Source organism: Nocardia altamirensis NBRC 108246, assembly GCF_001612685.1.
GTDB classification, from domain to species: Bacteria; Actinomycetota; Actinomycetes; order Mycobacteriales; family Mycobacteriaceae; genus Nocardia; species Nocardia altamirensis.
Genome location: NZ_BDAY01000014.1, coordinates 57,672 through 173,014, shown reverse-complemented (window position 1 = coordinate 173,014; position 115,343 = coordinate 57,672). Strand labels below are relative to the sequence as shown.

Sequence of the window (115,343 nt, the reverse complement as noted above, 5' to 3'; positions counted from 1 at the left end):
GATGAGCGCCAACTATCTCGGCGCGGTGCACGCGGTGCGCTGCGTGCTGCCCGGGATGGTCGAAAGGTCGCGCGGCAAGGTCCTTCTCGTGAGCTCGACCAGCGCGTTCCTCGGTATCGTCGGTTACAGCGGCTACGGACCGACCAAGGCGAGCGTTCGGCAGTTCGCGCTGTGCCTGCGCTACGAGGCCGAACCCGCAGGCATCGGGGTGACGGTGATCTATCCGGCCGACACCGACACACCGGGGCTGGCCAAGGAGAATGTCCGTAAACCGGTGGAGACCAAGGCGATTACCGGATCGATCGAGCCGATGTCGGCCGAGCGCGTCGCCGAGGCCGCCGTGCGCGGGCTGGAGCGTGGGCGGCATCACCTCGCGCTGGATCCGCTGACCAGGTTCTTCCTCGCGTGGGCGAACCTGCCGGAGGATATGGCGCGGCCGTTCATGCGGCGCACCATCGCGAAGGCGCGCGCGGCGACCTGAGCGCACCCGGCAAAGCCCGCCCTGGCACCGTAAATCGTTGCGCGGGCGGGCTTTGCCGTCGACCCCATGGATGTCGTCAGCCGACGAGCACAAGGGCGAGTGCTCCGATGAAGATCAGCTGGACGACGGCGCGCAGCGGCAGCGGCATGGTCTTGATGCCGAGATCCGTCTTGGCCGCACGGATATTGGCCGGGAACATCAGGACCATCATCGCGATCAGTGCCGAGGCCGCGACGGCCGAGGTCGCCGGGATGAGCAGTCCGACCGCGCCTGCCAGTTCGAGCACGCCGGTGATAGTGACGAGCGCGGCCGGTTTGGGCAGTGCGGGCGGCACCATCGCCACCAGTGCCTCACGGCGCGGCGAGAGGAAGTGCGCGCTCGCGGTCAGCACGAACATCGCCGCGAGGCCGATCGCGACGGCGTGTGGCCACGAGTCGAGCCATTCGAGTCCGGCGAGCCAGCCGATGAGCCTGGCCAGAGCGGCGATGACAGTGAGTACAACCAGCGGTGCCATCAGGGTCTCCTACTGTGTTTCCATCAATCTTGACAGTGGAAAGATTAGCGCCGATGACGACAACTTGTCAATGGCTAGATTATCGGGCACCATCGAGGCATGGCGAAAAGCGGTTACCATCACGGCGATCTGCGGGCCACCATCCTGGCCGCGGCCGCCGACCAGATCGCGACCGACGGCGTCGACTCGGTGTCCCTGCGCGAGCTGGCCCGCAGGGCGGGCGTCTCGCACGCGGCACCGGCCCATCACTTCGGCGACCGCGCCGGTGTGCTGACCGCGCTGGCCATCGAGGGATACGAACTGCTCGCCGCCGCGCTCACGGCGGCAGGGCCCGACTTCCGCGAAGTCGCCGTCGCCTACATCCGATTCGCGCGCGAGCACCCCGGCCATTTCGATGTGATGTTCCGGCACACCCTGTTACGCGCCGACGACCCGCGCCTGCACGAGGCCAGGCTCGCCTCGGCGGCGGCGCTGCGCTCCGGTGTGTCCGCCATCCGTCCCGGCGATCTCGCACAGCAACAGGCGACCCAGCTGGCCGCCTGGTCGCTGGTGCACGGCTTCGCCGCACTGTGGCGGGAAGGCGCACTGGACAATTCGAGCCTGGCCGCAGGCGCCGACCCGGAGACGCTGGCCAGGCGCATGCTCGCCACGGTGCGATTCGACTGACCTGTGTTGTCTACCAACCAGTGAATGATTGACCTGTGTTGTCGACCAACCCATGAATAACGACCATCCGACAGGTTTCGATCAACCGGCAAACCCCGCCGTCCGACAGCAAATCCCGGACAACGCGAACAACCGCCGGGCGCGTACGGCACAGTGGGGCACCAGGATTGCGGAAAGGAGCTGGCGCCACCACCGGTGGCCGCCGTCGACACGATGGACATCCATGCCTACCCGACCGAGTGCACCACACCGGTGACCCTCGCCGAAGCAGAGCGTCTCGCCGAGCGCTATCTCTCCTTCGACGACGACGCCGGACGTGGCATCGCCAACCGGATCACCGAATTCGACAGCTGTTTCGTCGTCGTCGCCATCTTCGTGCCACCGCCGCCCACCGAATCCCGCACTCCCCCAAGCCCACTACCCATCGGCGGCACGGTGAGCACCATCGACAAAGCCACCGGCGCCATCACCCTGTGGCCCACCTATCCGCCCGACGTGGTCGCCGAGCACCACGCGACCGCGTTGCGCACCGGCACCCTGATCATCGAGGAGACCTGGCCCCAGCACACCGACGGCTAGCCCGCAGTCTTAACCAGGTAAGACTTGAGTATGCTCGACGAGTGGACGATGGACTCGCGGACTTGCTGCATCGAGTGGTGTACCTGCTCGGGGAAGCAACACGACGGCGCGTGGACAACGCAGGCGGGCTCAGTTACAGCCAGATGCGGCTGCTCGGGACGCTGGAGGAAATCCAGCCGGTGACCCAACACCAACTGGCGCAGGCGCTTTCGGTGTCCGATCCGGCGATCAGCCGGGCATTGCGCCCGCTGGAGGAAGCCGGACTCGTCCAGGTCGACCCCGACCCCGCGCACGGACGGCGACGACTGGTCAGCACCACCGAAGCAGGCCGCAACGCCTTCCACACCACCGGCAAACCGCTCTACGACGAGCTGCGCAACGCCCTGCTCGCGGCCGACTTCCCGTACGAACGCTATCTGCACGACACCACGGTGCTGGCCAAGCTCCTCGAGCCGCGCGAATAGTCGCTCGAAAACGGCGGTACCGCATTGTGATACGCGACGGCGGCTACCTGGTCCTTGCGCCGAGCAGGCGCGGACCAGGTAGCCGCTGGATCGATCGCCGCCAACCCCGACAAGCGATCGATCCGGTACACGCACGAATGGCGATCGGTGGGGGTGGCCACCGATCGCCGGTCGTGCTCAAGGGTGTGTCATCGCGACAGCGTGTTGCGCAGGTCGGTGAGGGTGGCGCGGCGTTCGTAGGCGATCCAGGCGAAGATCACCGCGAGCACCAGCGGGAAGATCCCCATCGCGGGCTTGTCGGCGATGAAGGCCTGGGTGGCTGCGGCGAGCACGGTCAGGACCGACAGTCCTGCTGCGGCCAGGGCGCTCAGTCGTGGCACCATCAGCCCGATACCGCCTGCGACCTCGACGACGCCGATGAAGATGAGCAGCCCGAGGGGGATGGTCAGGTTCTCGGGGGCATTGTCCATCAAGGTGTTCGGGATGACGAGCTTGGGCCCGCCGGAGGCGATGATGAAGAACAGGCCGAGCACGATCTGCAGGGTCCACAGGACGCGGTTGCGGATCTTGCCAGGGCGGTAGGCGGCGTCGTCGGAGAAGTGGGCGGTGGGGTCGGCGGTGGTCATTGCTGGTCCTTCTGGTCGGTCGCGCCGGGTTGGTAGCGCGTTCACCAGATAGGACGGAGCACCGTCACAGAACTCATCGCTGCCCGCAAAGTTTTTCCGAACCGCCTGGCTAGGGCGCGATTGCCGCTCCGGCGGGGACGAGGGTAGGCGCGTCGTCGCCCGCGTCGGGGACCTCGGTGCCGCGCAGCGAGGTGCCCGCGGTCTCCCGCAGGAAGCACCAGGCGACGAAGCCGATCAGGCTGGCGCCGACCATATAGGCCGCGGGAAACAAGGACCAGCCGGTCGATTCGATGGCGGCCTCGTTGACCAGGGGTGCGGTGCCGCCGAAGGCCGCGGTGGACACGTTGTAGGCGAGGGCGAATCCCGCATAGCGGACGTGCGTCGGAAAGATCGCAGGGAAGGTGGAGCTGATGGTCGACAACTGCGGAACGTACAGCAGGCCGAGCACGACGAATCCGACGATGGCCCACGCGGTGCCCTGTCCCATCAGCCAGTACATCGGGATGGCCAGGACCGCGAGACCGACCAGCGAGAACAACCACAGCGGCCTGCGCCCGACCCGGTCGGACAGGCGGCCGAAGAAGGGCAGCACCAGCATCATCACCAGCTGACCGATCAGCATCATCGCGGTCGCGTCCGACTCCCCCATGCCGATGGTCTTCTGCAGGTAGGTCGGCTGATAGGTGAGCAGCGTGTAGTTCACCACGTTGAGGGCGACAACCAGCCCGGCCATGGTGAGCAACTCGCGCCGATAGGTGGTCACCAGCTCGCGCAGGCCACCCGGCGGGCGCTTCTCCTCGGCGACCTCGCTGAACACCGGGCTCTCGTCGAGGGCCGAGCGCAGGTACCAGCCGATCAGGCCGAGCGGGACCGCGAGCAGGAACGGGATCCGCCAGCCCCAGTCGTGCATCGCATCGGATCCGATCGCCAGCTGACAGGCGAGCACCGTCGCCGAACCGCCGACAAAGCCTGCGAGCGTGCCGAATTCGAGGAAGCTGCCGAGGAACCCGCGTTTCTTGTCGGACGCGCATTCGGCCAGATAGGTTGCGGCGCCACCGTATTCGCCGCCGGTCGAAAAGCCCTGCACGACACGCAACGTGATGAGCAGGATCGGCGCGAGCACGCCGATCTGGGCGTGCGTCGGCAACAGGCCGATCGCACCGGTGGCGGCGGCCATCAACAGAATCGTGGTGGCCAGTACCGCTTTTCGGCCGATCCGGTCACCGAGCGGACCCCACACCATGCCGCCGAGCGGGCGCAACACGAACGAGACAGCAAAGCCGAGCATGGTGCCGAGGGTGCCGAGTTCGCCGGGAAAGAAAGCGTCGGTCAGGTAGGTGGCCGTCGCCGCGTAGACGCCGTAGTCGAACCATTCGGTGGCATTGCCCATCGCGGAAGCGGCGACCGATCGCCGTAGTGGAAAACTCTCGGAGTCCTCGGCAGTCACGTGCACGTTCCTCTCCAGCCCGTCGGACGGACCCTGTTTCGTGCCTCCTCCGGGTCCTGACACCAGAGACCGGGCACGAAATAGACCGATACCCACGTTTCTCGCGGCGCAAACCCCACCCCTGGGTCGGGAGACGGCCGGGCATACGGCGCGACCTGCACCGGAGTAGGCGAATGTGAAGAGTGTCACGGTCAGGTAACGGCCCCGCGAATCCGCGGTTCCCGCACCACGAACGCCGTCCGTCAATCCCTGCGGCGCCGCCACACCGATCCGGCGAGCACGACGCCGAACAGCAGCACACAGGTCCAGCCGAACCAGTTCCCGAATCGGACGTAGACCGTGTCGCCTGACGTCAGTGGGATTCGAGCGAACACCGACCGCGTCACCGTCAGATCCGTGACCGCCGCGGCGAGCACCCGCCCGCGGGCATCGCTGGCCACCAGCTCGCCGAGTTGCGGCGCCCGCGCGACGCCCATCCCGAATTCGACGCCGCGCAGCACCGCCATCCGACTGTGCAACCAACGATCGACGGTGAAATCGAGGGCGGGGACCAGGAGCAGGGTCGCGCCACTGCGCTGGTTCGCCCGGACCAGGTCGGGGAAGTCCAGGTCGAAGCAGACCGCCAATGCCCATGGCTGATCGGGGACGTTCTGCCACTGGGTGCCCGGCCGATGCTCGTCCTCCAACCCCGGGATCAGGTGGTGCTTGGCGTAGCGCACCCCGGACGGATAGTCGATCGCGGCGTTGTAGCTGATGCCGCCCGTGGTGAGGACCAGTCCGGCGACCACATGGATGGCGCGTCGCGTCGCGACCTCGGTCAGTGGTCCGGACAGCAGCGACAAGGTGGAGTCGTCGGCGCGCCATGCCTTTTCCGGCAACACCACCACCTGCGCGCCCTGATCGGCGAGCCGGTCGATCTCGACGACGACCCGCGCGACCATGTCGCGTCCCTCGGCCGAATCCACCGGAACGTACTTCGGCGGCTGCGCGACCGCGACGAGCCCGACCGCGACCGCCTCGCGCTCCGGTGCGACCGCCAGCCGCCAGCCGCCGTACGCACCGATCGCAACCAGCACCGCGGCGGCCGCTGCGCCTACCCGAAGGCGTTGCACCCGAGTCACTTCCGGTGCACACAGCACCGCGATCGCCGAGGGCGCCAGCACCAGCACGAACGTGATCCCCCATACCCCGGTGAGCGAAGCGGTCTGCATCAGCGGCAGCACGTCCGCCTGGCTGTAGGCGATGCTCCACCACGCGCCGAACGGACCGACCACCGACATCAAGAATTCCGCGCTCACCCAGCCGGCCGGTAGCGCGAGCGCCGCGAGGCCTGGCCGCCCGCGCACCAGCAACGCACGCATCAGCACGGCGATCAAACCGAACAGCACGGCGCTGCCACCGAGCAGCAAGACCGCAACGGGGACAGGTTGTGCCACGGTGTCGGTGAGGTAGCACCAGATGCGCACCTCACCGCCCAACCAGGACAGCGCACCGGCGAGAAACGCGGTCCGCGCGGACACCCGAGGGACGAGCAGCAACACCGGTAACGGTGCGAGGAAGGCCAACCCGGGCACCGGACGCAACCCGGTGCCGAAATACCACAGCAGAGCAGAGAGCACGATCGCCGATGCGGCGAGGACAAAGCGTTTCACCACTTCGATATTCGGCTCCCGTCCGCCCGAGCACATCGCCGAAACGAGCCAATCGCGGCTCCCCCGCAGGAGCGAGTCAGGCGAGGCCGCCCGGTACGACCAGACCTGCCTCGTAGGCGAACACCACCGCTTGCACCCGATCACGCAGGCCAAGCTTCGAAAGGACTGCGCTGACATGGGTTTTCACGGTGTGCTCGCTGACCGTCATGGCCGTCGCGATCTCCGCGTTCGAACATCCGCGCGCCAGCTGGCGCAACGTGTCGCGTTCACGCTCGGTGAGTTCGCCTAGGCGACGGGCCAGTTCGGGCCGCGGCCTGCCACGGTCGGCGAGATCGGCGATCAGGCGGCGGGTCACCGTCGGGGCGAGCAGCGCCTCGCCCGCGGCGACGACGCGGACCGCTTCGGCCAGTTCTTCGCGGCGCGCGTCCTTGAGCAGGAACCCGCTCGCGCCGGCCCGCAGGGCGTCGTAGACATACTCGTCGAGGTCGAACATGGTGAGCACCAACACTTTCGCTGAGGTTTCGGCGCAGATACGCCGAGTGGCCGCCACGCCGTCGAGGCGTGGCATCCTGACGTCCATCACCACCACATCGGGGGCGAGCGCGACGGCCTTGTCGATCGCTTCCAGCCCGTCCGCGGCCTCGCCGACCACGGCGAGGTCCGGTTGCGCGTCGAGGATCATGCCGAATCCGGCACGGAACAGGTCCTGGTCGTCCACCACGAGCACGCGCACGCTCAACTCCGTTGTCCGAGTGGAAGTTCGGCCGCCACGTCGAACCCGTGCGCCGAGGGACCGTGCCGTAGCCTGCCGCCGCTGGCGGTGACCCGCTCGCGCATGCCGAGCAGCCCGTACCCGGCGCAGTCAGCCGCGTGCGCTCCCGGTGGAGTGGCCGGACCGCAGCCGTCGTCCGAAACTCGCACCGTCAGTGTCTGATCCGACCAACGAAGCGAAACCCGCACGCTCGTGGCGCGCGCGTGCTTGCCGGTGTTCGTCAGCGCCTCCTGCACCACCCGGTACGCCGTGACCGCCACCTCGTCGGATACCGCGCGGCGCGGGCCGTCCTCGTTCAGCGTCGCCGCGAGCCCGCCGCGTCGCGTGCGGTCGACCAGGTCGGCGATCGCCTCGATGCCCGGTTGGTGCCTCGGTTCGGCGGCTGCGTCGCGCAGCGTGCCGAGGCTGCGCCGAAGTTGTTGCACCGCAACGCGGCCGGTATCGGCAATGCTCGCGAAGGTGGCGTCCGCGCGATCCGGGTCGGCGCGGGTGAACAGCGGTCCTGCCTCGGCCTGCACGATCATCGCACCGAGCGAGTGGGTGACGATGTCGTGCATGTCCCTGGCGATGCACAGCCGTTCCCGATCCAGGGCGGCAACCCGCTCTTCCTCCAGCCTGCGGGCGCGCTCCTGGAGCATCTCGATCTGGGCCCGCCGCGCCCGGACACCGGTACCGAGCGCCCATGCGGTCAGAAAGGACATGGCGGCGTACCCGTAGGAGTCCAGGCTCTCGTTGGGGATGACCAGGGAAAGCAGGATGCCGAAAGCACCTGCCAGGAAGGCGAATCGGCGCCGCACCGGCGGGCTGTACGCGGCAATGGTGTACGCGCAGATCACGGTGCCGTACGGCAGGGCAGGCATGGCGTGCACGCAGGCGAGCAGGGTGAGCGCCGGGCCGACCACCAGGAACGTCGCGACCGGCGCGCGCCGCCGCCACAGCACCGGCGCCGACGCGACGACCGCGAGCAGCACCACCCACCACGGGTGGCCTGCCAGCACGGTGGGGCCGACGCTGGCGACGGTGATCACGGCGGTCAGCACGAGATCGACGGCGCCGGGCGGGATGCGTTCGAACCGTTCGATCACCCGCCGGGTCGCGTCGTCGACGGCTCGCCAGGCCGGGGCGGCCGCACTGATAAGCCTCACAAGGAGTCAGTGTGGGCCGCCCGCTGCCACCGTGGCCTCACTCTCCGGGCTGATCCGCGCCTCACTCCTGCGCATGAGATCGCCCGCCGAATCCGGCGTACACCCGAGAGTCAGCCGAGCCGCTCGGCGAGGAACTGCTCCCAGGTCCGTGTGCCGAGCTGCGTGCCGTCGAAGGTCAGGTTCGCGCCTGCTCGATACACCTTGCCCACCTTGCCAGGCAGCCGCACCGGCAGCAGCGGCCGCCGTTTCCCCGTCGCCTGCAGATAGCTACGGACCAGCTCATCGAGCCCGTACACCGTCGGCCCGGCCAGGTCGGGCACCGGCCCGGCCGGCTCGTCCAGCGTCAGTTCGACGAGCCGAGCCGCGACGTCGCGCACATCGACCGGCTGCAAGCGCACGCCGCCGGGGTTCGGGACCACCGGCAGCTTCGCCAGCGTGCGCACCGCGGTGAACGCGAGATCGTGGAACTGCGCCGCCCGCAGCGTCGTGAACGGGATACCCGACTCGGCGATGATCTGCTCCGAATCGGCCTTGGCTTTGAAGTACCCGAGCGGGATCCGGTCGGCCGCGATCACCGAGATGTAGACAAGGTGCCGCACCCCGGCCCGTGCGGCCGCATCAGCAAGGTGTCCGGTGGCCACGTCGTCGCCCTTCGGGCCGCCCGCGAGGTGCAGCACGAGCTCGGCCCCGCCGACCGCGGCGGCAACGCCATCGCCCTTCAGCAGATCACCGGTCACGTAGTCGATGCCGTCGGCCGATTCGTGCGCGTTGCGGCTCAGCAGGCGCACCTTGGCGCCCGCGTCCACCAGCAAGGGCACCACCTGCCTGCCAAGGGTGCCGGTACCGCCGGTGACCAGAATCGTCGCAGTCATGTCTTCGCCTCTCACCCGAACCGGGGCTCGCCGCCCCGGCGTCTCGACAGCTCTTCACCCAAATGACGACGCGGGCCACGCGACTGTGACATCCGGGCGCTGCGGCGGGCGGTGGACTTGCCTGCGCTACCGGCAGGTTCCGCCTATTCCCCCAGTTCAGCATTAACGTGTTGAACGTTTGATCAGCATGTACGCATGTACCACTTCAATGAAAGAAGGGGCTACACACATGATTGGCAAGATAGGAACCGCAGCGGCCGCAGGGCTGACCGCGGCACTGTTGTTCGCCGGCGTCGCTGGAGCCACACAGACCGACCTGACGATGGTCAAGGCGCCGATCGACTGCCCGAAGACCGAAGGCGCCGCAGGTGGCAACGGCGTCCTGCCTGAGCTGCCCAAGTTGCCGGGCATGGATGGCCTGGACACCGGTAGCGCGAATCCAGGAGCCGCCAAGCAGCAGGCGGATCCGAAGTGCGACGACAGCACGAAGAACGGTGCTGGCGACAAGACCGAGAAGAAAAGCACGCCCGGCGACCAGAAAGCCACGCCCGGCGAGCAGAAGAAGGCCACACCCGACGAGTCGGGTGTGCCCAACGGCAACTAGACGCCGGCATGGCGCACTTCGGTGCGGTCCTGCGACCAACCCGACGATCGGCCCGCCGGCTCGTTCGCTGACGGTCTCAGCCTCCGACGCGACGGCAGCAACCGCCCCGCCAGGCGGTGACAGGTGACCCGTCACCCGGACCCGATCGCTGCTCGGCGTCGTCGCCGCCTTCCCGCGGCGACGACGCCACCGGGATCGAATTATCGAATAGGACATTTCGCGCATTTCCTCGGCCGAGGCCGCAGCCATATCCACTCGATTCCCGCAATTGAGCGCGATCGAGCGTCGATTTCGAAGGCTGCCAAGCAAGCGAATTTCACTGGCGAACATTCAGAAAAATCAGAAAGTAGACCGGACCATTTTGCTCAATGTGATGTGAGCCACTAACGTGTTGAACGATTGATCAGCATGTACGCATGTACCACTTCACTAGAGAAGGGGCTACACATGAAACACATGAAGGGAACCGTGGCCATCGCAGGAATGGCCGCGTCGCTGCTATTCGCCGGCGTCGCAGGAGCCGACGCGTTCCACACTGATCTCGTGACCGACGGCCGCACCGTTGTTGCCGCACCCGCAGATGGCGGCGCTGGTGGCGCCGGTGGCGCTGGTGGCGCGACCCAAGGCGACAACGGCGGCGCAGGAAAGTCCGGCCCGAGCGGCGGCGCGACCGATCCATCGACAACCTCGCCCGACGGTAAGGCAGGCGCCGCGCCGGAGTGCAAGTGCGACGAGAAGGGCGCACCGAAGACCGATGGGACGCCGGCACTGCCGGGTGGCGGCGGGATGCCTTCGCTGCCGGGCGGCCTGACGATCCCGGGTTCAGGCAACTGAGCCGAGGCTGTTCGACGTCGTCGCCGAGCGTGCGCTCGGCGACGACGCGCAGCCATCGCATGGTGCAGCTGACCGGAGTTTTCGGCGAGTTACGTCGGATTCTTCTGCCCACCGTGATGTGAGCCACTAACGTGTTGAACGTTTGATCATCATGTACGGACGTACCACTTCGACGAGAGAAGGGGTTACCCACATGAATTACCTGAAGGGAACTGCGGTTGCCGCAGGGCTAGCCGCGTCACTTCTACTCACCGGTTTCGCAGCAGCGCAACCACCGGCTGCCTGCGGTTACGCAGCGGCTCAGCCAGGGGCCGCTCCGGCTGCTCCGGCACCGGCTGCTCCGGCTCCGGCCGCTCCGGCTGCTCCGGCGCCCGCCGCACCAGCACCCGCCGCACCGGCTGCACCAGCCGCACCGGCCGCTCCCGGCGGAACTGCGACAGCACCCGACAGTTCGGCAGCCGCGCCATCCACGATGGGCGGCAACGGAGCCGGAGCGGGAGCTACCGCACCATCGGGCAACCCCGGCGCGGTGGAAGGCCTCAAAGGCCTGAACGAACAGCTGGGAATTCTGGGGAATATGTTGAACGGCGCCCCGGCTGCTCCTGCCCCGGCCCCGGCTGCTCCGGCGCCGGCAGCTCCGGAGCCAGCGGCCCCTGCGCCAGCCGCGTAGCTGCCCAGCACATGAATGATCGCTGGGCACACTGTGGTGTAACCCCGCGAGTGAGCAGTCGGTCGATCCGATCGACGTGTTCACAGCACCGCCCGGCGTCTCCGCTCTCCGTCACTGCCGAATCACTCGACCAGTGCATCGCAGCGGAACCGGGAGCTGTTCAGCGTCGTCGCCGGGCCGATGTGCCCGGCGACGACGCCGCTCCAGCCGCGACTACAGCGGCGTCACATACGCACCGGAGATGCCACCGTCCACCAGGAACTGGCTTGCCGTGATGAACGACGCGTCGTCGCTGGCGAGAAACGCCACGGCGGCGGCGATTTCCTCGGGCTCGGCGAATCGGCCGGTGGGAATGTGCACCAGGCGCCGGGCGGCGCGCTCCGGGTCCTTGGCGAACAGCTCCTGCAGCAGGGGCGTGTTGACCGGGCCGGGGCACAGCGCGTTGACCCGGATTCCGTTGCGGGCGAACTGGACTCCGAGTTCGCGGCTCATGGCGAGCACACCGCCCTTCGACGCGGTGTAGGAGATCTGGGAGGTCGCCGCGCCCATCACCGCAACGAAGGACGCGGTGTTGATGACCGATCCTTTGCCGCGTTCCAGCATGTGCTGGATGGCGTACTTGCTGCACAGGTAGACCGAGGTCAGGTTGACCTCCTGGACCCGCCGCCAGGCGTCGATGCCGGTGGTGAGGATCGAATCATCCTCCGGCGGTGAGATTCCCGCATTGTTGAACGCGATGTCGAGTCCGCCGTAGACGTCCACCGCGGTCTGGAACAGCGCTTCGACCTGTGCTTCGTCGGTGACGTCGACCTTGACGTACCGCCCGCCGACCTCCGCGGCTGCCGCCTCACCGGTGGTTGCGTCGATATCGGCGACGACCACCTTCGCGCCCTCGGCGGCGAAGCGGCGGACCGTAGCGAGGCCGATGCCGCTCCCGCCGCCGGTGACGACGGCGACTCGATCCTGTAAGCGCTGCAAAGCATCTCCTGTTCGGTGTTGGTTCATTGCGTGGCGATGAAGACGTTTTTGGTGTCGGTGAACGCGAGCGCCGCGTCGGGGCCGAGCTCACGGCCGAGCCCGGAGTGTTTGAAGCCACCGAACGGGGTCCAATACCGCACGGAGGAATGCGAATTCACCGACAGGTTGCCCGCCTCCACCGCGCGGGACACCCGCAGCGCGCGGCCGACGTCGGAGGTCCAGATCGAGCCGGACAGCCCGTACTCGGTGTCGTTGGCGATCCGGATGGCGTCGGCCTCGTCCTCGAACGGGAGCACCGCGACCACCGGCCCGAACACCTCCTCGGTGAGCACCCGGTCGGTCGGCGAGCCGGGCAGCACAACCGTTGGCGCATACCAGAATCCGGGCCCGTCGGGGCGCTCGCCGGTGAACGCGACCTTGGTCGACGGCTCGATGAAGGTCGCGACGCGCTCGCGGTGCGCGGCAGAGATCAGCGGGCCCATTTCGGTGGACTCCAGCGCCGGATCGCCGACCCGCACCCCGCGCACCGCGGGCTCCAGCAGTTCGAGGAATCGATCGAAGACACTGCGCTGCACCAGAATTCGCGATCGCGCGCAGCAGTCCTGACCCGCATTGTCGAACACACCGTACGGCGCGGTGGCGGCGGCACGTTCCAGATCGGCGTCGGCGAACACGATGTTGGCGCTCTTGCCGCCGAGTTCCAGCGTCACCCGCTTCACCTGCTGCGCGCAGCCTGCCATGATCTGCGTGCCGATCTCGGTGGAGCCGGTGAACACCACCTTGCGCACCGCGGGATGGGTCACGAACCGCTGCCCGACCACCGAACCCTTGCCCGGCAGCACCTGGAAGACGTCCGCGGGCAGCCCCGCCTCGCGCGCGAGCTCGCCGAGCCGGATCGCGGTCAGCGGCGTGAGCTCAGCAGGCTTGAGCACCACCGTGTTTCCGGCGGCAAGCGCGGGCCCGAAACCCCACGCCGCGATCGGCATCGGGAAATTCCACGGCACGATCACCCCGACCACGCCGAGCGGTTCGTGGAAGGTGATGTCGACACCGCCCGCGACCGGAATCTGCTGGCCGAGCAGCCGTTCCGGGATGCCTGCCGCATAGTGCAGCACATCGCGGACGTTGCCGGCCTCCCAGCGGGCGTTGCCGATGGTGTGGCCGGAGTTGGCCACCTCCAACTGCGCCAACCGCTCCAGATCCGCGTCGACGGCCTCGGCGAACCGGCGCAGCAACCGGGCCCGATCACCGGGCGCCACCTCGCGCCAGGCCGCCGCCGCCCGCTGCGCGCGGTCGATCGCGGCATCGGTCTCGGCTTCGCCGGTGAGCTCGACCGTTGTCACGACCTCTTCGGTCGCCGGGTTCACCACCTGCGTTGTCGTCACGACATACGCTCCCTTCGATAGTCTTCGGCCGCCGCGACCAATGCGCGGGTCAATCGCCGGTCGAGCGCGTCGACCTCCGGATGCCATTGCACGCCAACGAGAAACGGGCCATCGGGGGCTTCCGCGGCCTCGATGGTGCCGTCCGCCGCATGCGCGGTGGCAATCAGGCCGTTCGCCAGCCGGTCGATCGCCTGATGATGATGACAGTTGGCCTTCACGTCCGCCCCGGCGATCGCGGCGACCCGGCTGCCTGGCACGGTCGTCACCTGGGTGGTGGTGAAGCCGCCTTCGGTGCCCGAATGCTCAGCGTGCCCGACCACCTCGGGCAGGTGCTGGATCAGCGAGCCGCCCATGGCGACGTTCACCACCTGCAGCCCACGGCACACCGCCAGGATCGGCAGGTCCACCGCTCGGGCCAGCTCGAACAGCCGGAATTCCGAATCGTCCCGATCAGGCCTGGTGTAGGTGAGCGGGTGCGCCGGTGCGCCGTAGCGATCCGGCCCAACGTCGGCGCCGCCGGTCAGCACCAGCCCGTCCAGGCGCGCGACCAACTCGGGCCTGGCCACCCCGACCGGCGGCAGCAGCACGGGGATGCCGCCCGCTTCCACGACCATCTGGACATAGCTGAAGTGCAGCACCGCGCTGTCGACCTGCCACGAGCCGAAGCGTGCGGATTCGGCGTAGGTCGGCAGGCCGATCAGCGGATGAGAAACCCCAGCGTCCGGTAGGACCTCAGAGTCTTTCGAATCCACGAACTCGCTCCCAATCGGTGACGGCGGCGTCGAAGGCCACCAGCTCGACCTGCGCCGCGTTGCGGTAATGCTCCACTACATCATCACCGAACGCATTCCGCGCGACCTTGCTGTCCCCGAAGAGCTGCGCGGCCTCGCGCAGTGTGTGCGGCACCCGTGGCCGCTCCGATCGATAGGCGTTGCCGTGGAACTCCGGCTCCAACGGGAGCCGCTGCTCGATGCCGTGCAAGCCGGCCGCGATGGCGGCGGCCACCGCGAGGTAGGGGTTCACGTCGCCGCCGGGCACCCGGTTCTCCAGCCGCAGCGAGTCGCCGTGCCCGACCACCCGCAGCGCGCAGGTCCGGTTGTCGGCGCCCCAGGCGATGGCGGTCGGCGCGAAGCTGCCCGGCACGAATCGCTTGTAGGAGTTGATGTTCGGCGCGAACAGATAGGTGAACTCGCGCAGGCAGTCGAGCTGGCCCGCGACGAAATGCCGCATGAGCGGCGACCAGCCGTCCGCCTCGTCGCCCGCGAGCACCGCAGCGCCGTCGTCGCCGCGCAGGCTGATGTGGATATGGCACGAATTACCTTCGCGCTCATTGTATTTCGCCATGAAGGTGAGGCTGCGCCGCTCCTGCGCGGCGATCTCCTTGGCGCCGGTCTTGTAGATGCTGTGGTTGTCGCAGGTGGTCAGCGCATCGTCGTAGCGGAACGTGATCTCGTGCTGGCCGGGGTTGCACTCACCCTTGGCCGACTCGACATACATACCCGCGCCGTCCATTTCGGTGCGGATACGGCGCAGCAGCGGCTCGATGCGCGCGGTGCCGAGCATCGAATAGTCGACGTTGTACTGGTTGGCGGGACGCAGGTCGCGATAACCCGAGGACCATGCCGCCTCGTAACTGTCGTCGAACACCAGGAATTCGAGCTCGGTGCCGACGAACGCGCGCAGCCCGTGCTCGGCCAGCCGCGCCAGCTGTGCCCGCAGCACCTGCCGCGGCGACATCGCGACGGGCTTGCCTGCCGGCTCCACCTGCTCGACATCGCACAGCACCAGCGCGGTACCAGGCCACCACGGCACCGCACGCAACGTGTTCAGGTCGGGGCGGAGCACGAAATCGCCGTAGCCGGTGTCCCACGACGACATCGCATAGCCGTCGACCGTGGTCATGTCCACGTCCACGGCGAGCAGATAATTGCACGCCTCGGTCGCGTGCTCGACCACCTCGTCCAGGAAATAGCGTGCGGCGCAACGCTTTCCCTGCAACCGGCCCTGCATGTCGGTCATCGCGACCAACACCGTGTCGATCTCCCCGGCCGCCACCCGCTCACGCAACTGCGCCAGACTCAACATCCCGCTACGCATCCACAGCCCCTCTCGGCACCAACGGTGCTCACGCTAGAGCAAATCGGCGGCATTTATGGTGGGACACACAAAGTTCAGCGCACGCATTGGGGAATGGACTCACCAGGCCGCACCTCGACGGTCGGCACGTACGGCGGGCGATCCACCGAGGTGGTGACCGGGCACAGCCGGACGACCCGCGGCGTCTGGCCGGTGCGGTTGCCGCTGTTGTCGAAGATGATGGGGCCGCCTGCACCGGGCACCGCCGCGTCCGGCGCGGAGAAGCCGCTGATGGTCGCGTTCACCTGGCTGCGCCGCACCGGGCTGGTGGCGGGCAGGCTGCGCAGCGCGGTGTCGATGGTGGTCACCGCGTCGTAGGCGTTGACCGCCCACCCGTCGCCGACATGGGCGATATCGAAGCCCGCGTCCCGGTACGCCTTCTCGAACACCGTCCAGTTGGGATTGCTCGCCTGCGGTCCGTCCGCGCCGGCGACCAACGTGAACAGCAGCCGCACCCGGCCGTCCGCGAAGGTCTGCGAGGACAGCGCCTTGGTCCGCAGGTCCTCAAGCGCCTGATCCGATTCGACGGTGCGCAGTCGGTTGCCGTCGGACGTGCTGACCACGGTGACCGAAGTCGCCGCGCACTGACCGTTCGCGTAGGCCTCGTCGAGGCTGTAGAGCAGCCTGCCCAGATCGCGGCCACGGGCGATATAGGCGATCGTCACGTCCTTCACGGTGGAGCACACCCGCTTCGCGGTCTGCGGCACGGTGCTCGGCTCCGAGGTGTCGAACTTGACCTCGATCAGGTTGCCGCCGTACTGGCGTTGCAGGAACGGCAGCGTGGTGCAGGTGTACGGGTCCGATCCGCCGACCGGAACCATGATGAAGTCCGGCCTGCCGGTGACCACGGCGCCGATCGCCTGCACCTGGACGGCAACCCGGAATCCGACGCGATAGATGTAGTCGCTGGCGATGCCGTCCGCGTAGGAGTTGCCCTTGTCGCAGCCCGTGAAGTCGGGGGTGTCCGTCTTCGAACCGTCCTGGTCGAATCCCTCTGCGGTGACCACATCGGACACCATCGGAATCCCCTCCGCGGCAAGCACTTCGGCAACCTCCGCGGTGCTCTGGTGGCTGAGGCCGATGCCTGCGACGGCGACCACGTCCGCCCGCGCCGCCATCGCGCGGGCAACGCCGAGCGGGTCTCCGTTGCGCTGGTAGTCACCGATCTGCCCGATCACGAGCCGCATCGGATGCAGGCATCCGGTGCTGTTCGCCCTGCGCTGGCCTGCCGCCATCCCCTCCAGCTCGTGCACGGCCCTGCTGCCTGCCAGCTGATCGGTCATGGTCAGCAGCACACCGACGGTCGCGGGGCTGCCGGGGCATTCGTCGGCCGCCGCGCGATTCTGCGCGTCGATCACGCCGAGCACCTGCTTGAACGCCGCGAGGTCGAAAGCGTAAGGGCCCTCGGACAATCCGACGCAGCGATCGCCCGCCTGCCATGCGGTGGTGTCGGGCAACCAGCTCTCGTTACAGGTGAACGCACGGTGCAGCCGCTCGCCCGAGGCGAACCCGGCACCGGCGAGCACCACAAGCACGACCACGACGGCCAACCGCACCCAGTCGGTCCACCGGCGCGGGAACGGCCGGTCCAGCCTCGGGATCACCCATAGCCGATAGCGCGATGCCACGATCGATCTCCTTCGCCGAAACGGGTCACTGGAATTGGTCCGCGAGCCTGCGATACCTGTTGGCACGCAGCAGGAACGGCGTCCGGTCGCGAGCGTGGTCGGCAAGCAGCTCGTAGCTGTGCGCGATCCGCGAACAGAGCGTCGACTTCTGTTCCGCCGCGGTGACCCGGATATCGGACTCGAACGCGGGCACCAGGGCGAGCAGGACCGCGATGTGCTCGCGCGGGGTGCGGGCCCGGTCGTCGCTGTCGATCAGATCGGCGTCGCGCCTGGCCGGATCTGCCGTCTCGACGATGGCGTCGAAGAGCGTCAACCACTCGGCGGACGACTGCTCCGCCAAGTGCTCCGCGAGCTCAGCGACCACCGCGTCGCGACCGTGCAGCAGGCGCGCGTGATGCAGCCTGCTCGCCGCGTCACCGGCGCCGACGCCGTCGGACAACTGCCGGAATACCCGCTCCCAGTTCGGCGTCTGGTCCGTGCGCGCGGCGAGCGCGCGCAGGCCGAGCAGCCGCGCCAGCGCGGGCAGTTGCTCCGCGCCGCCCTGTGCCGCAGGCGCCCACAACGTGCGCGACTTGAACAGCGCCGAATCGTGTCCGACCGCGGCGGGCAGCAGGGTGACGAGGCCGAGCGCCTCGGCTTTGCGCCGGGCCGCCGACACCGTCACGAGCCCGTTCACCAGTTCCTGCCGGACCAGCTTGTTCACGCTCAGCCCGCGGACGAAGATCCGCAGCAGATACTGCTCGGCGGTGATGCCCGCCTCCGGCCCCGCGCTGCGCAGCAGGCCGTCGAGATCACCGAGCAGCTCCCGGTCCAGCTTGATCCGGCGGAGCAGGTACTCGGTCGCCGCCGCATGGCCACGGGTGAGCCGATAGATCGACTCGCCGATGCTTTCGGACTGGAACGGATCGACGTCCTTGGCCATCAGCCGGACGTCGCTCTCGCTCAGCTCGGGCAGCCGCACCCGCGCCCAAGACGCCGTGCTCGATGCCTGCGCGAACGGCGCCGACCACACCGCGGGCGCAGGCAGCTGGCCCGCCTGATCATCGCTCAGCACACCGGAACTCGCGGTGATCACGGTGAGCGGGTCGGACAGCCTGGCGCCGGTGGCCGCGATGTTCTGCCGCACCCGCAGCAGGGCGCTGGTGAAGGACGCGGCCGCGGGTGCGTCGCCGTCGTCGATGAGCACGAGCGCGTTGGACGTCCGGCGCCTGACCTTGGCGACGCTGAGCCGCAGGTCTGCGAGCAGCGCGCCGACCAGCACATCGTCGACACTGCGGCGGGTCCGCGGATCGATGCTGCGCGCGTTGCTGCTCAGCCCGATCAGCGCCCGCTCGGCATCGACCCCGCGGAGACCGAGGTCCTGATGCCCGAACCAGGCGATCTTCGGACCCCAGGTGAATCGGCCGAGCAGCCGCCCGCCCATCAAACGGCCGACCATCGCGTCGGAGACCGTGTTGGCCACCGCGGGCGCGATCACGTCGGCGCCGGGCACCTTGATGTTGGTGGCGAGCGAACCGGTGAAGTTGATCATGTTCCGGACGAAGCCGATGAGCGCCGCGCGGCGCTCGTATTGATTGAGCAGCCGATGCAGTCTGTCGAGTTGCTGATTCGGCGGGAGGCTGTCGAAATCCTCCGCGATGACGATCTGGGCGATCAGGGTCCGCGGAAACGCGACGGCGTAGCCGGGGATGTCGATGCTGAGCCCGAGGATGATCGCGGCAAGCACGGTGCGCACCGGATTGTTGAGATCGAAGGGCCGTTCCAGCGGACGGACCAGCACCGACGGCGTGTGCCCCTGCCATTTGTCCAGGACATGGTTCAGCACGGCGGTACGGCCGGAACCACCGCAGCCCTCCACCACCAGCACCGGCTTCGGCGTCTCGGACGCGGCCGCCGCCGGAACCTCGATCAAGGTATCGATCAGATCGAGTAGATCGGTGCGCCCCACGAACACCAAGCATCGCCTCCCTCGGCTTGGCGACACCCTAACAACTACCGATCACCCCAACAACCGGATTCCGCTCTGAGACAACGGAATTACCGAATCGAAGCGAACAAGTTACCGTCTCGAGCGGTACCGTACCGACCGGACCGGACGTTTGTGCCGCACGTTCCGTACCTGAAGACCGATATCGTCACGCCAGCAGGTTGCGGACCAGTCGAATCGGCAGTCGCCGCATGTCGGCGGGCCAGCGCGCCGAGTGCCGCAGTGCGCGGATGGGACGCGCGAACAGCATGCGGACGAGCAGTCCGGCGAAGTCGAGATGGCCGGGCACGGCCCGTCGCGAGCACGCCAGCGACCAGACGGTCTCGGTGCCCGCAGGGGCGAGTTCGCGCTGCGCGAAACGGTCCGCGAGCCAGTCGACCATCACCGGAAGTGCCAAGAACTGCAGGAGCAGGTGGGTGCTGAGGCGGTCGCGCAAGTAACGGACGTGCGTGCCTGCGGCGGTGTACCTTGCCACCTGCGCGTCCACATCGGCGACGGCGATGACCTCGTCGTAGACCCCCTGCAGGATCAGCATGGGCATGGCGGGAGCGCGGCCACCCGGCCGGATGTCCGCGAGGACGCGCTGGAGTTCCGGCGCGTCCAGGAGTGCCGAAAGGCCACCGCGGCAATGCTTGTCGATATCGCGGCGGGCGAACCGATACAGCAGCGGGAAGGTGGCGGTCACCTCGGTGGCCTGCAACCAGCCGAGATAGTTGGCGTCCAACTCGGCACGCAGCAGGTGATCCAGGCCGGGATAGGCGCGGCGCAGTCCTGCGGTGAAGACCGCGGCGAAACCGGCGAACATCGAACCGTTGAGTCGCACGAAGGCCGCAGCCGGATCACCGACCGGCGAGGCCGCGACGGCGCCGACGATCTCGAGTTCCTGCGCATATTCGGCGGCCAGCTCGGCCGCCCATGCGGTGGCCAGCCCACCGCCCGAATAGCCCCACAGCGCAACGGGTGTGGCGGCGGCCAGACCGAGCGGCGCGAAGGCCAGCGCCGCCCGAATCCCATCCAACGCGCGGTAGCCGGGTTCACGGGCGGCACCGAACCGACCGAAGGTCCCTCCGTGATCGGGGACCGACACCGCCCAGCCGCGCGCCAGTGCGCTGGTGATGAGCGGCAACTCCAGCTGCGGAATCGACCCGGCCGCCCTGGCACCGAGCCGAAGTGCGTAGGAGGGCAGGCATTTCGAGGCGACCGCGTCGATCGCGCACTGGAACGAGACCAGCGGGCGCGGCACGGTCGGATCGGCGCCCCACGGCAGCAGCACCGTGGTGACCGCGACCTCGGGGACTCGGTCGAGATCGCAGGTGCGGTACAGCAGCTGCCACGCCGAGATCCGCTGTGCGACAACACTGAACAGCGCCAGCTCGACCCGCCTGGTGCGCACGATCGCACCCGGCGGCAGCTGGTCGAGCCCGAGCGGCGCGAGATAGAACGGATCCACCTCGGGCAGCAGCGGAAAAGCGGCGTATTGCTCGACTTTCGGCGCGTGCGCGCTCAGGACGGGATCGGCACTCATCGGGTTCGTTCCTCTCCAACGGCGTGGTCACGCCTCCCCCGCGGACCCACCGACGAGGGCCGTCTCGGCGTCGCTCAGTCGAATCTATGGCCGCCGGTCGGCCGGTGTCACTGCGCGCCGGAGCACAGAATCCACCAGCAAAGTTGGTGCCAGAGACAAAGTTCCGGCCGGTACTGCGGATTTCTTGCCACAAAACCTGTCGGTGGAAACAATCGGCTCATGTCCCTCGCGCTCTCCCCGCCTGCCCGCGACGCGTCGCTGGTCACCCGGCTGCTCGCCCGCTGGCCGCAGATCGCCGAGCGCATGCTCGCCGAAGGACTCGGCGCGACCCCGCCCGCCGCCGATTTGCCCGAGGGGCACTTCACCGCCGAGGTGCTGCCCGCCATCTACGCGTGCGGGCGCGCCGTGCTGCACGCCATCGGCGAACAGCGGGAACTGACCAGAGCCGAGGTCGCGGTATTCGTCGTTCCGGTGGCGCAACGGCACGCCGAGGACCGAATTCCGTTGCCGCTGTTGATCGAAGCCATCCACGGCTCCGCGCGCTCGGTGCTGCGGGAGGCGACCGAACTGGCCACCCCCGCCGAGATGGACGAGTTGATCGTGGTCGGCGGCCGACTGCTCGACCTGCTGACGCACATCAACGTCACGGTGGTCGAGACCTACACCGAGGTCGAACAATCGATCTTCAACGCCGAACGGGAAGCAAGGCGCGCGCTATGCGCCGCATTGCTCGGCGGGCTACCCGCCGAAGAGCTCGCCGCCCGCGCCGATACCGCGCTGGCCGAGCGATATACCGTGCTGGCCATCCACGTTCGGCACGAGGAGCACCCCGGTACCGCGGGCACGCTGATCAGCAGGCGACGCATCCGGATCCTGCAGCGCGCACTCGACGGCCTCGCAGGCACGACCGCGCTGGCCACCTTCGACGGCGCGACCGGAATCGCGTTGCTGCCGACCGTGCTGGAGACCGAGGTCGACGAGCGACGCTCCGCGCAGCTGGCCGCCGAGCTCGCCGAGCAGTTCGGGGTTGCGGTGTTCGTTGCCGAATATCGTTCGGCGGCACGCGAAGCCGTGCCGCAGACGGCGCGGGACGCCACCGACCTCGCTGAGCTCGCGCGCCTGCTCGGCCGCCCGACGGGCGTCTATCGCCTGGATGATCTGCTGCTCGAATATCAGCTGACCAGACCGGGACCCGCGCGGGATCGGCTGGCCGAACGGATAACGCCGATCCTGGGCAGTCCCCACCTGATGGCCGCGTTGGACGCGCAGCTACGGCACGGTTCCGATCGAAAGGCGGCGGCCGCGGAAATTCACGTCCACCCGAATACGTTCAGCTATCGCCTGCGCCGGGTCGCCGAGCTCACCGGCATCGATCCGACCGAACCGCACGACTCCAGGATGCTCGCGGCGGCGCTGACCATTCATCGCCTGTACCCGGCGGCCGATGCGCACATCGCTGGGCCGCCGGGTCAGGACGGCACCTAGATGACGTGCCAGGCCTGCAACAGGTAGGTGATGTTGGCGGCAATGGACGTGACGACGTTCGCGAGATTCAAAGCGGACGAACCCAGATCGAGCAGCTGCACCGAAATTCCTCCATCAGAGTGGGACTGCAAACGCCTTCCAATCTAGTGCTGGTCAGCGCGGTCGAAGCCGCTGTGAGGCAGTTCACCGGCGGTCTGCGCCACACCGAACACCGTGGTCGCATAACGGAGGAAACGGTTGTGCGATCCACCGACCCGGGCCCGGCCTGACGCCGCGAACTCGGAGGAAACACCCACTTGCTTTCCGCAGACACGGCAATAAACTGCCCATCGTGTCGGATTTGCGGATCAGTGAGGTGGCGGCGCTGGCAGGCGTCAGCGACGACACCGTGCGGCGGTGGATCGACCAGGGTCGGTTGACCGCGGTCCAACTCGGCAACGGCCGCAAAGGCGTGCGCGGCCGCGAGTTGGCCGAATTCCTCCAGGCCACCGCGGAAACCCCGGAGACCGGCGTCACCATCGCCGCCTCCGCGCGCAATCGGATGCGCGGCATCGTCACGCGAGTCGTCAAGGACACCGTGATGGCGCAGGTCGAGCTGCAGGCCGGGCCGTTCCGGCTGGTGTCGCTGCTCAGCAGGGAATCGGTCGACGAGCTCGGGCTCGAAGTGGGCAGCGTGGCCATCGCCTCGGTCAAATCGACACACGTCGTCGTAGAAATTCCGGAAAGTTGATGAGGTCGACCATGATTCGTTCGCTGTGTGCAGTCGCCGTGGCCGGTGCCGCCGCGCTGACCCTGGTCGGCTGCGGCGCCGACGACAAGACGGCGCCGACCGGCACGGACCAGATCGGCGGCACCGTGACGGTTTTCGCCGCGGCCTCGTTGACCGAGACGTTCACCGAGCTCGGCAAGCAGTTCGAAGCCGCGCACCCCGGCGTCAAGGTGGTCTACAGCTTCGGCGCGAGTTCCGCACTCGCCGAACAGATCAACCAGGGCGCCCCCGCCGACGTCTTCGCCTCGGCGGCGCCGAAGAACATGCAGCAGGTCAAGGACAAGGGTGAGGTGACCGGCACGCCGGTCACCTTCGTGCGCAACCGGCTGGAAATCGCGGTACCCAAGGGCAATCCCGGCCACATCACCGGACTCGCCGACTTCGGCAAGGCCGAACCGAAGATCGCGTTGTGCGCCGAGCAGGTGCCGTGCGGTGCCGCCGCCAAGACGGTGTTCGAGGCCGCGGGCGTCACCCCGCAGCCCGACACCAGGGAGGCCGACGTGAAGGCGGTGCTGACCAAGGTCAAGCTCGGCGAGGTCGACGCCGCGCTGGTGTACCGGACCGACGTGCTGTCCGCGGGCGACCAGGTCGAGGGCATCGACTTCGCCGAGGCGGGCAAGGCGATCAACGACTATCCGGTCGCGCCGCTGGCGCACGCGCCGAACGCGGCCGCGGCCGTGGCGTTCGTCGATTTCGTGAAGTCGGCGCAGGCACGGGCGGTGTTCACCAAGGCGGGATTCGACGCTCCGTGACGCCGCGGCGGCGGGCAGTACGCGGGCGGCGACCGCTCGTGCTCATGCTGCCTGCGCTGTGCGCCTTGGCTTTTCTGCTCGTCCCGCTCGTCGGCCTACTACTGCGAGCGCCGTGGCGCGGGCTGCCCGATCGGCTGATCAACGCCGAAGTCGGTCAGGCGCTTCGGCTTTCGCTGGTGTGCGCAAGCCTCGCGACGGTGCTCTGCCTGATCTTCGGGGTGCCGCTGGCGTGGTTGCTCGCGCGCGGCGACCTGCCCGGGCGCGGGGTGCTGCGGGCCTTGGTGACCGTGCCGTTGGTGCTTCCGCCCGTGGTCGGTGGTGTTGCGCTGCTGCTCGTGCTCGGCAGACGCGGGCTGATCGGGCGGTACCTGTACGAATGGTTCGGGGTGTCGCTGCCCTTCACGACCGCAGGCGTGGTTGTCGCGGAAGCCTTTGTGGCGCTGCCGTTTCTGGTGATCTCGGTGGAAGGGGCGCTGCGGGCGGCGGATCCGCGGTTCGAGGAGGCGGCGGCGACACTCGGTGCGTCGCGCTGGTTGACGTTCCGACGGGTGACGCTGCCCTCGGTGCTGCCAGGCGTGGTGGCGGGCGGGGTGCTCTGCTGGGCGCGGGCGCTCGGCGAATTCGGCGCCACCATCACGTTCGCCGGCAACTTTCCGGGGAAGACGACCACCATGCCGTTGGCGGTGTACCTGGCGCTGGAATCCGATCCCGAAGATGCGATCGTGCTCAGTTTGGTGCTGCTGACAGTGTCGGTTGTGGTGTTGGTCGCGTTGCGTGAGCGGTGGATTCGGGGGGCGGTGTGACGCTGGAAGCCGAACTTCGGGTCAGTCGTGGGCATTTCGAGTTGAGCATCGAATTGTCGGTCGCGCCTGGCGAAGTCGTCGCCCTGCTCGGGCCGAACGGGGCGGGCAAGACCACCGCACTGCGAACGCTGGCCGGGCTGACCCCGCTCAGCGGCGGTACGCTGCGGATCGGCGAAAAGACCTGGGACGCACCGCCGAAGGTGTTCGTCCCCGCCGAGCGGCGCGAAGTCGGCGTCGTCTTTCAGGACTACCTGCTTTTCGGTCACCTGAGCGCGTTGGACAACGTCGCGTTCGGGCTGCGCGCTCGCGGCCGTCGCCGCGGCGCGGCCCGTGCCGTCGCCGCCGAGTGGCTCGATCGGGTCGGTCTCGCCGATCACGTGCACGCCAAGCCGCAGACGCTGTCCGGCGGTCAAGCCCAACGCGTCGCCCTGGCGCGCGCCCTCGCCACCGACCCTGCCCTGCTGCTGTTGGACGAGCCACTGGCCGCCCTCGATGCGAGCACCCGCGTGCGCGTGCGCTCCGACCTCGCACACCATCTCGCCGACTACCCCGGCCACACCGTGCTGGTCACCCACGACCCACTCGACGCGATGGTGCTTGCCGACCGCCTCGTCATTCTCGAGCACGGCCGCATCACCCAGGAGGGTCCGCCGAGCGAGGTCGCCCGCCGCCCGCGCTCCGACTACGTGGCAAACCTGGTCGGCCTCAACCTCTATCGCGGCACCGCCACCGGCACCACCATCGAGCTGGACGCAGGCGGCACCCTCACCGCCGCCGAACCCGCAACGGGTCCCGTGCACATCGCCTTCGCCCCCACCGCCGTCAGCCTGCACCCCGACCGCCCCACCGGCAGCCAACGCAACACCTGGCCGGTCACCATCGCAGGCATCGAACAACACGCACACACCATCCGCCTCCGCCTCGACGGCACCCCACCCGTCCTCGCCGACGTCACCCCCGCAACCGTCGCCGACCTCGAACTCCGCCCCGGCACCGAACTGTGGGCCGCCGTAAAAGCCACCGAAACCCACACCTATCCCGCGTAGTTCACCCTCCCGGCAACTTAGCGACACACAGTGCCCAACAGATGTGCGAGACACGCCGGACTTTGGCACGAAACACGGCACTCATCGCACACGAATTGCACTGGCCCCCACAATCTGTCGGAGCCTGCTGGCAATCTCCCAGCCATGCCGAAAATCCGTCACGAGCTACCCCTCGAATTGCTGCGTTACAGACCCGAATTGGCTGCGGTGCTGCTGGCGGACACCGGCATCGAGCTACCCGTCGGCGCGACCGCCACCGTCACGGACAGCAACCTCAGCACGTGCGAACCACCCGAATTCCGCGCCGACGCTGTCACCCTGTTGCGCGGCACCGACGGCGGCAAACTCGCGATCATCACCGAATCCCAGTCGGACTCACCGAAACCTGGCAAACGCCGAGCCTGGCCTGCCTACGTCGCGGTCGCCCAATCCCAACACGACTGCGACGCGGTCCTCGTCGTCATCGCCTCGAACCCGGCCACCGCCCGCGCCTGCCGCCGCACCATCCGCACCGGCCACCCCGGCTTCGACCTCGCCCCCATTGTGATCGGCCCGGACAACACCCCCGACCCCACCAACCCTGCCTTCGCTCCCGTCGCCGCCGAACTCACCGTCCTGTCCGCCGTCACCCAAGCCTTCGACCTGCACCAAGACGCCACCCGCCGCATGGTCCTCGACCAACTCGCCACTCTCGATCCCGAAACCCGCACCACCTACACTCGATTTGTCCATCAAGCCGCCTCGGAAGCGGCCAAGGAAGCCTTGGAGGAGCTCATGGCCAGCCCTGCCTATCGAGACGAATTCGTCGACGGGTTACTCGACCAAGGCCGAGCCGAAGGAGAGCTCACAGGCGAGGCCAAGATGCTCATACGCATCCTCAACGCTCGCGGCTTCGTCGTTTCAGGTCACCTGCGCGCACGCATCCAATCCTGTTCGGAGACCAAACAGCTCGAGACATGGGCCGACAGAGCGGTGTCGGCCGACACCATCGAAGCTGTCTTCCTCGACTGAGCTGGAGGAGCTCATGGCCAGCCCTGCCTATCGAGACGAATTCGTCGACGGGTTGCTCGATCAAGGCCGTGCCGAAGGAAAGGTGCGCGAGGCCGCGAAGATACTCGAGCACATCCTCGCCGCTCGAGGCTTCCTCGTCTCGGATGAGGTCCGCGCACGCATCCGCTCATGTGTGGACACCGACCGGCTCGAAGCTTGGATTCACGCAGCGATCTCTGCGGAAACTGTCGAAGCCGTCTTCGGCGACTGATCGGACTCTGGATGTTCCGGCGATAGTTGCCGGACCTTGGGGATTGGGTCGACATTGGGTGAATCCGTGTTAACTTAGTGGAGAATCTCTACTAACTTAGCTGATCGGAGAGGGCTATGCGGTCCGCCGTCATCGTCGATGTTGTTCGTACACCGTCCGGGAAGGGCAAGGTCGGGGGTGGGTTGTCGGGGGTGCATCCGGCGACCTTGCTGGCGGGGGTGTTGGGCGAGTTGGTGGCGCGGAATGGGCTCGATCCGGCGTTGGTGGACGATGTGGTCGGGGGGTGTGTGACGCAGAGTGGGGAACAGGCGTTCAACATCAGTCGGACGGCGGCGTTGGCGGCGGGGTTTCCGGAGTCGGTGCCTGCGACGACGGTGGATCGGCAGTGCGGGTCCAGTCAGCAGGCGGCGCATTTCGCTGCGCAAGGAGTGCTGTCGGGGGCGTACGACATCGCGATCGCCTGCGGGGTGGAGTCGATGAGCCGGGCGCCGATGTTCTCCAATGCGCAGGGCAAGGATCCGAATCAGGGGCCGCTGGCGCAGCGGTATCCGGACGGTCTTGTGCAGCAAGGGATTGCGGCGGAGGTGATCAGTGCGCGGTGGAAGTTCGATCGGGCGGCGCTCGACGAGTTCGCGGCGCGGTCGCATCGGCTCGCCGCGGCGACCGCGGCGGCAGGCGGGTTCGACAAGGAGCTGGTGGCCGCTGGCACGCTGACCGCGGACGAGACCATCCGGCCGAACACGACCGCCGAAGGCCTGGCGGGTTTGCGGCCCGCGTTCGTCGATGAGCAGTTCAGCAGCCGGTTCCCGGAGATCGAATGGTCGATCACGCCGGGGAATTCGTCGCCGCTGACCGACGGCGCCTCGGCCGCGCTGATCATGAGTGAGGAGGCGGCGACCAAGCTCGGCCTGCGGCCGCGGGCTCGGTTCCACGCGTTCTCGGTGGTCGGCGACGATCCACTGCTCATGCTGACCGCGGTCATTCCGGCCACCCGCAAAGTCTTGGCACGGGCGGGATTGAGCATCGATGACATCGACGCCTACGAGGTGAACGAGGCGTTCGCCCCGGTCCCGCTCGTGTGGCAGCACGAAATCGGCGCCGACCCTGCCAAACTGAACCCGCGCGGCGGCGCGATCGCCCTCGGCCATCCGCTCGGCGCGTCGGGCACTCGTATCCTGGCCACCATGGTCAACCACCTCGAACAGACCGGCGCCCGCTACGGCCTGCAAACCATGTGCGAGGCAGGCGGATTGGCGAACGCCACCATCATCGAGCGCCTCGGATGATCCGCACTCCGAAGCGAAGCACGGTCAGGGCGATCCGATGACCGCGGCACTGGCCGGGCTCGATCTCCCGGCGCTGCAACGGTATTTCGACGCCGAAGTGCCCGGCACCGCAGGACCGCTGACCGCGGCACTGTTGAAGGGCGGCAAGTCCAACCTCACCTACCGGATCGGCGACGGCGTGCACGACTGGGTGCTGCGCCGCCCACCGCTGGGCCCGCTCACGCCGACCGCACACGACATGGCTCGCGAATATCGCATCGTCGCCGCCTTGCAAGGCACGAATGTCCCTGTCGCACAGGCGATCGCCTTGTGTGAGGACACTGCGGTGATCGGCGTGCCGTTCGCGGTCGTTTCCTTCGTGGACGGCCATGTCCTGCAGGACGGCGACCAGACCGCCGCCCTCACCGTCGAGCAGGCCAGAGCCTGCTCCGAGGCACTGGTCGACACGCTGGCCGCACTGCACGCGGTGGATTACACCGCCGTCGGCCTCGCCGAGTTCGGCCGTCCCGCAGGCTATCTGGCCCGCCAGGTGAAACGCTGGCGCGGCCAATGGGACCGGGTCGCCACTCGCGAACTCGACTCCCTCGACCGGCTGACCGACGCGCTGGGCAGGTCCATACCGGAGCAGGCGGGCGAGACCATCGTGCACGGCGACTACCGGCTGGACAACACGATCGTGGCCCGCAACGACTTCGGCAGCATCGCGGCCGTCGTCGACTGGGAGATGGCGACGCTCGGCGACCCGCTCGCCGATCTCGGCCTGCTCCAGGTCTATTGGGATGCCCGCTGCGAGCCGGTGCTCGGCGTCCGGCACGCACCGAGCGCGAACCCCGGCTTCCTGTCCGTCGACGAGGTCGCCGAACGCTACGCCACCGCAACGGGTTACCCCCTTGACCAACTCCCGTTCTATCGCGCACTCGGCTACTTCAAACTCGCGGTCATCGCCGAGGGCATCCATCAACGCTTCCTCGCGGGCAAGACGGTGGGCGACGGCTTCGCCCAGATCGGCGCCGCCGTGCCGCTGCTCCTCGACGCCGGATCGGAAAGCCTCGCATGAGCATCCGCAGCGCCCTCGTCACCGGCGGCTCCCGCGGCATCGGCGCCGAGGTCGCCCGCCGCCTCGCCGAGGAGGGCTATCACCTGACCATCGCCGCGCGGAACCAGGACGCGCTGACCGACACCGCGGCCAGACTGCGCGAGCAGACGGGCGCCGAGGTGTATCCCGTTGTCGCCCAGATGAACGATCTCGACCAGGTCCGTGCCCTCGTCCAAGCACATGCCGAGCGCTTCGCCGGTCTGGACGCCCTCGTGCTGAGCGCGGGCACCGGCACGGCGGGCACGGTCGCCGACATGCCATCGAAGACCTATGAGCGGATGCTCGACGTCAACTTCCGCGCCCCCATCACCCTCATCCAGGCCGCCCTTCCGCTGCTGCGCAAGAGCGCGGCGGCCGATCCGCGGCGCGGCGCGAAAATCGTTGCGCTGGCGTCCATCACCGGCGTCATCGGCGAGGCGGGCCTGGCCGCCTACGGCGCAACCAAGGCGGCGTTGATCTCGCTCTGCGAAACCGTCTCCCTGGAGGAGTCGGCCAACGGTGTCACCGCGACCGCTATCTCGCCGGGCTACGTCGACACCGACATGACCGCGTGGAAACGCGACGTCCTCGACCAGTCCGCGATGCTCACCACGGGTGACATCGCCGAGATGGTGCTGGCGATCACCCGCCTTTCGCGCAACGCGGTGATCCCGAACATCGTCATCTCCCGCGCAGGCGAACAACTCTGGCGCGCCTAGCGCCAGGACAAGCAAGTGATCTGGGCCTCAGCCGCACAGCGCGGTCCGGCGGCGGCGTTACCCTCGAATTGACGTCCCTGCATGGACGACCAGGGAAGGGGCCACGATGGCGAAGGTCTTCTCGCATCTCGATGACGCATTGCGCAAGTTCATCGGCGAGCAATCGATGTTCTTCGTAGCCACCGCACCCTCCGACGGCGGCCGGGTCAACCTGTCCCCCAAGGGTTATCGCGACACCTTCGCCATCCTGGACGACCACACCGTCGCCTACCTCGATCTGTACGGCAGCGGCGCGGAAACCATCGCCCACCTGCGCGAGAACGGGCGCATCACGATCATGTTCTGCTCGTTCGCCCGCACCTCGAAGATCTTGCGTCTCTTCGGCACCGGCCGGGTGGCGCGGCCGGACTCCGCCGAATTCGACGACCTCCGACCGCATTTCGGCCTGCAGCATCCCGGTATCCGCGCCGCCGTCATCGTCGACATCGACCGGATCGCCGATTCCTGCGGCTACTCGGTGCCCTATCTGGAGCTCGTCGACGAACGCCCGGTCCTCGACTCCTTGCATGCCAGACGCACCGACGACGACTTCGCACGACGCATCGCCGGCGACAACGCGACCAGCCTGGACGGTTTGCCCGCCCTCGAACCGGACCATCCGCTGCCGTCGGCCATCCCCCGGTAGACACCGCCCGCAAATCCCCGCGCCGGAACCAGGCGTGCGTATGCTCGCCGACATGCGACTGAGCACCCGCAACCAACTGGATGGCACTGTCGTTTCGGTGACCCGCGGCGAGGCCATGGCCGTCGTCCGGGTCCGCCTGGCCGGCGGCGACGAGGTCACCTCGTCGATCACCCGCGCCGCCGCCGACGATCTCGAACTCGCCGACGGCGTCCCGGTGAAGGTGTTGATCAAGTCGACCGAGGTTGCCCTCGGCGTCGAATAACCCGCCTATCGCTCGGCAGGCTGCGGCGTCAACGCCGCGAGCTCCTGCTGCACCTGCCGATCGTGCGCTTCGGCCTCGGCGGCGGCCTTCTTCGGACTCCAGTGCCCGGCCATCAGGAAGATGAACGGCAGGAAGGCGACCTGGGCGAGCAGGCAGATCCACCACCACCGTTCCCACTGCTTCGGGGAATCGGCCTTGGCTTGCTGCACCTCGTTCCCGTGCGCGGCCAGGTATTCCTGATCCGCCGCGGGAATGGTGCCCACCGCTTGCAGTTGGGCCCCGGCCTTTTCCAGCTTCGGGCCGACGGTGGTGGCGACGGCGAACTCGGCGGGCGGTATCTGCTGCACTGCGGTGAGCCGCGCGATCGCCTGGTCCGGCGACGTCCCGAACTTCTTGGCGACCTGACCGACGGCCGCGAGCCCGGCCATCGCGTCGCGCGGATCCGCCGCGAGCGCCGCCTGGGTGGCCGGTTCGATGGCCTGCAGCGTGGCGAGTTCCTCGGGATAGCGGGTGGTGAGCCCGGCGGTTGTCTGGATCTCGGCGGGTGTGGCACCGGTCAGCCTGGTGAGCGCGGCCAGCTGGGCGGCCTGGTCGTTCGGGTTCTTGCCAAGTGCCGCAAGGGTTTCCGGTCCGACCTGCTGAATCGTCGCGAGCTGCGGCCCGTATGTCGCCTGGATCTCCTGCAGCCGGTGACCGTGATTGACGAGCGGGCCCGCCGCGTTGACCACGACAAGTAACCCGAACAACACCACGGTGACAACGCTGCGCAAGGTGCCGCCCCACACCGCGAGACCCACCGCGGTCGCCGCCGGATTCCGCTCCTCGACGGTCTCGGTGAAGCTGGCCATCCAGGTGGAGTAGGCGATGCCGGTGCCGACGGCGATGACGGCGAACACCCACGCGAACGTGTAGTACCCGGTCGCAGGCTCGTCGGTGTAGCCGATGAACAGGTACATCCCGACGATGCTGATCACCGCGCCGACGACCATGAACGGTTTGCGCACCTTCAGATAGTCCGAGGCGATGCCTGCCAGGACGAGCGCGATCGCGTTGGCCGTCCAGTACCAGTTGCCGAGCGCGTTGGCCTTGGCCGGACTGAAGCCGAAGTTCGTCGCCATGTAGACCGGGAGGAACGACACGATCGTGTAGAAGAAGGCAAGGAACAGGCTGATCGCCAACGCCGATCCGACGATGTTGAGCCGCAGCATCTGTCGCCACTGCCCCTGTTCCAGCTGCCGCACGTCGAGGCCGCGGGCGCGCGCCTCGATCAAGGCCCGGTCGCGCAGCGAAACCATGATCTGGTCACGCAACTGCGGGCTCAGCTCGCGCAGTCCGACCACCGCGATCACCGAGATGGCCAGGCAGATCACTCCGCACAGCCGGTAGTGGTACTGCCAGTCGGGGTGCGCGTCGAGCGTCCTGGTGGAGATCGCGGTGGTGACCAGTGCGCCGATGACCGGGCCGAGGGTCCAGAAGCCCATCGCGGACGCGCGGCCCAGCTGCGGGGAGAAGTCCCTGATCAGCGCGGGTGTCGCCACCAGCACCGCGCCCTCGACGATGCTCACCAGACAGTAGACGACGAGGTACTGCTCCTTCGTCGTGGTCGCAGGCACCGCGACCAGGGTGAGCAGCGAGACGATCACCACGCCGTAGGCGACGATATTGGCCCGGCCCCACCGGTCGAGCACCCCGGCGAGCACCGAGGCGGCCGCACCGAACGCGGCGCCGATGATGAAGATCCAGACGAAGTAGGCGAACGACAGGTCGAAGTAGGCGATCAGTTCGTTGCCCACCGCGCCGGTGACGAACAGCTGGTAATAGAGCGCGATCGAGGTGATGACCACGACGGCCAGGTACCAGGAGCGGGCGGGGGTATCGGGATAGTGCGGAAGCTTGCGCTGCCATAACCCGGTGAGAATGGTCGGCGGTGCCGCCGTTGTGGTCGAGCTCATGATCGAGATGCCTTTCTAGCCACGGCATCTCGTCTGGCTCTAATGGCGAGGCGAGTACGAGTAGCCGGGGTGGCAACAGGCTAGTGAGCGACACCACCGCCCGCAGGCATTTCACGACACGAGACCGAAACGTGTTCTAGTTCCGAATGATGGGACGAAATATCTGAACGCTCGCTCGATAGTCATCGATGTGGCAATAGAAATTGGAAAGCACATCGAAGTCGACAAGGCAAGAGCAAGTCTCATTTATCAGGATGAATCCAATCGCCCTGAAATTGCCCGGCGACTGCGGCATGGCAGCGGCAGCCGCCGGGCACCTCACAGGTCAGAGGTAGGCGCCGCACACCGGCCATGCGCCGGCGCCCTGGGTGGCGAGCACACTCTCCGCGACGCGGATCTGCTCGGCCCGGCTCGCGTTGCTCGGGCTGCCGACACCGCCGTTGGCCTCCCAGGTGCTCTGGGTGAACTGCAGGCCGCCGGAGAAGCCGTTGCCGGTCTCGATCCCCCAGTTGCCGCCGCTCTCGCACTGTGCGACGGCGTCCCAGTTGTGCGCGGACGCGGTAGCGGTGGCCAGGCTGAACGGGATCGCGACGAGGGCGCCAAGCGCAGCGGTGAAGCCGAGGACACGGGTGCTGAACAAACGAGTACGCATCATGGGATGTCCGGTTTTCTGCCTGCGCCCACCAACGTGACGCACGCGGCGTCGCGTTCCTGTCCCCAGGAAGGTCTGGGAGCCTCGAACCGCGGGACAGGGTCACCGGCATTCAACGATTCGAGTTCTGGCCCGGCATGGATCCGAGCTGAATGAGGACGGTAGCTGAGAAATGGCTACCAATCACGCGCCAATCAAGGACGAATTGCCTCAACCAATACTGGAGAGAAGGCTGTTTAGCTGCACTACGCAGCGAGAAAGCGATACTTAAACACTAAGTTATCGCTTCGTTATGTGGCCGAGATCACTCCGCAATTGTGCCGTTGATCGCACGCGAATACATGACGCGTACCGGACACGCCCGGGTGCCCGAAATGACAGTTTCATGGTGCGCACTCCGCACCGGAGAATCCGGCCCGCAGCGGGCCGTTGCGGGCCGAAAACGCCCCTACTTGCCGTGGGCGCGCAGCTGGTAGAGCCCCTCGGTCTCCGCGACCACCACACCGTCGGCGTCGGTGACCACGGCCCGCAGGGTGAAGTCGGACTTTCCGTTGGCGGCGGCCTCGTCGGCGATCCTGGCGATCTCCGCCGCGGGCAGGCTCGCTTCGGCGCGCACATCGGTCTTGGCAGGCTTGCGGAAGAACACGTGCAGGTCCTTCACCAGCGGGTAGTACGCCGAGTTGTCGAAGGAGGCGATCGAGATCGCCCCGCCGAGGATCTCCGCGACGGTGAACAGCACGCCCGCGTACATCACCCCGAAGTGGTTGCCGTTGCCCTCGATCGGCACCGTGGTCGCCGCGAAGCCGGGCCGCACCTCGACCGCGGACACCCCCATCTTGTGCGCGACCGGGATGGTGAATTCCAGTGCCCCGTTGATGATCTCCGCGAACGGCGGCATCTCGTTCTCGTCGTTCATAGCGCACCAGTCCCTTCACGCCGGCGGCGACCAGCACCTCGGGTCCGCCACCTCGGGGACCGTTCCGAAGCGTAACCCCTGCGCCGCCGTGCGCAATCACGGTGTGGCGCTGATCCTCTGAGGCACGCCAACACCATCGAGATGGCAGGCATCCGGCCTGGACTGGCGCATACTGCACGGGGTTTCCCGCCCGCTCCCCGCGATTCGCGCGACCGCCGCGATTCGCCTCATCGGACACAGCCGAGGTGCGCAATGAACAGTATGGAGAAGACGGCGCTCACCGTGGCGACGCTGACGTTCGCCGCCTTGTCGGCGGTGACCGCGCCGACGGCGCAGGCCGCGCCGGTGTGCGCGGGAGCAGGCCAACCGACGATCGTGGCCGCGACGTTGCCAGGAGCGCTGGAAGGGCTGACCGTCGACGCACGGGGTCGGGCCTATACAACGGACCTGCAGAGCGGGCGGGTGTATCGGATCGACGCGCCCGGCGCGGTCCCGGTGCCCATCGCGAGCGTGCCGAGCGGTGGCGCCGGCGCGCTCGCCTGGACGCCGACGGGCACCCTGCTCGTCGGCTACGGCGCGGACGCCAGGGTCTTCTCCGGCGACACCCAGCGGCACGCCGGGATCGTCGAACTCGATCCGGACAGCGGTGCGATGACACCGTTCGCCGCCGGGCTCAGCGCCGCCAACGGCTTGGATGTCGCGCAGGACGGAACCGTCTACGCCACCAACGACTTCGGCAATCTGATCGGCCGCGTCTACCCGAATCGCGTTGTCCAGGCCGATTGGACGTCGTTCCCGAGCGCGAACGGCGCGGTACTCGACAGGAACGACGAATACCTCTATGTCGGAAGGACATTCGTCAACCCAGGGGTGAGCCGAATTCCCACCGCCAATCCCGGTGCGCCGCAATCGCTGCTCGACCTCGGCGGCGGCGACGCACTCGACGCACCGGACGGGCTGACGCTGGATTCCCTGGACCGCCCGGTGGTTCCGTTCAACACGGCAGGCCAGGTCATCCGGATCGACGCACCGAACAAGTACTGCGTTCTCGGCGTCGGCAACCCGCTGACCAGCGTGCTCAGCTACGGCCGAGGCACGGCGGGCTTCTCCGCAGGCCGCCTCTTCGGCGCCACCTTCACCGGCGTGATCTACGAAATCCCCGGCGGGTTCGACCCGAACGCCCGCACCGCGACTCCGTAACCGCCGCGACGACGAATTCGGTTACGGCGCAACGGCCGCCAACTCGTCGACGCTGCCGGACATGAGCGTGCGCAGGTGCGCGGTGAGATGCTCGATCGGCCAGTCCCACCAGGCCAGCTCGAGCAACGTGCTGATGTCCTCGTCGGAGTAGCGACGGCGGATCAGCTTCGCCGGATTGCCGCCGACGATGCCGTAGTCGGGAACATCGTCGACGACAACGGAACCCGACGCGACGATCGCACCGTCGCCGATCCGCACACCGGGCATCACCGTGGTGCGGTAACCGAACCACACGTCGTTGCCGATCACGGTGTCTCCTCGGCCGGGCAGGCCGGTGAGCAGATCGAAGTGGTCGGACCAGGAACCGCCCATGATCGGGAAGGGGAAGGTCGACGGACCGTCCATGCGATGGTTGGCGCCGTTCATGATGAAGCGCACGCCCTCGCCGAGCGCGCAGAACTTCCCGATGATCAGCTTCTCCGGCCCGTAGTGGTACAGCACGTTGTTGGTCTCGAACGCGGTCGGCTCGGCGGGGTCGTCGTAATAGGAGAACTCGCCGACCTCGATCAGCGGCGAGGTGATCAAGGGTCGCAGCAGCACCACCCTGGTCTGCCCTGGCATCGGATGCAGCGCGGTCGGGTCGGCGGGCATGGCTGGCATCAGGAATCGGCTCCTCGTCGTCGGCAACATGACCCCGGTCGCCACTCGTGGGGACAGGCGACGCCTCGGGCTCCGCGCTCGATCATAGGATGACTACTGGTCGGCGATCCCGGGTCGTGCTTGCATCGACTCGGGTTCCGATATCCGAGCACGACACGATCATCCATGCGGCACATGGAGGTACGGTTTGGCTTCTCGCACCAAGGTCCTGGTGAGCATCGCCTTCGTCGTCGCGCTGGCGGTGGTGGCCTTCGGCGTGCTGTTCGCGGTCCGGCAGGCCGACCGCGCCGGGGCGGCGCCGGTCTGCCCCGGTGACGACGACTCGTCCGCGCCCGGCTGGATGGCGTCGCACACCGACGTGGACGCCGCGTTCGACGCGCATCCCTTCGTCGGCAACGGCTATCTCGGGCTGCGGGTGCCGCCGCGCGGGATGGGCTACGCCGAGACCGGCGAGCCGACCGGCTGGCCGCTGTACACCCCCCGCTACGACGGTGCGTTCGTCGCGGGGCTGTACGGGCATGCCCCCGGCGTCGCCGACGACCGTGAGGTCGCCGCGGCGATCCCGAACTGGTCGACGCTCACCGTCGGCGTCGGCGACGACACCTATGGCGTCGGCACTCCTGCTGATCGGATCACCGACTTCCGCCAGACGCGGTATCTGCGCTGCGGCCTGGTGCGCACCGCGCTCACCTGGACCAGCCGTGACGGCAAGGTCACCGATCTGGTGTACGACGTCATCGCGGATCGGACCGAACAGCATGTCGGCGCAGTCCATCTCACCGTCGTCCCCCGATGGTCCGGCGAGCTGACGGTGACCGATCTGCTCGACGGCGCCGGTGCCCGCCGGTTGACGCGGACCGACAGCGCGGCCGACGACAACGGCATCCGCGTCGGCTTTCGCACCGAAGGAACCGGTGTCGACGGCGCGGTCGCCTCGGTGTTGAGCAGTCAGGCACAGCCCACCGCCGCACCCGAGCACACCGTCCGCCAGCAGGCCGCGATCGCGGTGCAGGCCGGAAAGTCCTACGAGGTAACCAAATTCGTCGGCGTCGACACGACGTTGACCGCACCGGACCCGGCGACCGCGGCTGTCGAGGCCGCCGAGCGCGCGGCAAGAAAGGGCTGGCCGGGCCTGCTCGCGGACTCGGCGCGGGCGTGGCGATCGTTGTGGCAGGGCGATATCGAGATCCCCGGCGCGCCGGAGCTGCAGTCGTGGGCGCGCGGGGCGCTCTATTCGCTGTACTCGGCCACGAATTCCCAACAGGACAACAGCATTTCACCGGTCGGGCTCAGCAGCGACAACTACGCGGGCGCGATCTTCTGGGACGCGGACATCTTCATGTTCCCCGTGCTACTCCAGCTGTCGCCGCAACTCGCGAAATCCGTGGTGGAGTACCGATACAAGACGCTGCCTGCCGCGCAGGCGAACGCCCGACAGCTCGGCTTCCGCGGCGCCTTCTACCCGTGGACCAGCGAAAGCCGTGGCGCCCTTGCCGAATGCCACAGCTGGGATCCACCGCACTGCCTGATCCAGATCCACTTGCAGGGCGATATTTCCCTTGCGGCCTGGCAGTACTACCTCGGCACCGGCGACACCGACTATCTGCGCACCCGCAGTTGGCCGATCATGCGGAACCTCGCCGAATTCTGGACCTCCCGGGTGACCCCGAACGCGGACGGCAGTTATTCGATCGACAACATCGCGGGTCCGGACGAATACAGCAACGGCGTCAAGGACGGGGCGTACACCAACGCGGTCGCCGCGCTCGCACTCCGCAACGCCGCGAACGCCGCCGAGATCCTCGGCGAACCGGTCCCGCCCGCATGGACCACGATCGCCGACCACCTGCGGATACCGTTCGACGCCACCAGGCAGGTATTCGCCCAGTACGACGGGTATCAGGGAACACCGATCAAACAGGCAGACACGGTGCTGCTGCTCTACCCCTTGGATTGGCCTATGTCGCAGGAGGTTTCGGCCAATACCTTGGCCTACTACGCCGAGCGCACCGACCCCGACGGCCCCGCGATGACCGACTCGGTGCACGCCATCGCCGCCGCGGCACTCGGCCTGCCAGGCTGTGCGGCCAACACCTATCTCGACCGGGCCGTTCGTCCCTTCGAGCGCGCCCCGTTCGGTCAGTTCGCGGAGGCACGCGGCGACAAGGCGGGTGTGCATGATCCGTTGGCCGGTGCACCGGCCTTCACCTTCACGACCGCGGCGGGCGGATTCCTGCAGACCTTCACCAACGGACTGCTCGGGCTGCGACTGCGCGCCGACGAGGTTCGCGTCGATCCGATGCTGCCGTCGGAGCTGGGCTCAGGGCTGCGCCTGCGTGGCATGCACTGGCAGGGACGCACTTTCGACGCCGACATCGGCCCGAAGGAGACGCGGATCACCCTGAAAGACGGTGCGGCGATGCACGTGAGCACGCCTGCTGGCACCAAGGAGCTCAGCCGAGACAAACCGCTCACCGTCCAGACCCGGCGCCCCGACCTGGCGGCCACCGACAACCTCGCCCGCTGCAAGCCGGTCACCGCGAGCTCGGCGGAACCGGGCCGCTACGCCGAGGCCGCGGTCGACGGCAGCACCGCCACCGGCTGGGCGCCGGACGCGGCGCACGGCACGCTCACCGTCGACCTCGGCGCCGAAACCGTTGTCGGCCGGATACTTCCGCACTGGTCGAGCCCTGTTCCGAGCACGGTCGCGAGCTCATCGGACAACCGCGCCTGGACGACGCTCACCCTCGACCCAACCGGTGCACCCGCGACTCCGACGACCGCCCGCTACCTCCGCCTCGACGTCACCGCGCACGATCCGGCGGCACGTCCCGACCTGCGCGAGCTCGAGGTCATCGCACCGAAGTAGGTGCGTGCACCGCGGCGGAGCCACGGCTGCGGTTCACTTCGTCGCCGGACGGGTACGGATGTCGCGCACGTAGGTAATAGCTTGCTTACCTTCGCCAGGACTGCGCGTGTCCAGGTCGAAAAGGGTGGTGGCGCTGAACAGTTCGCCGAGCTTGCTGAAGCCGTAGGTGCGCGGATCGAAGTCGGGGCGCTGCTTGTTGATGATGGAGCCGACGCTGGACAGCGTGGCCCAGCCGGAATCGTCGGATGCGGCGTCGACGGCGTTGCGCAACAGGTTCGTCAGCTTGGCGTCGCCCTTCAGCTGGTTGGCCGTCGTGCGCCGCGTCGTGGTCGGCGATTCTTCCGTTGTGCCGGTGAGGTTCTCGGTATAGATGAACTTGTCGCACGCGGCGACGAACGGCTTCGGGGTCTTGTGCTGGCCGAATCCGTAGACGGTGCGCCCGGATTCGCGCAGGCGGCTGGCCAAGCGCGTGAAATCGCTGTCGCTGGACACGATCACGAAGCCGTCCAGGTTGCCGGTGTACAGCAGATCCATCGCATCGATGATCATCGCCGAGTCGGTGGCGTTCTTGCCGGTGGTGTAGCCGAACTGCTGGATCGGCTGAATCGACTGCGCGAGCAGCTGATCCTTCCAGCCCTTCAGGTTCGTGCTCGTCCAGTCACCGTAGGCCCGCTTCACATGCGCCGTTCCGTACTTGGCCACCTCCGCGAGCAACCCGTCGGCGATGCCGGGCTGGGCGTTGTCGGCGTCGATCAGCACCGCTAGCCGCGTCGCGTTGTCGCTGCTCAAGACTTACCCCGTTCGTCGGTCGGCTGTCCACGCCACCGTAGCCCGATTCGCCGAGGACGACCGCGCCCCGCACCGGGTCAGTCGCGCATCGCCTGTTCCCGCAACGTATTGAGGGTCTTGGCCAAGATGCGCGACACCTGCATCTGCGAGACACCGAGGTGCGCGGCGATCTGGTCCTGGGTCTTCGCCTCGAAGAACCGCATGACCAGCACTTGTCGTTCGCGTTCCGGCAGCGCCTCGATGAGCGGTCGCACCGCGAGGTAGTCCTCGACCGTCTGATACTCCGGCGCCTCGGCGCCGAGAGTGTCCAGCGGCGAGCGCGGCGCGGTGTCGTCGTCGCTGTCGAGGCCCGCTTCGATCGAGGAGGTCTGGTAGGCGTTGCGGGCGATCAACGCCTGGGTGACCTCGACCAGGTCGGCGCCGAGTTCCTCGGCGATCTCGCGTGCCTTGGGCATCCGGCCGAGCCGCTGGGCGAGCGTCTCGATCGCCGGGGCGATGGTCTGCTGAATCTCCTTGAGCCGCCGAGGAACCCGCACCGACCAGGTGTAATCCCTGAAGTGCCTGCGCACCTCGCCCATGATGGTCGGGACCGCGAACGCGAGGAACGGCGAACCGTGCGAGACGTCGAACCGGTCGACGGCGGCCACCATGCCGACCCTGGCGATCTGCAGCAGGTCGTCGAAGTTCTCGCCGCGCCCGGTGAACTTGCGGGCGATGTGTTCGGCCAGCGGCAGACACCGGCTGATCAGCTCGTCGCGCACCACCGCGCGCTGCGGGTCGTCGGCGTCGAGCGCGGCAAGCTCGCGGAACAGCGGCTCGATGTTGTCGTAGCTGTCACCGCCCCGTCGGCGCGCCTCGGTGCCCGCCTTCGACTGGTCATTGTTCATCGAGGCCACCCCGGGCCCAGACGAACTCGACGACGGTCGGGTAGCCGGCGGCCGCGGCGTCGAACGGCGCCTTGGTCGCGGTGACCGTATCGGTCAGGGTCTGCACGATGTGCCAGCCGAATCCGCTGGCGCCGACCTCGTCCTCGGTGTCGCTCACCGCGCGGATCTGCGCGTTCAGCACGCCGTCGCGGTAGGTGAACGCGCAGGAGATGGTCGAGCCAGGCACGGCTTCGCCCATCAGCACGGTCGCGATCTCGTCGAGGGCGAGCCGGATATCGGTCACCTCGTCGAGCCCGAAGTCCGCGATCAGCAGCACCGTCTCGGCGAGTGCCCGCAGCATCGTCAGCTGTTCCGGCGCCGCAGGCACCTCGACAGCGACCGTTGTTGTCTCCGTCATGGATTCGGATACCTGTTCGCTCATTCCGCCACCGCCCTCAGCTGCTGCGTGCCCGATCGACGGGTCAGCCTACCCGGACCGCGGCGCGCCGCGACGGCAGGCGCACCTGTGCCCACCGCGCCGCCGAATGTCGGGGGCGCGGTGGGCGATCGGCTACTTCTCGATGTTCTCGTAGTCGAACTGGCCGTTCCAGGTGAGTTCGACATTCTTCACCTTCTCCGACCGGCCTGCCGATGCCACGAAGTCGAGCACGGGGATGTCGGGCATGTCCCGGAAGAGCATCGCCTGGGCCTGCGCGACGATCTTGTAGGACTCGTCGAGCGACGGCGCGGCCAGCGCGTCGTCGAGCAGCTTGTCGAACTCCGGCTTGTTGTAGCCGGTGTTGTTGGTGCCAGCGAAGCTGTAGTACTCCGCCGTCAGGAATTGCAGCATCGTCGGGTAGTCGCCCTGCCAGCCGTAGCGGAACGCCTTGCCGATCGTCTTGTTGGTGATCGCGGTCCTGATGTCCTTGAACGTCGGGTAGGCCGAACCGATGGCCTCGATGCCCAAGACGTTCTTGATGCTGTTGGCCACCGCCTCGATCCAGGCCTGGTGGCCGCCGTCGGAGTTGTAGGCGATCTCGTAGGTGCCCGACCACGGCGAGATCGCGTCGGCTTGGGCCCACAGCTTCTTGGCTTCGGTCGGGTTGTACTTCAGCACCTCGGAGCCGGGCAGGTTGCCGTTGAAGCCGGGCAACGTGATCGCGGTGAAGTCCTTGGACGGGACCCTGGTGCCGTGGAAGATGTTCTCGCAGATCTGCTCTCGGTTGATCGCCATCGACAACGCCTTGCGCCGCAGCACGCCTTCGTCCCCGGCGAAGTGCGGGATGTTGGTCTGGCTGCTGACGTGCTGGTTCTGCGCGGTCGGCTTGGTCATCGCCCGGTCGCCCAGGTCCTTCTGATAGCTAGAGAGCGCGCTGTCCGGAATGGTGTCGAGCGCGTCCAGGTTGCCGGCCAACAGGTCCTGGTAGGCGGTGTCGAAGGACTGGTACATCACGAACCGCAGGCCCTTGTTCTTCGCAGGCCGGCCGCCCCGGTAGTCCGGGTTCGGCACCAGGTCGACCTTGACGTTGTGCTCCCAGGCACCGGTGCGGGCGAACTTGTACGGGCCGTTGCCGATCGGGTTCTCGCCGAAGGCCTTGATGTCCTTGAACGCCACTTCCGGCAGCGGATAGAACGGCGTGTAGGCGAGGCCGAGCTCGAAGTCGATGGACGGCGCCTTCAGCTCGACGGTGAAGGTCCGGTCATCGACCACCTTCAGGCCCGACATCGTCTGTGCGGTCGGCTTCTCCACCGACACCGCGTCATACCCGACGATCGCGGCGAATACATAGCTCTGCAACTGCGCGTTGGTGCTCAACGCCGCGTAGTTCCACGCGTCGACATACGATTTCGCGGTGACCGGGGTGCCGTCGGTGAACTTCCAGTTCGGCTTGATGGTGATCCGGTAGTTCTTGCGGTCGGTCGTCTCGATCTTCTCGGCCATGTCGTCATGGGCGACACCGTCGGCGTCGTAGTACTTCAGCCCAGCGAACAACCGGTCGAGGATCCTGCTGCCGTTGTTGTCGTTGATATTGGCGGGCCACAAGGGGTTCTGCGGTTCGGTGATGTTCGTCGTGACCACGTCCGCGGTCGCCGCGTCGTCCGACGAACAGGCCGAAAGCCCGAGCGTCGCCGCTAGTAGCAGCGCCGCCGTCAACGCACCAGCTCTTGTGAATCTCACTGCGTTCTCCCGAGGTCGAGAAGGAGGAACCCGCGACACGCGTGAGGTCACCAGCACATGCCGACACGATCCATCCTTGAATGTCCTCGGACAGTAACGATTCCGGCGAGCGCTGTCATGAGATCGACTTCTCCCGCCGGTCGCGCCGCGGGTTGTCAGCGTTGCGACAGCAATGCCGGTTGCGCGGAGTTCGCGGAATCGATCACTTTGCGCAGGTCACGGGGTGAGAATGGAAGTGGCCTGATCCGGCTTCACGCGGAATATCGGCTGTCGTGGCCGACAGAACATGTGGGGAAACACGATGAAAGTCAAAGGATTTGCCACCGCCCTTCTGGCCGTAGGCGCCACCGGAATCACCGCGGGTGTCGTCAACGCCCAACCAGCACAACAACCATCGTCGCTGGTCAGCGCCTATGGCGTCGATCATGGAATCGGATACACCACGGCAACCGACGGCAGCGGGGTGATCACCACCGTCGACGCGGGCTTGTTCGCGGTGCGGATGGACGGCGCGGCCGTCACCCTGAGCGACGCCGCAGGCAACGTCGTCCTGACGCTACCGACGTCCTTCACCGCTGAAGGCAGGACCTTCGGGCTACAACCCCAGATCGGCAATGCGGGACGCATGCTACGGCTGACCCCGATCGGCGCCCCGGAAACCAGCTCGCACCTGGCACAACTCGTCGGTGAGCAGGAAGACACCATCGCGCGCAAGCAGTACAACGCAGGCATCGGCGCGCTCATCGGTGCGGGCATCGGCGCGGTGATCGGCTTCTTCCTCGGCGGGGTCGGCGCGCTGGTCACCGTCCCGATCGGCGCGGGCATCGGCGCCCTGATCGGTTACGCCACACCGTAATTCACCGACCGCACCAGAGGCGTCGACCGACCACCTCGGTGCACAGGCCGCCCACCACACTCGGGCCGGCCTGACCGGGAATCGCGGCAGCCACCAGGATGATCGGCATGACCGATCAGGTACTCGCGATCGACCTCGGCAAAACCGGCTGCCGCGGTTCCCTACGGCTCGACGGACAGCAGACGCGGTCCGCCGACGCGCCAGGCGCGCCAGGCTTGGCCAACGCGGGCGGTGTCGCAGCGGCGGAACGCGCGATTCGCGACGTCGTCGCTCAGATAACTACGCCGACTACGACATTCACACTGTCCATCGGTGCGGCGGGCGCTGCGGCCGCGCCGGATGCCGCCGCGCAACTCGCCAGGCGACTCACCGATCTCCCCGGCGCACACGGCATTGCCGTCACCTCCGATGCGGTGACCGCACACGCGGGCGCGCTCGGCGGAGCGCCCGGCGTAGTCCTCGCCGCCGGAACGGGAGCCGTGGCCACCGCTGTCGACGCGGCGGGGCGCTTCACCAGGACCGACGGCTGGGGCTCGCTCCTCGGGGACGAAGGCGGCGGCGCATGGATCGGTGTCGAGGGGCTGCGTGCCGCACTGCGCTGCCACGACGGTCGCGCAGCACACACCGCGTTGGCCGCCGAGGCGAGTGCACACTACGGTGTCGCGCTCGACGATCTACCGAAACATCTTGGCCAGCACGAGAATCCGGCACTCCTTGCGGCCCGGTTCGCACCGATTGTCGCCGCGGCCGCCGCCACCGACGACACGGCCGCCGCCATCATGACCGCGGCCGGGCACGCGCTCGCGCGCACGGTCCTTGCCACCATCGACCGATCCGGCATCCCGTCGCCCGCACCGTTCGCGATCACCGGCGGGCTCACCAATCTCGGTGCGCCACTGCTGGATCCGCTCCGCCGAGCGATCGCGCAGCGCACCGATCCCCGCGCTCCGCTCGGCGAGCCGATCGACGGCGCGGCACTGCTCGCGCTCGACGCAGGCACGGTGCTGGAGGAAATGGTGGTACGAATTCTCTGACAATCATTGACAGCCCTTGTGACGTATCTGACACTAACTTGCATCGAGTCAGCCGCGTCACCGAGGAGCTGCGATGAACGCACTCAACGTCGCCGTCATAGTCGTGTACCTGATCGTCATCGCCTGGATCGGCCTTCGACTGTCCGGCAAACAGAAATCCAGCAGCGACTACTTCGTCGGCGAAGGCCGAATGCCATGGTGGACCGTGTGTTTCTCGGTGGTGGCGACCGAGACCAGCGTGCTCACCGTCATCTCGATCCCCGGCGGCGCGTACTCCGACCAGGCCTTCGGCAATGTGGAGCTGGCCATCGGCTACATCATCGGCCGCACCCTGGTTGCCACCGCGCTGATCCCGCTCTACAAGCGCGGCGGGTTCGTCAGCGCCTATCAGTACCTCGACCTGCGGTTCGGCCGCTACCTGCAGGGCGTCGCGTCGGTGACATTTGTTTTCACCAGGCTGCTCGCCGAGGGTGTGCGTCTGTTCGCCTCCGCCATCCCGATCAAGTTGCTGCTCAGCGAGTTCGGCATCGATCTCGGCTACGACGTCATCATCATCGCGCTGACGCTGGTGACCGTCGTGTACACCTACCTCGGCGGCATCAAGGCGGTGATCTGGACCGACGCCATCCAGATGGGCCTGTATCTGTCCGGCGCGATCATCGCGATCTGCGTGCTCACCGGCCACGTCGGCGCCGCAGGCTGGTCGGATGCGTTGGCGAACGGCAAGTTCCGGATCTTCGACACCGACTTCGGCCTGGCACATATTCTCACCAACACCTTCGCGCTGCCGACCGCGATCATCGGCGGCGCGATCTTCGCGATGGCCTCGCACGGCTCCGATCAGCTGATCGTGCAACGCATCCTGGCGACCAGGTCGCTGCGTGACAGCCAGAAGGCGATGATCGGCTCCGGCATCTTCGTCGCCATCCAGTTCGCCGCCTTCTCGCTGGTCGGCGCGCTGCTGTGGTCCTACAACGGCGGCAAGAGCCCGAAGGAGCTCGGCCTGTCCACCACCGACAACCTGTACCCGAACTTCATCCTGCACGGGTTGCCGGTGGTGATCTCCGGGCTGCTGGTGGCAGGCATTCTCGGCGCCGCGATGGGCTCGCTGTCCTCGGCGCTCAACTCGATGTCGAATTCGACCGTCGCGGACATCATTCGGAGCTTCGCGCGCCGCGACATCTCGGATGCTTCGCTGCTCAAGCTGGCGCGCTATATGACGCTGGTGTGGGCGGTGCTGATGGCGTTGTGCGCCATGGGATTCAGTGCCACCACCCAAAATGTCTACATCACCGCGCTCACCATCGCCGGTTACACCTACGGCGCGCTGCTCGGCGCGTTCCTGCTCGGGCGACTTGTCAAGCGCGCGAACCAGTTCGACGCGATCGTCGCGTTCGTGGTGACGGTGCTCGTGATGACGTTCGTGGTGCGCGTGGTCAAGATCGACGTCACCGTCGCGGGCACGGTGGACGAAAAGGGCATTGCCGCACAGTGGCTCGTGCCGATCGGGGTGCTCGTCACTCTCGTGGTCGGCGGTGTCACCAGCAGGTTCCATCCGGCGCCGGAACCGACCCCGCCGGAGCCGGTCGGGGCGGTGGCCCAGTGACGAGACGCTGATGCGCGTCGTCGGGTTGACCGGCAAAGAGCTGTTCAACTGGGAATACCTCGAGCCCATGTTCAAGAACACACCCACGCCGACCGGCGATATCGTCACCACTGTGACCGCCCTGACCGCCCGCAATCCCACCCTGCTCGGGATGCTGCGCGATCAATGCGGTCCTGTGCCGGTGACTGAATACAGCACCGGCGCGACACGGGCGACGGTGCTCGGTTCGATCACACCTGGTGCGTCCCGGCTCGAGCTACCGCCCGTGCCGAGCGCACCACTACGACAACTCAGGGTGGTGCACCATGACCGAGGTTGACGACGTTCGCACGCGCCTGCTCGCCGCGATCCCGCGGCTCACCCCGACGGGGCTGCGCGTGGCGCACGTGATCCGCGACGATCCGACCGGCGCGGCCCAGTTGACCGTGAACGAGCTCGCCGAGCGGGCCTCGACCAGCACGTCCGCGGTCGTCCGGCTGGCCAAAGCGCTTGGCTACGAAGGCTATCCGCAGCTGCGGCTGGCGCTGGCCGCCACCAGCAAACACGACGGGTCCCCCGTGTTCGCCACCGATATCAACGCCGACGACCCGCTGGCCAAGGTGTTGTACAAGCTCACCGCGTTCGAAACCGAGGGCATGGTGGCGACCGCGGACCTCGCCGATCCGTCGACCATGGCCGCGGTCGTCGAGGCGCTCGCGCACGCGCGCCGCGTCGAGCTCATCGGGATCGGCGCCTCCGGGCTGGTCGCGATGGACATGGCACAGAAGCTGACGCGCATCGGAATGTGGTGCGGCGCCTGCACCTCCGAGGACGACGCGATCGTCCGCGGCAGCCTGCTCGAGGCCGGGGACGTTGTCATCGCCTTCTCGCATTCCGGCGAGACCGCCGGTGTCGTCGACGCCATCGAGCACGCGGCAGGCAGGCGGGCGACCACCGTCGCCGTGACGGCGGGCGCGCAGTCCAGGCTGGCGCGGGCCGCGACGCACACGGTGCTGGTGGCCGGACGCGAAGACGGCTTCCGCTCGGCCGCGATGGCGAGCAGGATGAGCCAGCTGCTCATCGTCGACGCACTCTATGTCGGTGTCCTGCAGCGCAGGCCATCCGCGGCGGCCGCACTGCGCCGCACCTATGACGCAGTGGCGGACCGCAGGAGCTCCCGCCCGGTACGACGGGCCCTATGAGCGGATCGCTTGTTCGGCCTACCCAGCACGCATTCACGCAGGGACACAGGAGGCGAGCATGACGGAGATCGGGGCACTCAGCACCGAGGAAGCCAACCCACGGACCGCCGCGCTGGACGCCATGCCGGTCGAGGCGATGCTGCGCGCCATGAACGCCGAGGACGCCGGCGTGGCTTCGGCGGTGGCGCAGGCGATTCCGGAGATCGCCCGCGCGGTGGAGCAGATCGTGGCCGCCCGGCAGCGCGGCGGCAGGCTGATCTACGTCGGCGCGGGCACCAGCGGCAGGCTCGGGGTGCTCGACGCGGTGGAATGCCCGCCGACCTTCGGCACCGATCCCGGCGAGGTGCTCGGCCTGATCGCGGGCGGCAATGATGCGTTCGCCCAGGCGGTCGAGGGGGCCGAGGACGACCAGACGCTTGCGGCAAAAGACCTGCACGCCATCGGATGCAACGCCGCCGATGTCGTCGTCGCCTTGGCCGCGAGCGGACGGACGCCCTACGCGATCGGCGCACTGCGGCACGGCCGCTCCGTCGGCGCCACCACCATCGGGGTCTCCTGCAATCGGCACGCCGAGCTGAGCACGCACGCCGACGTCGGCATCGAAATCGAAACGGGCCCCGAGGTAGTGACCGGCTCGACCCGCCTGAAAGCAGGCACGGCGCAGAAGATGGTCTGCAACATGCTCTCGACCGCGACCATGGTGCGATCGGGCAAGGTGTACGGCAACCGCATGGTGGATATGAAGCCGACCAACGCCAAACTCGTCGACCGCGCCTGCCGCATCATCGCCGACGCCACCGGCGTCGACTCCGCCACCGCGGCAACGCTGCTGGCGGCCGCCGAGGGGAACGCGAAGACCGCGATCGTCATGCAGCTGGCCGGTGTGGATGTGGTCGAGGCACGCAAGCTGCTCGACGATGCCGACGGATTCGTCCGCGCCGCAGTCCGCGAGTAGCCGCGCGGCCTGCCTCGTTGTCGCAGCTCACGCCGGTACGGTGCAGGCATGCCCTTCGTGATCGATGGTCCGATGACGTGCTACCTGATGCCGGACGACCACGCGGAAGTCGAGCGCCGATTTCTGGAGCTGGTCGCCGGGCCCGGCGAAACCTGGCTCATCGCCTACGGTTTCACGCTGACCGATGCCGCCGACACGTTGATCGCCGCGCACCGGCGCGGCGTGCCACTGCACCTCTACCTGGATCACACCCAGTCCTCGGGCAAGACCCAGCAGCCTGTCGTGACCCGGCTCATCGATGCCGGCGTCGAGGTCACCATCGGCACCAGCACCAGCGGCCGCAAATACATCTGTCACACCAAGGGCCTGGTCGTGGACACCCCGAGCGGCCCACAGTGCTGGGAGGGCTCGGTCAACTTCAGCACCTCCGGCTGGCTCCAGGTCAACACCGCGATGAACTTCGGCGCGCAGACCTGGCGCGATCACTTCGTCGCCCAGTTCAACACCCTGCGCCACTACGCGTGGACCGAGGAACGCGACCTGCAGCTCATGCCTGCCCCGCCCGTCGACTTCGGCGAGGACTCGATCCCGATGCTGCCGCTGACGATCTGAGACCGCTACTCGGATTCGGCGCTCGCCCGGCGCGCCCGAGCCCGGCGTTTGCCCTCGTGCATCGCCTGCACGCGGGCAATGGGAATGGTGTGGCCCTCCTCGACGAGGTCGGCGGGCAACGCGTACGGGGCAGGCATCTCGACCGCCCACGGGTCACGGTCGCCGAGCAGGGCTGCCGCGGTGCGCACGGTGAAATCGCGGGGACCGACATTGTCGAGATCCGACCACGCCACCGGAAACGACACCGGCGTGCCGGGACGAATTCGCGGACTGTAGGTCGCGACGACCGTCCCGCCGCCCGCCCTGGTGGAATCGAGAAAGACCTTGCCCGCACGGTCATCTCGGATGAAAGCGGTGGTGGCGAGGTCGGGGTCGATGCGCTCGGCCCTTGCGGCGATCGCGCGGGTTGCGGCCGCCACGTCCTCGATCGCGGCACCAGGCCGCAGCGGCACGAAGACGTGTACCCCTTTGGCCCCACTGGTTTTCACCGCACCGTCGAGCCCGTCGTTGTGCAGTGCCGCCCGGATCAGCTTCGCGGCGAGCACCGCCTGCCGGAACGGCTGCTCGGCAGGCGGATCGAGATCAAGGACGAGATGCGTCGGCCCCGTGCTGTGGTCGGCGAGCAGCAGCGTCGTGTGGTACTCGATCGCGCGCTGATTGCCGAACCAGAGCAGCGTGCGCACGTCGTCGCACAGCGCGTACGTCACTTCGCGACGCGAACTCTCGGCCCATACCGTCACCCGGTGCAGCCAATCCGGGGTGTACTTGGGCAGGTTCTTCTGCATGAACGGTTCCTGCCCAGGCCGGACCCGCACCACCGAGAGCGGACGATCCCGCAGCTGCCGCACCATCCGCTCGCCGACGGCCTCGAGATAGTCGACCAGATCGCGCTTGGTCGCCTCGGCACCGTCGAACAGTGGCTTGTCGAGATTGGTCAGCGTCACCCCGGCGCGGACCTCTTCACTGCCCATCGGCCAACCATGCCCGCCGTGGGCGGCATGGTCAACCCAGGTGTTCCGAGTGCTGCACCTCGGCAAGGGCGTCGACGAAGGAACGGTTGCGCCCCTGCGCGTTCCGGCCGAGCTGCGGCCAGCCGAGGCCGTCCGGTCCCTGCAGTTGCGTCCAGATCTCCCTGGTGCGGTCGAGCAGTTCGCGCTGTTCGCCCTCGCCGAGCGCCCACAGGAAGTCGCCGGGATAGGCGGCGCCGCGCAGCCAGAACAGCGGGTCGATCTTGCTGCCCGGGTCGTAGCCGTGCGGCATGACGCTCAGATGCAGGTGCGGGCCGGTGGAGCCGCCGTTGCTGCCGACGTAGGCGATCAGCTGCCCGGCCTCGACCCGGTCACCGACCGACAATCCGGTCGCGCCCGCGTCCCACATGTGCCCGTATTCGCTGACGCCGCCGCCCTCGGCGCTCGGATGGTCGATGACGATCCACTGTCCGTAGCCGCCTGCGGCACCGAGAAAGAGCACGGTGCCGCCCGCACAGGCGTAGATCGGCGTGCCGTCCGGCGCCGGAAAGTCCTGCCCGGCGTGGAATCCGCCCTCGCGCGGGCCGAACGGCGAGCCGATGGCGCAGGTGTCCCGAGTCATGGGCCAATAACGAGTCATGGTGCCCTCCTCTGTCGACCTTTGTATCGGGAGGACGGCCGGAGGCGTGTGTGTTCGGTCCGCTCAGCGGGCCGTCACCGTCGTGGGCAGCGCGAGAAAGCCCCGGTTGTTGGACGAGTGCAGGCGGCGCACGCCGGCCGGATCGATCTCGTAGTCGGCGACCTTCGCGACGATTTCCTGCAACGCGACGCGTAACTCCAGCTGCCCGAGGTTGATGCCGAGGCAGTGGTGCGGACCGTGGCCGAAGCTGAGGGACCGGCGGGTGTCCCGGTCCAGATCGAAGGTGTCGGGGTCGGCGAAGACCGCGGGATCGCGGTTCGCGGAGCCGACGAGCAACAGCATCCGCGCGCCCGCAGGCACCGGCACGCCGTGCAACTCGAATTCCTCGGTAGCCGTGCGCAACATGCTCTGCGTCGACGGTTCGTAGCGCATGCCCTCGGCGATCCAGGCGTCGATCTGCCCGTCGAACGCCTTGCGGCGCTGATCGGGATGCCGCCACGCGGTGTGCCACAGGTTGCCGAGGGTCAGCATGGTGGTCTCGATGCCCGCGCCGACCAGCAGGATCAGCACGCTGACGATTTCCTCCGGCGTGAGCCGGTCGTCCCCGTCCGCCGCGTCGAGCAGGCCGGACAGCAGGTCGTCGGTGCGGTCCTTGCTGCGCGCGATGGTCAGCTCGGTGTAGTACCCGATCATCGCGCCGATCGCCTGGATCGCCTCCGGGCGCAGGTCGGTGGACTGCTCGTCGTTGTACATGATTTCCATGCCGAGCTTGCGCAGCATGTCGCGGTCGGCCGCGGGGACGCCGACCAGCTCGGCGATCACCTCGGTCGGGTACGGGCCCGCGAATTCGGTCATCAGATCGAAGCTGCCGCGCTCGAGCAACGGTGCGAGCAACCCTCTCGCGATCTCGCGCAGCCGCGGCTCCAGCGCCTGCACCCGGCGCTGGGTGAACGCGCGCACCACCAGCTTGCGCATCCTGGTATGCCGTGGCGCGTCCATCGCCACGAAAGAGAACATCTGCTCGGCCTGCGGCCCCCAGAATGCGGGCTCCATCCGGATGGCGCCGTTCGCGCTGGAGAACCGGTCGGCGTCGCTCAACGCGGCGTGGATATCGGCATGACGCGACAGTGCCCAGAAGTCGTCGGTATCGTTACGGAAGACCGGCGCCTCCGCACGCAGCCGCGCGTAATACGGGTACGGATCGTTGTGAACATCGAAATCGTATGGGCTGTACTGCAATTGCATGGGAGGCCTTCCTGCCGCCGCAACGGGACCATCGTTACCGGTTCACAACTCGAACTGACATGATGACAATAGTCGAAATGAATTGAGGGCGTTGTGAACTCGGATCCAGTCGCGCGGATCGATGTGTCGAAACCGCACCCGGCACGCCGGTACGATTACTGGCTCGGCGGCAAGGACAACTTCCCGGCCGATCGGGAATCGGCCGAGGTGGTCGCCGAGGCATTTCCGACCATACGGCTCGCCGCGCTGGAAAACCGCAATTTCCTGCGTCGCGCGGTGGCCTACCTCGCCGATGCGGGAGTGCGGCAGTTCCTCGATATCGGTGCGGGCCTGCCCACCGCGGGCAATGTGCACGAGATCGCACAAAGCATCGCGCCCGAGTCGCGCATTGTCTACGTGGACAACGACCCGATCGTGCTCGTGCACGCCAACGAGCTGTTGAACAGCTCGCCCGAGGGCGCGACGGCGTATCTCGACGCGGATATTCGCGACCCTGGCCGCATCCTCGCCAACCCGGAACTGGCCAGGGTGCTCGATCTCGGCAAACCGGTGGCATTGATGCTCGTCGCCGTCCTGCACTTCATCGTCGACGAGGACAAGCCCTACGAGTTGGTGCGCACCCTGTGCGACGCGCTCCCCTCCGGCAGCCACCTGGTGATGACGCACGCCACCAGCGACTACATGTCCGCGGACGAGCTCGCCGAGACCAACGCGGCGAACAAGCGCAGCGGCGTGCCGTTCCGGCTGCGCAGCACCGCGGAATTCGCGCGCTTCTTCGACGGGTTCGACCTCGTCTCGCCCGGCATCGGCTCGGTGACCGCGTGGCGGCCCGGCGAGTGGCGGGCGCATCCGAGGGCCGAGGCGGTCGCCATGCTCGGTGCGGTGGCGCGCATCCCCTGATGCCGCCGCCCGACCCATGCGATGTACTTGGGCGGCATCCCCCGCAGAAAGGCGCACGTATGTCTCTCCCGCCGTCCGGACAGCAGTTCTCGATCGCTCATGGGGCATTGCGTGCCGTGGTCGTCGAGGTCGGCGGCGGGATCCGCGAGTTCAGGGTCGGTGAGCGAGATGTGCTGGAGCCCTACGCCGTCGACGCGATGTCGGACGGCGGCCGCGGCGCCGCGCTGATCCCGTGGCCGAACCGCTTGGCGGACGGCATGTATCGCTTCGACGGGGTCGAGCACCAGCTCCCGCTCACCGAACCGGCGCAGCGCACCGCCATCCACGGCCTGCTGCGCTGGCGGCCGTGGCGCGCGACCGACCTGCGGCAGGACGAGGTCACCATGCGCACCACCCTGCACCCGCGCAAGGGCTACCCGTTCCACCTCGATATCGCCATCCGCTATGCGCTGTCCGACGCGGGACTGACCGTCACCACGTCCGCCACCAACCTGGGCGACACCGCCGCGCCGTACGGCTGCGGCCACCATCCCTACCTGTCCCCCGGCGACGGCCCGATCGATGCGGCGACCCTCCAGTTCGATGCCGCCACCCGGATCGTGACCGACCCCGACCGTCAACTCCCGATCGGCACCGAACCGGTCGCCGGGTCCCCGTTCGATTTCAGCTCCCCGCGGCGACTCGACGACCTGACGATCGATCATCCCTTCACCGACCTGTCCCGAGATGCCGACGGCCACGCCTGGGTCCGGCTGCGCGGCACCGACCAGGCCACGGCCGAACTCTGGCTCGACGACTCCTACCAGGTTCTTCAACTCTTCACCGGCGACACCCTCGCGCCAGCGCACCGCAGGACCGGCCTGGCCGCCGAACCGATGACCTGTCCGCCCAACGCTTTCCGATCCGGCGACCAGCTGATCCGGCTGACCCCCGGCGGCAGCGTGACCACCCGGTGGGGCGCCCGCCTGACCCGCCCGTAACAGGCGTTCGACCGCGCCGATCCGGGCGCTGATCACCGCACCTCGGTGCTCGTGACACCTTGCGTCGCGGGGAAGTGCGGGAACCTGACCTCGCGGACGACGGTGGTGCAGTGGTTGGCGGCTACCGATTCGTCACGCATGGTTGCCCACGCGACGACGACGGCGTTGCCACCCAGTTGCTTGGCCCGATACATCGCCCGGTCCGCGCGCCGGAACACATGGCAGAACGTCGATCCGGCGTCCGGTGCGAGATCGCGCGCCGGATCGAAGACCGCGGCGCCGACACTGGCGGTGATGACGGTGGGCATATCGGGGATCGACTCGACGGCGGCCCGCAGCTGCTCGGCCACCACGCCGACCTTCTCGCCGCGCAGGCAGCCGAAGACCACGAACTCGTCGCCGCCGGTGCGGGCGATGACCGTGCTCGCGGGGGCGGTGGCGCGCAGGCAGTCGGCCGTCCGCACCAGCACGTCGTCGCCGACCGAGTGGCCGATGGTGTCGTTGACGGTTTTGAACTGGTCCAGATCGACGAGCACGACGAAGAGCTCGTTGTCGGCGTCCGTGCACGAGTAGTGCGACAGGTGGGATTCGAGGCCGCGCCGGTTCAGCAGCATGGTCAGCGGATCCGACAGCGCGTCCAAGCGCATCAACCAGTGGGAGAACTGCACGGCGGGCAGCACGACGGCGGCCACGACGAAGTTGGCCATCACGACCCCGGCGCCGAGCGCGATATCGCCGGTCGCGTGCGGGTTGTGCCCCGGCCACCCGATCACCATCAGCACGGCGACCAGCAGGATCGAGAACACGGAGAAGCCGACATGCAGCGCGAGTATCCGCGGACCGTGGAAGATCGTCACGTACCCGCCGGTGCTCACCAGCAGCACGATCCCGAGCGCGCCGAGCAGCCGGTCGGTCACCATGATGTTGTTGGCGAGGACGGCGACGTCGACCACGGCGATCCACATCAGCGATTCGCGCTCGCCCGGCCACGGACCGAGCCACCAGCGCAACCCCCACACCGCCGCCAGCGCCGCCGTGGTGATCGCCTGGGTCACCCCGAGCGTCCCGGACTGTCCCGAGTTCGACGCCAGCGCGAGCAGCACGATGGACACCATCACGATCCCGCCGGAGCCGACCATGATCTTCATCGGCACGAGCGCCGAGCGGGATTCGAAGGTCTCGATCAGCCAGCGGTAGTCGACCCGGTCACGCCACCAGGACTGAAAGGTCGAGCGCATATCCGTCATGGAGCCACCGCCTCATGTCGACACCGACGGCGGCACCTTGCCTCCGGACGGTTGTGCACAACGCCAATGGAACACGTGCCAATTGCTGCACAGTAACTGTAACCGAAGGTAGCACCCCAGGGCATTTCGCGCCGCCCGGTACCGAACGCGCCAGTGCTCAGCCCGCCAGGAAGCGATCGACCACCTCGACGAGCACGGCTCGATCCGGCCCGACTCGGCTGATCGAGCGGGTGCGTCCGCGAGTAAGCGTGGCGGCGCGAGTACCGTCGGAGGAGCCCGCGCCGGGCGGAGGGACCGTGCGCCGCAACTCCCGCGCCTACGAGGATGGTCTCTTGAAATACGTTGTCCGTTCCGCCCTGTTCCTGGCGATTCCCGCGATCCTGTTCGCGCTGCCGTGGTGGACGCTGGTCGGCGCGCCCACGGCGGGGACCGGGCCGCTGTTCTGGCTCGGGACCGCGCTGTTCCTTGCCGGATTCGTGGCGTTGCCCGCGTCGATGTTCCTCGGGCACGGGCCTGCCCAGTCCGATGCCGCGTCCATCGTCGGCGACACGCTCCTCGGCGTGCTGTGGGTGTTCTTCAGTTGGTCGGTGCTCGGCACCATTGCCGGGCTCGGTCTCGCCGTCGGTGGCGTGGACGATCCGGCACGCTCGCGCGTCGTGGCGGTTGGCGTGCTTGCGATCTCGGCGGTCCTGGTGGTCTGGGGTGTGGTCGAGGCGCGGCGGGTGCCACGGGTGCGCACGGTCGAGGTGCCGATCCGCGGCCTCGGCGTCGCCTTCGACGGCCTGCGCCTGGTGGTCGTCACCGACACTCATTTCGCCGCGCTGAATCGGCTGCGCTGGTCGGAGCGAGTGGTGGCGGTCGTCAACGCGCAACGGCCCGATATCGCCTGTCACGCGGGCGATCTCGCGGACGGCTCGGTGGCGAAGCGGCACCCGCAGGTCGACCCGCTCGGCAAGGTCGAAGCGCCGCTCGGCCGGTTCTACATCACCGGCAACCACGAGTACTTCGGCGACGCGCAGGGCTGGATCGACCATATGGCCTCGATCGGCTGGCAGCCGCTGCACAACCAGCACGAGACACTGACCCGCGGCGCAGACCGGCTGGTGATCGCGGGCATCGACGATCCGACCGGTGTCGGCCTGCCCGGCCACGGCCCCGACCTGCCCACCGCGCTGGCAGGCGCCGACCCGCAGGCCCCGGTGGTGCTGCTGGCCCACCAGCCCAAGCAGATCACCGGCGCGGCGGCCGCCGGTGTGGCACTACAGATCTCCGGCCACACGCACGGCGGCCAGATCTGGCCGTTCCACTACCTGGTCCGCCTCGATCAGCCGGTGGTCGCCGGACTGAGCACGCACGGTGAGCACACCAAGCTCTACACCAGCCGGGGCACCGGGTTCTGGGGTCCGCAACTGCGCGTCTTCGCGCCGAGCGAGATCACCGTCCTCGTGCTGCGCCCCGAGTCCGGATAGCCGACCGACGGACCGGCATCGGATGCCCGTTTCGCCCGGAAACCGCGCCAAGATCGCGCCCGCGTCCTAAACTCCTCCCACCACTGCAGTCGCTCGGCAGGTCGGTGAGTCGGGTTGCGGGATATCGCGTTTCAGGAGGCAAAAATGGGCAGGTCGCTGCGCACCCTCACCGCAGCAGGAGTTCTCGTGCTTGCCGTCGGCGCGTGCGGCAGTCCGCCGTCCGAGCATGGCAAGAACGGCGAACCCGGCGCCAAGGACTTCAAGGCCTGCATGGTGTCGGACTCCGGCAAGTTCGACGACAAGTCGTTCAACCAGACCTCGTTCAAGGGCATCACCGATGCGGTCGCGGCGCTTGGCATCTCGAAGGCGCAGCTGGAATCCAAGTCCGACAACGACTATCCGACCAACATCAACACGATGGTCCGGCAGAAGTGCAACATCATCGTCACCATCGGGTTCAAGCAGGGCGACGCGACCTACGCCGCCGCGAAGGCCAACCCGGACATCAACTTCGCGATCGTCGACTACGCCTACACCGACACCGCGAAGAACCCGCCGCTGAAGAACCTGCAGGGCCTGACCTTCAACGCCGCCCAACCCGCGTTCCTGGCAGGCTATCTGGCCGCGGCACAGACGAAGACGGGCAAGGTCGGCACCTTCGGCGGGATCAACATCCCCACCGTCGCGATCTTCATGGACGGCTTCGCCGAGGGCATCGCCTACTACAACAAGGCGAAGAACAAGCAGGTGCAACTCCTCGGCTGGGACGAGGCCACCCAGCAGGGCGTGATCACCAATGACTTCCAGGACAAGAACATCGGCAAGACCAAGGCCAACGATCTGATCAGCCAGGGCGCCGACATCGTGCTTCCGGTGGCCGGTCCGGCGGGGCTCGGCGCGCTGGAGGCGGCGCGCTCCTCCGGTGGCAAGGTCACCGCGATCTGGGTCGACACCGACGGCTGTGTCAGCGCGGCGGAGTACTGCTCGTCGCTGCTCACCAGCGTCGAGAAGGCGATGGACGTCGCGGTGCAGAAGGCGGTGACCGATGCCTTCCACAAGCAGTTCAGCAACGAGGCCTATGTTGGCACGCTGGCGAACGACGGCGTCGGGCTTGCGCCGTACCACGAATTCGACGCCGCCATCCCGGCCGAGCTGAAGGCCGAGATCACCGCGCTGACCACCGATATCGCGAGCGGAAAGATCACGCTGGCATCGAAGGCCCAGCCCGCAGCCAAGTAGCCGCGGCCGTCAACCACGGGAGCGATATGCGGCTCGAATTACGCGGTCTCACCAAGCGATTCGGCACCTTACTGGCCAACGACCACATCGATCTCGTCGTCGAACCCGGCGAGATCCATTGCCTGCTCGGCGAAAACGGTGCGGGCAAGAGCACGTTGATGAACATGCTCTACGGCCTGCTGCAGCCGGACGAGGGCGAGATCCTGCTGGACGACACGGCGATCACCTGCGTCTCACCCAGCGACGCGATCAACGCGGGGATCGGCATGGTGCATCAGCATTTCATGCTTGTTCCGGTGTTCACGGTGGCGGAGAACATCATCCTCGGCCGGGAACCGACCAAGGGCTTCGCCGTGCTCGATCGCGGCGCCGCGCGCAAGCGGGTGCGTGAACTGTCCGAGCGATACGGGTTTCCGGTGCAGCCGGACGCGCTGGTCGCGGACCTCTCGGTCGGTGAACAGCAGCGGGTGGAGATCCTGAAGGCGCTGGCCAACAACGTCGAAGTGCTGATCATGGACGAGCCGACCGCCGTGCTCACCCCGCAGGAGATCGATGAGCTGATCGAGGTGCTGCGCGCGATCGCCGCGAACGGCACGTCGATCATTTTCATCACCCACAAACTCAAGGAAGTCACCAGGATCGCCGATCGGATCACCGTCATCCGGCGCGGCAAGGTGGTCGGCACGGTCGCGCCGAGCACCCCGGAGGCCGAGCTCGCCGAGCTGATGGTCGGTCGATCGGTCGAGCTCGTCGTCGCCAAGACGCCGGCGCAGCCGACCGGACCCACCCTCGTCGTCTCCGATCTCACCGTGGTCGACGCGGCGGGCGCCGTGGTCGTCGACAGCGTGTCGTTCCGGGTCGACGGCGGCGAAATCGTCGGCATCGCAGGCGTAGTCGGCAACGGACAGTCGGAACTGGTCAACGCGCTGCTCGGCTTGCGGACCCCGGTGGGCGGCACCATCACGGTCGGCGGCTGGGAGGTGGTCGGGCGGACACCGCGCCAGCACCTGCAAGCCGGCATCGGGTATGTGCCCGAAGACCGTTCGCACGACGGCATCATCGACACCTTCAGCGTCGCCGAGAACCTGGTCCTCGATCTCATCGATCGTCCGGAGTTCTCCAGGAACGGCGTGCTGTCCCCTACTGCGGTGCGACGCAATGCCGAACAGCGGATCGAGGAGTTCGACATCCGCACCCGCTCGATCAACGATCCGGTGCGCACCCTGTCCGGCGGCAACCAGCAGAAGGTGGTGCTCGCCAGGCAGCTGTCCCGGCCGCTCGAGGTGCTGATCGCCGGGCAGCCGACCAGAGGGCTCGACGTCGGGTCGATCGAGTTCGTGCACAAACGCATTGTCCGCGAACGTGATCAGGGGACCGCGGTGCTGATCGTCTCCACCGAGCTCGACGAGATCTACGCACTGTCGGACCGGATCATCGTCATGTACCGAGGCCGGATCGTCGGGATCGTCGGCCCGGACACCCCGCGCGACCAACTCGGCCTGATGATGGCTGGCGCTACCCCAGAGAGGGATCGATGACTGACGCATCGCGTAGCGAGCCGACGAAGGGCGGCGGCCGGGCGGCGGGCTTGCTCGATCGGGCTTGGGTGCGCGAGACGACGGTCAGCGCGCTCGCGGTGCTGCTCGCGCTGCTGGTCGGCGCGGTGCTCATCATCGTGAGCGACCCGAATGTCACTGCGGCGCTCGGCTACTTCTTCGCGCGGCCGATGGATACCGTCTCGACGGCGGGCACCGCGGTCGGCGACGCGTACCGTGCGCTGTTCCTCGGCGCGTTCGGCGGCACCCAGCAGATCGCCGAAACCCTGGTCGCCGCAACGCCACTGATCTGCACCGGGCTTGCCGTCACCCTCGCGTTCCGGACCGGCCTGTTCAACATCGGCGCGCAAGGCCAGCTGATCGTAGGAGCGCTGTTCGCAGGCTGGGTCGGCTTCGCGTTGCACCTGCCACCGGTGCTGCACGTGCTGGTCGCCCTGCTGGCAGGCGTCGCAGGCGGCGCGTTGTGGGGCGGGATCGCCGGATTGTTGAAGGCGCGCACCGGCGCCCACGAGGTCATCACCACCATCATGGGCAACTACATCGCGTTGTACGCGCTCACCTGGCTGCTCACCACCTCGTCGCTGCAGCGCCCCGGCCGCAACGAGCCGATCAGCCCGGTGGTCGACGAGACCGCGCAACTCCCCCGCTTCGGCGACACCCGCCTGCATCTCGGGCTGCTGGTCGCGGTCGGCGCGGCCGTGCTCGTGTGGTGGTTGCTGTCCCGATCGACGCTCGGCTTCCAGCTGCGTGCCGTCGGCGCCAACCACGACGCGGCCCGCACCGCGGGCATGAGCGTCGGCAGGGCGTACGCGCTGGCAATGCTCCTCGCGGGCGGACTCGCCGGATTGGCAGGCGCCCAGCAGGTTCTCGGCACCGCGCTGCCGCTGACCAACGGCATCGCAGGCTCGTTCGGCTTCGACGGCATCACCGTCGCCCTGCTCGGTCGCGGCAGCCCGATCGGCACCGTGTACGCGGCGCTGCTCTTCGGCGCGTTGAACGCGGGCGGCAACGAGATGCAGGCCGCAACCGGAACGCCGCTCACCCTGGTGACCGTGCTGCAGGCGGTGATCGTCGTGCTGGTCGCGGCGCCTGCCGTGGTGCGCACCGTGTTCCGGATCAAAGCCGAACGCGCGGACGCCGTGCTCGCGAAAGGGTGGAACTGATGGCGACACCATCCTCGGTCGCCGCCCGCGACCTCGAATCACCGGAGAAGCGCAGCAGGCGGTTACGGCTCGGGATCCTGCTGCTCGTCTTCGCGATCACCGCGTTGCTCCTCGCGCTGGCCACCCGATCGGGCACGGTCGACTTCCGCCTGGCTGCGCCGGAGGCCACCGGCCCGTCCGATATCTATGTGCCCGCCAAGCCTGCCGCACTGCTGCTTTCGGTGCTCGCATTGGCGATCGCGGTCGCACAGCTGTGGCGCGGACTGTCCGGGCGGTGGGCCTGGCTGTTGTACACCGTGTTCGGCTTCGCGTTCGTGGTGACCTTCGTCTGCTGGGCGGCCTCGGGCAAGATCTTCCCGCTCACCAACCAGATTCAGGGCACGCTGGCGCTGTCGACACCGCTGATCCTCGGTGCGCTGGCCGGTGTGCTGTGCGAGCGGGCCGGTGTCATCAATATCGCCATCGAGGGGCAGTTGCTGGCAGGCGCGTTCGCGGCCGCCATCATCGCGACGGTGAGCGGCAGCTTCTTCGTCGGGGCGGTGGCCGCGGTCATCGCCGGGGTGTTCGTCGCCTGGCTGCTTGCGCTGTTCTCGATCCGCTACCTGGTCAACCAGATCGTGCTCGGGGTTGTGCTCGTCGTGTTCGCCACCGGCATCACCGGCTTCCTGTTCGATCAACTCGCCGGTCTTTCCGACGGGCCTGCCCGGTTCAACAATCCAGGCACGTTGCAGCCCATCGCGATTCCGGTGCTTTCGTCGATTCCGGTCATCGGTCCGACCGTGTTCGATCAGACCGCGCTGGTGTACGCGATGGTCGTCGCGGTCGCGCTGATCGGCTTCGTGCTGTATCGGACGCGCTGGGGACTGCGAGTGCGGGCGATCGGCGAGCATCCGCGGGCCGCAGCCACCGTCGGCATCAAGGTGCTGCGGGTCCGGTATCAGGCCGTGTTGATCGCCGGTGCGGTGGCCGGGCTCGGTGGTGCCTACTTCACCATCGGCTCCACCGGCGGCTTCACCAAGGAGATGACCGCAGGCAACGGGTTCATCGCGTTGGCCGCGGTGATCATGGGCCGCTGGCATCCGCTCGGCGCAGCCTGTGCCGCACTGTTTTTCGGCTTCACCAAGGCGCTGCAGGGTCAGCTGCAGGTGCTCGCGACGCCCATCCCGACCGAGGTGCTGCAGATGACGCCGTACCTGCTGACCGTGATCGCGGTGGCGGGCGCGGTGGGGCAGGTGCGGCCACCCAAGGCCGACGGCGAACCGTACGTTCCTGCGTAGCTGGTAGATCGGCAACGGCGGGTTACGGGCGGATCAGCACGGTGACCACCGTCGTCCCTGCGTTGTGCAGTTCGACTTCGACCCGCCCCGGCACGCTGACGACGAAGCGGAACTCCTGTCCGCTCTTGGGTTCGACCGTGAAGGTCCGCGCCGGCTCGGCGTGCACGTGCAGCTCGTCGGCGACGTCACTGTCCACGCGCAGAACGATCGGCTGACCGACCTCGGCCTCGGCCCTGGTGTTCGCCGGTGTGACCGCACCACCGGCGATCCGGACCGCGACCACCACATCCGGTGAGGCATCGGCAGATTGGGCCGGATACGACGGATCTGCGGGGCCTGCAGGCGGATCCGTGGTCGCGGTGGCGCATCCGGTCATGATCGCCGACGTGGCGATGATCGCTGCCAGCGCGCTGAGTCGACCGGTACGAACCATGACGTCCCCTTACTGTCCTGCGGAGACCGCGTCGGGCAACCAACGCGGGTGAATTCAGTATGCGTGCATGCGATTTGTCCGGTTCGACAGATCAGCCAAACGATAAGTAGCAAATAATCAGACACAATAATTTGGACAAATCGGACATTAATCACAAGTCGGAACAGGCGGTGACATGTCATCTCCGAAGTCATCGATGAATGCCGCTGTGTTGCCCTTGCGTTCCGGCCGCGAGGCGCTACCCTAGTGCTCCCGTCGGCAGCTTCATCGAGCGCGGCCGAGTTGTTTCAATGGGCGCGGACTTCGCCCACGTCAGACCATTAGTTGAAAGGCCAACTCGTCGCGGGAAATAGCGCCGAACCTGCTCTGGATGTCAGCTGAGAACCGGAAGTTTTGGTAACCAGGTGATGACCAGTAACCTTATCAAGATCAAGTGAACGAAGATCAAAAACCTTGCTACGCAAGGTGGTCCAGGTGTGTATGCTATCGATCAATCACGCACCCCACTACGAGGTGGGGACAATAGGCGAGGGTGGTGTCGGTGTGGACGTGAACAGACTCCAGATACGTCGCGCGGCTATTGCGGCGATCGCTCTGGGTGTGCTGGCGTTGGCAGTAACCGGCATGATCGATCGGCTCCTGCTCGGCACGTTCATCTTTGCCGGACTCGTGGTCGGCTGGCTCAATGCGCAGATCACGTTGTGGGCCATCACCAAAATCGCCGACGCGGAAACGCCGAGCAAGCAGCGCCTGGTCGGTTCGTCCCTGGCGCGGCTGGTCTGCATTACCGCGGTCGCGATCCTGATCGCGATCCTGGCACGACCCAACGGGGTCGGGATCTTCTTCGGCTTGGCCCTTTTTCAAGTTGCCTTGGTCTTCAATACTGTTGTGCCTGAATTGAAAGGGCTTCGCCAAACGCCATGACGATCTCTGCCATTTCGTTTGCCCAGTTGACCTTGCTCGCACAAGAAGCCCCAGCCGCCGAGGAACCGAAGATCAAGGTCGGCCACCACGCGGTCGCCCACGTCTTCGGCATGGACTTCAACGTCGACACGATCGTCTCCACGGTCGTTGCCGCGCTGATCGTCCTCGGGTTGGCCTTCTACCTGCGGGTCAAGCTCACCTCGGGGGTGCCGAACGGCGTCCAGCTGTTCTTCGAGTTCGTGACGAAGCAGATGCGCGACCAGGTGGAAAGCGCGATCGGCATGAAGGTCGCGCCCTTCGCACTGCCGCTGGGAGTCACCCTCTTCGTCTTCATCCTGCTGTCGAACTGGCTGTCGGTATTGCCGTTCCAGCTCGGCGAGGGTGAATTGATCTTCCCACCCGCGTCGGACGTCAACTTCACCTACGCGCTCGCATTGTTCGTCTTCATCGCCTATCAGGCCGCAGGCGTCTACCGCCGCGGGCCGTTCGGACACGTGAAGGCGCTACTGAAGGGCCACACCGGGTGGGGGCCGATGGTGTTCATCAACGTCATCGAAGAAGTCGCCAAGCCGCTGTCGCTGTCGCTGCGATTGTTCGGAAACATGTTCGCAGGCGGCGTGATGCTCTCCGTGATCACGCTGTTCCCCTTCTGGGTCAGCTGGGGTCCGAATGCCGTCTGGAAGATCTTCGACTTGTTCGTCGGCCTCATTCAGGCATTCATCTTCGCCCTGCTGACCGTTCTGTACTTCAGCCAGTCGATGTCGCTGGAGCACGAAAAACACTGAGCGGCGCTGCCGGTCGGGAACACACCACTTACAAGAACAGGAAGTGAAAATGGCTGACCCAACAACCGCCGCCATCGTTCAAGGCGCACTTATCGGCGGCGGCATCATCATGGCAGGCGGCGCGATCGGCGCAGGCATCGGCGACGGTCTCGCGGGTGCCGCATTGATCAATGCCACCGCGCGCCAGCCTGAGTTGGAGCCTCGGTTGCGGACCAGCTTCTTCCTGACCGTCGGTCTGGTCGAGGCGGCGTACTTCATCAATCTAGCGTTCATGGCGCTGTTCGTATTCGCGACTCCCGGCAAGTAATCCGGGCATGTCAGCGAGAACAGATGTGGTGGCCGAGGGGAACTTCCTCATCCCCAACGGCACCTTCCTCGTCGAGCTGTTGCTCTTCCTGATCGTGCTCGGTGTCATCTGGTTCTTCGTTGTTCCGCCGATTCGCAAGGTTTTGGCGGAACGCGAAGAGCGGGCCGCCGAAACGTTGTCGAACACCAAAGAGGCACGACAACTTTTCGCTGAAGCCGAAGCCAAGCATCGGAAAGCAATCGAGCAGACGCGGGCCGAGGCCGCTGCCATCAGGAACCAGGCACGGGCCGAGGGACGCGAGATTCTCGAGCAGATGCGCGGGGAGGCACAGCGAGAGGCCGACGCCATCGTCGCGGAAGCCGAGGCGCAGCTGCGGGCGCAGGCCGACCAGGTCGCCGCCGAGCTGCGCGAAACCGTCGAACCGATCGCGCAGTCGCTGTCCAACCGGGTGGTCGGCATCGATGATCGGCGGGCAGGCACCAGCCCTGGCCATCAGACAGGACGGGCATCGTCATGATTCCTAGCACCGAGATCCTTGCCGAGGGCGTTTACCAGATCAAGTTCGAGCCGGAGGTGTTCTTCAGCCAGCTCTTCGCCTTCGGGGTCATCATCTGGCTCTTCGTCAAATACCTCAGGCCGTTCCTCAAACGAGGGATGGCGAAGGCCCAGGGCGACATCCAGAAGCAGCTGGACGACAACAGCCAGGCCGCGGACCGGCTGGCCAAGGCCAAAGAGGTCTACGAGAACGGGCTGGCAGAGGCGAAAACCGAACTCGCGCAACTGCTCGACGATGCCAAGGCAGACGCCGAGAACATCGTCGTGCAGATGCGTGAGGCCGCCAACGCCGAGGTCGATCGGGTACGCAAGCAAGGCCGCGACCAGATCGAGCTGATGCGCAGGCAGCTGATCCGCGACCTCAAGGCCGACTTCTCCGCCTCGGTGCTGAGCCACACCACCGAGAACGTGCGCGAGCAGGTCAACTCGCCACAGGTCAAGTCCGACGCCGTGGAGAAGTTCCTCGACGAGCTCGAGGTCATGGCGAACAACGGATCCGAGCTCCGGGCACGCAGCCAATCCCAGTGGAACTGAGTAAGCACTCCCGGACCTGAGCCCCACTCAGCGCACCATCGAGCGGGGCCCTCCGGAAATCGACAAGACCCATCCGGCGGCGCCGATTATGCTGGCACAAGATCGAATACTGCCATGCCGTTCGGATCGGAGTTTTCATGACGGAGGCAACTGTCGGCGCCGAGGCGACACCCACCCTGTACGAATGGGCCGGTGGCACTGAGGCTTTCGAGGCACTCACCGAAGTGTTCTATCGGGAGGTGCTGAAAGACGACCTGGTCGGCCCCCTGTTCCGCGGCATGGACCCGGGACACCCGAAATACGTCGCGATGTGGCTGGCCGAGGTCTTCGGCGGGCCTGCCGCCTACAGCACCGAACGCGGCGGCTATGCGCACATGGTCCGCCAGCATCTCGGCAAGGCGATCACCGAGCCGCAACGCCGCCGGTGGGTCAATCTGCTCATGGACGCCGCCGACGAGGTCGGCCTGCCCGACGATCCCGAATTCCGCGCCGCCTTCGCCTCCTACATCGAATGGGGCACCCGGCTGGCGCACGCCAACTCCCAGCCCGATGCCACGCCGCCGCTGGAAGCGCCTATGCCGCACTGGGGTTGGGGCGTCGCACCGCCGTACCGGCCGTGACATCTACGCCGGCGAGATAGTCGGCGGAGCTCATACGAAGAAACCTTTGAACAGGATTTCGCTGATCCTGGTGACGGTCTTCTTGCCGACCTGGTAGCCGTCGTCGATCACCTGGGTGTTGTTCATGATGGCGACCGTGTACTGCTCGCGCGGGCCGACGAAGCCGACCGAGTTCATCAGCCACGATCCGTCGTCGTTGTCGTCAGCCCAGCCGTTCTTGTTGCCGGGCAACGCCTCCGGGCCCGCGCCCCACACACCCCACCGCTGGTCGTGGTCGAGCGAGGCGTCCCCATCCACCGAACGCATCTCCGAGACCAGATACTGCCGATGTCGTGCGGGCAGCTTCTCCAACGCGAAGTTCATCAGCTGTTCGAGATCGGTGGCCGTCACCATCATCCAGCCCCACGCGTCCGGATGCCCTGCGGAGAAGTACATGTTCGCCATGCCGAACGAGCGGAACCGCGGCGCGTAGGTCCGCTCGCCGCCGTACCGCTCCCACAGGGTCGTCGCGGCGTCGTTGTCGCTGGAATGCAGCATCCGGTGCATCAGGTCGCGGTCCTCGGCGGTCAACATGATCGCGCCTGCGTCGTCGCGCAGCAACAGATCGACCGCCATCGCCAGTTTCGGCGTCGAGCAGGCCGAGATCGGTACCGCCGCATGGGCATTGCGCCACACGGCGCCAGTCCTGCGGTCCCGCACCACTATTCCGGTGAACCCGGGTCGGCTGCTCGCGTACGCGTCGGCCTGTGCGATGCGGCTTCGGAAGGCGGCGTCGAAGCCTGGCGGATCGGGCATCGGCGATCCGGGCACCGGCCAGGCCGGCTCGGCGGGCGTGCCGCCCGCGCCTTCGGCGTCGTGCTCGTAGGCCAGGACCGCGACCACCGACGCGGCGACCAGCATCGTGGACAGCAGCACCGGGAACCGTCGCCGCCGTGCCGGACCCCTTCGATACGCACAGACCAACCGCATGGACGTCCATCCCTCGCTACCCGAACTCTGGTCGCCGCTCATGCTCGGCGATCAGCATTTTTCTCAGCAGGGCACGCCGAATCAACCCGACACCCGGACAGAGAGCCGATGAATCCTGTTCGAGTGGGATTCGCGGGGTCGGGTGGCCTTGCTGTCCCTGCGGCGAGGACGACGGTGTTTCCCGTGCATACGGCTGCCCCCAGCATTAGGGGCCGATATTTCAGCGCCTCGTCGGTTGCGTGCGACTGTGTAACACGCCAAATAATTCGTCCGATCTCCAGTTGTCCGCACCGGCTTCGCGGACTATGTGGGAGGACATGGTCGTTCGGAGCCGGTAACCACCCACATCGACATCCGGGGGTTCTATGAACATCAAGCCATGGGCATTCGCCGCACTGGCCGCGAGCGTCGTCATCGGCGCAAGCGGGTGCGGTTCGAGCACCACCTCGCCGCAGGCGACCAGAACGCCGATCCCTTCGGCCGCGCCGACGCCGGGCAACGCCACCGACCAGCCCACTGATCCGCCGCAAGCGCAACCCAATCCGAACCAGTCCGGACCGCCGCCCGCGAGCGTTCCGGTCACCAAGGACGAACCCGCGCCGGCTCCCGGTCCCGCGCCAGCTCCCGGTCCCGCGCCGAGCAAGGGTCCCTACGGGAGCGGCCACGGCTTGTGCTTCGACCTGAATTCCGAACTCGCCACCTCCGCGCTCGCCCGCCTCGCGCCGAACAAAGAGGGCTACCCCTGGGTGATCGAGACGGCAAGCACCGATCCGATCGACTCGGGCTGCGACGGCGTCTTGTCCTGGATGCTGGTGGACTGGAAAGGTAGCCACCCGGCCTACCACGTCCTGTTCTTCACCGACGGCAAATACCTCGGCACCGCGACTTCCAAGCCCTACGGCTACACCACGATGCTCGCGAAGACCGCCAAAGACAGTGTGCGAGTGCAGTATCGCTGGGTGAAGCCCGAAGATGCGCTGTGCTGCCCGTCCGGCGGGCCGAACACCGTCTCCTTCACCTTGACCGGAACGAAGGTCCAGGCGAACGGCCAGTTCCCGCCGGACAACTGACGATTCGCACCAACTCAGAGCGACACCCATGCCTACGGGCACGGGTGTCGCTCTGCGAGGCGATGGTCGCGCGCCGAGGGGTCTAGCTCCCACAAACCCCGTCAACTATTCACAAACGTTCCAGCCGCTGTGAATAGTAGGAACCCTCTGTGATCCCACCAGACCAGCAGGCAGATCGTGCGCACGGCCGAGGTTCGCACCCCTGCTGTGAACGTTGGGGTTAGTCGAGGAGGAGTGCGACGACAGCCTTGGGGGCCGCGAGCCATTCGCGAATGTTGTTGCGTACCAGCGTTGTCCAGCGGCACTCGCAGTAGGCGGTGACTCCGTCGGCATCGATGCCCGCGGCGCGGCACAGCGCGACGGCGCGGGGCACATGCCGGTGCTGGGTGACGATGATCGCGCGTTCGACGCCGAACAGTTCCCTGGCCCGCTCGCAGGTCGCGCGAGTGGACAGCCCGGCGCCGTCGGTGCGGACGAGCGCGGGGTCGACCCCATGATCCGCGAGATACTTTGTCATCGAGGCGATTTCATCACCCGAGGTACCCGCCGCATCACCGGAGACCAGAATCTCGCGCGCCTTCCCGGCTCGCAGCAGCTCGATCGCCACGTCCAGCCGCCCACGCAGGTACGCCATCGGCTTACTATCCGGCCCCACCTTCGCGCCGGGCACGATCACCACCGGGACCGAGGGCGCCGCCCCGACCTCGAACCGATGCCCGTTCGACAACATCCACAGCCGAACGTTGGCCCCCACCACCAGCACCACAAGGCCGGTCACCGCGAGGACCCCCGCCCTGAGCAACCCGCGCACCCAACGCCGCCGCGTACCCACCCGACCGCTGCGCGCCTCCCGATCCCCTATCACGCCCGCCTCTTCCCATCGGTTCGCACAAGATCCGCCGACTCGAGGTCGTCAGCAGCGCCCATGGTAGGCGACCCATCTCCCCCAGCCTCGCCGCCAACGAGTGGCACACCATGGAGAGCTCTTCTCGCACTTCGCCGCAGCCATGTGCCACTCGCGACAGGGTGGCTCAGCGCCGGGCAGGCGAGCGCGGCCGACGGCGGGTCAGGTGCGGTTGGGGATGCGCGGGGGTGGGGCGTCTTCGGGTTCGGTGGGGCGGGAGCGGGTGATGGCTACGCCTGCCAGACACAGCAGGCCGCCCACTACGGCCAGCGGGGTGGGGACTTCGCGGAGGGCGATCCAGGACATCAGGACTACGAGGGCGGGGACCACGTACGTCGTGACGCCCATTTTGCCTGCGGTGGTGCGGGCGAGAGCGTAGGCCCAGGTGGTGAACGCCAGCGCGGTGGGGAATACGCCCAGGTAGATGACGCTCAGGGTCGACGAGAGCGGGGCAACGGCTGCTTCGCTGACCAGCTGGCCCGCGAAGGGGACGCACGCGATGGTGCCGACGACGCAACCGCCGGTGGTTACCTGAAGCGCCGATGCGTGGGCGAGCGTTGGCTTTTGGGCAACCACCGCGATCGCCCATGCCGCGGCGGCGGTGAGACAGAGCACGACACCCAGGATCGCCGCGCTGCCGCCACCGGAGTTCGACAGCCCGACCACGATCGCGCCGCCGAAGGACACGGCAATTCCCGCCATCAGCCGCGACGGAAAGCCTTCGCCGAGCACAAGCCCGCCAAGCAGTGCGATCAGCACCGGCCCGATGTTGATCACCATCGCCGCGGTGCCCGCGTCCAGGTAGCGCTCACCCCAGTTCAACGCCACCATGTACACCCCGAACCACAGCACGCCCGAAATGAGAATGCCGCGCCACGCACCACGCGCGGGCATCCCCTCCCCGGTGACGATCAGGATCACCACCAGCGCGACCGACGCGGTCAGCAGTCGACCGAACGCCAGCGCACCCGGCGAGAAGTCTGCTCCCGCAGCACGAATGAACACGAAGGCGGACGCCCACAGCACCACGGTGACGGCAGCAGCCGCAAGGGCCCTTCGATCACCGGCCCCGACAACTCGATCCATTGACCGAACGCTAGATCATCGCCACCCAGAACTCACGCGGTTTTCGGACGAGGCATCAGCCACTGCCGAGGCCGCCGTCGAGACGTCAGGCGATCCGCGCACTGCTGCCGAGATCGCCGTCGAGCAATGCGGAGCCGAGCGTCGTCACCTCGTGCCGCATCGCATTGCGATGCCGCCAGCTGTCGACGAGTCCGGCTTCGCGCAGGATCGACGCGTGCTCGCTGGCCGTCGCCGGTGAAACACCAAGTCGCCGTGCAAGTTCGGTCGTGCTGCAGCCTTCCGCGATCACCTGGAGTGCACCCGCCCTGGTCCGGCCGAGCAGGGCGGTCAACGCCTCGTTGGTCGGGCGCGGACCCCAGACCGCGGCGAAATCGCCGATATCGCGCAAGACCGGAACGACCAGGGTCAGCGGCAAGTCCTTGTCGACGGTCGAGTGCAGCGTGAGCGGTTCGGGCCAGGCGAACAGCGAGGGGATGATGATCAGCCCACTGCCCTCGGGGTTTTCGTTGTGGCATGCCATATGCCGTCGCACTTCGAGGATGGGTGCTCGCCACCGCACGTGCGGGTGCAGCCCCGCGAACATCTGCTCGACGCCTTCGGTGGCCATGGTGCGCGCCATCCGTTCGGCGGCCGCTTCGAGGTACGCCTGAATGTGCGCCCACCGGCCGCCGAAGGCCACCGCGTGGAACGATTCGACGGCGGACGCGACCTGCTGGCGTGCCGCGCCGTCCCGACCGGACAGTTCCTCGATCCAGTTCGGCATCGGCGTGCGGCCGAGTTCGGCGCGGTGCCGGATGACGTTGTCGACCTCGTTGCGCAGTTCGATGCGGGAGGCGAGATGCAACGCCTCGATTCCCGCGGACATCGAGCGTGCACCGCGGGTCGGCGTGATCAGATCGAGGAACCCGTCGTCGACGGGCAGAATGTCGGCGAGCACACCGAAGTCGGCGGGAATCGACGCACGCACCTGGTTGCGCCAGCCGGAGAACCCAGCCACGTTCTTGCGCTGCACGATCCGGCTGGCCAGCATCGTCTCGCCGAGAGCGCCGAGCGGCGCACCGATCCGCACACGCAGCAAATCCTCCGGTGTCAAAAAGATTCGCTTCATCGATCGCCCCGCATCATCGTCACCCGATACCGTCTCAACGTACGCGCGCTCACCACGAACCGCGCCACCGAACTGCGATCAACGGATCCACCCGCATCAACAGATCCTCGGCGTTCGGCCGCTCCCGCAGGCTCGTCGCCGCAGCGTCGCCGCTACGGGACCGTGTCGATGTCAACCGCTGCTGCCCCGCCGTCCATTCCGCCACGAGCCGATCGACCATCCGCGCCACCGCCACCGCAAGGCCACCCTGGCCAGGCACCGCCACATCCTTCACCATGTCCGTACTCCTCATTGTCGCTGCTCAGCCAGCCTATGAACGAAGAGTCGACGGACGCACCAACATTCGGCCCAGGCCGAAACACCCCCACGATTCGGCGCGACATGGTGTGGAGTGCAGACAACTGAGCACGGCCGCCGAGGGGTGCGGCCGTGCTCAGGGTGGGGGTGGGTCAGGCGGCGGTGCGGATGGGTTCGCCGCGGTAGCGGGCGAGGCTGCCGTCGATGCGGAGGGTGCGCCAGAGGAGTTTGGCCACCGGGTTCATCAGGCCGATGTCGGTGGCGAGCATGCGGGCTTCGCCGAAGTAGTCGCGGCGGCGAGCGCGAGCTTCTGGGCTGCGCCAGAACAACTCTCGGCGGATGTGACGCGGAATGTCGAACTCGCTGAACAGCGAGCGCGGCGGCTTCACGATCAGGTCGCAGGCGATGAACATGATGATGGGATAGGCGAGCGACAGGGTGCTTCGCTGGACGAAGCCCAGTTCGGGGACCCGGTGACGCAGGTATTCGTGTGCGAAGGAGATGTGCCGTGCTTCCTCGGCGATGTGAATGCGCATCACGTCGCGCATGATCGGGTGCACGGTCTCACCGCCGCGCAACATCGACTTCTGCACGTGGTCGATCGGCTCCTCGCCCGCGAGGACGGCGACGAAGAAGGTCGTCGGGAAGTAGCGGCCGAGCAGCGGCACCAGCGATCCGAGCAGCCGCATCACCGAGCCCATGCCAGGCACGTCCGCGCCGATGCGGTTCACCATCTCTTGGAACATCTGGGTGTGGTTGATCTCTTCGGCGACCTCGTGGTTGAGGTAACGGAATTCGCGAGATCCGTTGGGCACCTTGGCGAACAGGTAGTTCATCACCCCACCGATGAGCAGCTGCTCGAACTGCAGCCCCACCTTCGCGATATTGGCCTGCCGCCACATCCCGATCTCGATCTTGCGGTCCTCGGGCAGCGCCAGGTACCAGGGATGCGCGCCGAGCGGATCGGCGGAGGCGGGGAGGATCCAGCGCGGATCGTTCGGGATGATCGCCCACTCGGGCGACTCCCAGTCAATATCGATATACGGGTCGAAGTGCTTGTTCACCGACCCTTCCGACAGTGTCGTCAAGATGGCCGCGTAGGTGCCCTGTTTCGCGGTGCTCGACGGCGCCGTTGCCGACTGAGTTGCCATGACGTCTACCTCATATCCGACTCAATGTTTAATGTGACACACGTTTACAGTAACACCCTGTCTCGCCTATTTCCAGGGAATGGGCTACATCGCAGCGGGCGAAGGCTGACCCACCGTGTCGGCTGGCAGGTGCCCTCGACCCTGGTTGGACACGCAGTAAATGGGTTGACCTTGACCGTGCGTCAGGGATTAGCGTTTCGGGCGTGACGATCACGGTGTTGGACAGCTATAGCTCGATGCGCGCCATCCTGACGGCGCCGCTTGCCGATCGCCCCGCGCTCCTGCAGGCGATGCTCGAGCCGATCGCGGACATGTACAAGTACATGCCTGGCGCGCAGGACTTGGTGCAGGTGCATCACATGAGCAGTGGGTTCCGGGTCGATCGGGAGGTCGAGGGCGCGCTGGCCGGGCTGACGACGCTGCACGAGGCAGGAGCCTGGGAGCGGATCGAGGGGGCGCTGAACGCGGCGCTCGCGGTGCAGTTGGCGGCGACGCCGGACATCGTGGTTCCCGACATCACGGCGCTGATCGTGTTGGGGGACAACTCCGATGCGCACTTCATGGACGTGGCGCTCGGCATGACCGCGAGTGGCGGCATGTCGGGATACCTGTGGTTCGCGTTCTGGCCGAGCGCGGAGAACCTGGCGCGGCTGGAGGCGACGGCCGCGCACGAGCTGAACCACAACCTGCGCTACAGCAACGTGCGGTGGGATCCGGCGACGGTGACGGTCGGCGAGCACGTCGTCAGCGAGGGGCTCGCGGACGCGTTCGCCCGGCATCTGCACGGCGATCTCGGTTACGCCAGGATCGGGACGCCGTCGCTGCACGACGACGCGGTGTACGACAAAGTTGTTGCGGGGCTTGATATCCGGGGGATGGAGAATTTCGCCTCGTACGTGCTCGGTGACGCGATCGCGGCCAAGTTCGGCGGCAACCCGGTCGGCCTGCCGACCGGAGCGGGCTACGCCGTCGGCAACCGGCTGGTCGACTCCTATCTCGCGATCACCGGCAAGCAGGCCCCCGACGCACTGCTGGTCGATGCCGCGGAAGTCATCGCGCTCACCACTCGATAGTCGAATCCGCGTGTGCGAGCGGACTGTTCGACCGCGAAACGCACCGCGGCCGGCCGACGCAACGAGAGCGTCGACCGGCCGCGCCGGAATCAGAGCCGAGTAGGTGCTAGCAGTTGCTCGGCGCGGGCACCCCGCGGAACCGTCCGTCGAGCCAGTTGAGCATCGACGGAATGCCGAGCTCGGCGGCGGTCAGGTGGTCGGGTGTCGGGTAGAGCTCGGCCTGCACCTTCACACCGGCGTTGCAGTACCGACGGTTCGTGCTGACGATCGCGTCGAGCGGGATGACGTTGTCCTGCGGCGAGTGCCATTCGAAGATCGGCGTCTGCGGAATACCGTCGTAGAGCTCGACGCTGTTCTCGTCCGCGACCGCCCATGCCTTCGGGTCGTTGGCGAGCACAAAGTCTTTCGCGTACTCGTCGAGGTCGTGGCCGACGCCCTTCGCGAGCAGGTCATTGGTGCAGGAGTTGGCGATGGCGTTGACCGCGGCGATGCCACGATCGTTCAACGCGCTGCTCATCGGCAACCGGTCGGGGTATTCGCGCTCCAGGCCGACCACGGCGGCCATGCCGAGACCGAACGCCGGGTGCTTGTTGTGGCCGATCGCCCAACCCATCGTGGTCAGGTTCATCGGGACACCACCCTGGGCGGAACCGACGATGTTCAGTTCCGGCGCGTACTTCGGCGCGAGCGCGGCCGCCCATGCGGTCGCCATGCCGCCACCGGAGTAGCCGGACAGCGCGACCGGGCTCTTGCCGAGGCTGAGTTCCGGCAGTCGCTGTGCGGCACGGATGCCGTCGAGGGTGATCTTGCCGCCCAGCTTCGCCGCACCGTAGGCGCTGTTGGGGCCGAGGTGATCGGGCAGCGCGACGCTCCAACCACGCTGCAGCGCAACGTTCAACGCAGGCGCGAACGGAACGATGAAGTTCGGGTCGTTGGCGTAGAGGCCGTGCGAGATGGCGCACTGGGTGCCGAGCCCGTTGATGATGTGCTGGAAGCTCAGCAGCGGCGCGTCGGCGCGGTGCAGCAGCGGCGTGAGCACCGTGGTGGTCGCGGCGATCGGCTTGCCCGCCGAGTTGGTCGAGCGGAACTTGACCAGGGTGACCTTGGCGCCGGGGAAGAACCACAGTCCCGGCATCGGACGGACACTGAGCACGTCACCGTTGGATTTGCTGCCGATGTCGGCGGGCGCCGCGTAGAACGGGTCCGGGTCCGGATTCGGCCAGACCGGCTGGGCACTGGCGGTCACCGTGCCCGCGGAGACCATGACCGCGCCCATCGTCAGCACGCCCAACGCGGCGCGCAGCGACCGGAATTTCCTGCCACTGCTCGCCTGCCGGAAAAGTCTTCTGCCCACTGGTGTCCTACCTCCACTGCATCGCGGGAATTCTATGGTGTCTACATTTCAAACGCGCGGCCGTTAAGCGGAACTTAACTCGTAATTAGAAATGGCCGAGCCGGTTCGACAGCGCCGTCGACATCTGCATGTTCTATATGAATTGCATTGGTCCGCGTTGCGCGGGGTCCCGGATGGCCAGCTCACCCATCCTGGACTGTCTGTCGAGCCGAACAAGCCTCAGGCCAGGCACTTTCGGTGTGGCACTTCGCCAACCTCGGCCTCGGCACGTATCGATCCGCCCGGCCGCTGATCGCGTGGCAGGCGTCGAATTGTCTGTTTCCGTCAGAGTTTTCCTGTGAATACCGGTGATATCCGAGCCTGGCACACTCCCGAGTTTTGTCATTACCGACGGTGTCGCTCGGTCAGAGTAATAGCGACGGCCCAAACGGTCCATTGCTACGCCGTGCGACTCCCGTTGTTAACGCGCCGATCACGGCGGGCTCCGTCGAAATTCACCGCATCGAGCAATCGCGGGCACACCGCGAATTGGCCGACAGACCAGGATGCTTGTGCATTTCCCCAGGACCGAGGCCCGCCGACCGTTGCCAACTGATAGCCACACCCCCATTACTGTGGATCGCATCACCCGAGGTGGAATAACCGCCGCCCCTGCACGATTGGACTCGACCATGACCAGTGCCGACTTGCCGGCCGACGCCTTCGGCCGCATCGAGGGGAACGTGCACGCGACGGTCACCGGACTCACCCGCGTCGAATTGATCACCACTCCCATCACTTCCACGCTCCTGCACGGCGCCACCGACCTGGAACACACCGCCACCGGCGTCCTGCCGCACCGGCTGCCCGCCTGGGCCCGCAAGCAGTTCCCCGACGACTATCTGCGGATGGTCGAGGCACAGCCCACCGGCGTGCGACTGGCGTTCCGGACCGCGGCGACCGTCATCGAGCTGGACGCCTTGCCGACCCGGACCGTCTACCGGGGCGCCCCCGAGCCCGCGCCCGGCCTGTACGAACTGCTGGTGGACGGACAGCCGAGTGGACACGGCCACGTGCCGGGCGGCACCCGTCACCTCGTCGACATGGCCACCCAGTCCACGGTCACCGAGCCTGGCTCGGTCGGCACCGTCCGGTTCGCCGGCCTGTCCGCCGCACCGAAGGATGTCGAGATCTGGTTGCCGCACACGGAGATCACCGAGTTGGTCGCCTTACGCAGCGACGCAGCCGTCGAGCAGGCAGCGGACCGGGGACGCCTCGTCTGGCTGCACCACGGCAGCTCGATCAGCCACGGCGCCAACGCCGACCGCCCGACCGCGAGCTGGCCCGCCGTTGCCGCGGCCCGCGGCGGTGTCGAGCTGATCAACCTGAGCCTGCGCGGCAACAGCCTGCTCGACCCGTTCGTCGCCCGCACCATCCGCGACATCCCCGCGGATCGGATCAGCCTGAAGATCGGCATCAACCTGACCAACACCGACGTGCTGCGGTTGCGCGCCTTCACCCCCGCGGTGCACGGCTTCCTCGACACCATCCGCGACGGCCATCCGAGCACGCCGCTGCTGGTCGTCTCCCCCGTGCTCTGCCCGATCCACGAGGACACCCCCGGTCCGGGCGCCCTCGAATTCGACGGCACCCGTGTGCGATTCCGCGCCACCGGCGACCCGGCCGAGCGCGCGGCCGGAAAGCTGACGCTCAACGTCATCCGCGACGAGCTCGCCCGCATCGTCAAACAGCGTGCGGCCGAGGACTCGAACCTGCACTACCTGGACGGCCGCACGCTGTACGGGGAACAGGACTACGCCGAACTGCCGCTGCCCGACGAGCTGCACCCGGACACCGCGACGCACCGCCGCATCGGTACGCGGTTCGCCGATATCGCCTTCGGCGCGAACGGCCCGCTCGCCGCGAACTGAGTGCTCGGCGACGCAGGTGGCACTCCCCTGCACCGGCCTCGCCACCGTCTGGGTGATCGGCGTCGGCAGCACGCTGCTGCGCCGTGGCTTTCGAACCCGTTCTGCCCTATAGCGTTTCGGGCCGAACCCCGTCCGCGACGTCGGCGACGAGGTGGCGTGCGCGCGGGTGGTGGGTCCACGGGCCTGCTGGGGCGCGGTGGAGGAAGTCGTTGCGCAGCTGATCGATGAAGAGGGAGCCGCGTGCATCGGCCAGCGCGCGTAACGGACCCGATCTGGTGTGCGCGTGGAAACAGGTGGCGGCGTCGGGGTGGGTCATCGGGTGCGTGCGCAGTTCGTCCCGCGCGGTGGCGGCGCCTGCCGCGGTCATCGAGTCGACCAGCCGATGCTCCCATGACTGGTCGCCCGCCGGTATCCGTGCGCGCAGCACCTCGGACAGCAGCGCGAACGGGCCTTCGGATTCGGTGTTGCTCGGCCAGAAGACAACAGACAGCCTGCCACCGGGCCGCAGTGCCGCCGTCCACGAGCGCAGCGCCACATCCGGCTCGGGCAGTTGCTGCAGGCCGAAGATCGACACCACCGCGGCGCACCGGCCCGTCCAGCGGGGATCGAGGGTGGAGGCATCACCTTCGACGACGCGCACCCGCGGGTGGCCCGCCGCACGTTCCCTGGCCCGCCGGACCATGCCCGCGGACAGGTCGATGCCGACGATCTCGCGGTCGGGAAACTGCGCGACCAGCGCGTCCAGCTCCGGGAACGTGCCGCAGCACGGGACGAGCACCGGCCCTTCTGGTATCGCCGCGGCGATCACCGCGTTGACTCCGTCGCGCACCCATGGCGCGAACCGGGGGACGTAGTAGGACTCGTATCCGGTGACCGCCTCGTCCCAGCCGCGGGCCAGCCTGGCGAGCTGTTCTTCCCGTTCACTCACTGGCGCACCCTTCGTCCTACCTCAAACACTGTGTAGCCCTTGTTAACTCGAAGCCGCGACCGCGTATGTGCTGATACACACGGGAGTCCGGACAACCACCTGAAGCACGGCAGACACGAAATCAACAAGATAGCAACCGGTCTGTTTTTCTGCGGCCATGGTCCGGCAACATCCGTGGTCTGGACTCTGGACCAGAAAGGGGTCCATATGCGCCTAACCCCCAGGGTCTGCGTAACCGTTGCCGCGATCATCGTCGGAGTGCTGACATCGCCTGCCGCGGCGGGCGATCCGGGCGGATCGCGGGCTCCGCTTCCAGTCTCCTACATGTTCAGCGATGCGGTGGCCTTCGAGAACGATCATCCCGGCTCGCCGCCGCCCGGCGCCAACGACTGGTCGTGTGCGCCATCGCCGGAGCATCCCAATCCGGTGGTGCTCGTGCACGGTGGGCCGGAGACGGTGCGGCTGGATTGGGGGGCCATGGCCCCCTTGCTGGCGAACAACGGCTACTGCGTGTTCGCGCCGACCTACGGCACCCTCCCCGACATGCCCGGCCCCCTCGGCGAACTCGGCGGGTTGACCCCGATCGAGCAGAGCGCCCAGCAACTGCGCGAGTTCGTCGACCGGGTGCGGACCACGACCGGCGCGCAAGAGGTCGACCTCGTCGCGCACTCGCAAGGCAGCTTGGTCTCCGCCTACTACACCAAGGTGCTCGGCGGCGCGGACAAGGTCGCCAGGATCGTGTCGATCGGCCCCGGCTGGAACGGCACGACCTCGCCCGCGTTCGCGTCCTTGTTCACCGCGTTCGTCGGCCGCTTGGGCCTGACGCCGCCACCGCGGTCCGTCGTCGAGCCGGTGTGCGCTTCCTGCTCGCAGATTCAGGCGGGCTCGGATTTCCTGCGCAAGCTCAACGAGGGCAGCGCCGCCGTGCCCGGCGTCAACTACACCAACATCATCACCCGCCACGACGAGTACATCGTGCCGTACTCGAGCGGGTTCCTGCAGGCGCCGAAGGTCACCAACCATCTCATCCAGGAGTACTGCGCCAACAACCTGACCGACCACTTGCTGCTGCCCTACGACAGGGTGGTCGCTCAGCTCGTGCTCAACACGCTCGACCCGACCAATACGCAGCGCCCCACCTGCACGACCACCCCGCCGAACAGCTGAATCGATAAGGGCCCCAACCACTATCGACGAAAAAGACGGCTCGGCGGGGTTTTGCCTCCGAACGCGTGACCCCGCCGAACCGTTTGCCTGCCACTAGGCAGTTTCTGGGTGTTACCTACTGAACATGCAGCGGCACACCGGTTTTACTTGGCCGGGGCGGCCGGCGGGTTGAACGGCTGGTTGATCGTGGTGAAGTACTGGATCGCCGCGCCGATCGCCACCGGTGCGGTCACCAGGATCTGGCCTGCCACGGTGCCGAGCGCGCCGACGGAGACGATGCCGAAGAGGCAGCCGACCGCCGCGGCGGGGAGGAAGGCGCCGAACAGGCCGATGATGGTCGCCATCGCCGCGATGGTGGACATCACACCGCCGAGCACGCAGCCGACGGCCGCGCCGCCGAGGCCACCGATCAGGGTGCCCATGGCCGCGCCGAGGCTGATGGTGCCGGTCATGCGGGACCAGGCGGCCTGCTCACGGTCGTACGGGGTCTTCCACGGTGCGCTGTCCTCGAAGGGCAGGGCGACCGGCTTGTAGGTCGCGTGTGCCATGTCGAACTGCGGAGTCAGCGACGCCGTGCGGCCCGAGATGTCTGCGACGATCGGGAACTCGAACTCGTCGACCCGGAACTTGAGTTCGCTGCCTGCCACGGTGGTTCCGTTGGCGGCCTTGATCTTGAACACGCCGTCTTCGACGACCATCGAGCCCGCATCGGTCTTGATCACGGACGTCGTGTCGACGGCCTCGGCGGTGAAGTTGACCGCGCCCTGGTCGGCGGCCGGGTCAGCGCCAGCGGTGCCCGCGGCAACACCGAGCGCTGCGATCAGCGTGATGGCTGTCGCGGCTAGGTTCCTCATCGACATTCTGTAAATCCTTTGTTGGTGTGGTCGGGACGCGGCGAGCTTAGGGTAGGCAGTCCTAAACTTTCAACACCGTCGTTTTCGCCGGTCGAACGGCCTGTGACGTGCGTCATCGCCTCGAATGCCCGGCTCGGCAACGAGGTGTCGGCAGTGGCGCCGGTGGCAGCGCATGCCTCGTGCGCGGCGCTACCTCCCTGCCCGATCACCGGAGCGATCGACTCGAGCGGCGGCCGCCGAACGGGCGACCGACCGCACGATTTCCCCGGTACGCACGGCAATGTTGGACAGCAGCGACGACGACAACCCGTGGGTGTGCTCGACACTGCCCTGCAGATAGATATCACCCGGCAGCGGTGCGGTGGGCACCAGCCGGTAGTCCCGTGTCACCTGTGCGCCTTCGGCCTCGAAGGCCACCGAGGCGGCGACCTCGCCGAGCACGGCACGGACATCGCCGGGCCGAAAGCCCGTGGCGCACACCACAGCATCACACTGCAATGTCTCGGTGAGGCCGGTCGGGCCGTGCGTCACATCGACGCGCACCTCGCCGTTCGACTCCTCGACCATCGCGACGGTCGAGGCGCCGTGCATGAACAGGCGCCGGTTGCCCGCCACCCGCTCGGCGTACTCGTGCGCGTACAGCTGATCGATCAGCCCCGGCTCCACCGCCGAATAGTTGGTGCCGCGGTGGTAGCTCATCAACTGCCTGCGCAACTCCGGTGACGCGGCGTAGAAGTCGTCGACCGCGGCGGGGTCGAAGATCCGGTTCGCATACGGGCTGTCGGTCGCCGGACTGAGTCCGTACTTGCCGAAAACCGCATGGACACAAGCATCTTGGTAACCCTGGTGCAGGTGCCCGACCACCTCCGCGGCGCTCTGCCCTGCCCCGATCACCACAAACCTGTTGTGCCGCAACGGCGGAAGCGCTTCGAGCTGCGGCAGCAGATGGTGGCTGTGGAACACCCGTGCCGACGCCGTCACACCCTCCGGCAGCCGAGCCGAAAGACCAACTGCCACCACGATATTCCGCGCTCGCAACACGCCGCTGGCGCGGCCTTCGAGCCGAATCTCGAAACACTCACCGGCCGCGGTCACTTCGACAGCCGTGGTGCCGTAGTCGACCGCGGCGGACACCGTCCGCGCCGCCCACCGCAGATAGTCCTGGAACTCGAGGCGGGTCGGGCGGAAGGTCTGCAGGTTGATGAAGTCGGTCAGCCGCTCGTGTTCCTGCAGATAGTTCAGGAAGCTGTACCGGCTGCGCGCATTGCGCTGCGTAGCAAGATCTTTGAGGAACGAGATCTGCATCGTCGCGCCGGGCAGCAGCATCCCGGGATGCCAGGCGAAGCGCTCCTTGGCCTCGACGAACCGTGCGGTCAGCCGCTGCGCGGGCGGGAGGCTCTGGTTGTGTTCCTCCAGCGCAATGGCCAGGGCCAGATTCGACGGCCCGAAACCGATTCCGGCGACGTCGACGATCTCGTCGGTGGCGACCTCGGTCATCTCAGGCCGCATTCGAGTGCTGCAGCGCGTTTTCGAGCGCGTCGGTCGTTGTCACCGCGCCGCAGCGGCGGGCAACGTAGTTCATCGCCATCACGTGCTCGTCGCGGCCGAAATCCGCGGTGGCGTCCAGCACGACGAACGGCTTGATGTCGTTCATGAACGCGTCTGCGGCACTGAGCATGCAGCCCATGTGGGCGTATACGCCGGTGATGACGAGCTGATCGCGGTTGTAGTGGTTCAGCAGCTCGCGCAGGTCGGTCCGCTGGAACGCGGAGTAGCGCCACTTGGTGACCTGGATATCGCCGGGGCCCGGGGACAGTTGGGCGATGACCTCGGTGGCGGGTCCGTTGGCGAGTCCGCTGCCCCAGAAATCGGCGAGAATGCCGCGCCGAGAGGGGTGCTGGTCGCCGGGTTGCATGGTGTAGATCACCGGGATGCCCGCGTCCGCGCACTGCTTGCGCAGGCGCTGGATGTTCGCGGTTGCGGTCAGGATCGGGTCGCGATCGGACTCATACGCGTCGATGAAGTACCGCTGCATGTCGTGGATGAGCAGCGCGGCGCGCGACGGATCCAGCGACCACGCCACCTGATTCGACGCGATGTCCGCGCGCGTCGGTAGCGAGTACGGGGCTATCGGCGGGATGGCCAACGGTGATCTCCTGTTCTGGCAGACGAAACGGTCGAGTCAGGCATCGAAGGTCGCGCCCCCGTCGACGCGCAGGTTGTGCATGGTGATGTGCCGAGCACGGTCGGACGTCAGGAAGTAGATGGATTCGGCGACGTCCTCGGGCTGCCCGACCCGGCGCAGCGGAATGCCGAGGCGGAAGCTGCCGAGGTCACCGGCGAGGACCCGGTCACGAGCGGCCTCGGGGAGTTCGACCCCGCCCTCGGCGAACATGCCGCGCAGCATGGGGGTGTCGGTGGAGCCTGGCGACACCACGTTCACCCGGACGCCCGCCGCGGCCACTTCGAGCCCGAGCGCCATGGCGAATGCCGTTGCCGCCGCTTTGGACGCGCCGTACGCGGCCATGCCGACGCGCGGCGTTGTTGCCGCGTTGGAGGTGACGACCACGATCGATCCGCCGCCTGCCGCGGCGAGCACCGCGGCGGCCCTGCGGGTCACGTGCATGGTCCCCGTGGCGTTCACCGCGAGGCACCGATCCCATTGGGCACCGGTCAATTCCGATACCTCGCCGGTTTCCAGCACACCCGCCGCATGCACGACGGACTCGATGCGACCGAACCGCTCGGCCACCGCGGCGAACGCACGGTCCACCGAGTCGGCATCGGTGACGTCGACCTGGTCCGCGTGCGTTGTGCATCCTGCTGCGGTCGCCCGGATATCGGCCGCAGTGCGGTGCACCGCCGGATCGTGATCCCACAGCACCACCGGAGCTGTCGACCTGGCCGCGAAGATCTCTGCGGCCGCCCGGCCGATGCCCCCTGCGGCGCCCGTCACGATGACGGCCCCTCCCCCTTCAGGGTAACTAAGCATATGCTTAGCCTAACCTTAATTCTGCGCGAAAGTAAAACTCTCGTTCCAAGCATAGGAGCTCGACAGTGCAGTCTCAATCAGACCTAACTCCTTGGCCTGCAACCGAAGCCACGGAATACCGCGCGCTCGGGTACTGGTCCGGCGAGACCTTCGGCGACATGCTGACCGCCCGCGCGACGACTTCGCCGGATGCCATCGCAGTGCTGGACGACCGACACCGCTGGACCTACGCCGAGCTCGACGCCCGCGCGCGCTCACTCGCCGCCGGGTTCATCGACTTCGGAATCGGTCCTGGTGACCGGGTTCTGGTGCAACTGCCCAATATCGCCGAGTTCGTCGAGGTGCTCTTCGGCCTCTTCTACGCAGGCGCGCTGCCGGTCTTCTGCCTGCCCGCGCATCGGCAGTCCGAGCTGATCCCGATCGCCAAGGCGAGCGGCGCGGTCGCCATGGTGACCTGCCACCACCACCAGACGTTCAACCACGCCACCCTCGCCGCGATCCTCCGCGATCACGCGCCGGACCTGCGGCACCTGATCATCGTTCCGGACCGGGGAAAGCCGGGACTGCCGGGCGGCACGCATGCACTCGACGCACTGCGGCGGGTGCCGAAGGAGCTGCCTGCGGTTGCCGCATCCGATGTCGCGTTCCTGCAGCTCTCCGGCGGCAGCACCGGGACGCCGAAGCTCATCCCGCGCACCCACGACGACTACCTGTACAGCGTGCGCCGCAGCGCCGAGCTCTGCGGGCTGGACAGCAACAGCGTCTATCTCGCGGCTTTGCCGGTGGCACACAACTTCCCGATGAGCTCGCCCGGCATTCTCGGCGCGCTGTGGGCAGGCGGCACGGTGGCGCTGGCCATCGATCCCTCACCGACCACCGCCTTCACCGCCATCCAGCAGTTCAAGGTCACCATCACCGGGCTGGTGCCACCGCTGGCCAGGCTGTGGGTCGAACGCGCGGAAAACAGCAAGGCGTACGACCTTTCGAGCCTGCGGGTGCTGCTCGTCGGCGGCGCCCGCTGCCCGGACGAGCTGGCCCGGCGCATCGGACCAGCGCTCGGGGTGCAACTCCAGCAGGTCTTCGGCATGGCCGAGGGTCTGGTCTGCTACACCAGGCTCGACGATCCCGACGACGTGACCCTGGCCACCCAGGGCCGCCCGATGTCACCGCACGACCGGATCGCGGTGGTCGACGAGAACGGCGATCCGGTGCCGCCCGGCGTCGATGGCCTGCTGATCACCAAGGGGCCGTACACGATTCGCGGCTACTACCGCAATCCCGAGGCGAACGCGTCATCGTTCACCGAGGACGGGTGGTATCGCACCGGCGACGTCGTCGCGCTGCGCCCGGACGGCAACCTGGTGGTGAAGGGCAGGCTCGGTGATCGCGTCAACCGCGGCGGCGAGAAGATCTCGGCCGAGGAGATCGAGGCACATCTGTTGGACCATCCGCTGATTCGGGACGCGATCGTGGTCGCGGTGCCGGACGAGCATCTCGGCGAACGCAGCTGCGTGTTCGTGCTCGCTGCCGATCCGACCACCCCGCCCGCGCTCGGACAGATCCGCAAGTTCGTCAGGGAGCGCGGCGTGGCGACCTGGAAGATCCCCGATCTGCTCGAGGTGGTCGACAGCTTCCCCGAGACCGGCGTCGGCAAGATCAGCCGCCGTTCGCTGCGGGCGGAGCTGAGCGCGCGCGTCAGCCAGTCCTGACGACGAATTGCCGTGCGCGGCCGGGCAACCGGCCGCGCACGGCAATCAGCGGCGGTTCACTTGCCGCGATCCGCGACCGGCTCGGCGGTGTGGACAGTGCTCGTCCAGACCGGACGCAGTACCGCACACAGCAGCACACCGAGCACTGCCGCAGCACAGCCGTAGATGAACAGCGCCGTGTCCGCGCGGAAGAAGTTGCCGAGCAGCCCGGCCACCAGCGATCCGACGGCGGTGCCCGAAACCGCTTGCACCAGCCACAGACTCGACACCCGGCCGCGCAACTCGTCGGGGGTGTGCTGCTGCAGCAGCGCGAAACGGAAGGTGTCGTTCACCGCACGGCCGAGCCCGAATCCAGCGAGCCCGAGCACCGCGAGCACCGTGGTGCCGCCTGCCCCGACGACGATCAACGCGACCGGAAGCAGCGCCACCGACAGCAGCAGCGCCCTGCCGTTGCGCCGGACGCGCCCGGTCCAGCCACTGGTGAACAAACCGATCAGCGCGCCAGCGGCGGGTGCGCCGTACAGCAGGCCGAGCACACCGGATCCGGCGCCGAGCACGGTGTCGTTGTATGCGGGCAGCAGCACCATCGGTCCACTCACCAGCATGACGGCCAGCCCGACGAGCAGCGCCCCACGGACCATCTGATGCGTGACGGCGAAACGCATTCCGGTGAGCAGGGCCCGCAGCGGCGGCTCGTGCACCGACCCGGTTGGCGGATGCGCGCCGACCTCCTGGAACAGCGTCACGGTGACCGCGGTGGCGGCCGCCGCGACGAAGTAGGTCACCGAAACCCCACCGGTGGCGATGATCACGCCTGCCACGCTCGGCGTCACGACGGTGCCGAGTTCCGTGGTCAGCGTGATCAAAGCGCCTGCGGCAGCCAGCCGTTCCCGGCCGACCAGCGCGGGCGTCAGCGCCATCAACGCCGAGCTGCTCACCCCGCCTGCCACGCCGTCGAGCACGGCGGCGCCGTAGATCACCGGCAGCAGTGGATGTGCCAGCAGCGCGTTCGCGCCGAGGATCAGGAAGCCGAGCCCGGCGAGCGAGCGGGCCAGCTGAATGGTGCGCCGCCGATCATGGCGATCGGCGAGCACGCCACCGGACAGGCTGCCGACGAACATCGACAGCGCGGTCGTCACCGACACGCCAGCGACGTGCAGGCTGGAGTGGGTGAGCTGGTAGACCTGATACGGCAGCGCCACCATGAGCAGACCGATGCCGAGCAGCGAAATCAGCCGTGCCACAAAGATGAAACGGAAGGCCCTGCTCTCCCGCAGTGGCGAGATATCGATGACCAGACGTCGCAGCACGGTCATCCGATCGTCGTCGCGATGGCGTCGAGCGTCGACAGCCCAACGGGGACAAGCGTTCTCGGCAGCCTCATGCGGCGCCACCCTCCTCGTCCTCGTCGAAGTCCGCGTGCCCGCGCTTCCAGTAGGCGGTCACCTCGGCGCCGCCTGGTTCGGCCCGCAGCACCTCACGCACCCAGCGCCGCAGCGGCCGCACCACGCCTGCCTCGGCGGCGATCCACGCATAGACCCGCTCGCCCTCCGGCAGCGGCACACCGCGCACTGCCTGCTCGAGCAGGTCCGACGATCCGGCGGGCACGCTCCCCCGATGCAGCCAGCGGACCTCGATGCCCTCGGGTGCAACGAGATCGAGCTCCTCGGCGGCGTCGACCACCTCGAGGAACGCCCATCCCCGCGCGTCCGACGGCAGCGCCTCCAGCCACCGCGCGATCGCGGGCAGCGCGGTGATATCGCCTGCCAGCAGGTAGCGGTCGTAGGTGAGCGGTACAACCAGCCCGCCGGGCGGCCCTGCGATGTGCACGGTCGCTCCCGGTGTGGCAGCCGCGGCCCAGCTCGCCGCGTGGCCGCCGGGGTGCAGCGCGAAATCGATGTCGAGCTCGCCGGCGACCGGATCGAAGCGCCGGACCGTGTACTCCCGCGAGATCGGCAGCGGGCGTGGCCATTTCAGCTTGAGGTCGACCTGTTCCGGCAGCCGCAGCGTGCCGTCGGAATCCGGATAGACCAGCCGGACGTGCTCGGTGGGCACGTGGCTTTCGAAGCCGTCCAAGCCTGGCCCGCCGAAGGTGAGCCGCCGCAGCCCGGACCCGATCATGCGTGCGTCGAGCACGGTGACCTCGCGCAGTCCGATCGGGTAGGGCACCTTCGCGCCCGCCGTGCCGTCGAGCACTTCGGCGATCCGTGTGAGATGGGCGGTCCGGTTCATCCGGCCGCGCAGATCTTCGGCATTGCGTGACATCCCTTGCGTTCTATGGAGATCCATCGACCGACCCGGGTCGACTGTGCGCACCTCGAGCGCAACGCATGAGGTTAGCCTAACTTAATTTCAGAGACAAGGTGAACGCTGCCGTCCAGAACGGTGCCCGACCGCGACCGCGGGAGCAAAGGCAATGGTCAACGAACCGGGGCCGAATACGCCGACGGGCGCACCTGTAGGTTGGACGACGGTTCTCTTGCGGCACAAGCGGACCTACCCGACCCGCGCGACCCGCGGCGACGGTGTGGACCACTTGCTCGGGCGATCAGCTGTGCGCTCGGTTGTCGACAGTCGGTGGAGCGCGGTCGAGTCCGCGCCGAGTGAAAGGCCCTTCAGCATGACGTCATCGGCGGGATCGAGCGCACGCGCCCACATCGGGGTCACCGGCCTCGCAGTGATGGGCAGCAATATCGCGCGCAACTTCGCCCGCCACGGACACACCGTGGCACTGCACAACCGCAGCATCGCCAAGACCGACGCACTGCTCGCCGCGCACGGCGCCGAAGGCGACTTCGTGCGCACCGAGACGATCGAGGAATTCGTCGCCGCGCTGCAGACGCCACGCCGGGTGCTGATCATGGTCAAGGCGGGCGAGCCGACCGACGCCGTGATCGAGGAGCTCGCCGCCGCGATGGACGAGGGCGACATCATCATCGACGGCGGCAACGCCCTCTTCACCGACACCATCCGCAGGGAGAAGTCGCTGCGCGAGCGCGGCCTGCACTTCGTCGGCGCAGGCATCTCCGGTGGCGAGGAGGGCGCGCTGAACGGGCCCGCCATCATGCCCGGTGGGCCGAAGGAGTCCTACGAGGTGCTCGGCCCGCTGCTCGAGTCGATCGCCGCACAGGTCGACGGAACCCCGTGCTGCACCCACATCGGGCCGGACGGATCAGGCCACTTCGTCAAGATGGTGCACAACGGCATCGAGTACGCCGATATGCAGCTGATCGGCGAGGCCTACCACCTGTTCCGCGACGCACTCGGCTTCGACGCCAAGCAGATCGCCGACGTGTTCACGCACTGGAACCAGGGCGAGTTGGAGAGCTACCTGGTCGAGATCACCGCCGAGGTGCTCAACCAGGTCGACGCGAAGACCGGCAAGCCCCTTGTCGACGTGATCCTGGACGCGGCCGAGCAGAAGGGCACCGGCCGCTGGACCGTCAAGGCGGCGTTGGATCTCGGCGTCCCGGTGACCGGCATCGCCGAGGCGGTGTTCGCCCGCGCATTGTCCGGCGCCACCGCGCAGCGTAAGGCCGCCGTCGGCCTCGCGGCGGGCCGTCTCGCCGACAAGCCGGCCGACGTCGAGCAGTTCACCGACGACATCGAGCGCGCGCTCTACGCGTCCAAGGTGGTCGCCTACGCCCAGGGCTTCGACCAGATCGCCGCCGCGAGCGTCGAATACGACTGGAACCTGAAGCCGGGCGACCTCGCCACCATCTGGCGTGGCGGCTGCATCATCCGGGCCCGCTTCCTCAACCGGATCAAGGAGGCCTACGCGGCCGACCCGCAGCTGCCGAGCCTGATCCTGGCGCCGTTCTTCCAGGAGGCGATCGAGAACGCCATCGACAGCTGGCGCCGAGTCGTGGCGACCGCGGTGCAGCTCGGCATCCCGGTGCCCGCGTTCGCCTCGTCGCTGGCCTACTACGACGGTCTGCGCGCCAAGCGGCTGCCCGCCGCGCTCACCCAGGCCCAGCGCGACTACTTCGGTGCGCACACCTATGAGCGCATCGACGTCGCAGGCAAGTACCACACGCTGTGGAGCGGCGACCGCAGCGAGATCAAGGCCGACTGACCGTGACCCGAGGGGTGCGCTCGGCGACGAGCGCACCCTTTTGTCGCAATCTGAGACGGTTAACTACCCTGTAGCAGCGAAACCTCGTCCGCCACGGCAGTATGTCGTGCATGCGCGTATTGATTCAGCTTCGTCCGCCTGCCGATCTGATCACCGCAGTGGCCGACCCCGCAGTCGAGGTCGCATCGGCCGATGTTGCCGGTCATCTGCCAGGGGTCGTGCTCGACCACGACTACGCTCCGGTCGCGGTGCCGAAACCCGTTCCCGCCGTGACCGATACCAGTCGGGCGTCGTACTCGCTGGCCGCCACCGACGCTTCGGTGGTGGTGCGCGGCGAGATCGCCGACGACGACGTCGCGACCGGCGTCCTGCAACTGGCTCGATCTCGTAGTGTCACAGGGATTTTCGCGGACCCGGTGATCCAAACCAACCTCACCTGCGGCGACACTCCCGCGGTCGGCACCTGGCGCGATGTCGAGACGCTGCTGCGCACCGACGACCTGACCGCGGCCGGCCTGGACGGCACGGGCGTTGCGCTGGCCATCGTCGACACCGGCATCAACGCCGCACACGTCAAGCGGGTGCGCGGCGGCGAGGTGACCATCGACAAGGCACGCAGCTGGAATCCGCCGGGGGTGACCGGAACGCCGGGCGAATTCCCCGTGGCGCACGGCTCGATGTGCGCGTTCGACGCGCTCATCGGCGCGCCGCGCGCCGCGTTGATCGACATCCCCGTGCTGCAGAGCAGGCGACAGGGCGGCAGCGTCATGGACGGACTGCTCTCCGATGCCCTTGCGGGTTACGCGCATCTGCGCACGGTGCTCACCGATCAGCCTGCCGCGTCCCGCGCGCTGGTGATCAGCAACAGCTGGGGTTCGTTCTCGCCGAGTTGGGACTTCCCGGTCGGGAAACCCGGTAACTACTCGGACAATCCATCGCACCCGTTCAACGTGATCGTCGGTTCGCTGGAGTCCGCGGGCGCCGACATCGTTTTCGCCGCGGGCAACTGCGGGCGAAGCTGCCCGGACGGCCGCTGCGCGTTTCCGGACCGGCCGATCACCGGGGCCAACTCGCATCCGGCCGTGCTGTCCATCGGCGGCGTCGACACCGCGGGCCAGTGGGTCGGCTACTCCTCCCAGGGCCCTGGCCGGTTGGCCGACCGCAAGCCGGATGTGTGCGGCTACACCCACTTTCTCGGGTCGACCGCGTTCGGCGCGACCGAACCGGACACCGGCACCTCGGCCGCGTGCCCGGTCGCGGCGGGCCTGGTCGCCGCGATCCGCACCACCTGGTCGGCCACCACGTTGCCGCCCGCACAGCTGCGGTCGCTGCTGCAGCGCACCGCGAGCGGCCAGGCGGGCGGCTACAACTACGACTACGGATACGGCGTCGTCGACACCGCGGCGGTCCTCGGGGAACTGAAACGGACGTCGAGCCGCGCGTAACGTGGTGCGCATGCCGTTGCTCACCGTTCGGCTCCCGCGAAACGCCACCTTGGCCACCGCATTACGGGAGTTGGAACTCACCGCCGACGACGTCGACACCGCCTTCGGCTTGGTCGCCGTCGATCCCGACCAAGGCCTCTACGCCTTGCGGGTCACCGACGCCGCCGCCGCCCGCATGTCCACCGGGGGCAACGGCAATGTCGAGGTCTTCGCAGACCCCCGCGTCGAGCCGATCAACGGCCCGACGCGGGATCCCGACAACCTGCTCTGACCGCAGGATTCGACGCGAAGCGTCAGTGCAACACGGTCGAGCTCAGCCAATCACGAACGGCGGCTTGATAGTCCGCGGTGTTCGGTGCGAGATTGACCGAATGCCCGCTGCCGGGCAGCACGAACGTGCGCAACCTGGCGGCCGCGCTGAAGAACGGCGCCTCCGCGGCTTGCAAGGCTGCCGTTGTCGCACAGGCGTTGAGACACAACCGATCCTGGCTACCGTTCACCACCATGACCGGGACGTTGATGGTGTTGGTGATCGGCGGAACGGTGGAGGTCAGCCCGTCGGGATACTCGGTCAGCGCGAAGACATCCTTGGTTGCCTCGTCGGTCGCGATCACCTGGGGATCGACGCCGGTGCCGTGGAAATCGAAGGCGCGGGTGCCTGGCCGCGTCGTCAAGTAGCCCGGGTCATAACCCTTTCCCGCGAACTTCGGATCCGCCGCGGCGGGCTGATAGGTGGCAACGACCGCCGTCACGCCGACCAGGTTCAGAGAATGTGAAAAGCCAGTGAGCAGAACGCCATCCACGTCGTGGTGGGCGCTCGCCTCGTTCACCGCGATGCCGGAACTGAGTGAGTGCCCGGCGGTGATGACTTTGCCGAAAGGTTGCGACCCTGCCAATCCCTGCCGCAGGGCGCCGACGAGATTGTGCAGCGCGACCACCGAAGCAGTCGCGGTGACCAGTGTGCTCAGCGGCCTGCTGCTGGCACCGGTGCCGAACCGATCGACCACCAGGGTCGCATACCCTGCGTCGTTCATCGCCCGCCTGAAGCTGTAGGTCTGCGGGGCATAAGGGAAGTCCCAATAGGTGTGGTTGTAATTGGATCCCGGCATCATCACGATGACCGCGTTCGTCGCCGTTGTCGGCATACACAGCGTCGCGGCCAGATTTCCTAACAGGGGTTGCGGGAAAGAAACTGCCGTGCAGCCGCCGGGTGGCGCTGGATCGGCATGCGCCACCGCAGGCGCGAAAAGCAAAATAAATGACACGACAATTGCTCGGATAGAGACTCGCATGACGAGGATCTCCCCTCGGAGAAACACGGGAATGCCTGTGCGGCATTCTCGTTCGATCTTTTGGTGCGGGGAGATTAGCTTGCAAACAGAACAGCACGCAACAACTTCACCTAGATCAGATACATTGTTGCGCAAAAGAAACCGAAAATAAGTTGCACGACCGGTGTTTAACTTTTCATCGGCAGAACAATTTTGGCGAAATCAGCCTCGCGAGCGTCGGGATCGACGGCACCCGCGACACTCTCGAACGCTCGCACGCCCGGCCGGCCACCTCGGACAGGCAAGCATCGGCGGCAGGCCTCCGCGCGTGAGCACAGGGGTATCGACAGCTGGAGCCTCGAACATAATTCGGCCAATGATGCTACTGGACACCATGATTCGCAGCCATCATCCGGTAACCGGAGCGTGCGCGCGCGCTTCCAGCCGCAACGCCGCAGCGGAACTCTCAGATGTGCACGAACAGCAATCGGTGGGTCTAGGATGCGACACATGGGTACGCGAGCGGTGCACTTCGTGGGAAGTTTTCCGGCCGAGAGCACAGCAGACGCGATGCAAGCGATGCTCGACAGTGCGGGACCGCTGCTGAGGACACTGCCGACCGGGGAGACACGCCGCTACGAGTTCTACATCAAACCCATAATCGAAGATCTGGTAACGCAGGGCGCCCTGGAATCGAAGAAACCCGGAGATTGGGAAACGAGCAAGGACCGCACCATCTATCGGGTGGCGCGCGGCAAGAAGCTCACCGGCGACCTGATGGATTTCGGGTATCTGCGCGAGGCCGAGGAAGCGCTGCCCATTTTCAAGAAGCTACGCGCCGGACGCGACGTGCCGGGCCTCGCACTCCAAATCGGCATGCCGACCCCGTTCACATTGGCGTTCATCGCGATGGGTCCGGCCGGGCTGATGTTTCACCGAAAAGCATTCGTCGACGCCACCGTTCGCGAAATAACCGGCGTCCGCCGGTTGGTCGGCGACGAAGTCGTCATCCAACTGGAAGCCACCGCAGAACTGGTGGTGATGTCGAAGACACAGCCTCGGCACCGGCTCGCCGACCGAATCCTGAAGATGAGCAAAGGAATCGGCGAGGTGGCCGCGGCCGCACCGGAGGGAACGCGCTTCGGCGTGCATCTGTGCCTCGGCAGCTTGAACAACAAGTCACGAGCCACGATGCGGAATGCACAGCCGCTGGTCGATCTGGCCAATTCCGTTGTGCGACACTGGCCAGCCGGCCGCACCCTGGAGTTCATCCATGGGCCGTTCGCGGCGGGCGACCGACCACCGGCGCCCGACCCCGAGTTCTACGCACCGCTCGCGGGACTGTCGCTGAGCGCGGGCACCAGCTTCTACGCGGGCCTGGTGCACGACATCCCAAGTGAGGCAGAACAGTTTCAGACTTTGCAGCACATCGAGCAGGCCATGGGCAGGCCGGTCGATGGCGTCGCCACCGCGTGCGGCCTCGGCCGCCGACCCCGCCCGGTGGCCGACGCACTGATGGTAAGGGCAAGTACGCTCACCACCGGTGGCTGATGTCCACCTCGGCGGCGCCGGACCACGCATCCATTGCTGATTCTCAGGTGAAATGCCGCGACGACGGTCCGGGAAGATCGCTACGATTGTGGCCGAGGACCGGGAGGAAACCTTGTCAGGAATGGACCGAGCACCAGGACTGAACCCCAATGTGCCGAGCTCGGCTCGGATCTACGACTACATGTTGGGTGGCAAGGACAATTACGACGTCGACCGCGAGGTCGCCCACCGCATGCTAGCCGTCGCACCCGACACCAGGACCCTGGCGTGGTTCATCCGTAAGTTCCTGGTGATGGCGGTGCGGCGGGCCGCGGAAGCGGGCATCCGTCAGTTCATCGACCTCGGCGCAGGCATCCCCACCTCACCCAACGTGCACGAGGTCGCCCGCAAGGTCGATCCGTCGGCCACCGTGGTGTACATCGACAACGACCCGGTCGTGCGCGCCCACTGTGACGCATTGCTGGCCAACGCTCCTGGCCTCAGCGCCATGGAAGCCGACATCCGCCGCCCGCACGAGATCATCGACCAGCTCAAAGCCGAATCTCTCATCGATTTCAGCGAACCGGTCGCCGTCCTCCTCGTCGGCGTGCTCCATTACGTGATGGACGACGAGAAGCCGTACGACATCGTGGCCGCCTTCCGCGACGCGATGGCGCCGGGCAGCCAACTGATCTTCACCCATACCTCCGACGAGACGAACTCCGAGTTCAAGAGCCGCTCGCACGAAGACACCAACAAGAGCCCGTCTCAGGTCATCTACCGACGACCCGACCAAATAGTGGCGTTCCTCGACGGTTTCGAGGCACTCAGCCCCGGCGTGGTGCCCGCCCAGCAATGGCTCGAGGGCGACCTCCCCAAGACCCAGATGGTGATGTACGGCGGCATCGGCCGCAAGTAACAGCGAGCACCCTTCCGAGCGGCGCGGGCCATCTGCGGAAAGCCCGCGCCGCACCCGGCAAGGTGGTTGCCGAATTCTCGGGCAAACTCTCCGTGGACGGGCCGCCGGACCCGTCTCGACGCATGCCTCGGAATGTCTTGCGGCTCTTATTCTTCCGGTGAAAGGTTGGTGTTTCAACTCGGTTTCCGGACGGGTGCCCCACCCCCTTTTCCGGGCCTTCCACCAGCACCGACGCTCGGCTCGGCGCACCAACGCGGCACGCCTGCTCGGTTTCCGGGCGCGAAACGAACCCGTGAGTTCTGCCCGCTACCTCCTGTTCGTCCGGATGATGCGGATTCGTCCGATGTTTACCGCTCGGCGTTGGTTCGGTCCCGTTAAACGTTGTCCCCGCCTTATCAATCGGACGCAGGGGAGTTAGTTGATGCATGACAGGAACGACCATCCGGTGATCTCCAGACGCGGTCTGCTCGTCGGCGCGGGGGTGCTCGCGGGCAGCTTGGTGGTGCCGGGTATGGCCAACGCGGACACCAAGTTTCCGATGCCGACCGGCTCGGATCTCAATGTGCTCATCACCGGCGACGCCGGGACAGGCGAAGCGGGGCAGCGGGCGGTGGCCGCCGCGGCGAAGCAGATCTATCAGGCCGAGCGGATCGAATTGGCGGTCGGGCTCGGCGACAACATCTACGAGGACGGCGCGGAAAGCGTTGACGACGACGAGTTCTCGACCAAGTTCGAACAGCCCAACGCCGGCATCGACGTGCCGTGGTTGATGGTGCTCGGCAACCACGATTGCAGCGGCATCTTTCCCGGCAGCGGCGGCAACCCGAGCAAGGGCGACCACGAGGTGGGCTATCACCAGCGCTCGCGCCGCTGGTACATGCCGTCGCGGTACTACCAGGTCGCACTGCCTGCGTCGGGTACACCGCTTGTCGAATTCTTTGCACTGGACACGGTTCCCGTCGCCTCGACCGTGATGCAGACCGACCCGAACTACGCCTGGGACGGCCCCTACATGCGCCAGCAGCGCCAATGGCTGGACCGCGCGCTCGGCGCCTCCCGCGCCACCTGGAAGATCGTGCTGACCCATCACCCGTACCGCAATAACGGTAAGCACGGAAACGCGGGCGCCTACGACGGTGTCACCACCGGCGACTACATGAGCGGTAAACACCTCCAGGAACTGTTCGAACAGGTTGTTGTCGGCCGTGCGGACTACATCCTTTCCGGCCACGACCACACCTTGCAGATCCTGGACACCGCGCTCAAATCCAAAGGCACCCAGCAAATCATCTGCGGCGCGGCCGCCAAGAAGGGCGACGGCTCCTCGAAAGTCACCAATCCGTCCTTCTGGCAAGACTTTTCCAGTCTCGGCTTCATGGTCGCCAAGATCCGCGGCACCGCGCTGACCCTCGACGCCTACACCGTCGACCCGGCCACCTCGACCGCCCGTTTGGCCTATACCCACCACCGCCCGCGCTGAGTCGCATCCTGCGTCGCACAGCGGCCGAGAACGCTGTGCGACGCAGGGCCTGCGTGCGGCCTACCGCGCGACATCGAGCGCAGCACAGAAAGTGAACGGCGAATCGCCGCGGAATCGTGTCATGTCCGGATTTGACCGGCGAATCCACCGAAAACGGTTGGTAGTCCACAAATTCTGCCAGATTCCGATATCGGACATTTCGCGCTTCACCCCGCCTGCCCAGTTAAGGGAAAGACTTAGCCTATACTTTTGAAAGTCAACGCAGAACTGGCAGGAGAAAAGTTAGGTGAGTGGGTTTCCCCATTCCGCGATCCGCGATCTGACGCGACGGACCTGGCTCGAGATATTGCCTTGGCTCGCCGAACACCGTGACGGCCCGCCACTGCTCGGCGAAGGCGAGTTGCTGCCGAACGCGTGGATGTCCACGGCCGCAGGCGCGGCCGTCCCCACCGCACAGCTCGCCGAGGTGTCCCGTCGTCTTGCCGTGGTTTTCCGCACCAACCATCGGCACACTCCCTTCGCCTCTGCCTTTCCCTACGCGACCGCCGATCCGGCCGAACTCGCGCTCTCCGCACGCGCACAGACCGCACTGCACGGCACGGCTTCGCTGGGCGAGTACACCGTTGCCGATCTCGGCGCGCTGCCCGGCGTCGGACCCGCGCTGGTCACCGAGATCGTCGCCGCCCTGATCGGCGCAGGCATCACCGCCGATGCGTCGACGCCTGCGGCGGTCGCGGAGTTCGAGCGCATCACCGCAACCCTCGACGAGCGCGACCGCTATCTGCTCACCGCGCGCATCCTCACCGACCGGCGCAGCACCCTCGCGGAATGCGGTGCGGCGCTCGGTGTCTCCCGCGAACGCGTCAATCAGCTCGACCATCGCCTGCGCGCGCGCATGCACACCGCGTTCCACACCGCACCGGCGCTGCGCCACGCCGCCGACGCACTGGTCCGCACCGCGACGCCGGTGGCCGCCCTGGCCAGGCTGAGCGCCGCCGACCCCGGTCTCGACGCGATGCTGCCCGCCGCCGCGGTGCCACTGTGGTTCGCGCTGGCCAAGCTGGACGATCGGGTGGACATCGTCGACGGCTGGGTGGTCGCGGAGACCATGGACGCCGCCCGCCACCGGAGCCAGGAGCTGATGGCGCAGGAGGCAGGCGACGAAGGGGTCGCCGAGATCGCCACTCTCGCTGCCGCCCTCGGCATTCCGGTCTCGGAAGCGGGCGCGTGGCTCACGTATTGCGGGTACCGCGTGCTCGGCGAGCACGTGCTCAGCCGGACCGGTTCGGTACCGGACAGCGTCGCCGCCATCTTGGCGCTATCCGGAAAACCGTTGACGTTCAACGAAATTCATGCGTCGATGCGCCCGGCCAGATCGGTGTCCAGCGTCCGCAACGCGATGGTTTCGGACAAGCGATTCGTCAAGGCCGACCGCAACCGCTGGGCCCTCGCCCGATGGGGCACCCCGCGTTATCTCCCGATCCACCGCCAGATCGGCGAGGTGCTCGACCGCAACGGGGGCCGGATCGCGCTCGACGATCTGGTCGCCGAGCTCACCGAAACCTTCGACGTCAAAGAGTTCAGCGTGCGCACATACGCCGCCACCGGCGAATACGCGACCGTCGACGGGATCGTCACCCGGCGCGAGCAGTCCTATCGGCCGCGCAAGTCGCCGACCAAGACCCGCCACCTGTACCGCGACGGCGAATTGCTGCGCTGGCGAACCACTCTCGCACCCCCGCACCTCAAGGGTTCCGCGTTCAACCTGCCGTCCGCCCTGGCCGGGCTGATCGGGGCAGGCCCCGGCCATGCACTGGAACTGACGAGCAGGCTCGGCCCCCAGTCGATCATCTGGGTGGGGGTGCAGGCCCGCGCGGGCACCATCAAGCGGTTCATCGATGATCTGGGATTGCGTTCCGGTGACGAGGTCTTTCTCGAGTTCGCACCCGACGCCGAAAGCAGCGCACAATTCGACGTGGTCCCGGCGCCGACGCTGGTCGCGTCCGACCCGCTGCACACGGCACTGGCCGCGATCGGTCACGCCGCCGCCCCGCCGATGAGCACGCAAGAGGTGATCGCGACATTGGCGGAGGCACTGTGGCTTCCGCCGTCGGCGAGCATCGCGACGCTCGTCGACACCCTGCGCGCACGCAAAGAGGACGAGCTGGCCGATCTCCTCACGGAGTGAGCCGACCTACCGGGAGCACAACCACGGCCCGGGATCCCGGCTGTAGCGCACCGGAACCGCGCTCTCGGACAACAGTGGTGTCCCGTAGCGTCTTTCGCCGCCGTCGGGGTCGCACCCGTCCTGGCGATCGGCACCGAAGCGTTCCTGCGCGAGCTCGAGCACGCGCAACGAACCGTGCGCCCGCACCCCGGCCGAACGCAATGCGGTGAGCCGGTCGTTCGAGCACAGCAGGATCGATGCCTCGTCACAGTCCAATTGCTCAGCAACGCGAACCGGATTCGCGCCGCCGTGCCGACGCACCGAAAGGCACGCACCGGCAAGCAATGTCGCGAGACACGAGGTGAGCACCACCCGAGTCGTGAGTGGTTCGGTGACCGCAACCACGTCGTCCGGCGTCGTCCCGATGTCGGCGCGCATCTCGTGCGCTGCCGACATCAGCGCCTCGCTGCCGACCTCGAGCAGACCCGCGCCGTTCTGCAGTCCGAACACGGCGCCACCACTGCTGCCCGGCGCGAGCGGACCGCGCCCCGACCGAGCCAGGGTGTAGTCGCCCGCGATCGAGGTCATGGTCGGTCCGAACGTATCCATCTCGTCGGCGACGTCCACCACGAGGTGCTCGTGCTCGCGATGTCCGATGAGGTGATCGATGCCGATATCGGCGATCTGGCGACGGGTGAACTCCGGTGCCTCGGAAATGTCAAGGGGTGCAGCGACGGCCGCGATCTGCTCCACCGCGAGCACCGCGAGCAACGCCTCGTATCCGGATCCGACGTAGATCCCGACCCGCGCGCCGGGTTGCACACCTGCCTCGACGAGGTCGGCGGCGAAGTACTCCACAGCATCGGACAGGGACGCGTAGTCGTGCAGGCAGTCGCCGTCGCTGATCGCCGCACGATCAGGGAACGTGGCAGCCGCAGCCACCACGGCACTCGCGACCCGCACCGTCCTCGACACTGCCCAACACCCCCAAACCCTCGAACGGAACCCACATTTCAGGACATCTTGACATAGAGGTAAGGCAAACCTAAGAAATTTGAGCGAGGTGTGGCGAGGCCCACATTCATGGGATGAACAGATCATCGCATGGGGGTTACCGGCCGGGGCCGACACGCAGGTAAGTTTAGCCTAAACTAATAGTTTGCCTAATCTCACCCGCTCTGGAAGGTCTGGACGTTGGACGAACTGATGCCTGGTTGCACGGCCAGGTCTGCCGTGTATCCCGACCGCCGCTCGGCCGCTCAGCTCGGGCCGATCGCATGACCGAGACGCCACGCAGCCGGATCACCGACATCATGCCGCTGACTCCGCTGCAGGAGGGGCTGCTGTTCGTCAGCACACTGGACGAGAACGTCGACGTCTACACGGTGCAGGCCACCCTCGACATCACCGGCCCGCTCGACGGCGAACGGCTGCGCGCGGCCGCGCAGGCCGTGCTCGACCGACATCCCAACCTGCGCGCCTGTTTTCGTGCGCGCAAGAGCGGTGAGCCGGTGGCATTGATCCCCTCACTGGTCGACATCCCTTGGCGGTCAATAGATCTCAGCACTCTCGCGCACGAGGACCAGGATCGCAGATGGGCCGCGATCCTCGACGCCGATCGAGGCAACCGCTTCGATCTGGCCACCCCGCCGCTGCTTCGCTTCACCATGGCAACGCTGGGCCACCACCGGTTCCGGCTGTTGCTCACCAACCACCACATGCTGCTCGACGGCTGGTCCTCGCCCCTGTTCGTGCGTGAGCTGTTCACCATGTACACGAGCACCGACCAGGCCGCGCTCCCCGCTCCTCGGCCGTATCGCGACTTCCTGCGCTGGCTCCAGGACCAAGACCGGGACGGCGCGGCGGCGGCGTGGCGAGCCGCGCTGGCGGACGTCTCCGGACCGACCATGCTCGCGCCCGTCGGCGCGACGCGCAAAGCAGCACGCCCGCAACGCCATACGCTCCAACTGTCCGCCGACATCGGCGCGCGGCTCGGTGAACGCGCCCGCGACCTCGGTGTCACCGTCAACTCGATCGTGTCCGCGGCGTGGGGCCTTGTCCTCGGGCACGCGGTCGACGCGACCGACGCGCTCTTCGGCGCCACCGTCTCCGGGCGCAGCCCCGACCTCGACGGTGTCGAGTCGATGATCGGCATGTTCCTCGGCACCGCGGTGGTCAGAGTGCGCACCTCGCCGCAGGACTGCCTGGCCGATGTCGTCCGCAGGACGCACGAAACGAACACCGCCACCATGGATCACCAGCACCTCGGCCTGCCCGCGATTCAGCGGGTCGCCGGGCACGGTGAGCTCTTCGACACCCTGCTGGTCTTCGAGAGTTACCCCGACGCTCGCGATGCCCTGGCCGCAGTCACCGCGGCGGCCGGGCTCGAGATCACCTCGGTGCAACCGCGCGACTCGACGCATTACCCGCTGACCGTCACGGTGATTCTCGAGCCGAGGCTCACGATCCACCTCTTCTACCACTCGACAGTGTTCGACGCGTCCGAGATCGCGGCCATCGCAAGGCAATTCACCGCGTTGCTGGAGCTGATCACGGATCAGCCGAAGACGCCGCTCAGCCTGCTCGACCTGTGCGACGACGCAGCGCGCGCGACGCTGGCCCGCTGGCAGGCCGGGAGCCACCTGTCCGACCAGGTCCGTGCCGTCACCGCCGTGATCGATGACCACGCGGCCGATCCGGCGGCGGTCGCCATCCGCAGCGCCGGAATCGAATGGACCTACGCCGAACTCGCGACCGCCACCGCCCGGCTCGCCGCCGCCCTACGGGACCGCGGCGTCGGTCCCGAGGACCGTGTGGTGATCGCCCTGCCGCGCGGCGGCCAGTTCGCGGCGGCGATGCTGGCCGTCCTGCGGGTCGGCGCCGTGTACGTGCCGATCGACCTCGGCTACCCGCGCGAGCGGATCGCGCACATCCTCACCGACAGCGCACCGGTGCTCGTCATCGGCGCGCTCGACGCGGATGTCCCGATGATCGCCCCGGCAGCGCTGCCGGAAACCACCACCACGCCGCCGAGCGCGGACTTCGATCCCAGGCATCCGGCTTACCTCGTCTACACCTCCGGTTCGACCGGTCGCCCGAAGGGCGTGCTCGGCACCCGCGCCGCGCTGCATCGGCGTATCGAATGGGCGGTCGCGCAGTGGCATTCGACACAACCCGAGATCCGGCTCAGCAAAAGCTCGTTCGCCTTCATCGACGGCAGCACCGAACTGCTGGCAGGCCTCGCCGCAGGCGCGCTTGTCGTGCTGGCCACCGACGCGGAATCGCGGGACACCGCCGCACTCGCCCGGCTCGTCGTCGACGAGCAGGTCACTCAGCTGACCGCGGTGCCGACGCTCGCTGCGGAACTGATCGCCAACCATCCCGCGCTGGCCGAGCGGGTGTCGACCTGGGTGCTCAGCGGCGAACCGACCAACCCCGCGCTGGTGACGCAGCTGCGCGCGGGCAATCCGAACAACCGAATCATCAACTCCTACGGTTCTTCCGAGGTCGCGGGCGATGTCACCTGGCATGATCTCGGGCCGGACGATGTCGCCGTCGGCGCCCCGGTTCCCGGTGTGGATCTCGAAGTCCTCGACCGGTACCTGCGCCAGGTCGCACCGGGCGCCGTCGGCGAACTGTATGTCCGTGGACCCCAGGTGGCCAGGGGCTATCACCGCAATCCCGGCGCCACCGCGGCCCGCTTCGTCGCGGGTCACGGTGGTGTAGTCCGGTATGCCACCGGCGATTTGGTGCGCTGGCGGGCGGACGGTGTCCTCGACTATCTCGGCAGGGCCGATCAGCAGGTGAAGATCCGGGGCAACCGGGTCGAACCGGGTGAGGTCGATGCCGCGCTGGCCACCGTCCCCGGTGTGCATGGCAGCGCGACGGTCGCGGTGACCGACGCCACCGGCGCTATCGCGTTGCGCGCGTTCGTCGTCGGCCCGGATCTCGATCCCGGCGCTGTCCGGCGCACCCTGGCTGATCGACTGCCGCCCTATCTGGTTCCCGCCGTGGAGATCATCGCGGAGATCCCCCGGCTGCCCGGCGGCAAAGTGGACCGGCGGGCGCTCGCGGGCCGAACGGCAACGGCGACAGCGTCCGTGGCACCGCGCACCGAGCTGGAACGCGAGCTGTGCGCGATCGTGGCCGAGGTGCTCGCGGTCACGGACTTCGGCGTGGAGGACGACTTCTTCGCCCGTGGCGGGCATTCGCTGCTCGCGGCCCGCGTGGCCATCCGGGTTCAGGCCGAGCTGGGACATACGGTCTCCGTGCGCATGATCTTCGACCATCCCACCGTCGCGGAGCTGGCGAACGAACTGGCAGTGAACCCGGGCAGCGCGCCGAAACTGCCTGCGCTGGAGGCACGCTCGCACGGAGCGACCATCGAGCTCTCCTCGGCGCAGCGCAGGCTCTTGGCCGTGGAGCAGATCGTCGGCGGCTCGGTTCCCTACAACCTCTCGTTCGTACTCGCGCTCAGCGGACCGCTGGACGCCACCTGTCTTGCCGCGGCGCTGACCGACGTCGTCGACCGGCATGCCGCGCTGCGCACGCTCATCGTCGAGACCGACGGCGAACCGGTGCAGCAGATCCTCCCGCCTGGGCAACCACTCGCGTTCAGCCAGCGCAACAGCACGCCCGACACCGTCGTCGCCGACGTGGCAGAGCTTGCCGCACAGCCGTTCCGGCTCGACCGCGAACCACCGATCCGGGCCGCGCTGCTGCGCACCGGGCCGGATCAGCACACGCTGCTGATCTGCATGCACCATGTCGCCGGGGACGAGTGGTCGACCCCGATCATCTTCCGCGACCTGGCCACCGCGTATCGCGAGCGCGTGCTCGGCGGCGCACCGGCCTGGCAGCAGCCCTCCCCCGGCTATGCCGACTACGCCGTCTGGCAACGCGACCTCGTCGGGAACGCCGAGGCCGGTCCATTGGCCGCGCAACGCGCGTTCTGGCGGGACACCCTGGCAGACGCACCGGAAGAGCTCGGCCTGCCTTACGATCGGCCGCGGCCGGAGCGAGCCGACTTCGGCGGCGACGCAGTCGAATTCCGGATCGATGCGGCCCGCGCCGACGACCTCGCCCGACTCGGCCGCGACGCAGGCGCGACCGGGTTCATGGTGGCGCACGCATTGCTCGGCGTGCTGCTCGCGAAGGTCACCGGCGCGCGCGACCTCGTCGTCGGCACCCCGGTGTCCGGCCGGGCCGGGCCCGGCATGGAATCCATCGTCGGGCTCTTCACCAACACCGTCGCGCTGCGCGTCGATCTCCACGGCAATCCCGACTTCGCCGAGGTGCTACGGCGCGTCAGGGCTGCGGATCTCGCGGCGTTCGACCACCAGGACCTGCCGTTCGACGCGGTGGCGGAGCTGATCGGACAGCCGCGCGTACCAGGGCGTACCCCGCTGTTCCAGACCATGGTCCAGTACCGCACGCCGATCACCGTTCCCGATTTCGCAGGCCTCACCGCAGAGGTGCGGCATGCCCCGGTCCGGTCGGCCAAGTTCGACCTCACCTTCGATTTCCTGGAACAAGCCGACCGGCAAGGGATTTCGGTGCGGATCGAGTATTCGACCGCGCTGTTCGACCGCGCGACAGTGCGTGCTGTTGCGGATCGGCTGCTGCTCGTCATCGATGCGGTCACCGCCGACTCCGGCACTCCGCTGCGATCGATACCGGTGACCGCGCCGCCCGAGCGGCACCGAATCCTGCACGAGTGGAACAACACCCACGCGCAGGTCGACCCGAACCTCGATCTGCCCGGCCTGATCAGCCGTGGCTGCCACGCGAATGCCGATCGCATCGCGTTGCTGTTCGGCGACGAGCGGCTCAGCTATCGGGAGCTGGACAGCGCGGTCACCGCACTGGCCGATCAGCTCGCCGCACGTGGCATCGGCGCCGACGACATCGTCGCGGTGGCACTGGAGCGTTCGTTCGCCCTGTTCGTCGCCGTGCTCGCGGTACACCGCTGTGGCGCAGCGTATCTCCCGGTGGACCGGAGCTATCCCGCCGAACGCCTCCGGTATCTTTTCGCGGACGCACGGCCAGGATTGCTCATCACCGACCTGCCGCTCGACTCCGCTACCGAGCCACCCAACGGGGATGTCCCTGTCCTGCTTGTCGATCCGAACGGCTCGGCGCTCGGCACTGCCGTGGCTCCGGCACCCGCCACGGCCGACGCGACCGCCCTTCCGCCGTCCAGAGCCGCGTATGTGATCTACACGTCCGGTTCGACCGGACAGCCCAAGGGCGTCGTGGTGTCGCACGCCGCGATCGTGAATCGCCTGCTGTGGATGCAGCACGAGTACGGCCTGCGCCCGGACGAACGGGTACTGCACAAGACGCCGATCACCTTCGACGTCTCGGTCTGGGAGTTGTTCTGGCCGTTGGCCGTCGGCGCGACCGTCGTGATCGCCGAGCCGGACGGGCATCGCGATCCGGCGTATCTGGCGGAGCTGATCCGCCGAACCCGGGTCAGCACCGTGCATTTCGTGCCGTCGATGCTCGGCGCGTTCCTGGCCGAACCGGCGGTGGCCGACCATCCGCTCCCCGAGCTCACCCGGGTGCTGTGCAGCGGCGAAGCATTGAGTCCTGCGCTGCGCGACCGATTCCATGACCGCCTCACCGCGCAGCTGCACAATCTCTACGGCCCCACCGAAGCGGCGGTCGATGTCACCGCGACACCGGTCAAGCCAGAGGCTGGCTCGATCGTCCCGATCGGCGCCCCGGTGTGGAACACCCAGATCTACGTGCTCGACCGCGATCTGGCGCCGCTGCCGGTCGGCGGATACGGCGACATCTACCTCGCGGGCGTGCAGCTCGCGCGCGGCTATCTCGGGCGTGCGGCGCTGACCTCGGCCCATTTCGTCGCGAATCCGTTCGCGGCGAACGGATCCCGGCTGTATCGCACCGGCGATATCGGCCGCTGGAGTCCGACCGGCCTGCTCGAGTACGCGGGCCGCGGCGACAATCAGGTGAAGATCCGCGGGCAGCGCATCGAGCTCGGCGAGATCGAAGCCGCACTGCTCGACTGCGCCGAGGTCGTGCAAGCGGCGGCGCTGGTCCACACGTACCGCACAGGCAGACACAACATCGTGGGCTATGTGGTGCCCTCGGCAGGTGCCACCCTCGACGTCACCCGGATCACCGCGGAGCTGGCCAACAGGCTTCCTGCGCACATGATCCCGGCCGCCGTCCTCGCGGTCGACGCGCTCCCGGTGACGGCCAACGGCAAGCTGGACCGCCGTGCGCTGGCCGCGCTGACCCCCGAACCGTCGACGGTCACTGCGGAAGAGCCGATGGACGACCGGGAAACCCTGGTGGCAGCAGCGGTTTCCGAGATCACCGGTGTGGAGCGCGTCGGTCCGGACAGCGACTTCTTCGCGCTCGGCGGTGACAGCATCGTCGCGCTCAGCCTGGTCGGCCGACTGCGCAAACGCGGGCTCGAGCTCTCCGCCCGCGAGGTTTTCGAGCATCGCACGGTGCGCGCGATGGCGGCCGCGGCGACGGTGGCACAGACGATCGTCCACGACGACACCGTCGGCGACGTACCGCTCACGCCGATCGTCAGCAGGCTGGCGCAGCGGCGCGGTCCGAGCTCCCGGCTGAATCAGACTGTCGTGGTTCGTATTCCACCGGCGACCGGCTTGACGGCGGTGCAGTCGGTCGCCACCGCGCTGGTCGCGCGGCACGATGCGCTGCGACTGCGGCTGACCCGGGTACAGGACCAGGTGTGGACATTGCGCACCGATCCGGCGGGCACGGTGCCGATCGAGGCGCTGGTGCACGACGCGACCGCGGCCGCGGCGCCGATCGCGGAGACGCTGGCCGAACTCGCCGACGCGGCCGCCGATCGACTCGATCCGGACGCGGGCATCGTCGTGCAGTTCGTCCACGTCGACCGGGGCGCAGACGCCAGCGGTTTCCTCGTCGTCGTCGCGCACCACCTGGTGGTCGACGGCGCGTCCTGGCGGATCCTGCTCGAGGACCTGGCCACGGCGGGCGCAGGCGGCACGCTCGACCCGGTCCCGGTGTCACTACGCAGCTATGCACAAGCGATGGTGACGCAGGCGCAGTCGGCGCCGCGGCTGCGTGAACTCGCGCACTGGCGCGACGTGCTCGCGCCGGGAGCGGATCTTGTTGCCGGACCGCATGATTCCGGCGTCATGGGCGAACTGTCCCACCTCGACATCGAGGTCGGCGACGCGGTCGCGGCGGCGGTGCTCGCCCCGGCTCGCCCGATACCGACCACCGATCTCCTGCTCGCCGCGTTGCGCGTCGCGGTCACCCGGTGGCGGGCCCGCACGGGCAGCGCGGATCACGCACTGGTCGTCGACGTGGAGCGGCACGGCAGGGACGGACTAGGCGGACTCGATCTCACCAGAACCGTCGGCTGGCTCACCAATGTCACCCCGGTCCGGCTGCCCGCGCACGAGGACATCGAGAGCACCGTGTTCGCGACCGCGGCGGCGATGGCGGCGGCACCCGACGGCGGCATCGGGTTCGGGCTGCTCCGCTACGGAAACCCGCGCGCCGCCCGCGTTCTCGCCGCGCTCCCGCAGCCGCAGGTGCTGTTCAACTACCTGGGCCGGGTGGAGTTCGGTGCAGCGCAGGACTGGCGGGTTGCTCCCGAGTCACGGGCGGTCTCGGTGGCGCCGAACGCCGACCTCGCGGTCGAGTATCCACTCGAGATCAACATTCGCGCCGAGGCGGTCGCCGGGAAGACGGTGCTCCGCGCGCGGTTCACCTTCCTGCCCAAGGTTATTCGGCACACAGAGCTGGCGGTCATCGCGGAGCTGTGGGCTCAGGCACTGCTGGAGACCACGGATCTGACAAAGGCGACCGCGTCAGGTTAGATAAGCCTAACCTGAATTGACCCCATGAATGGAAGATATATGAGTAGGCTTGTGCCCCGCCTCCGTTTCGGCCCGAGTGCTCGCGCGCTGGTCGCCGTGCTCGCCGTCACCACCCTGGTCGCCGGCTGCGGGGGAAATTCCGAATCCGGTTCGGAGAGCTCGGCGTCCGCGACGCGCGTCATCTCGGGCACGGTGCTCGGCGATGTCCAGGTACCCGCCCAGCCCAAGCGGGTGCTGGCAGGCTGGCTGGTCGGCACCCTGCTCGTCGATATCGGCATCACCCCGGTCGGCATGTTCGACGACCTGAAGGACAACGCGAGCCCGACCGCGCTGGCGAAGGTGAAAGACGTCCCGACCGTCGGCGGCCCCAACAGCTCGGTGAATCTGGAGAAGATCGTCGAGCTGAACCCCGACCTGATCGTCACCATGACCAGGCCAGGCATCAAGAACCTCGACCTGAAGGCGTTGCAGGACATCGCACCGACCGTCGCGCTCGAGGTCCCCGATCCGCCCGCGGTCTGGGCGAACTACGCAAAACTGGCCGACGTTGTCGGCAAGGGCTCCGATGCCACGCAGCGGCTCACCGACCTGGACAAGGCGTGGACCGATATCGCGGCGGCCAACAAGGACAAGCTCGCCAAGATCGGGCAGGTGGTCTATGCCGAGGGCTCCGCGCAGGCGGGCAACTTCCAGATCGCGACGAACAAGGCGCTCACCTACGAGCGGTTGACCAAATCCGGCTTCACCTACTTCACCGGGGCCGATCCCAACCCGGCCCGATACCAGCAGCAGATCTCGATGGAAGACATCCCGCGTCTCGCCACCGCGAACGCCATCTTCTTCGAGGCAGACACCCAAGGTCAGCCGACCCAGCGCACCAAGGCGCTGCTCGATTCGCCGGTGTTCAAGGCGCTGCCCGCGGTCAAGGCCGGGAACCTCTTCCCGATCCGCACGCCGTACACCTACACCTTCGAATCCGCGAACTTCCAGCTCGAAGACGTACGAAATGCGGTGCAGCGGTACACGACCGCGGCCTGATCCGGCAACCGGACCGACCGACCCTGTGCCACCGCGCCGACCGGATCATCCGGCGGCGCGGTGTCGCGCGGACCGCAACGCGGGCACCGCGGAAAGCTGAACGGAAGTGGAGAAATTGACGCAGAATCCGACAGATGGCCGCGCCGCGATCGTCCGCACCGATCCGAGCCACGGTCCGCTGCCGCCATTGCCCGGCATCGAGGAGTTGTTGCGCCGCAACGGCACCGGACCGGGACTCGACGAATTCCTGACCCTGTCGATGCCGACCCCACCCGGACTCGGCGCACCCGAGGTCGGCGCGGCCGTGCAGGCACTCATCGATCGCCACGACGCTCTGCGCTTGCGCGCCGTCGCCATCGTCGACGACCTGTGGGACCTCGAGGTGCTCCCGGTCGGCGCGATCACCGCGGACGTGCGTTCCGCCGACACCGACCCACGAGAGCTGCTGTCCGCCGAGGACGCGATCGTGGTCGCCGCCGCGTGGACCCCCGGCGAACCGGACCGGCCCGGGACACTCACGCTGGCCGTCCATCCGTTCGCCGCCGACCCGTACACGCTCCCGATCCTGTGCGGTGAGCTCGACGCATCGCTGCGCCGGGTCGAGGACGACCCGATCGCAGGCAGCCTGGGCGACTACGCCGAGTGGGCGAGCGCTGCCGCGACGGACCCGAATATTGTTGCGCTGCTACCGGAGTGGCAGCGCGCCCGCACCGCCTCGACGCGACCGTTCGGTGACCGAGCAAGCTCGTCGCCGACGCTGGTGCGCCTGGACATTCCGCTCGACCGGTTCGCCGACGCGCTCGCCACGTCGGCGATCTCCCTCGAATCCGTACTACTGGCGGCCATTTCGATCGCCACCGCGCAGACCGCCGCACGGCCGGACGCGACCGTGGTCGTTGATCTCGTGCGCGACGGCAGGAGCATCGACCGCTCCGGGCTGGTCGGCCGATTCCAGGTCACCGCGCCGGTCGCGCTCACCTCCCATGCCGACGCGGTGCTCGCGCTCACCGACGCCACTCAGCAGTTGCGGGCGCAGCCGATGAACGGCGTCGACTATGCGCTGCTGCGCCACCTGAACCCGCAGACCGCGATTGCCATGGGCGACAACGTCATCGGCGACATCACCCTGTCGGTGCTCGACCACCGTGCGCTCGGCGCGGAAGTCGCCGTGCATGCGCCGACTCGCTCGCAAAGTCCGCTAGCGCTCACCGCCGTGGTCGCACAGACCACGTCCGGGCTCCGGCTCGCGGTAACCATCGACGCAGCGGCAGCGATCGTCGACACGTTCGCGAGTGCGTGGGAGCACGCCGTCCACCACCTGGCCGACGCGTCGAATCAGGCCGGGCTCGTGCCCGCCGATCTCACCAGGATCGACCTGTCGGTGCGCGAGATCATCGCCGTGCAGGCCGCGACCTCTGCTGCGCTGGAAGATATCTGGCCGCTCTCGCCGCTCCAGTACGGGTTGTACTTCCAATCTCGCTATGCCGCGGGCTCGTCCTTGCCCACCGCGGACATCTACACCGCCCAGTTCACCCTCGAGTTCGACCATGCCCTCGATGTCGACGCGCTGCGCGCCGCCTGCGGCGCATTGCTGCGCAAGCACCCGAGCCTGCGCGCAGGCGTCGTGGACAGCGGGCTGTCCGACCCGGTGCAGATCATCGCGCGGGCGCCGGAAGTGCCACTGCGCGTGGTCGATCTGTCCGAGCTCGGCGGCGACGACGGCGCTCGGGCCCTGGCGGATACCTTGGCGCTGGACCGTGCGACCGGCTTCGACCTGGCCGAGCCACCGCTGTGGCGCGCGACGCTGATCCGCCGCGCCGACGGCGGCGACGTGCTGGCCGTCAACCGGCAGTTCCTGCTGTGGGACGGCTGGTCCAACGGGCCGTTCATCGCCCAATTGCTCTCGTACTACGGCGATTCCACCCAGGACACCAGCCCGCACCAAGCCTTCCCTGCCTACCTGACCTGGCTGCGCGGCCAGGACTCGGTCGCGGCAACGGCGTACTGGCGCTCGGCCTTCGCCGATCTGACCGAGCCGTGCCTGATCGCCCCGAACGCATCACTCGACGTGCCGGTGACACCGCAGGTGCGCACGGTGACGCTGTCCGCCGCCGATTCCAGCGCGCTGGAGCAGCGGGCCTTGCAGCACGCAGTGACGGTGAACACCGTGCTCAATGCCGCACTGGCGCTGACGATCTCGCGCTACCTCGGGCGCGGCGACATCGTGTTCGGCAACACCGTCGCCGGGCGCCCGCCGGAGATCCCCGAGGTCGACAGCGCCATCGGCATGTTCCTCAACACCATCCCGGTGCGTACCCGCCTGCGCCCCGCAGACACTCTCGCCCAGCTGCTGCGCCAGACGCACCACGAGCGGCTCGACCGGATGGAGCACGAGTTCCTTCCGCTGGCCCAGATCACCGAGGCGGCCGGGCATCGACAGCTTTTCGACGTGCTGTTCGTCCTGCAGAACTTCATCGATGACGCGAAACTCGGTGCCGAACACGGCATTGTCGGCGGCTCCAGCATGGATCACACGCACTATCCGCTCACCGTGGTCGTCACGCCGGGCCCGACGCTGACCGTCAAGCTCGAGTCACGCCCCGATCTGATCGACACGGCGCGCGCACACCAGTTCCTCGACGAGTTCGTCGGCCTGCTCACCAGGATCGCGACCGTCGAGCAGGCCATGACGACGCCGCTGGCCGCGCTGGACGTCGGTAGCCTGCGCGGCGACGTGGTCACCGGGCACGCGTGTGCGGTCGGCACCGAGAGCATCGCCGACCTGCTCGCCGCGCAGGCGCTGGCCACGCCGGAGGCGCCCGCGCTCGTGCTCGGCGACCGCAGGCTCAGCTTCGCCGAACTCGACGCGGAGATCAATCGGCTGGCCCGGGTCATGCAGTCGGCCGGCGCCGCGCCGGAAGCATTTGTGGCACTGGCGATTCCTCGCACCATCGAGATGGTTGTCGCGTTGTTCGCGGTGCTGCGCACCGGTGCGGGGTACGTCCCGCTCGAATTGGAGCACCCGGATGATCGGCTGCACACCGTTCTCGACGCGGCCGCACCCGTGGTCCTGGTGACCACCGCCGCGACCGCACACCGCTTCGCCGATCGCGAGATTCCCGAGCTCGTCCTGGACAGCCCCGACGTGGCGGCACGGCTCGCCGCCACCGCCGCGACCGCGTTGACCGACACCGAACTCGGCGCGTTCGGCAGGCACAATCCGGCGCGGCTGAACTATCCCGCCTACGTCATCTTCACCTCCGGTTCGACCGGTGCACCGAAGGGCGTGGTGACGCCGTATGCCGGGCTGACCAACATGCAGCGCAATCACGAGCGCGAAATCTTCGTTCCTGCCATCGAACTCGCGGGCGGTCGGCAACTGAACATCGCGCACACCGTGTCGTTCGCCTTCGACATGTCGTGGGAGGAGCTGCTCTGGCTCGCCTTCGGGCACACCGTGCACGTCTGCGACGAACAATTGCGCCGCGACCCCGGCGAGCTGGTCCGCTACTGCGATACGCACCGGATCGACGTTCTCAACGTCACCCCGACCTATGCCGAACACCTCATCGCCGAGGGACTGCTCGAACGCGGCGCGGGCAGGCACCGGCCTGCGCTGGTGCTGCTCGGCGGCGAGGCGGTCGGCGACGGCGTGTGGAATCTGTTGCGCGACACCGACGACACCTTCGGCTACAACCTGTACGGCCCCACCGAGTACACGATCAACACCCTCGGCGGCGGCACCGCGGACAGCGCGACACCGACCGTCGGCCGACCGATCTTCAACACCGACGCCTACCTCCTGGACAGCTGGTTGCGGCCGGTGCCGACCGGCTCGATCGGCGAGTTGTATGTCAGCGGAATCGGTTTGGCCCGTGGCTATCTCGACCGCTCCGGGTTGACCGCCGAACGTTTCGTCGCCGATCCCGCGGTGCCGGGCGGCCGGATGTACCGCACCGGCGACCTGGTCCGGCTCGACCGCGCGGGCAATCTCGAGTTCCACGGCCGCGGCGACGACCAGGTCAAGATCCGCGGCTACCGCGTCGAGCCGAACGAGATCGCCTCGGCCATCGGCCGATTGGCCGGTATCGAGCGGGCCGTGGTGATCGCCGACCGGTCGGCGTCCGCGCTCCGGCTGCTCGCGTACGTCGTGCTCACGCCCGACGCCGATCCGGACACCGCGGCAACCGTGCCGGGACAACTGGCGGATCTGTTGCCCACGTACATGATTCCGGCCGCGGTCACCGCCATCACCACGATCCCGATGACGGTGAACGGCAAACTCGACAGCGCGGCACTGCCGGTCCCTGTGCCGGAGGGCGCCGCAGGGCGCGCACCGGGATCGCTGCTCGAACAGCGGCTGTGCGATATCTTCGGCGACGTCCTCGAGCGCCCGATCGGCGTCGACGACAGCTTCTTCGACCTCGGCGGGCACTCGCTGCTGATCATGACCCTGCGCAGGGCGCTGCGCGATCGGCTCGAGCTGGATGTCGCGATCGCCGATCTGTTCACCCATCCCAGTCCGTCCGCGCTGGCCGCGCAGCTCGACCGTGCGGATGCCGAAGGCAGCACCGCGCGGATGACCGCGCCGATCCTCACACTGCGCAACGGCACGGGCGGCGATCCGGTCTGCTGTCTGCCGCCCGGCACCGGTTTGGGGTGGCAGTACACCCAACTCACCCGATACCTCCCTGAGGCGTCCCCGGTGCTCGCCATCCAAGCACCGTTCCTCGCGGGTGATCGCGACGTGCCGACCGACATAAGGGAATTGGCACGCAGGTATGCCGACCTGCTCGTCGCGACGGCGCCTGCCGACCGGTACCGCCTGGTCGGCTGGTCGTTCGGCGGCAACGTCGCGGTGGCGGTCGCGGCCGAACTCCAAGCGCGCGGGCACGACGTGCCCGCGCTGGTGCTGCTCGACACGGCCGCCGAAGTGCCGCAACGGTACTTGGACCGCAATGCCGAGTTGGCCCCGGCGAGCGCGGCGCTGCTGTCCCTCGGCATCCCGGTCGCCCCAGCGGATCTCGGCACGCTCTCGATCATCGACGCCGTCGAGCGGATCCGTGGTTCGCAGCATTTCCTGGCCAACGTCGACGCCTCGACCATCAAGGCCGTCATCCGCAGCAGCGCGTGGAGCCTCGAGGTGATGACCGCGGCGCAGTACCCGGTCTACGCGGGCGATGTGTTGTTCGTGCGGGCCACCGTGGCCGCACCGCAGGCCGAGGTGTTGACCGCGGACGCGGCCAGGCAGTGGGCGCGGTTCGTGGACGGGCACATCCGCGTCATCGACGTCGACGCCACGCACGCCCAGTTGGTAGATCGCGCCGTGGTCGATTGCTACGGCCCCGAACTGGCACAGGAGCTCACCCGATGACCGGCAGTATCGTCGCGCCCGCCCCGGCCGAGACCGCGACCGATCGGCTGCCGCTGTCCAGCGCACAGGCCGCGCTCTGGTTCGCGCAACAGCTGCAACCGGCCAACCCGATCTTCAATATCGCCACGGCGGTGGAGATCGAGGGCGAGCTAGATCTCGCGCTCTTCCGCCGCGCCGCCGATCGGACCATGGCCGAGGCGACCGCGCTGTCCATGCGGGTGGAGCCGGGCGCCGAGCTGTTCGGCCAGCGGCCGGGCACACCGCCCGCACCGCTCGGCCCGCTGCTCGATCTGTCCGCCGAGACCGACCCGATGGCCAGTTTCCGCCGCCTGGTCGCCGACGATGTCGCCGTCGTGCACGACGTCACCACCGGACCGCCGGTGCGCCAGGAGCTGATTCGGCTCGCGCCGGATCGGCACCTCTGGTACCTGCGCACCCACCATGTGCTGCTCGACGGATACGGGGTCAACCTGCTGTTCCGCCGGGCAGGCCTGATCTACACGGCGCTGGCCGCCGGGCGCGAACCACGCGGCGGCTTCGCCGATCCGCGCGAACTGCTCGACGAGGAGCAGCAGTACCTCGATTCGCCGGCGCACCGCGCCGACGCCGACTTCTGGTCCGAGCACCTCCGATCGATCGGTCCTGGCGTGGTGCTCCAGCCCGGCGCGGAACGGCTGGCGCAGCGCAGCCGCGTCGGTGAGATCACCCTCGGCACCGACGCATTCGCGGACGCCAACCGCCTCGCCGACGAAACGGGCACCGCGTGGGGCACGGTGATGATCGCCGCGTTCGCCGCCTATGTGGCCAGGCACCTCGCCCGGCCCGACATCACCATCGGCCTGCCGATGATGAACCGGCTCGGATCGGTGGCCGCCAAGGTACCGACCATGGTGGTCAACCTGCTGCCGCTCGCCATGCACGTCGGGCCGTCCGCCCTACCGAACGAGCTGGTCGAGCAGGCGCATGAGGCGATGGCCGATATCCAACCGCACCAACGGTTCCGCGGCGTGCCGATCGGCGACGGCACCCGGCTGGCGAGCGGATTCAGCGACCGGATCGGCCCGGTGGTCAACGTCAAGCCCTTCGGTGACGAGATCCGCTTCGGTCCGTTGCGCGCCACCATCCGGTCGCTGTGCCGCGGACCCGTGCAGGACATGTCCGCCACCATCTCGGCGACCCCGGACGGCGATCTGCGGGTGCAGTGCGACGCGGATGCCGATCGCTACAGCGCCGAGGAACTCGAACGGCACCTCGTGTCGATCCGCCGGTTCATGCGCGCGTTCGTCGCACCCGAGCAGCCGGGCAGCGTCGTGCGCCGGTTGCCGCTCGCCGCGGCCGACGAGCTCGACCTGCTGCGCGACCGGTGGAGCGGTGCCGAGGTCGGCCCCGCCGACGACGCGACCCTGCTCGATATCTTCGCGGCCTCGGTGCGCCGCCGCCCACGGTCGACCGCGATCGTCGTCGCGGGCGAGTCGCTGACCTTCGCCGAGCTCGACCTGCGGTCGAACCGGTTGGCACGCAAGCTGATCCGAGACGGGGTGCGGATCGACGATCGGGTGGCACTGCACATGCCGAGCAGCACGGCCATGGTCGTGGCGATGCTGGCCACCTGGAAGGCAGGCGCCGCGTATGTGCCGGTCGATCCGGCCTACCCGGCCGAGCGGGTCCGCCACATTCTCGAGGACGCCGCGGCGAGTGTGCTCACCCGCTCCGATGTCGACGCCGATCTCGATGGGCTGTCGCAGGAGCCGCTGACCGCCGAGGAGCGCGGCGGCCGGTTGCACGCGGACAACAGCGCCTACGTGATCTACACGTCCGGATCGACCGGGCGCCCCAAAGGTGTCGTCGTCGCGCACCGCGGTCCACGCAATCTCCTTCGCTCGCACCGGCATTACACGATCGACACGACGGCGCAGCGACCGCTGCGCGTGCTCAGCACCTACAGCTTCGCCTTCGATTCCTCGATCGGCCCACTCCTGTGGATGCTCGACGGCAACGAACTGCACGCACTCGAGCGCGACGCCGCGCTCGACGCAGCCGCGGTGGTGGAATACGTAGGCGCACAGCGCATCGATTACATCGACGCGGTGCCCGTGCTGATGGAGCAGTACCTCGACCACGGTCTGCTCGACAGCGGCGCGCACCGGCCCGCCCGGCTCGCGGTCGGCGGCGAAGCGGTGTCCGCGAGCTTCTGGACCCGCATGCACGAGGACAGCGCGCTCACCGCCTTCAATCTGTACGGGCCGACCGAGGCGAGCGTCGATTCCGGTTTCGCGGTGGTCGCCGACGCGCCGACGCCGACCATCGGCCGCCCGACCTACGGCGGCAGGCTCTACGTGC

The 115,343-nt window shown here is 67.6% G+C and carries 99 protein-coding genes and 2 pseudogenes (2 of these 101 cut by a window edge); 57 read left to right on the top strand and 44 right to left on the bottom strand.

Annotation, left to right across the window (positions count from 1 at the left end):
- A protein-coding gene (locus tag NA11_RS10130) for an SDR family oxidoreductase (protein WP_069161543.1) crosses the window boundary here: on the top strand, positions 1 to 481 show its 3' portion. The gene continues 329 nt to the left of window position 1, outside the view; 481 of the gene's 810 nt are visible here — the last part of the coding sequence; the start codon falls outside the window, past its left edge; its stop codon occupies positions 479 to 481.
- Between the two features lie 76 nt (positions 482 to 557).
- On the opposite strand, the gene NA11_RS10125 is transcribed toward NA11_RS10130, so the two are convergent.
- The gene (locus NA11_RS10125; RefSeq protein WP_069161542.1) at positions 558 to 995 is read right to left on the bottom strand and encodes a DoxX family protein; all 438 of its coding nucleotides are present in this window, start codon (positions 993 to 995) and stop codon (positions 558 to 560) included.
- A gap of 99 nt (positions 996 to 1,094) precedes the next feature.
- Between NA11_RS10125 and NA11_RS10120 the strand changes: the two genes are divergently transcribed.
- The 3 genes from NA11_RS10120 (at position 1,095) to NA11_RS10110 (ending at position 2,704) form a co-directional block, all read left to right on the top strand.
- Entirely contained in the window at positions 1,095 to 1,661 is a 567-nt protein-coding gene (locus tag NA11_RS10120) for a TetR/AcrR family transcriptional regulator (protein WP_069161541.1), read from the top strand.
- Positions 1,662 to 1,814: 153 nt separating this feature from the next.
- A complete protein-coding gene (locus tag NA11_RS10115) occupies positions 1,815 to 2,240 on the top strand; it encodes an SUKH-4 family immunity protein (RefSeq protein WP_141717503.1) in 426 nt (141 codons plus the stop codon).
- 41 nt (positions 2,241 to 2,281) lie between these two features.
- Positions 2,282 to 2,704 carry a MarR family winged helix-turn-helix transcriptional regulator gene (locus NA11_RS10110; protein WP_069161539.1) on the top strand — a complete coding sequence of 141 codons (423 nt, stop codon included), beginning with the start codon at positions 2,282 to 2,284 and terminating at the stop codon, positions 2,702 to 2,704.
- Between the two features lie 188 nt (positions 2,705 to 2,892).
- Here the strand turns inward: NA11_RS10110 and NA11_RS10105 are convergent, their stop codons facing one another.
- The 6 genes from NA11_RS10105 to NA11_RS10080 form a co-directional block, all read right to left on the bottom strand.
- Positions 2,893 to 3,330, bottom strand: coding sequence for a DoxX family protein (locus NA11_RS10105; RefSeq protein WP_069161538.1), 438 nt, complete (start codon positions 3,328 to 3,330; stop codon positions 2,893 to 2,895).
- Between the two features lie 109 nt (positions 3,331 to 3,439).
- Positions 3,440 to 4,720, bottom strand: coding sequence for an MFS transporter (locus tag NA11_RS10100; RefSeq protein WP_069161537.1), 1,281 nt, complete (start codon positions 4,718 to 4,720; stop codon positions 3,440 to 3,442).
- A gap of 299 nt (positions 4,721 to 5,019) precedes the next feature.
- Positions 5,020 to 6,429 carry a nitrilase-related carbon-nitrogen hydrolase gene (locus NA11_RS10095; RefSeq protein WP_167837611.1) on the bottom strand — a complete coding sequence of 470 codons (1,410 nt, stop codon included), beginning with the start codon at positions 6,427 to 6,429 and terminating at the stop codon, positions 5,020 to 5,022.
- A gap of 76 nt (positions 6,430 to 6,505) precedes the next feature.
- Positions 6,506 to 7,168: a response regulator gene (locus NA11_RS10090; RefSeq protein WP_069161535.1), complete on the bottom strand. Its 663-nt coding sequence runs from the start codon at positions 7,166 to 7,168 to the stop codon at positions 6,506 to 6,508.
- Complete coding sequence (locus NA11_RS10085) at positions 7,165 to 8,346, bottom strand: sensor histidine kinase (RefSeq protein WP_218023280.1); 1,182 nt, start codon at positions 8,344 to 8,346, stop codon at positions 7,165 to 7,167. The genes NA11_RS10090 and NA11_RS10085 overlap by 4 nt, the downstream gene beginning before the upstream one ends.
- Before the next feature lie 110 nt (positions 8,347 to 8,456).
- Positions 8,457 to 9,218: an SDR family oxidoreductase gene (locus tag NA11_RS10080; RefSeq protein ID WP_069161534.1), complete on the bottom strand. Its 762-nt coding sequence runs from the start codon at positions 9,216 to 9,218 to the stop codon at positions 8,457 to 8,459.
- A gap of 229 nt (positions 9,219 to 9,447) precedes the next feature.
- Between NA11_RS10080 and NA11_RS10075 the strand changes: the two genes are divergently transcribed.
- Positions 9,448 to 9,822, top strand: coding sequence for a hypothetical protein (locus tag NA11_RS10075; RefSeq protein WP_069161533.1), 375 nt, complete (start codon positions 9,448 to 9,450; stop codon positions 9,820 to 9,822).
- Between the two features lie 447 nt (positions 9,823 to 10,269).
- Entirely contained in the window at positions 10,270 to 10,656 is a 387-nt protein-coding gene (locus NA11_RS44680) for a hypothetical protein (RefSeq protein WP_141717502.1), read from the top strand.
- Between the two features lie 248 nt (positions 10,657 to 10,904).
- Here the strand turns inward: NA11_RS44680 and NA11_RS10065 are convergent, their stop codons facing one another.
- The 8 genes from NA11_RS10065 to NA11_RS10030 form a co-directional block, all read right to left on the bottom strand.
- Entirely contained in the window at positions 10,905 to 11,099 is a 195-nt protein-coding gene (locus tag NA11_RS10065) for a hypothetical protein (RefSeq protein ID WP_141717501.1), read from the bottom strand.
- Positions 11,100 to 11,539: 440 nt separating this feature from the next.
- Positions 11,540 to 12,331: a 3-oxoacyl-ACP reductase gene (locus tag NA11_RS10060; RefSeq protein WP_069161530.1), complete on the bottom strand. Its 792-nt coding sequence runs from the start codon at positions 12,329 to 12,331 to the stop codon at positions 11,540 to 11,542.
- Positions 12,328 to 13,689 (bottom strand): aldehyde dehydrogenase family protein, encoded by a 1,362-nt coding sequence (locus tag NA11_RS10055; RefSeq protein ID WP_069161529.1) that lies wholly within the window; start codon positions 13,687 to 13,689, stop codon positions 12,328 to 12,330. Before NA11_RS10055 ends, NA11_RS10060 begins: the two co-directional genes overlap by 4 nt.
- Positions 13,686 to 14,441 (bottom strand): gamma-glutamyl-gamma-aminobutyrate hydrolase family protein, encoded by a 756-nt coding sequence (locus tag NA11_RS10050; RefSeq protein ID WP_069161528.1) that lies wholly within the window; start codon positions 14,439 to 14,441, stop codon positions 13,686 to 13,688. The genes NA11_RS10055 and NA11_RS10050 overlap by 4 nt, the downstream gene beginning before the upstream one ends.
- Entirely contained in the window at positions 14,422 to 15,786 is a 1,365-nt protein-coding gene (locus NA11_RS10045) for a glutamine synthetase family protein (protein ID WP_084654442.1), read from the bottom strand. The genes NA11_RS10050 and NA11_RS10045 overlap by 20 nt, the downstream gene beginning before the upstream one ends.
- A 74-nt stretch (positions 15,787 to 15,860) precedes the next feature.
- Complete coding sequence (locus NA11_RS10040) at positions 15,861 to 17,453, bottom strand: type 1 periplasmic-binding domain-containing protein (RefSeq protein ID WP_069161526.1); 1,593 nt, start codon at positions 17,451 to 17,453, stop codon at positions 15,861 to 15,863.
- 25 nt (positions 17,454 to 17,478) lie between these two features.
- Entirely contained in the window at positions 17,479 to 19,410 is a 1,932-nt protein-coding gene (locus NA11_RS10035) for a hypothetical protein (protein WP_141717500.1), read from the bottom strand.
- Positions 19,411 to 19,588: 178 nt separating this feature from the next.
- Positions 19,589 to 20,965, bottom strand: a complete 1,377-nt coding sequence (locus tag NA11_RS10030; RefSeq protein ID WP_084654440.1) for a lipase family protein — start codon at positions 20,963 to 20,965, stop codon at positions 19,589 to 19,591.
- Positions 20,966 to 21,184: 219 nt separating this feature from the next.
- Between NA11_RS10030 and NA11_RS10025 the strand changes: the two genes are divergently transcribed.
- From NA11_RS10025 to NA11_RS09970, 12 genes are all read left to right on the top strand, one after another.
- Entirely contained in the window at positions 21,185 to 22,450 is a 1,266-nt protein-coding gene (locus tag NA11_RS10025; protein WP_069161524.1) for a PucR family transcriptional regulator, read from the top strand.
- 331 nt (positions 22,451 to 22,781) lie between these two features.
- Entirely contained in the window at positions 22,782 to 23,180 is a 399-nt protein-coding gene (locus NA11_RS10020) for a TOBE domain-containing protein (RefSeq protein ID WP_069161523.1), read from the top strand.
- Between the two features lie 11 nt (positions 23,181 to 23,191).
- Positions 23,192 to 23,971: a molybdate ABC transporter substrate-binding protein gene (modA, locus tag NA11_RS10015; protein ID WP_069161593.1), complete on the top strand. Its 780-nt coding sequence runs from the start codon at positions 23,192 to 23,194 to the stop codon at positions 23,969 to 23,971.
- A 44-nt stretch (positions 23,972 to 24,015) separates the two neighbouring features.
- Entirely contained in the window at positions 24,016 to 24,774 is a 759-nt protein-coding gene (modB, locus tag NA11_RS10010) for a molybdate ABC transporter permease subunit (protein WP_069161592.1), read from the top strand.
- Positions 24,771 to 25,820: an ABC transporter ATP-binding protein gene (locus NA11_RS10005; protein ID WP_069161594.1), complete on the top strand. Its 1,050-nt coding sequence runs from the start codon at positions 24,771 to 24,773 to the stop codon at positions 25,818 to 25,820. The genes modB and NA11_RS10005 overlap by 4 nt, the downstream gene beginning before the upstream one ends.
- A gap of 144 nt (positions 25,821 to 25,964) precedes the next feature.
- A complete protein-coding gene (locus tag NA11_RS10000) occupies positions 25,965 to 26,831 on the top strand; it encodes a hypothetical protein (protein WP_069161522.1) in 867 nt (288 codons plus the stop codon).
- Between the two features lie 13 nt (positions 26,832 to 26,844).
- Positions 26,845 to 27,081 (top strand): hypothetical protein, encoded by a 237-nt coding sequence (locus NA11_RS09995; RefSeq protein ID WP_069161521.1) that lies wholly within the window; start codon positions 26,845 to 26,847, stop codon positions 27,079 to 27,081.
- Positions 27,082 to 27,197: 116 nt separating this feature from the next.
- On the top strand, positions 27,198 to 28,367 hold the full coding sequence (locus NA11_RS09990; RefSeq protein ID WP_069161520.1) for a thiolase family protein: 1,170 nt from the start codon (positions 27,198 to 27,200) through the stop codon (positions 28,365 to 28,367).
- A 37-nt stretch (positions 28,368 to 28,404) separates the two neighbouring features.
- Complete coding sequence (locus tag NA11_RS09985; RefSeq protein WP_069161519.1) at positions 28,405 to 29,424, top strand: phosphotransferase family protein; 1,020 nt, start codon at positions 28,405 to 28,407, stop codon at positions 29,422 to 29,424.
- The gene (locus tag NA11_RS09980; RefSeq protein ID WP_069161518.1) at positions 29,421 to 30,161 is read left to right on the top strand and encodes an SDR family NAD(P)-dependent oxidoreductase; all 741 of its coding nucleotides are present in this window, start codon (positions 29,421 to 29,423) and stop codon (positions 30,159 to 30,161) included. Before NA11_RS09985 ends, NA11_RS09980 begins: the two co-directional genes overlap by 4 nt.
- Before the next feature lie 106 nt (positions 30,162 to 30,267).
- Positions 30,268 to 30,846 (top strand): pyridoxamine 5'-phosphate oxidase family protein, encoded by a 579-nt coding sequence (locus tag NA11_RS09975; RefSeq protein WP_069161517.1) that lies wholly within the window; start codon positions 30,268 to 30,270, stop codon positions 30,844 to 30,846.
- Between the two features lie 52 nt (positions 30,847 to 30,898).
- The gene (locus NA11_RS09970) at positions 30,899 to 31,108 is read left to right on the top strand and encodes a TOBE domain-containing protein (RefSeq protein WP_069161591.1); all 210 of its coding nucleotides are present in this window, start codon (positions 30,899 to 30,901) and stop codon (positions 31,106 to 31,108) included.
- Between the two features lie 5 nt (positions 31,109 to 31,113).
- Here NA11_RS09970 and NA11_RS09965 read toward each other — a convergent pair whose 3' ends face one another.
- From NA11_RS09965 to NA11_RS09955, 3 genes and pseudogenes are all read right to left on the bottom strand, one after another.
- Entirely contained in the window at positions 31,114 to 33,060 is a 1,947-nt protein-coding gene (locus NA11_RS09965; protein WP_069161516.1) for an MFS transporter, read from the bottom strand.
- A 328-nt stretch (positions 33,061 to 33,388) separates the two neighbouring features.
- A pseudogene (locus NA11_RS09960) lies at positions 33,389 to 33,715 on the bottom strand (transglycosylase family protein); the annotation flags it as partial.
- Positions 33,716 to 34,160: 445 nt separating this feature from the next.
- A complete protein-coding gene (locus tag NA11_RS09955) occupies positions 34,161 to 34,628 on the bottom strand; it encodes a PaaI family thioesterase (RefSeq protein ID WP_084654438.1) in 468 nt (155 codons plus the stop codon).
- A gap of 252 nt (positions 34,629 to 34,880) precedes the next feature.
- On the opposite strand from NA11_RS09955, the gene NA11_RS09950 reads away from it, so the two are divergent.
- Positions 34,881 to 35,828, top strand: a complete 948-nt coding sequence (locus NA11_RS09950) for an SMP-30/gluconolactonase/LRE family protein (RefSeq protein WP_245745806.1) — start codon at positions 34,881 to 34,883, stop codon at positions 35,826 to 35,828.
- A gap of 21 nt (positions 35,829 to 35,849) precedes the next feature.
- Here the strand turns inward: NA11_RS09950 and NA11_RS09945 are convergent, their stop codons facing one another.
- Positions 35,850 to 36,488 carry a CatB-related O-acetyltransferase gene (locus NA11_RS09945; RefSeq protein ID WP_069161588.1) on the bottom strand — a complete coding sequence of 213 codons (639 nt, stop codon included), beginning with the start codon at positions 36,486 to 36,488 and terminating at the stop codon, positions 35,850 to 35,852.
- Positions 36,489 to 36,675: 187 nt separating this feature from the next.
- Here NA11_RS09945 and NA11_RS09940 point away from each other — a divergent pair, with 187 nt between their 5' ends.
- Entirely contained in the window at positions 36,676 to 39,357 is a 2,682-nt protein-coding gene (locus NA11_RS09940; protein ID WP_069161514.1) for a discoidin domain-containing protein, read from the top strand.
- Positions 39,358 to 39,390: 33 nt separating this feature from the next.
- Here NA11_RS09940 and NA11_RS09935 read toward each other — a convergent pair whose 3' ends face one another.
- The 4 genes from NA11_RS09935 to NA11_RS09920 all read right to left on the bottom strand — a co-directional run bounded on the left by NA11_RS09935 (position 39,391) and on the right by NA11_RS09920 (position 43,191).
- On the bottom strand, positions 39,391 to 40,146 hold the full coding sequence (locus tag NA11_RS09935; protein WP_069161513.1) for an NYN domain-containing protein: 756 nt from the start codon (positions 40,144 to 40,146) through the stop codon (positions 39,391 to 39,393).
- A gap of 77 nt (positions 40,147 to 40,223) precedes the next feature.
- Positions 40,224 to 41,033, bottom strand: coding sequence for an RNA polymerase sigma factor SigF (locus tag NA11_RS09930; protein WP_069161587.1), 810 nt, complete (start codon positions 41,031 to 41,033; stop codon positions 40,224 to 40,226).
- The gene (locus tag NA11_RS09925) at positions 41,023 to 41,454 is read right to left on the bottom strand and encodes an ATP-binding protein (protein ID WP_069161512.1); all 432 of its coding nucleotides are present in this window, start codon (positions 41,452 to 41,454) and stop codon (positions 41,023 to 41,025) included. Before NA11_RS09925 ends, NA11_RS09930 begins: the two co-directional genes overlap by 11 nt.
- A 129-nt stretch (positions 41,455 to 41,583) precedes the next feature.
- Complete coding sequence (locus NA11_RS09920; RefSeq protein WP_245745805.1) at positions 41,584 to 43,191, bottom strand: peptide ABC transporter substrate-binding protein; 1,608 nt, start codon at positions 43,189 to 43,191, stop codon at positions 41,584 to 41,586.
- A 301-nt stretch (positions 43,192 to 43,492) separates the two neighbouring features.
- Here NA11_RS09920 and NA11_RS09915 point away from each other — a divergent pair, with 301 nt between their 5' ends.
- From NA11_RS09915 to NA11_RS09885, 7 genes are all read left to right on the top strand, one after another.
- Positions 43,493 to 44,047, top strand: a complete 555-nt coding sequence (locus NA11_RS09915) for a DUF8020 domain-containing protein (RefSeq protein ID WP_069161510.1) — start codon at positions 43,493 to 43,495, stop codon at positions 44,045 to 44,047.
- A 107-nt stretch (positions 44,048 to 44,154) separates the two neighbouring features.
- Positions 44,155 to 45,081: a BadF/BadG/BcrA/BcrD ATPase family protein gene (locus NA11_RS09910; protein ID WP_069161586.1), complete on the top strand. Its 927-nt coding sequence runs from the start codon at positions 44,155 to 44,157 to the stop codon at positions 45,079 to 45,081.
- Between the two features lie 73 nt (positions 45,082 to 45,154).
- Positions 45,155 to 46,687, top strand: coding sequence for a sodium:solute symporter (locus NA11_RS09905; RefSeq protein WP_069161509.1), 1,533 nt, complete (start codon positions 45,155 to 45,157; stop codon positions 46,685 to 46,687).
- Positions 46,688 to 46,697: 10 nt separating this feature from the next.
- Entirely contained in the window at positions 46,698 to 47,006 is a 309-nt protein-coding gene (locus NA11_RS09900) for a hypothetical protein (protein WP_069161508.1), read from the top strand.
- A complete protein-coding gene (locus NA11_RS09895) occupies positions 46,993 to 47,868 on the top strand; it encodes a MurR/RpiR family transcriptional regulator (protein WP_069161507.1) in 876 nt (291 codons plus the stop codon). Before NA11_RS09900 ends, NA11_RS09895 begins: the two co-directional genes overlap by 14 nt.
- Positions 47,869 to 47,926: 58 nt before the next feature.
- A complete protein-coding gene (murQ, locus tag NA11_RS09890; RefSeq protein WP_069161506.1) occupies positions 47,927 to 48,823 on the top strand; it encodes an N-acetylmuramic acid 6-phosphate etherase in 897 nt (298 codons plus the stop codon).
- A 48-nt stretch (positions 48,824 to 48,871) separates the two neighbouring features.
- Positions 48,872 to 49,435 (top strand): phospholipase D-like domain-containing protein, encoded by a 564-nt coding sequence (locus tag NA11_RS09885; protein ID WP_069161505.1) that lies wholly within the window; start codon positions 48,872 to 48,874, stop codon positions 49,433 to 49,435.
- Between the two features lie 5 nt (positions 49,436 to 49,440).
- Here NA11_RS09885 and ligD read toward each other — a convergent pair whose 3' ends face one another.
- The 3 genes from ligD to NA11_RS09870 all read right to left on the bottom strand — a co-directional run bounded on the left by ligD (position 49,441) and on the right by NA11_RS09870 (position 52,288).
- Entirely contained in the window at positions 49,441 to 50,406 is a 966-nt protein-coding gene (ligD, locus tag NA11_RS09880; protein ID WP_069161504.1) for a non-homologous end-joining DNA ligase, read from the bottom strand.
- Between the two features lie 31 nt (positions 50,407 to 50,437).
- Positions 50,438 to 51,043, bottom strand: a complete 606-nt coding sequence (locus NA11_RS09875) for a M23 family metallopeptidase (RefSeq protein WP_218023279.1) — start codon at positions 51,041 to 51,043, stop codon at positions 50,438 to 50,440.
- 63 nt (positions 51,044 to 51,106) lie between these two features.
- Entirely contained in the window at positions 51,107 to 52,288 is a 1,182-nt protein-coding gene (locus NA11_RS09870) for a cytochrome P450 (protein ID WP_069161502.1), read from the bottom strand.
- A 93-nt stretch (positions 52,289 to 52,381) separates the two neighbouring features.
- Between NA11_RS09870 and NA11_RS09865 the strand changes: the two genes are divergently transcribed.
- Together NA11_RS09865 and NA11_RS09860 are read left to right on the top strand one after the other, a co-directional pair.
- Positions 52,382 to 53,188 (top strand): SAM-dependent methyltransferase, encoded by an 807-nt coding sequence (locus NA11_RS09865; protein ID WP_084654436.1) that lies wholly within the window; start codon positions 52,382 to 52,384, stop codon positions 53,186 to 53,188.
- Positions 53,189 to 53,247: 59 nt separating this feature from the next.
- Entirely contained in the window at positions 53,248 to 54,168 is a 921-nt protein-coding gene (locus tag NA11_RS09860; protein WP_069161500.1) for an aldose 1-epimerase family protein, read from the top strand.
- 32 nt (positions 54,169 to 54,200) lie between these two features.
- Here the strand turns inward: NA11_RS09860 and NA11_RS09855 are convergent, their stop codons facing one another.
- Positions 54,201 to 55,415, bottom strand: a complete 1,215-nt coding sequence (locus NA11_RS09855; RefSeq protein WP_084654434.1) for a GGDEF domain-containing protein — start codon at positions 55,413 to 55,415, stop codon at positions 54,201 to 54,203.
- A 296-nt stretch (positions 55,416 to 55,711) separates the two neighbouring features.
- Here NA11_RS09855 and NA11_RS09850 point away from each other — a divergent pair, with 296 nt between their 5' ends.
- The 5 genes from NA11_RS09850 to NA11_RS09830 all read left to right on the top strand — a co-directional run bounded on the left by NA11_RS09850 (position 55,712) and on the right by NA11_RS09830 (position 62,119).
- Positions 55,712 to 56,884 carry a metallophosphoesterase gene (locus NA11_RS09850; RefSeq protein WP_245745804.1) on the top strand — a complete coding sequence of 391 codons (1,173 nt, stop codon included), beginning with the start codon at positions 55,712 to 55,714 and terminating at the stop codon, positions 56,882 to 56,884.
- 144 nt (positions 56,885 to 57,028) lie between these two features.
- A complete protein-coding gene (locus NA11_RS09845; RefSeq protein ID WP_069161498.1) occupies positions 57,029 to 58,123 on the top strand; it encodes a BMP family lipoprotein in 1,095 nt (364 codons plus the stop codon).
- A gap of 26 nt (positions 58,124 to 58,149) precedes the next feature.
- The gene (locus NA11_RS09840) at positions 58,150 to 59,661 is read left to right on the top strand and encodes an ABC transporter ATP-binding protein (RefSeq protein WP_069161497.1); all 1,512 of its coding nucleotides are present in this window, start codon (positions 58,150 to 58,152) and stop codon (positions 59,659 to 59,661) included.
- Entirely contained in the window at positions 59,658 to 60,842 is a 1,185-nt protein-coding gene (locus NA11_RS09835; protein WP_069161496.1) for an ABC transporter permease, read from the top strand. The genes NA11_RS09840 and NA11_RS09835 overlap by 4 nt, the downstream gene beginning before the upstream one ends.
- Positions 60,842 to 62,119 (top strand): ABC transporter permease, encoded by a 1,278-nt coding sequence (locus tag NA11_RS09830; protein ID WP_069161584.1) that lies wholly within the window; start codon positions 60,842 to 60,844, stop codon positions 62,117 to 62,119. The genes NA11_RS09835 and NA11_RS09830 overlap by 1 nt, the downstream gene beginning before the upstream one ends.
- Positions 62,120 to 62,141: 22 nt before the next feature.
- Here NA11_RS09830 and NA11_RS09825 read toward each other — a convergent pair whose 3' ends face one another.
- Positions 62,142 to 62,552, bottom strand: a complete 411-nt coding sequence (locus tag NA11_RS09825; RefSeq protein ID WP_069161495.1) for a hypothetical protein — start codon at positions 62,550 to 62,552, stop codon at positions 62,142 to 62,144.
- Positions 62,553 to 63,095: 543 nt separating this feature from the next.
- Between NA11_RS09825 and NA11_RS09820 the strand changes: the two genes are divergently transcribed.
- From NA11_RS09820 to NA11_RS09795, 6 genes are all read left to right on the top strand, one after another.
- Positions 63,096 to 63,476 carry a hypothetical protein gene (locus NA11_RS09820; protein WP_245745803.1) on the top strand — a complete coding sequence of 127 codons (381 nt, stop codon included), beginning with the start codon at positions 63,096 to 63,098 and terminating at the stop codon, positions 63,474 to 63,476.
- Entirely contained in the window at positions 63,473 to 64,261 is a 789-nt protein-coding gene (gene atpB, locus NA11_RS09815) for a F0F1 ATP synthase subunit A (protein ID WP_084654430.1), read from the top strand. Before NA11_RS09820 ends, atpB begins: the two co-directional genes overlap by 4 nt.
- A 49-nt stretch (positions 64,262 to 64,310) precedes the next feature.
- Positions 64,311 to 64,568, top strand: a complete 258-nt coding sequence (locus NA11_RS09810) for a F0F1 ATP synthase subunit C (protein ID WP_069161494.1) — start codon at positions 64,311 to 64,313, stop codon at positions 64,566 to 64,568.
- 7 nt (positions 64,569 to 64,575) lie between these two features.
- On the top strand, positions 64,576 to 65,085 hold the full coding sequence (locus NA11_RS09805) for a F0F1 ATP synthase subunit B (RefSeq protein ID WP_069161493.1): 510 nt from the start codon (positions 64,576 to 64,578) through the stop codon (positions 65,083 to 65,085).
- The gene (locus tag NA11_RS09800; protein WP_069161492.1) at positions 65,082 to 65,657 is read left to right on the top strand and encodes a F0F1 ATP synthase subunit B family protein; all 576 of its coding nucleotides are present in this window, start codon (positions 65,082 to 65,084) and stop codon (positions 65,655 to 65,657) included. The genes NA11_RS09805 and NA11_RS09800 overlap by 4 nt, the downstream gene beginning before the upstream one ends.
- Positions 65,658 to 65,794: 137 nt before the next feature.
- Positions 65,795 to 66,277, top strand: coding sequence for a group II truncated hemoglobin (locus NA11_RS09795; protein WP_069161491.1), 483 nt, complete (start codon positions 65,795 to 65,797; stop codon positions 66,275 to 66,277).
- A 30-nt stretch (positions 66,278 to 66,307) separates the two neighbouring features.
- On the opposite strand, the gene NA11_RS09790 is transcribed toward NA11_RS09795, so the two are convergent.
- Complete coding sequence (locus NA11_RS09790; RefSeq protein WP_245745802.1) at positions 66,308 to 67,192, bottom strand: serine hydrolase; 885 nt, start codon at positions 67,190 to 67,192, stop codon at positions 66,308 to 66,310.
- A gap of 419 nt (positions 67,193 to 67,611) precedes the next feature.
- Between NA11_RS09790 and NA11_RS09785 the strand changes: the two genes are divergently transcribed.
- Positions 67,612 to 68,316: an LppP/LprE family lipoprotein gene (locus NA11_RS09785; protein ID WP_069161490.1), complete on the top strand. Its 705-nt coding sequence runs from the start codon at positions 67,612 to 67,614 to the stop codon at positions 68,314 to 68,316.
- Between the two features lie 220 nt (positions 68,317 to 68,536).
- Here the strand turns inward: NA11_RS09785 and NA11_RS09780 are convergent, their stop codons facing one another.
- From NA11_RS09780 to NA11_RS09760, 5 genes are all read right to left on the bottom strand, one after another.
- Positions 68,537 to 69,181, bottom strand: coding sequence for a SanA/YdcF family protein (locus tag NA11_RS09780; protein WP_245745801.1), 645 nt, complete (start codon positions 69,179 to 69,181; stop codon positions 68,537 to 68,539).
- A gap of 201 nt (positions 69,182 to 69,382) precedes the next feature.
- The gene (locus tag NA11_RS09775) at positions 69,383 to 70,306 is read right to left on the bottom strand and encodes a DMT family transporter (RefSeq protein ID WP_069161489.1); all 924 of its coding nucleotides are present in this window, start codon (positions 70,304 to 70,306) and stop codon (positions 69,383 to 69,385) included.
- Positions 70,307 to 70,391: 85 nt separating this feature from the next.
- Entirely contained in the window at positions 70,392 to 71,414 is a 1,023-nt protein-coding gene (locus NA11_RS09770; RefSeq protein WP_084654429.1) for an ArsR/SmtB family transcription factor, read from the bottom strand.
- A 49-nt stretch (positions 71,415 to 71,463) separates the two neighbouring features.
- Positions 71,464 to 71,691 (bottom strand): hypothetical protein, encoded by a 228-nt coding sequence (locus tag NA11_RS09765; RefSeq protein ID WP_069161487.1) that lies wholly within the window; start codon positions 71,689 to 71,691, stop codon positions 71,464 to 71,466.
- A 172-nt stretch (positions 71,692 to 71,863) separates the two neighbouring features.
- Positions 71,864 to 72,862 (bottom strand): AurF N-oxygenase family protein, encoded by a 999-nt coding sequence (locus tag NA11_RS09760; protein ID WP_069161486.1) that lies wholly within the window; start codon positions 72,860 to 72,862, stop codon positions 71,864 to 71,866.
- Between the two features lie 203 nt (positions 72,863 to 73,065).
- Here NA11_RS09760 and NA11_RS09755 point away from each other — a divergent pair, with 203 nt between their 5' ends.
- Positions 73,066 to 73,935 (top strand): DUF2268 domain-containing putative Zn-dependent protease, encoded by an 870-nt coding sequence (locus tag NA11_RS09755; RefSeq protein WP_069161485.1) that lies wholly within the window; start codon positions 73,066 to 73,068, stop codon positions 73,933 to 73,935.
- A 106-nt stretch (positions 73,936 to 74,041) separates the two neighbouring features.
- On the opposite strand, the gene NA11_RS09750 is transcribed toward NA11_RS09755, so the two are convergent.
- Positions 74,042 to 75,211, bottom strand: coding sequence for a lipase family protein (locus NA11_RS09750; RefSeq protein WP_069161579.1), 1,170 nt, complete (start codon positions 75,209 to 75,211; stop codon positions 74,042 to 74,044).
- Between the two features lie 749 nt (positions 75,212 to 75,960).
- Here NA11_RS09750 and NA11_RS09745 point away from each other — a divergent pair.
- The gene (locus NA11_RS09745) at positions 75,961 to 77,199 is read left to right on the top strand and encodes a GDSL-type esterase/lipase family protein (protein WP_084654427.1); all 1,239 of its coding nucleotides are present in this window, start codon (positions 75,961 to 75,963) and stop codon (positions 77,197 to 77,199) included.
- Positions 77,200 to 77,305: 106 nt separating this feature from the next.
- Here NA11_RS09745 and NA11_RS09740 read toward each other — a convergent pair whose 3' ends face one another.
- The gene (locus NA11_RS09740; RefSeq protein ID WP_069161484.1) at positions 77,306 to 78,127 is read right to left on the bottom strand and encodes a class I SAM-dependent methyltransferase; all 822 of its coding nucleotides are present in this window, start codon (positions 78,125 to 78,127) and stop codon (positions 77,306 to 77,308) included.
- Between the two features lie 207 nt (positions 78,128 to 78,334).
- On the opposite strand from NA11_RS09740, the gene NA11_RS09735 reads away from it, so the two are divergent.
- Positions 78,335 to 79,294 carry an esterase/lipase family protein gene (locus NA11_RS09735; RefSeq protein ID WP_069161577.1) on the top strand — a complete coding sequence of 320 codons (960 nt, stop codon included), beginning with the start codon at positions 78,335 to 78,337 and terminating at the stop codon, positions 79,292 to 79,294.
- Between the two features lie 143 nt (positions 79,295 to 79,437).
- Here NA11_RS09735 and NA11_RS09730 read toward each other — a convergent pair whose 3' ends face one another.
- From NA11_RS09730 to NA11_RS09715, 4 genes are all read right to left on the bottom strand, one after another.
- On the bottom strand, positions 79,438 to 80,154 hold the full coding sequence (locus NA11_RS09730) for a DUF8020 domain-containing protein (RefSeq protein ID WP_069161483.1): 717 nt from the start codon (positions 80,152 to 80,154) through the stop codon (positions 79,438 to 79,440).
- 183 nt (positions 80,155 to 80,337) lie between these two features.
- A complete protein-coding gene (locus NA11_RS09725) occupies positions 80,338 to 81,645 on the bottom strand; it encodes a lysine N(6)-hydroxylase/L-ornithine N(5)-oxygenase family protein (protein WP_069161482.1) in 1,308 nt (435 codons plus the stop codon).
- Between the two features lies 1 nt (position 81,646).
- The gene (locus NA11_RS09720) at positions 81,647 to 82,294 is read right to left on the bottom strand and encodes an isochorismatase family protein (protein ID WP_069161481.1); all 648 of its coding nucleotides are present in this window, start codon (positions 82,292 to 82,294) and stop codon (positions 81,647 to 81,649) included.
- A 36-nt stretch (positions 82,295 to 82,330) separates the two neighbouring features.
- Complete coding sequence (locus NA11_RS09715) at positions 82,331 to 83,140, bottom strand: SDR family oxidoreductase (RefSeq protein WP_069161480.1); 810 nt, start codon at positions 83,138 to 83,140, stop codon at positions 82,331 to 82,333.
- Positions 83,141 to 83,298: 158 nt separating this feature from the next.
- On the opposite strand from NA11_RS09715, the gene NA11_RS09710 reads away from it, so the two are divergent.
- Positions 83,299 to 84,849 (top strand): (2,3-dihydroxybenzoyl)adenylate synthase, encoded by a 1,551-nt coding sequence (locus NA11_RS09710; protein WP_245745807.1) that lies wholly within the window; start codon positions 83,299 to 83,301, stop codon positions 84,847 to 84,849.
- A gap of 56 nt (positions 84,850 to 84,905) precedes the next feature.
- Here NA11_RS09710 and entS read toward each other — a convergent pair whose 3' ends face one another.
- Both entS and NA11_RS09700 read right to left on the bottom strand, forming a co-directional pair.
- On the bottom strand, positions 84,906 to 86,165 hold the full coding sequence (gene entS, locus NA11_RS09705; protein WP_069161478.1) for an enterobactin transporter EntS: 1,260 nt from the start codon (positions 86,163 to 86,165) through the stop codon (positions 84,906 to 84,908).
- Positions 86,166 to 86,229: 64 nt separating this feature from the next.
- The gene (locus NA11_RS09700) at positions 86,230 to 87,114 is read right to left on the bottom strand and encodes a siderophore-interacting protein (RefSeq protein ID WP_069161477.1); all 885 of its coding nucleotides are present in this window, start codon (positions 87,112 to 87,114) and stop codon (positions 86,230 to 86,232) included.
- 355 nt (positions 87,115 to 87,469) lie between these two features.
- Between NA11_RS09700 and gnd the strand changes: the two genes are divergently transcribed.
- The 3 genes from gnd to NA11_RS09685 all read left to right on the top strand — a co-directional run bounded on the left by gnd (position 87,470) and on the right by NA11_RS09685 (position 90,640).
- Entirely contained in the window at positions 87,470 to 88,924 is a 1,455-nt protein-coding gene (gene gnd / locus NA11_RS09695) for an NADP-dependent phosphogluconate dehydrogenase (RefSeq protein ID WP_069161576.1), read from the top strand.
- Positions 88,925 to 89,034: 110 nt separating this feature from the next.
- Positions 89,035 to 90,369 (top strand): S8 family serine peptidase, encoded by a 1,335-nt coding sequence (locus NA11_RS09690; protein ID WP_069161476.1) that lies wholly within the window; start codon positions 89,035 to 89,037, stop codon positions 90,367 to 90,369.
- A gap of 10 nt (positions 90,370 to 90,379) precedes the next feature.
- A complete protein-coding gene (locus NA11_RS09685) occupies positions 90,380 to 90,640 on the top strand; it encodes a hypothetical protein (RefSeq protein WP_069161575.1) in 261 nt (86 codons plus the stop codon).
- 22 nt (positions 90,641 to 90,662) lie between these two features.
- On the opposite strand, the gene NA11_RS09680 is transcribed toward NA11_RS09685, so the two are convergent.
- Entirely contained in the window at positions 90,663 to 91,796 is a 1,134-nt protein-coding gene (locus tag NA11_RS09680) for an alpha/beta hydrolase (protein WP_245745800.1), read from the bottom strand.
- Between the two features lie 354 nt (positions 91,797 to 92,150).
- Between NA11_RS09680 and NA11_RS09675 the strand changes: the two genes are divergently transcribed.
- The 4 genes from NA11_RS09675 to NA11_RS09660 all read left to right on the top strand — a co-directional run bounded on the left by NA11_RS09675 (position 92,151) and on the right by NA11_RS09660 (position 97,757).
- Positions 92,151 to 93,191: a hypothetical protein gene (locus NA11_RS09675; RefSeq protein WP_069161475.1), complete on the top strand. Its 1,041-nt coding sequence runs from the start codon at positions 92,151 to 92,153 to the stop codon at positions 93,189 to 93,191.
- A 121-nt stretch (positions 93,192 to 93,312) separates the two neighbouring features.
- Positions 93,313 to 94,089, top strand: a complete 777-nt coding sequence (locus NA11_RS09670) for an SAM-dependent methyltransferase (RefSeq protein ID WP_069161474.1) — start codon at positions 93,313 to 93,315, stop codon at positions 94,087 to 94,089.
- Between the two features lie 421 nt (positions 94,090 to 94,510).
- On the top strand, positions 94,511 to 95,569 hold the full coding sequence (locus tag NA11_RS09665) for a metallophosphoesterase (RefSeq protein ID WP_069161473.1): 1,059 nt from the start codon (positions 94,511 to 94,513) through the stop codon (positions 95,567 to 95,569).
- Between the two features lie 286 nt (positions 95,570 to 95,855).
- Positions 95,856 to 97,757, top strand: a complete 1,902-nt coding sequence (locus NA11_RS09660; protein WP_069161472.1) for a sigma factor-like helix-turn-helix DNA-binding protein — start codon at positions 95,856 to 95,858, stop codon at positions 97,755 to 97,757.
- A gap of 6 nt (positions 97,758 to 97,763) precedes the next feature.
- Here the strand turns inward: NA11_RS09660 and NA11_RS09655 are convergent, their stop codons facing one another.
- Positions 97,764 to 98,711: an AMP-binding protein gene (locus NA11_RS09655; protein WP_069161471.1), complete on the bottom strand. Its 948-nt coding sequence runs from the start codon at positions 98,709 to 98,711 to the stop codon at positions 97,764 to 97,766.
- Positions 98,712 to 99,013: 302 nt separating this feature from the next.
- Between NA11_RS09655 and NA11_RS09650 the strand changes: the two genes are divergently transcribed.
- From NA11_RS09650 to NA11_RS09635, 5 genes and pseudogenes are all read left to right on the top strand, one after another.
- Positions 99,014 to 106,591: a non-ribosomal peptide synthetase gene (locus tag NA11_RS09650; protein WP_069161470.1), complete on the top strand. Its 7,578-nt coding sequence runs from the start codon at positions 99,014 to 99,016 to the stop codon at positions 106,589 to 106,591.
- Between the two features lie 39 nt (positions 106,592 to 106,630).
- Positions 106,631 to 107,629, top strand: coding sequence for an ABC transporter substrate-binding protein (locus NA11_RS09645; RefSeq protein ID WP_069161469.1), 999 nt, complete (start codon positions 106,631 to 106,633; stop codon positions 107,627 to 107,629).
- A gap of 259 nt (positions 107,630 to 107,888) precedes the next feature.
- A pseudogene (locus NA11_RS09640) lies at positions 107,889 to 112,172 on the top strand (amino acid adenylation domain-containing protein); the annotation flags it as partial.
- Positions 112,173 to 112,208: 36 nt separating this feature from the next.
- On the top strand, positions 112,209 to 113,003 hold the full coding sequence (locus NA11_RS47320; RefSeq protein WP_439957055.1) for an alpha/beta fold hydrolase: 795 nt from the start codon (positions 112,209 to 112,211) through the stop codon (positions 113,001 to 113,003).
- Positions 113,000 to 115,343, top strand: partial view of a non-ribosomal peptide synthetase gene (locus tag NA11_RS09635; protein ID WP_069161467.1) — the 5' portion only. It continues 2,237 nt past the right edge of the window; only the first 2,344 of its 4,581 coding nucleotides appear in the window; it begins with the start codon at positions 113,000 to 113,002; the stop codon falls past the right edge of the window. The genes NA11_RS47320 and NA11_RS09635 overlap by 4 nt, the downstream gene beginning before the upstream one ends.

Bases quoted from the DNA above. Each gene is read 5' to 3' on its own strand.
- NA11_RS10125 (WP_069161542.1), bottom strand. From the start codon at position 995: ATGGCACCGCTGGTTGTACTCACTGTCATCGCCGCTCTGGCCAGGCTC.
- NA11_RS10120 (WP_069161541.1), top strand. From the start codon at position 1,095: ATGGCGAAAAGCGGTTACCATCACGGCGATCTGCGGGCCACCATCCTG.
- NA11_RS10105 (WP_069161538.1), bottom strand. From the start codon at position 3,330: ATGACCACCGCCGACCCCACCGCCCACTTCTCCGACGACGCCGCCTAC.
- NA11_RS10100 (WP_069161537.1), bottom strand. From the start codon at position 4,720: ATGGGCAATGCCACCGAATGGTTCGACTACGGCGTCTACGCGGCGACG.
- NA11_RS10080 (WP_069161534.1), bottom strand. From the start codon at position 9,218: ATGACTGCGACGATTCTGGTCACCGGCGGTACCGGCACCCTTGGCAGG.
- NA11_RS10075 (WP_069161533.1), top strand. From the start codon at position 9,448: ATGATTGGCAAGATAGGAACCGCAGCGGCCGCAGGGCTGACCGCGGCA.
- NA11_RS44680 (WP_141717502.1), top strand. From the start codon at position 10,270: ATGAAACACATGAAGGGAACCGTGGCCATCGCAGGAATGGCCGCGTCG.
- NA11_RS10060 (WP_069161530.1), bottom strand. From the start codon at position 12,331: ATGAACCAACACCGAACAGGAGATGCTTTGCAGCGCTTACAGGATCGA.
- NA11_RS10045 (WP_084654442.1), bottom strand. From the start codon at position 15,786: ATGCGTAGCGGGATGTTGAGTCTGGCGCAGTTGCGTGAGCGGGTGGCG.
- NA11_RS10030 (WP_084654440.1), bottom strand. From the start codon at position 20,965: ATGAGTGCCGATCCCGTCCTGAGCGCGCACGCGCCGAAAGTCGAGCAA.
- NA11_RS10025 (WP_069161524.1), top strand. From the start codon at position 21,185: ATGTCCCTCGCGCTCTCCCCGCCTGCCCGCGACGCGTCGCTGGTCACC.
- modA (WP_069161593.1), top strand. From the start codon at position 23,192: ATGATTCGTTCGCTGTGTGCAGTCGCCGTGGCCGGTGCCGCCGCGCTG.
- modB (WP_069161592.1), top strand. From the start codon at position 24,016: ATGCTGCCTGCGCTGTGCGCCTTGGCTTTTCTGCTCGTCCCGCTCGTC.
- NA11_RS10000 (WP_069161522.1), top strand. From the start codon at position 25,965: ATGCCGAAAATCCGTCACGAGCTACCCCTCGAATTGCTGCGTTACAGA.
- NA11_RS09995 (WP_069161521.1), top strand. From the start codon at position 26,845: ATGGCCAGCCCTGCCTATCGAGACGAATTCGTCGACGGGTTGCTCGAT.
- NA11_RS09990 (WP_069161520.1), top strand. From the start codon at position 27,198: ATGCGGTCCGCCGTCATCGTCGATGTTGTTCGTACACCGTCCGGGAAG.
- NA11_RS09985 (WP_069161519.1), top strand. From the start codon at position 28,405: ATGACCGCGGCACTGGCCGGGCTCGATCTCCCGGCGCTGCAACGGTAT.
- NA11_RS09980 (WP_069161518.1), top strand. From the start codon at position 29,421: ATGAGCATCCGCAGCGCCCTCGTCACCGGCGGCTCCCGCGGCATCGGC.
- NA11_RS09975 (WP_069161517.1), top strand. From the start codon at position 30,268: ATGGCGAAGGTCTTCTCGCATCTCGATGACGCATTGCGCAAGTTCATC.
- NA11_RS09970 (WP_069161591.1), top strand. From the start codon at position 30,899: ATGCGACTGAGCACCCGCAACCAACTGGATGGCACTGTCGTTTCGGTG.
- NA11_RS09965 (WP_069161516.1), bottom strand. From the start codon at position 33,060: ATGAGCTCGACCACAACGGCGGCACCGCCGACCATTCTCACCGGGTTA.
- NA11_RS09955 (WP_084654438.1), bottom strand. From the start codon at position 34,628: ATGAACGACGAGAACGAGATGCCGCCGTTCGCGGAGATCATCAACGGG.
- NA11_RS09950 (WP_245745806.1), top strand. From the start codon at position 34,881: ATGAACAGTATGGAGAAGACGGCGCTCACCGTGGCGACGCTGACGTTC.
- NA11_RS09945 (WP_069161588.1), bottom strand. From the start codon at position 36,488: ATGCCAGCCATGCCCGCCGACCCGACCGCGCTGCATCCGATGCCAGGG.
- NA11_RS09930 (WP_069161587.1), bottom strand. From the start codon at position 41,033: ATGAACAATGACCAGTCGAAGGCGGGCACCGAGGCGCGCCGACGGGGC.
- NA11_RS09925 (WP_069161512.1), bottom strand. From the start codon at position 41,454: ATGAGCGAACAGGTATCCGAATCCATGACGGAGACAACAACGGTCGCT.
- NA11_RS09915 (WP_069161510.1), top strand. From the start codon at position 43,493: ATGAAAGTCAAAGGATTTGCCACCGCCCTTCTGGCCGTAGGCGCCACC.
- NA11_RS09910 (WP_069161586.1), top strand. From the start codon at position 44,155: ATGACCGATCAGGTACTCGCGATCGACCTCGGCAAAACCGGCTGCCGC.
- NA11_RS09905 (WP_069161509.1), top strand. From the start codon at position 45,155: ATGAACGCACTCAACGTCGCCGTCATAGTCGTGTACCTGATCGTCATC.
- NA11_RS09900 (WP_069161508.1), top strand. From the start codon at position 46,698: ATGCGCGTCGTCGGGTTGACCGGCAAAGAGCTGTTCAACTGGGAATAC.
- NA11_RS09895 (WP_069161507.1), top strand. From the start codon at position 46,993: ATGACCGAGGTTGACGACGTTCGCACGCGCCTGCTCGCCGCGATCCCG.
- murQ (WP_069161506.1), top strand. From the start codon at position 47,927: ATGACGGAGATCGGGGCACTCAGCACCGAGGAAGCCAACCCACGGACC.
- NA11_RS09885 (WP_069161505.1), top strand. From the start codon at position 48,872: ATGCCCTTCGTGATCGATGGTCCGATGACGTGCTACCTGATGCCGGAC.
- ligD (WP_069161504.1), bottom strand. From the start codon at position 50,406: ATGGGCAGTGAAGAGGTCCGCGCCGGGGTGACGCTGACCAATCTCGAC.
- NA11_RS09875 (WP_218023279.1), bottom strand. From the start codon at position 51,043: ATGACTCGTTATTGGCCCATGACTCGGGACACCTGCGCCATCGGCTCG.
- NA11_RS09870 (WP_069161502.1), bottom strand. From the start codon at position 52,288: ATGCAATTGCAGTACAGCCCATACGATTTCGATGTTCACAACGATCCG.
- NA11_RS09860 (WP_069161500.1), top strand. From the start codon at position 53,248: ATGTCTCTCCCGCCGTCCGGACAGCAGTTCTCGATCGCTCATGGGGCA.
- NA11_RS09855 (WP_084654434.1), bottom strand. From the start codon at position 55,415: ATGACGGATATGCGCTCGACCTTTCAGTCCTGGTGGCGTGACCGGGTC.
- NA11_RS09845 (WP_069161498.1), top strand. From the start codon at position 57,029: ATGGGCAGGTCGCTGCGCACCCTCACCGCAGCAGGAGTTCTCGTGCTT.
- NA11_RS09840 (WP_069161497.1), top strand. From the start codon at position 58,150: ATGCGGCTCGAATTACGCGGTCTCACCAAGCGATTCGGCACCTTACTG.
- NA11_RS09835 (WP_069161496.1), top strand. From the start codon at position 59,658: ATGACTGACGCATCGCGTAGCGAGCCGACGAAGGGCGGCGGCCGGGCG.
- NA11_RS09830 (WP_069161584.1), top strand. From the start codon at position 60,842: ATGGCGACACCATCCTCGGTCGCCGCCCGCGACCTCGAATCACCGGAG.
- NA11_RS09825 (WP_069161495.1), bottom strand. From the start codon at position 62,552: ATGGTTCGTACCGGTCGACTCAGCGCGCTGGCAGCGATCATCGCCACG.
- atpB (WP_084654430.1), top strand. From the start codon at position 63,473: ATGACGATCTCTGCCATTTCGTTTGCCCAGTTGACCTTGCTCGCACAA.
- NA11_RS09810 (WP_069161494.1), top strand. From the start codon at position 64,311: ATGGCTGACCCAACAACCGCCGCCATCGTTCAAGGCGCACTTATCGGC.
- NA11_RS09805 (WP_069161493.1), top strand. From the start codon at position 64,576: ATGTCAGCGAGAACAGATGTGGTGGCCGAGGGGAACTTCCTCATCCCC.
- NA11_RS09800 (WP_069161492.1), top strand. From the start codon at position 65,082: ATGATTCCTAGCACCGAGATCCTTGCCGAGGGCGTTTACCAGATCAAG.
- NA11_RS09795 (WP_069161491.1), top strand. From the start codon at position 65,795: ATGACGGAGGCAACTGTCGGCGCCGAGGCGACACCCACCCTGTACGAA.
- NA11_RS09785 (WP_069161490.1), top strand. From the start codon at position 67,612: ATGAACATCAAGCCATGGGCATTCGCCGCACTGGCCGCGAGCGTCGTC.
- NA11_RS09775 (WP_069161489.1), bottom strand. From the start codon at position 70,306: ATGGATCGAGTTGTCGGGGCCGGTGATCGAAGGGCCCTTGCGGCTGCT.
- NA11_RS09770 (WP_084654429.1), bottom strand. From the start codon at position 71,414: ATGAAGCGAATCTTTTTGACACCGGAGGATTTGCTGCGTGTGCGGATC.
- NA11_RS09765 (WP_069161487.1), bottom strand. From the start codon at position 71,691: ATGGTGAAGGATGTGGCGGTGCCTGGCCAGGGTGGCCTTGCGGTGGCG.
- NA11_RS09760 (WP_069161486.1), bottom strand. From the start codon at position 72,862: ATGGCAACTCAGTCGGCAACGGCGCCGTCGAGCACCGCGAAACAGGGC.
- NA11_RS09750 (WP_069161579.1), bottom strand. From the start codon at position 75,211: ATGGGCGCGGTCATGGTCTCCGCGGGCACGGTGACCGCCAGTGCCCAG.
- NA11_RS09745 (WP_084654427.1), top strand. From the start codon at position 75,961: ATGACCAGTGCCGACTTGCCGGCCGACGCCTTCGGCCGCATCGAGGGG.
- NA11_RS09735 (WP_069161577.1), top strand. From the start codon at position 78,335: ATGCGCCTAACCCCCAGGGTCTGCGTAACCGTTGCCGCGATCATCGTC.
- NA11_RS09730 (WP_069161483.1), bottom strand. From the start codon at position 80,154: ATGTCGATGAGGAACCTAGCCGCGACAGCCATCACGCTGATCGCAGCG.
- NA11_RS09725 (WP_069161482.1), bottom strand. From the start codon at position 81,645: ATGACCGAGGTCGCCACCGACGAGATCGTCGACGTCGCCGGAATCGGT.
- NA11_RS09715 (WP_069161480.1), bottom strand. From the start codon at position 83,140: ATGCTTAGTTACCCTGAAGGGGGAGGGGCCGTCATCGTGACGGGCGCC.
- NA11_RS09710 (WP_245745807.1), top strand. From the start codon at position 83,299: ATGCTGACCGCCCGCGCGACGACTTCGCCGGATGCCATCGCAGTGCTG.
- entS (WP_069161478.1), bottom strand. From the start codon at position 86,165: ATGACCGTGCTGCGACGTCTGGTCATCGATATCTCGCCACTGCGGGAG.
- NA11_RS09700 (WP_069161477.1), bottom strand. From the start codon at position 87,114: ATGTCACGCAATGCCGAAGATCTGCGCGGCCGGATGAACCGGACCGCC.
- gnd (WP_069161576.1), top strand. From the start codon at position 87,470: ATGACGTCATCGGCGGGATCGAGCGCACGCGCCCACATCGGGGTCACC.
- NA11_RS09690 (WP_069161476.1), top strand. From the start codon at position 89,035: ATGCGCGTATTGATTCAGCTTCGTCCGCCTGCCGATCTGATCACCGCA.
- NA11_RS09685 (WP_069161575.1), top strand. From the start codon at position 90,380: ATGCCGTTGCTCACCGTTCGGCTCCCGCGAAACGCCACCTTGGCCACC.
- NA11_RS09675 (WP_069161475.1), top strand. From the start codon at position 92,151: ATGGGTACGCGAGCGGTGCACTTCGTGGGAAGTTTTCCGGCCGAGAGC.
- NA11_RS09670 (WP_069161474.1), top strand. From the start codon at position 93,313: ATGGACCGAGCACCAGGACTGAACCCCAATGTGCCGAGCTCGGCTCGG.
- NA11_RS09665 (WP_069161473.1), top strand. From the start codon at position 94,511: ATGCATGACAGGAACGACCATCCGGTGATCTCCAGACGCGGTCTGCTC.
- NA11_RS09650 (WP_069161470.1), top strand. From the start codon at position 99,014: ATGACCGAGACGCCACGCAGCCGGATCACCGACATCATGCCGCTGACT.
- NA11_RS09645 (WP_069161469.1), top strand. From the start codon at position 106,631: ATGAGTAGGCTTGTGCCCCGCCTCCGTTTCGGCCCGAGTGCTCGCGCG.
- NA11_RS47320 (WP_439957055.1), top strand. From the start codon at position 112,209: ATGACCGCGCCGATCCTCACACTGCGCAACGGCACGGGCGGCGATCCG.